Origin of the sequence: Pseudomonas sp. AE27 (genome assembly GCF_037113495.1) — a bacterium.
Taxonomy (GTDB): Bacteria; Pseudomonadota; Gammaproteobacteria; order Pseudomonadales; family Pseudomonadaceae; genus Aquipseudomonas; species Aquipseudomonas palmensis.
In genome coordinates this window covers 2404011-2519353 of sequence record NZ_CP146966.1, presented here as the reverse complement: position 1 = coordinate 2519353, position 115343 = coordinate 2404011, and the positions used below count along the sequence as shown (strand labels likewise).

The following is a 115343-nucleotide window of genomic DNA, read 5'->3' as shown; positions in this document are numbered from 1 at the left end:
GGCGCTGTACGTGGAGGCCGAGGTGGCACTCGAGGCGCTGTATACCGAAGGCTACCTGGAGTTCCCATTCCGTCGCACCCTCAGCCGGCTGCGCGAGATGCAACTGCAACGCTTCTGCTGAAGCCGCTCAGCTGTGCACCCAGCCCAGGGTCAACAGCACCAGCACCAGGTAACGCCCGGCCTTGGCCACGGTCACCAGCAGCATGAAACGCCAGAATGGCTCGCGCATGATCCCGGCGATCAGCGTCAGCGGGTCGCCGATCACCGGCATCCAGCTCAACAGCAGCGACCACTGGCCATAGCGCTGGTAGCGCTGCTGGGCCCTGTCCAGCTGGGCCTGGCTGAACGGAAACCAGCGCTTGTCGCGCAAGTGCTCGATACCCCGACCCAGCAGCCAGTTGACCACCGAGCCCAGTACATTGCCGGCGGTGGCAATCGCCAGCAGCAGCAACCAGGCATCAGGTTCGTGCAGCAGCAGCCCGACCAATACCGCCTCGGACTGCAACGGTAGCAGGGTGGCGGCGCCAAAGGCGCTGAGGAACAGCCCCCAGCCGCTCAGCATGGCGCCGTGCTCACGGGTAGTTGGCGACCACTTCGTCGGTGCCGTCGCGGGTCAGGCCGATGACCTGGTAGGCATCCTTGTGATCGCCCATCTCCATGCCTGGCGAGCCCATCGGCATGCCCGGCACGGCCAGGCCGCGCAGGTCGGGACGCTTGGCCAGTAGCTGGATCTGCTCGGCCGGCACATGGCCCTCGACGAACTTGCCGTCGATCACCCCGGTGTGGCACGACGCCAGGCGCGGCGCCACGCCCAGGCGCTGCTTGACTGCACTCATGTTCGGCTCCACATGGTCATTCACGCTAAAGCCGTTGTCGCGCAGGTGGCTGATCCATTCCTTGCAGCAACCGCAGTTGGGGTCGCGGTACACATCGATGGTCTGGCCGGCCTGGGCCAGCGCACTCATGGCCAGCAGGCCGAAGGCAATGAAATTCTTTTTCAGCATCGTGGATCTCCGGGGCCGCCGTCAGGGCAACCCGCGTCTCGAATGATCGGTGGTCGGTCAGTGCAACAGGGTAACCGGGCTCATGGCTGGAGCATAGCCGGGTGAAGCTGTCGCCAGACTGAGCGCTGCATTACAGATTTGTAAGGTAGGACACTGCCTGCGTGACCTGTGGGAGCACTCGCTCCTCTAACCCCAAACGATGGCGTCGTGCCTGGTCAGGGCGACCATCGGTGATGGAGTACCACAGTCAATCAAGGAAACATGACCCATGCAGGCACTCAAGGCCTACTTCAAGCGTCACGGGCACGAGCCGTTCCGGTTCGGTGAAGGGCGTATCAGCGGCTACCTGTCGGCCATGCTCGGCTTGCTCAGCCTGCTGGCGGTGCTGTGCTTTCTGTTCCCGCAGTGGCTGACCTTCGGCGAGTTCCGCAAGGTCTACAGCGAGCAGTTCGCCCGCACCCTGCTGCTGGCCGGGCTGGTGCTGGCGTTCAGCCTGGGCACCCTCAACATCCTGCTCAACCGGCGCAAGCGCCTGGGCTTCACCGGCATCAGCGCGGCGGGCCTGGCCGTGTTTCTGGGCGGCACCAACATTCAGACCGAAACCATCGGACAAACCCCGTATTCCCTTGGCCTTGACTGGTTCGTGCTGGCGCTGCTGGTTTCGGCGATCATCTTCATCCCGCTGGAAAAGCTCTACGCCAAGGACCCGCAGCAGAACATCCTGCGCCCGCAATGGCGTACCGACCTGAGCTACTTCTTCGTCAGCCACATGCTGGTGCAGTTCATCCTGATCTTCGTCACCGCCTCGTCCACCTGGCTGGCCGGCTGGGTGGTGTCCGAAACGCTGCAGGCCAAGGTGCAGAGCCTGCCGATCGTGGTGCAGTTCGTGCTGGCGGTGTTCGTCGCCGACCTGGGGCAGTACTGGCTGCACCGCCTGTACCACGTGGTGCCGTGGATGTGGCGCTTCCATGCGGTGCACCATTCCAGCACCGCGATGGACTGGTTGGCCGGCTCGCGCATCCATTTCGCCGAAATCCTGCTGACCCGCACCGGCGTGCTGGTACCGCTGATCCTGCTGGGCTTCTCGCCGCAGGCGATGAATGCCTACGTGATCCTGGTGGGCGTGCAGGCGGTGCTGGCGCATGCCAACGTGCGAATCGACGGCGGGTGGCTGAACTACGTGCTGGTGATGCCGCGCTACCACCACTGGCACCATGCCCGGCACAAGGACTACATCTACAAGAACTACGCGATCCACCTGCCCCTGGTCGACATGCTGTTCGGCACCTTCAAGCTGCCGCGCAAGGAATGGCCGACCCGCTACGGCGTGTTCGGCAAGGACCTGCCCGAAGGCATCGTGCGCCAGCACCTGTACCCGCTGCAAAAGCCCGAGCCCAAGGCCTGATAGCCCTTTGCCCGCTGCCCCATGCTGCGTTAGCCTTGCCGGGTGAACGGCATTGGGGCCAGGAGTATCCATGGACAACGTGATCATCATTACCGGCGCCGGTCGCGGCATTGGCGCGGCCACTGCGCTGGCCGCTGCGCGGGCCGGCTACCGCATCTGCATCAACTACCTTGCCGATGACGCCTCGGCCCATCGCGTGCTGGAGCAGGTGCGCGCGCTGGGTGCCGAGGCGATCACGGTGCGCGCCGATGTCAGCGTCGAGGATGAAATCATCCAGCTGTTCCAGCGTGTCGACAAGGAACTGGGCCGGGTCACGGCGCTGGTCAACAACGCCGGCACCATCGGCCACCAGAGCCGGGTGGAAGAGATGTCCGAGTTTCGCCTGCTCAAGCTGATGAAAACCAACGTGGTGGGGCCGATGCTGTGCGCCAGGCATGCGCTGCAACGCATGTCGACCCGCCATGGCGGGCCGGGCGGTGCCATCGTCAACGTGTCATCGGTGGCCGCGCGGTTGGGTTCGCCCAACGAGTATGTCGACTACGCCGCCTCCAAGGGCGCGCTGGACACCTTCACCCTGGGCCTGGCCAAGGAAGTGGCGGGCGAGGGCGTGCGTGTCAATGGCGTACGGCCGGGCTACATCTTCACCGACTTTCACGCCCTCAGCGGCGATGCCGAGCGGGTCCGCAAGCTGGAACCGGGCATCCCCATGGGCCGTGGCGGGCAGGCGGCCGAAGTGGCCGAAGCGATCCTGTGGCTGCTGTCGGACAAGGCCTCCTACACCACCGGCAGCTTCATCGACCTGGGCGGTGGGCGCTGAGCGCGCAGCATGGCCAAGGATATCGACAACCCGTGCATTTCGGCGTGCAAGCTCAGCGGCGAGCTGTGCGTGAGCTGCGGGCGCAGCAAGGACGAAATCAAGCAGTGGAAGCGCATGAAGCGGCCCGAGAAGATGGCCACGGTGGAGCGGGCGGCCAAGCGCCTGAAGGCCCTGAAGAAGAAAAACAAGCGCTAGGCCGCAGGTAGCGCGCCTTCCTGACGCGCCCCCAGCGGTGGTCAGTGGGCGTTGACCAGGTCCTCTTCCTCCAGCCCGCGCGAGGCGCGGCCGACCAGCAACGGGTCGGGCTGGTGGGCGACTTTCGGGTCCTTGTCGGGGTAGTCCAGCGTGTGCAGGAAGTGGCGGATGCAGTTCAGGCGCGCGCGCTTCTTGTCGTCCGACTTGATCACGGTCCACGGTGCATCGGCAGTATCGGTGTGGAAGTACATCGCCTCCTTGGCGGCGGTGTACTCGTCCCACTTGTCCAGCGACTTGATGTCGATGGGCGAGAGCTTCCAGTGCTTGAGCGGGTCGTCACGGCGCGAGATGAACCGGCGCAGTTGCTCTTCGCGGTTCACCGAGAACCAGAACTTGAACAGCAGGATGCCGCTGTTGCACAGCATGCGTTCAAGCTCCGGGGTCTGACGCATGAACTCCAGGTACTGCATCGGCGTGCAGAAGTCCATCACCCGCTCGACGCCGGCGCGGTTGTACCAGGAGCGGTCGAAGAAGACCATTTCACCGGCGGTGGGCAGGTGCTGGATATAGCGCTGGAAGTACCACTGGCCCTTCTCCTGGTCGGAAGGTTTTTCCAGGGCCACGATACGTGCGCCACGCGGGTTCAGGTGCTCCATGAAGCGCTTGATGGTGCCGCCCTTGCCGGCGGCATCGCGGCCTTCGAACAGCACCACGATGCGCTGGCCGGTGGCTTTTACCCAGTTCTGTACCTTCAGCAGCTCTATCTGCAGCTCATGCTTGGCCTTTTCGTACTCGGCGCGGCGCATGCGGTTGCGGTAGGGGTAATTGGCGGGCAGGGCGGCAGACACGCTGTCTTCGTTGGAGCCGCGACGCGGCGCACTGGCGACCTGCAGCGCGGCAGGCTCGTGGCTGATGGCACTGATTTCGATTTCGGCAGGGATCACCTGAGCAGGCTTGCGCGGGGCGCGTGGGCGGCGCGAACGAGTGACGGCCGCTTTGGGCGTGGCCGGCGAACTGCTGTCGTTGGACGAGGCGGATGGCAGGGGCAGGGGGTGTACGGTGGATTCTTCGCTCATGGTGGGCCTGTTTTGCGTTCTGATTTCCTCTATCTAGTGTAGGAGTGTGATTTTGCGATCTGTTGATCCTGGTCAATAGCGTGGAGGCAAGTGGCCATATCTTTGGCAATGGGTTGGCAGGTCGATTCGCCAGCAAGGCTGGCTCCTACAGCCTGTAGGAGCCAGCCTTGCTGGCGAAGCTCTTGAGTTTCAGATCTGCACCAACCGCCCCGCATGCTCGGCCGGCAACCGGTCCCCACGCCCGAACAGCTTGTGGCGCAAGGTGCCCGCCTCATACTCGGTGCGATAGCGCCCGCGCCGCTGCAGTTCCGGCACCACCGTGTCGACCACCGCCTGCAGGTCATCCGGCACCACCGCGTAGGTGAGGTTGAAGCCGTCGATGCCGGTGGCATCCAGCCACTGCTCCAGCTGGTCGGCAATCTCCACCGGCGACCCCAGCAGCACCGGGCCACGCCCGCCCAGGCTGACGAACTCCGCCGCCTCGCGCACGGTCCAGCGCCGGTTCGGGTCCGACCTGGTAAAGGCGGCCAGCGCCGTGCGCCCGGCATCGTTCTCGATGTACTCGATCAGCGCATCCGGCTCCAGGTTGGAAAAATCGATCCCGGTCCAGCCCGACAGCAAGGCCAGCGCCGCCTCGATATCCACGTACTGGCGGTACTCGTCCAGCCTGGCCTGGGCCGCTTCGCGCGTGTCACCCACGATCAGCAGCGCCTGCGCGTATATCAGCACCTCGCCTTCCTGGCGCCCGGCCTCGCGCGTGGCCTGGCGAATGCCGTCCACATAGCTGCGCAGTACCGTCTGGGTCGGGCCGCTGATGAACACGCATTCGGCGTGGGTAGCGGCAAAGCGCTGCCCGCGTGCCGAGGCGCCGGCCTGGAACAGCACCGGGGTGCGTTGTGGCGATGGTTCGCTCAGGTGCACGCCAGGCACCTGGAAGTGCGCACCGGCATGCCCGATCGGATGCACCCGCGCAGGCTCCACGAACACCCCGCGGCCCCGGTCGCGGACCACTGCATCGTCGTCCCAGCTCTTCTCCCACAGCTTGTAGAGCACCTGCAGGTACTCCTCGGCCAGCTCGTAACGCTCGTCGTGGGCCAGCTGCCGGGCCAGCCCCAGGTTGCGCGCGGCGCTGTCCAGGTAGCCGGTGACGATGTTCCAGCCCACCCGCCCGTCGCTCAGGTGATCGAGGGTCGACATGCGCCGGGCGAACGGGTACGGGTGCTCATAGGTGAGGCTGAAGGTGATGCCGAAGCCCAGGTGCTCGGTGACCCCGGCCATGGCCGGCACGATCAGCAACGGATCGTTCACCGGTACCTGCACGCCGCCGCGCAGGGCTGCGTCGTGGCTGCCCTGGTACACGTCGTACACGCCCAGCACATCCGCGATGAACAGCGCGTCGAAACGTCCGCGCTCCAGCAGCCTGGCCAGCCCGGTCCAGTAGCTCAGGCGATTGAAATCGCTGCTGGTGTTGCGTGGGTGGCGCCACAGCCCCGGCGACTGGTGCGTGGCGGCGTTCATGCTGAAGGCGTTGAAACGGATGGGCTTGGACATGCTCGAATCGCTCGCGGTCAAGGCAGTACGGAGACGGGGTACACGGCGTCGGCGACCTTGAGCGGCTTGGGAATCAGGCCCAGGCCCTGGAAGGTGTCCGCCAGCTTCTGCTGTTCGGCCGTGATCTCGGGGGTGATGGCCACCGCGTTGTAGTTGCGACGCTCGCTGGCCACTTCCAGCACGTCGGCGCCGATACCCAGTTGCGGAGCCAGCAGGGCCGCCACTTCCTTGGGTTTTGCGTTGGCCCAGTTGCTGACCTTGCCCAGCTCGGTGAAGAAGGTCTTGAGCACACCACGGTTCTCGTCGGCAAAGGCTGGCGAAGACAGGTAGAAGGTGCGGTTGTTGGTCAGCCCGGTGCCGTCGCGCAGGGTCTTGAGGCCGGGTTGTTTTTCCGCTGCGGCGAGGAAGGGGTCCCACAGGGTCACGGCCTTGACGCTGCCCGATTGCAGGGCGGCCACGGCATCGGCGGCGTTGTTGACGTAGGCCGGGTCGATGTCCTTGTAGCTCAGGCCGGTGTCCTGCAGGGCCACGGCCAGCAGATACTGGGCATTCCAGCCGCGACCGGTGGCCACGCGCTGGCCCTTGAGGGCGGCGATATCGGCGACCTTGTCCTGCTCGCGCACCACAATGCCGATGCCGCGCGGGTAGGGCTGTTCGGCGGCCAGGTACACCACCGACTTGCCCGATGCCTGGGCGAACACCGAGGGCGCATCGGCGGCGTGCCCCAGGTCGATGGCGCCGGTGCTCAGGGCCTCGAGCAACTGCGGGCCGGCGGCGAACTCGTACCAGCTGACCTTGATGCCTTGCGGTGCCAGGGCTTTTTCCAGGGCGCCGGAGCCCTTGAGAATGTTGACGCTGTTGAACTTCTGGTAGCCGATACGCAGGTTCTTGGTTGGCTCGGCGTAGGCGGCCGGGCCAGGCAGTACCAGGCTGGCGAGCGCGGCAAAGGCACCGCCAAGCAGCAGGCGGCGCAGGGTCGAAGGAGGTTTGTTGGACATGGTGAGGGCTCCGCAGGCGGGTTCGTCAGGTGTTTTCTGGTAGGGCCTGAAAGTAAAGGCTGACGCCCGCGGAGTGCAATTTTTTTATTACTTTTAGTTAGAACAAATAGTTATTTTTATATCCTTTTTGAATTTATCGACCGTGCCAGTCGCCCACAAAAAAGCCCCCGACGGGTCGGGGGCTTTGTGTGTGCATCAATGCATGAACAAGGCGATCAGAATGATGATCGGGATAGGCACACCGAGGAAGAACAGCAGTATCGAGCGCATGGTGAATCTCCTGTCAGAGGGTACGGGCAGTGGTGGGGTCGACGCGCACCGGGTCGGCCGTCAGGAACACGGCGGCATCACGGCGACGGCCACCCCAGATGGCGAACAGGCTGGCGAAGAACGCGCCGCACAGCAGGGCCACGAACATCCACAACGCAGAGGCGGCAGCGGCCTTGCGTGCGGCGTCGGCCAGTTGCTTGGCCTCTTCGATGGCCTGGCGGGCTTCGGCGAACACGGTGTCGATGCGCTGTTCGGCTTCTGCCTGGCTGATCTGGGTGCGCTGGGCAATCACGTTGGCCAGGTAGGTACGGTCTTCGGCGTTCAGCTGGCCGTCGGCCAGGCCACGCACGAAGATGCGCGCGGCAATGCCGTGGGCCGCGTCATCGGTGACCGCCACCGGGCGTTCGTCACGGAACAGCATGTCGATGAAGTAGGCCGAATCGTCATTGCTCGCCTTGCTGCTGTTGGCAGCCGCGCCGGCACCGGCCGCAGCCACGCCAGAGGCCGCCATCGCGCCGGCCTGGACGCCGCCGCTCACCACCGAGCTCACCGAACCCACCACCAGCACCGCAGTTACCAGCGTGGCAAAGGCCCAGGCCAGGAAACCGTGGGCGGTATCGCGGAAATACACTTCATCGCCATGCAGGTTGGCCCATTTGACCCGCAGCCGCCCGGCGATGTAGCCGCCCAGGCCCGAGGCAATGATCTGCGTCAGCGCCAGCCACACGATGCTCGAAATACCCAGTTGCTTGGCCGTGGCGCCATCACCCGGCCACGGCGAGACAGCCGAGAACCCCAGGCCGAAGCCCAGCACGATAAGGATCAGCGACAGTGCGGCGGCACCGGTGGCACCGGCGAAGATGGCCGCCCAGGACACCCCTGAGTGGCTGGAGGTGTCCCCCGCGGGGACGGCGTAGGTATCGGCACTTGTAATCATTGTTGGTGCTCCAGTCATGAAATGGGTCTTCCCCCTCCTGTAGAGCAGTTGCTGTGCCAAATGCTACGAAATATTTATCCTTTCAAAATCAATCAGTTGTAAAACCGAACCGTCCTAAGGCCATGCAGCCTGCATGAGTGCCCGTTTTGCCTCATGCAAATTGCAACCTTGCGCCCGACGGGGATTCCCCACACCCCGCCTGGTGGCTTACCCTAGCCGCCGGTTGGCGCCAGTGGGCGTCACGCATTCCTGCCGTTGGAGCTCTAGCATGTATCAAGACACCGCCACCGTGACCGTCAGCGCCGAATACGCAGGCAAGGAGACCGAGGCCGTGGACAATGCCAATGTGTTGATCGGGTTGAAGGTCGATGGCGAAACCCGCTTCACGGTCGAGTTCAACGGCAAGCTGGACGCCCCGCAGGACCCCACCCACATCTGCGTCACCCTGAGCAACGGCCTGTCCTATCACGGCGAGATCACCGATGGCAGGGCCGATGAAGTGGGTGGCTACATCGCCTTCGACTGCGACGGCATCGACCCGGCACTGCTTGGCTGATTCGGCCGTTCAGGCCCGGTCAGCGGCAGGAGCGCAGCCTTGCGCTCCTGCCAGAACCCTCCCGCCGGCTCATCCAGCAAAATAATTGCACTCAAGCTGCATTTTTTTGCGTTGGAGCTCATCCCCGCTTTTGTTCAGACTGCGCGCATCCGAACCCCCGGATTTCCATCTCCAGGGACGGAGCCCTTTGCGTATTGCCCCCTCGCGATACAAAGCCCCCTCGTCTTGGGCGGGCTTCTTTTATTTCAACAGGTACCAGGTCGTCGCATGTCCACCCGCCGTCTGAACAACTGGCTCGATCGCTTCATCCCCGCCGCGTTGCATATCCCGCCCAAAGAGTGGCTGCGGGCCGGCCTTGGCGCCGTGCTCGGCCTGCTGGTGGCCGGCGGGCTGTGCAGCGTGCTGTTCGGCAACGCCGTCACCCTGCACCTGATGGCCCCGCTGGCTGCGTCGGCGGTGCTGCTGTTCGGGGTGTCCTCGGGCGCACTGTCGCAGCCCTGGCCGCTGCTGGGCAGCTACAGCTGCGCGATGCTGGTGGGCCTGGTGCTGCACCACTGGCTGGGCGCGAGCCTGGTGGTGGTGTGCATGGCGCTGGTGCTGGTGGTGCTGCTGATGTGCCTGCTGCGCTGCCTGCACCCGCCGGGCGCGGCACTGGCGGTCAGCCTGGCGATGGCCGACCCGTCGCTGGCGAGCCTGGGCGCCCAGGTGGTCGAGCCGGTGCTGCTCAATGCCCTGTGCCTGCTGCTGGTGGCAGTGGTGTACAACCGCCTGACCGGCGTGCGCTACCCCAAGATCGTCGCCCCGCGGCCCGACCTGCACCGTACCCAGGATGCGCCCGTGAGCGAGCGGGTAGGGGTGAGTGCCGGCGACCTGGACCGCGCATTGAATGAACTGGGCGAGTTCGTCGACGTGACCCGTGATGATCTGGAGCGCATCATCCTGGCCACCGAGCGCCATGCCTTGCAGCGCAGCCTGGGCGGCATGACGGCTACCCGGGTGATGTCGCGCGACGTGCAGTCCGCCAGCCCGGACACCACGCTTGAGCAAGCCTTCAAGATGCTGGGCGAGCATCGCCTGAAGATCCTCCCCGTGCTCGACGAGGCGCGCCAGCTGGTGGGTATCGTCAGCGTCGGCGACCTGCTCGATTCGGCAATGGCCGCACGCCGTTTCAGCTGGCGCGCGCTGTTCGGCCGGCGTCGCCCGGTGCGCCTGGAACAGGTCATGACCAAACCGGTACGCAGCGTGAACAGCGACGAACCGGCGGTGGCCCTGATCCCGCTGCTGTGCGACCAGGGCCTGCATTGCCTGCCGGTGCTCGAAGCCGGGCAACTGGTGGGGGTGGTCACCCAGACCGACCTGATCGGCGCGCTGCACCAGCAACTGCTGCAGCGCGAGCAGGCCGGTCTAGATCAGCGGGTCCCAGCGCTGGGACCAGTCACTGTCCCCCGCGACCACGCCGCGTAACAGGCCAAACGCCTGTTGTAGCGCTGCCGAGTCGCGCTCGCGGGCGTACACCAGGTAGGTGGGGTAGGTGAACTCCGGCGCCTGCAATACCCGTTCGAGCACGCCGCAGTCCAGGTAGCTCTGCACCACGCGGGCGCGAAAGTAGCCGCTGCCGCCGTGTTCGAGGATGTACTGCAAGGCCATCGGGCCGAGGTTGAAGCTCAAGGCAGGGCGTGCGTGCTCGGGCAGCGCCGCGTCATGCTGGCGGCGGAACGCCTCGCCCCAGTCGATGTAGATATACGGCTCGGGCTGGCCGGCACGGCGTACGCACACCAGCTTCTCTTCCAGCAATTGCTCCACCTGCACCCCCGGGCCGTACCCCGGCTGGTACACCAGCGCGGCATCCAGCAGGCCCATGTCCAGTTTGCGCAGCAGCGTGTCGCTGTCGCCCACCTCGCTGCGGATGGCATGGCTGGGCACCTCCTGATGCAGTACGCGAACCCAGTCCAGCAGCAGCGGGTTGCACAGGCTGACTTCGCCGCCGATGTGCAACACCTGGTAGCCGCCGGCGGGCAACGGCAGGTCGCGCCGCGCCGCCTCCCAGGTGTGCACCAGCTGGTTGGCGTAGGCCACGAAGCCCTTGCCGTCGGCGGTCAGGCTGGCGCCGTTGCGGCTGCGCACGAACAATTGGCAGCCGAGCAACTGCTCGAGCTTCTGCACCCGTGCGCTGATCGCGGTCTGTGTCACGTGCAGGTGCTCTGCGGCGGCCACCAGGCTGCCGCTGCGCACGATTTCGATGAAGGTACGCGCCAGGTCGATATCCATGGGGGCCTCGTGTTCTACCAGTGCACAGTCTAGAGCTTTCAGTGCCCTTGTAGGAGCCGGCCTTGCCGGCGAAGGCCACGCAACGGATTTTGCGTCAGGCACAAAACCCCTTAGCCTAGGGCGACTACACCGCCGGAGCGCGCCTTGAACCCCACCTTCGCCTCGTTGAGCCTTGCGCACCTGCGTACCCTCGACACACTGTTGCAGCTCAAGAACCTCAGCCATGCCGCCGAGCGCCTGGGCAGCAGCCAGTCGGTGCTCAGCCGCCAGCTGGCGCACATGCGCGAAGCCTTCGACGACCCGCTGCTGGTTCGCCAGGGCCGCGGCTATGTACTCAGCGAACGGGCCCAGGCGCTGGTGCTGCCCCTGCGCCAGGTACTGGGCGAGCTCGACGCCCTGCGCCAACCCGAGGCCTTCAGCCCGCAGCGCTGCGAGCGGCGCTTCTGCCTGGCCGCCTCCGACTACATCGCCGAACACATGCTGCCGTTGCTGGTCAGCCGCCTGGCCGAGCAGGCGCCGGGGGTGTCGATCGACTACCGCAGCTGGTCGCCGGACCAGTTCGAACGCCTGGCCAGCGGTGAAATCGACCTGGCCACCACGCTGTTCGACAGCGCCCCGGCCAACCTGCACGGGCGCATGCTCGGCGAGGATCGCGCGGTGTGCCTGATGCACCGCGAACACCCGCTGGCCCGGCACGCCGAGCTGAGCCAGGACGACTACCTGGCCTGGGGGCACGTGCGCATCTGTGGCGGCGGCGACAAGGACAGCTTCATCGACCGCCACCTGCGCGGCCAGGGCCTTGCCCGGCGCATCACCCTGCAGGTGCCGTTCTTCTCGGCGGCGGTGCAGGTGGTGTGCGCCAGCCAGACACTGGTCACCGTGCCCGAACACATCGCCCGCCAGCTCAGCCGCCTGCACCCGGTGGTGTGGTGCCCGCTGGCGTTCGTCGAACACACCCAGCGCTACTGGGTGGTGTGGCACCAGCGCCTGCAGGCTTCGGCCGAGCACCGCTGGTTTCGTGCGCAGGTGTTCGAGCTGTGGCAGCAGTCGCAGTTCGGCGTCACCGGCAGCTATGTGGATTCGCCATAGCAGCTATGCGCGGCGCGGCGTGTTTCAGCGGCCAGCCAGCGCCTAGACTCGCTGGCACTGCAATCACACCCACAGGAGCCAGCGCGTGAGCCCAGAAGAATTTCGCCAGCAAGGTCACCAACTGATCGACCGCATCGCCGATTACCGTGCCAATGTCGCCAGCCTGCCGGTCATGGCCCAGGTCGAGCCGGGCTACCTGAAGCACGCCTTGCCCCAGGCCGCGCCGCAGCAGGGCGAGCCTTTCGAGCAGATCCTCGCCGACGTGGACCAGCTGGTGATGCCCGGCCTGTCGCACTGGCAGCACCCGGACTTCTTCGGCTACTTCCCCTCCAACGGCACGTTGTCTTCGGTGCTGGGCGACTTTCTCAGCACCGGCCTGGGCGTGCTCGGCCTGTCGTGGCAGTCGAGCCCGGCGCTGAGCGAGCTGGAGGAAACCACGGTCGACTGGCTGCGCCAGATGATCGGCCTGTCCGGTGCCTGGAGCGGGGTGATCCAGGACACCGCCTCCAGCAGCACGCTGGTGGCGCTGATCTGCGCCCGCGAGCGCGCCAGCGACTACGCGCTGGTCAAGGGTGGCCTGCAAGCGCAGGCCCGGCCGCTGATGATCTACACCAGCGCCCAGGCCCACAGCTCGGTAGACAAGGCCGCGCTGCTGGCCGGCTTCGGCAAGGACAACATCCGCTACATCGAAGTCGACCAAGCCTTCGCCATGCGCCCTGAAGCGCTGGCAGCGGCCATCGAGCAGGACCTTGCCGCAGGGCTGCAACCGTGCGCGGTGGTCGCCACCACCGGCACCACGGCCACCACCGCCCTCGACCCGCTCGAACCGATCGGCCGCATCGCCCGCGCCCATGGCCTGTGGCTGCATGTGGACTCGGCCATGGCCGGTTCGGCGATGATCCTGCCCGAATGCCGCTGGATGTGGACCGGCATCGAGCAGGCCGACTCCATCGTGGTCAATGCGCACAAATGGCTGGGGGTGGCGTTCGACTGCTCGCTGTATTTCGTACGTGACCCGCAGCACCTGATCCGTGTGATGAGCACCAACCCCAGCTACCTGCAGTCGGCGGTCGATGGCGAAGTGAAGAACCTGCGCGACTGGGGCATCCCGCTGGGGCGCAGGTTCCGTGCGTTGAAGCTGTGGTTCATGTTGCGCAGTGAAGGCGTGGAAGGCTTGCAGCAACGCCTGCGCCGCGACCTGGGCAATGCTCGCTGGCTTGAACAGCAGGTAGGTGCGGCGCCGGGCTGGGAGGTGCTGGCGCCGGTGCAGTTGCAGACCCTGTGCATTCGTCACCAGCCTGGCGGGCTGGAAGGCGAGGCACTGGACCGCCACACCCGCGCCTGGGCCGACCGGCTCAATGCCTCGGGCGCGGCGTATGTGACCCCGGCGACGTTGAACGGGCAGTGGATGGTGCGGGTGTCGGTGGGCGCGTTGCCCACCGAGCGCGAGCATGTGGCAAGGCTGTGGGAGGGGTTGCAGCAGGTGGTCAAGGGCTGATCCCTGCGGCCCCTTCGCCGGCAAGGCCGGCTCCTACCGATAGTAGGCGCCGGCCTTGCCGGCGAAGAGGCCCATGAAAAGTACAACCTTGCCTCTGGAAGGTGCATTTTCCCCCCGTCACACCCATCCCATACTGGCCCTGCATCCGCCGCCAGCTGCCCACCTCGCAGCCCGGCCCGGACATCCAATAATAAGCAGGGCCCTCCATGAAAAAGCCAAACCCGCTGCTTGAAGACCTCAAGCCACTGTTGCCGACCATCGCCGCCAACGCCGCCCGTGCCGAGCAGGATCGCCAGGTACCCGCCGAAAACATCGCGCTGCTCAAGGGCATCGGCCTGCACCGCGCTTTCCAGCCCAAGCTGTATGGCGGCCTGGAAATTTCCCTGCCCGAATTCGCCGACTGCATCGCCGCGCTGGCCGGTGCCTGTGCCAGTACCGCCTGGGCCATGAGCCTGCTGTGCACCCACAGCCACCAGCTGGCGATGTTCCCGGCCCGGTTGCAGGAAGAGATCTGGGGCACCGATCGCGACGCCACTGCCAGCAGCAGCATCGCGCCGTTCGGGCGTATCGAGGAGGTCGAGGGCGGCCTGCTGTTCAGCGGCGAGATGGGCTGGAGCAGCGGCAGCGACCATGCCGAATGGGCCATCGTCGGCTGTCGCCGCGCCAACGCCGAAGGCACCCAGGACTACTGCTTCGCCGTGCTGCCGCGCAGCGACTACGTGATCCGCGACGACTGGCACGCTGCGGGCATGAAGGGCAGCGGCACCAAGACCCTGCTCATCGACAAGGCCTTCGTGCCCGAGTACCGCATCCAGAAAGCCAAGGACATGATGGAGGGCAAGTCCGCCGGCTTCGGCCTGTACCCGGACAGCAAGGTGTTCTATTCGCCGTACCGGCCGTACTTCGCCAGTGGCTTTTCCACGGTCAGCCTGGGGGTGGCCGAGCGCATGCTCCAGGCCTTCCGCGAGAAGACCGCCAACCGCGTGCGCGCCTACACCGGCGCCGCGGTTGGCGCAGCCACCCCCGCATTGATGCGCCTGGCCGAGTCCACCCACCAGGTGGCCGCCGCGCGGGCCTTTCTCGAAAAAACCTGGCAGGAGCACGCCGACCACAGCGCCCGCCACCAGTACCCCAGCCGCGAGACCCTGGCGTTCTGGCGCACCAACCAGGGCTATGCGGTGAAGATGTGCATCCAGGCCGTGGATCGCCTGTTCGAAGCCGCGGGCGGCACCGCCTGGTTCGAGGCCAACGAGATGCAGCGCCTGTGGCGCGACTCGCACATGACCGGCGCCCATGCCTACACCGACTACGACGTCTGCGCGCAGATCCTCGGTCGCGAGCTGATGGGCCTGGAGCCCGACCCGAGCATGGTGTGAACACCGCGCCCTGCCCATAACAACAACGTACGGCTGCCCTGGCGGCAGCCGGGGAGTCTTGCATGTCTACTGAACCTGCCGTGGCCTTCGACAGCCGCGCGTTCCGCCGCGCCCTGGGCAACTTCGCCACCGGCGTCACCGTGGTCACCGCCGCCGATGCCGCGGGCAACAAGGTCGGGGTCACGGCCAACAGCTTCAATTCGGTCTCGCTGGACCCGCCGCTGATCCTCTGGAGCCTGGACAAGCGCTCCAGCAGCCTCGCGGTGTTCGAGGCCGCCACCCACTTTGCGGTGAACATCCTGGCCGCCGACCAGATCGAGCTGTCGAACAACTTCGCCAAGCCACGGGAGGACCGCTTTGCCGGCATCGAGCACCGGGCGGGCGAGGGGGGCGCACCGCTGCTGGCCGATTGCGCCGCGTGCTTCCAGTGCGAACGCCATCAGCTGCTCGACGGCGGTGACCACTGGATCATGCTGGGCAAGGTGGTAGCGTTCGACGATGGCGGGCGTTCGCCGTTGCTCTACCACCAGGGTGCGTACTCGATGGTGCTGCCGCACACCCGCATGACCCGACGCGAAGAGGGGCAGGCCCCCAGCAGCCATTTTCAGGGGCGCCTGAGCCACAACCTGTACTACCTGATGACCCAGGCGCTGCGTGCCTACCAAGCCAGCTACCAGCCGCGCCAGCTGTCCAGTGGCTTGCGCACCAGCGAGGCGCGCATGCTGATGGTGCTGGAGAACGATGCGGGGTTGAACCTGGCCGACCTGCAGCGCGAGGTGGCGATGCCGGCGCGAGAGATCGACGAGGCGGTGGCCAACCTCAAGCGCAAGGGGCTGGTGTGCGACAGCGAGGCGGCCGGGCATGTGCGCCTGAGCGTGGCCGGCATCGACCAGACCGAGGCCCTGTGGACGATTGCGCGCGAGCAGCAGGACACGGTGTTTGCCGCGTTCAGCGACGAGCAGATCGAGACGTTCAAGACGGTGCTCAAGGCGGTGATTCGCGCGTGAGCCAAAGGCTTTGCCAGCAAGGACGGCCCCTGTAGGCGCCAGCCTTGCTGGCCAAGCGCTTTCAACCCATTGGCGAGCACAGCTCCACCAGCACCCCGGCCGGGCAGCGCAAGTAGGAAACCGTCTGGCCCCAGGGCTTGCTCTGCGGCGCCCTGATTTCCTCGGCGCCGTTGACCAGGGCATTGGCGTGGGCCGCCACGACCTTCTCGGTCACCAGCGCGATCTCCATGCCCAGGGGCTTGTGGCTGTTGCTGGCGGCAACGAAACCTTCCGGGAAATTCGACTCGCCCAGTTCCAGCGACGCGAAGGCCAGGGTGGTTGGCCCGGTGTCCAGCTCGCCGTAATCGCCGGACTCATGCAGAAAACGACGCTTCAGGCCGAAGGCATTCTCGAAGAAGCTCAACGATGCCTCGACATCGGGTACATAAACGATGGTGTAGCCCAGTTTCATACACATTCCTTGTCGGTGGTTTCTGTAGGGGCCGGCCTTGCCGGCGAAGCAGCCGGCACGGGCCTAAGCCCCGGTTTTTTTCGCTTTGGTGGCACGGGGTCGCTTGCCGGCCGTGGCGCTGCTCTTGCGCTTCTTCTTCCACGGCGCGCCGCCGCGCCCGGCCGGCACCGGCGGCCCTGAAATGCGCAGGCTCATGCCCGAGCAGCGCTCCACCTGCTTGCTCATCCACGCCGACTGCTTGGCCACGAACGCTTCCAGGCTCATTTCGCCGCTCTGCACCATGTCCAGCGCCTGCTCCCAGATCGCCGTGGTGCCAGGGTCGGCAATCGCCCTTGGCACCGCGTCGATCAGGCTGAATGCCGCCGGCGTGGCCGACAGCGCCTTGCCCTGCTTGACCAGGTAGCCCCGGTCGAGCAGGCCCTGGATGATCCCGGCGCGGGTCGCTTCGGTGCCGATGCCGGTAGTGTCCTTGAGCTTCTGTTTAAGGCGCGGGTCGTCCACCAGCTTGGCGACGTTCTTCATCGCCTTGATCAGGTCGCCTTCGGTGAAGGGCTTGGGCGGTTGGGTCCACAGGTCCTTGAGGTTGACCCCGGCCACCTCGCACAGCTGACCCTCGTGCAATGCCGGCAGCACTTGCGCCACCGGCGCCTCGCGGCCCTTGGGCGGGGTCAGGGCTTCGGGCAGCGCGCGGCGCCAGCCCGGCTCGACGATCTGCTTGCCCACCGCACGCAGCGCCTGCCCGGCGCAATCGAAGTCGGCCTGGGTGCGGTCGTATTCATGGTTGGGCAGAAACTGCGCCAGGTAACGTGCCCGAATCAGCACGTACACCGACTTGTGCTTGGGCGGCAGGCGCGCCGGGTCGAGCGCGGCGGCGGTGGGGATGATGCCGTGGTGGGCGCTGACCTTGGCGTCGTTCCACGCGCGTGAGCGGCGTTGCGCCTGCAGGTGCGGCTGCAAGGGCGCCAGGCTCGGGTCGGCGCGCCCCAGCGCGGCAAGAATCGCCGGCGCCTCGGCGTGCTGGCTCAGGGGCAGGTAGCCACAGTCGCTGCGCGGGTAGGTGATGACCTTGTGGGTTTCGTACAGCGCCTGGGCGATGTCGAGGGTTTCCTGGGCGCCCAGGCCGAATTTCTTCGAGCACAGCTCCTGCAGGGTGCCCAGGTCGAAGGGCAGCGGCGCTGCCTCGCGCACGCGCTCGGTGGTCAGCGTCAAAAGGCGCGCCGTGGGCGTCGCCTGGATGGCCGCAGCCGCCTGCTGCGCGAACGCCTGGTTCAGGCAGCGGCCCTGGTCGTCGCACAGCTCGTCGGGCGCACGCCACTGGGCATTGAACACCTCGCCGGCGCTGCGCAACTGCACATCGATGGCCCAGAACGGCACCGGCACGAAATCGGCGATGCTGCGGTCGCGGTCCACCACCAGGCGCAGTGTCGGGGTTTGCACCCGGCCCACCGGCAACACGCCCTGATAGCCGGACTGGCGGCCGAGCAGGGTGAACAGCCGGCTCATGTTCATGCCGATCAGCCAGTCGGCACGCGAGCGGCCCAGGGCCGAGTGGTACAGGTTGAAGGTGGCGGCGCCGGGCTTGAGGGCGGCCAGGGCCTTGCGGATCGAGGCGTCGTCCAGCGCCGACAGCCACAGGCGCTGGATCGGCCCGCGATAGCGGCAGTGCTCCACCAGCTCGCGGGCGATCATTTCGCCCTCGCGGTCGGCGTCGGTGGCAATCACCAGTTCGGCCGCCTCGCCGAGCAGGCGCTTGACCGCCTTGAACTGGGCGGCCGTCCTGGGTTTTACCAGCATTTTCCATTGCGCCGGGATGATCGGCAGGTCGGCCAGCGACCAGCGCTTGTAGCGGGCATCGTAGGCGTCGGGCGGGGCGGTTTCGAGCAGGTGGCCGATGCACCAGGTCACCGTGACGCCCGTGCCGACCCAGCAACCGTCGCCGCGGCGGCTGGCGCCAAGGACCTTGGCGATGTCCTTGGCCTGGGAGGGTTTTTCGCAGAGGTACAGGCGCATGGCCGAGTGAGCTCTTGGTCGGGCTGTGATGGGCCCTAGAATGCGCAGGATTGGCGATGCAGGCAAGGTTTATCTGTATGGATATACAGATGAATGTGTAGCGCTTGCCTGCCCGCCGATGCCTCAGCCGCGCGACGCTTCCAGTGCCTGGGCCAGGTCGGCCAGGATGTCGTCGCTGTGTTCGATGCCGATCGACAGGCGCACCATGTCACGCGGCACGCCGGCCTTTTCCAGCTCTTCGTCGTTCAACTGGCGATGGGTGGTGGAGGCCGGGTGGCAGGCCAGCGACTTGGCATCGCCGATGTTCACCAGGCGCACCACCAGCTTGAGTGCGTCGATGAAGCGTGCACCGGCCTCCTGGCCGCCCTTGATCCCGAACGACAGGATCGACGCCGGCTTGCCCTCGGTGTAGCGCAGCGCCAGCGCGTGCTCGGGGTGGTCCGGCAGGCCGGCGTACTTGACCCACGCCACCTGCTCGTGACCCTGCAGGTAGTGGGCCACCTTCAGGGCGTTCTCGGTGTGACGCTCCATGCGCAGGGCCAGGGTCTCCAGCCCCTGCAGGATCAGGAAGGCGTTGAACGGCGACAGCGCCGCGCCGGTGTTGCGCAGCGGCACCACGCGGCAGCGCCCGATGAACGCCGCCGGGCCGAAGGCCTCGGTGTAGGTCACGCCGTGGTAGGACGGGTCGGGGGTGTTGAGCAGGGCGAAGCGCTGCTTGTGGTCGGCCCACGGGAAGTTGCCCGAGTCGATCACGATGCCGCCGATGCTGGTGCCGTGGCCGCCGATGTACTTGGTCAGCGAGTGCACCACCACGTCGGCGCCGTGCTCGAACGGGCGGCACAGGATCGGCGTGGCCACGGTGTTGTCGACGATCAGCGGCACGCCATGGCGGTGCGCGGCATCGGCCAGCGCGCGCAGGTCGACGATGTTGCCGGCCGGGTTGCCGATCGACTCGCAGAACACCGCCTTGGTCTTGTCGTCGATCAGCGCCTCGAGGGCGGCGATGTCGTCATGGGCGGCGAAGCGGGTCTGGATGCCGAAGCGCGGCAGGGTATGGGCCAGCAGGTTGTAGGTGCCGCCATACAGCTTGGCCACCGAGACGATGTTGTCGCCGGCCTCTGCCACGGTCTGGATGGCGTAGGTGATCGCCGCCATGCCCGAGGCCACCGCCAGTGCGCCCACGCCGCCTTCCAGCGCGGCCATGCGCTGTTCCAGCACATCGTTGGTGGGGTTCATGATGCGGCTGTAGATGTTGCCGGCCACCTTGAGGTCGAACAGGTCGGCACCATGCTGGGTGTCATCGAAGGCGAACGAGGTGGTCTGGTAGATCGGCACCGCAACCGCTTTGGTGGTCGGATCGGGGCTGAAGCCCGCATGGATCGCCAAGGTTTCCAGCTTCATGATGCAGTCGTTCCTTGAAAGTCGTGGAGGCCGAAGCATGCGCGGCGCGCAAACGCGGGGTCAAGCCTTGCCCCGCTGAACGATGACCTGCGCCAGCCGGTCGGATGGTCATTGCCTGCCACCCTGCAACGGAGTCGCCCATGCTGCCCCACCTGATTGCACCCGGTTTCGCCCTGCTGGCCCTGGCCAGCACCCTGGCCATCGCCGCCGAGCCCTTGCGCATCACCGGCCTGCAGCGCTGTGGCGATGTGCTGAGCGCGGTGCAGCAGCAGTGGTGCGTGAGCACCCGCGGCCTGGCGCAGGGCACGCCCGGGGTGCATCTGGACGGGCACGTGCTGCCCGCCGCCCGTGTCACCCGCGATGGCGATACGCTGCGCCTGAACCTCGATACGGCGCGGTTGGACAGCGGCCCGTTGTGGCTGCAGGACGCGGGCGGCCAGGCCAGCAACCCGGTGTGGCTGTCGCTCAAGGCCAGCCATGTGGTGCCCGCCGGGCCGGGCGAGGTGGCGAAGAACATGGACGGTCTGACCACCTATGTCGACCTGGTCAGCCTGCTGATCGAAGAGCGCCACGACGGCCTGCAGGAGGCCCGGCGCCTGGCCGACAAGTACGGCGCCAAGGTGGTGGGGGCGATCGCGCCGCTGAACGTCTACCAGCTGCGCCTGCCGGTCAGTGACCTGGTGCAGCGCGATGCCATGGTGCTGCGCCTGGGCAGCGAGGTCAGCGTGGACGCCGTGGTGATCGAGGAGTCCGCGCCGGAAAAGGGCGAGGAGCGCGAACCCGCAGATGCGCAGGCCCGGCCCGGCGGCGAGGAGTGGGCCGCCAACCGTTTCATGGACGCGGTCAACTTCTACCAGCGGCGCATCCCTGCCCGCGATGCGGCGGTACCGGTCAGCCCGGTACGCATCGGCGTGATCGAGCGCGACGTGGATTTCGACGCCCCCGATTTCGCCGATTACCTGGGCCCGTGCCGCGGCGAGCGACCACGCACCTGCCTGTACGCGCGTGACGCCGACAAGCCCGACGGGCATGGCAGCACGGTGGCCGGGGTGCTCGCCGCGCGCTGGGAGCAGGGCGGCAATACCGGTTTTCTGCGCGGGCTCGACCCGGCCAGCCCCGGCTTCGAGGTGATCGTGGAGCGCAATTCCGACGCCGGTATCACTGCCAACATCGCCGCCTCGGTCAACCTGGTGGAGGACGGCGTGCGGGTGCTGAACTGGAGCTGGGGCATCCACCGGGTGGGGGCGAAGAACGTCGAGGGCGACGAGGTCGACTCGCTGGTGCGCTCGGGCCTGGCCATGAGCGGCTATGAAGAGCTGCTGGAGGAGTTCTTCCTGTGGCTGCGCAAGGAGCACCCGGACGTGGTGGTGATCAACTCGGCGGGCAATGGCGCGTCGTACTCGGGTACCGACGAGTACCGCCTGCCGTCCTCGTTCGTCACCGAGCAGTTGCTGGTGGTGGGCGGGCACCAGCGCAGCGAGCGCCCGGTGGCGGTGGATGATCCGGCCTATGTGGTCAAGCGCGCCGCCTCCAACATCGACGCGCGCGTGGACATCACCGCCGCCGCCTGCGTGCAGGCGTCCACTGCGCAGGCCGACCAGCGCGGCGAGGTGCACTGCGGTACCTCCTATGCCACGCCGATGGTGGCCGGGGTGGTGGCGGCCATGCTCTCGATCAACCCGCGCCTGCAGCCCGAGCAACTGCGCCTGTTGCTGCGCCGCAGCGCCATGACTCTGGGCGGCGAGGGCGACTTCGAGCCGATGGACGCCGAAGACCTGACCGCGCCGATCCTGCCGTCCGAGCGCAACTACCAGCTCAATGACAAGGACGTCGGCCGCTCGGCGCGGCTGGACATGCACAAGGCCCTGGACCTGGCGGTGCAGAGCCGCGACCGGGTGCGATGAGGGTGTCGCCTTCATCGCGGCTCCAGCCCGCTCTGCACAGTCCAGTGGGAGCGGGCTTGCCCCGCGATGGCTGCGACGCCGTTTGTGTTTGAGGTAAGCTAGCCAACCTTTTGCACCCCCTCGATACCCTGTCACCCCCGCAGGCGATGCCCTGCCGATTGGAACCCCGATGCAGCCCACACGCAAACCCTTCCGACTCGCCCCCGTGCGCGCCGACGTGCTCGCCGGCCTCACCACCGCCTTCGCCCTGGTGCCCGAGTGCATCGCCTTCGCCCTGGTTGCGCACCTGAACCCGCTGATGGGCCTGTACGGCGCCTTCATCATCTGCACCCTGACCGCACTGTTCGGTGGGCGCCCGGGCATGGTTTCCGGCGCCGCCGGCTCGATGGCGGTGGTGATCGTCGCGCTGGTGGTGCAGCACGGCGTGCAATACCTGCTGGCCACGGTGCTGCTGGGCGGGCTGGTGATGCTGCTGTTCGGCCTGCTGCGCCTGGGCAAGCTGGTGCGCCTGGTGCCGTACCCGGTGATGCTCGGCTTCGTCAACGGCCTGGCCATCGTGATTGCCCTGGCCCAGCTCGAACACTTCAAGTCCGGCCAGGCCTGGCTTGCCGGCAATGCGCTGTACCTGATGCTCGGCCTGGTGGCACTGACCATGGCCATCGTCTACGTGCTGCCACGCCTGACCCGCGCCGTGCCGCCGGCGCTGGTGGCGATTCTCGGCGTGGGCCTGCTGGTGTACCTGTTCGACCTGCCCACCCGCACCCTGGGCGACATGGCGCACATCGCCGGCGGCCTGCCGGGCCTGGCCCTGCCCGAGGTGCCATGGACCCTCGACACCCTGCGCATCATCGCGCCATACGCAGTACTGATGGCCATGGTCGGCCTGCTCGAAACCCTGCTCACCCTCAACCTCACCGACGAAATCACCGAGAGCCGCGGCCACCCCGACCGCGAATGCGTGGCGCTGGGCGCGGCCAACATGGTCTCGGGCCTGTGCGGCGGCATGGGCGGCTGCGCGATGATCGGGCAGACCGTGATCAACCTCGGCTCCGGCGGGCGCGGTCGGCTGTCGGGCGTCGTGGCCGGGGTGATGATCCTGATGTTCGTGCTGTTTCTCGCGCCGCTGATCGAGCGCATTCCGCTGGCGGCACTGGTGGGGGTGATGTTCGTGGTGGCGCAGCAGACCTTCGCCTGGGCATCGCTGCGGGTGCTGCACAAGGTGCCGGTGAACGACGTGCTGACCATCGTGGCGGTCACCGTGGTCACGGTGTTCACCGACCTGGCGGCTGCCGTGATGTTCGGCATCATCATCGCCGCCCTGAACTTTGCCTGGCAGCAGGCCCGCGAGCTGTACGCCGACAGCGACGTGCACGCCGACGGCAGCAAGCTGTACCGCGTGCACGGCACCCTGTTCTTTGCGTCGGTCACCACCTTTCTGAACCAGTTCACCCCGGCCGACGACCCGGCCGAGGTGACCCTGGACTGCGCCCACCTGCGGGTGGTCGACTACTCGGCGATCGCTGCCATCAAGACCCTGCGCGAGCGCTATGCCAAGGCCGGCAAGCACCTGCGCGTGGTGCACCTGACCGAGCGCTGCAAGCAACTGCTCAGGCGTGCGGGGGAGCAGCACACCGCCTGAGCCCACGCGCATTTTTAAGGATCTGCTGATGGTCCGCGCTGCGGCATGTGCCTGAACATTGGCCTGTCACGGGAGTGACGTTCTCTGACGGCAAGCCTGTTGATTGGAGGAGTCTTTCGAAGCGGTGGATGGGCTATGGCACGCCTGCGTGGGAGGGGTGAGTGATGAATCAGTCGGCGCTTTACGTGGTCTCGACGCCCGTCGCGAGTACGTCGTTGCAGTCGGACCTCGGAAGGGCCCTGGAGCGGGATCAGTTCGAACTGCATTATCAACCGCTCTACCGCGTCGATCAGGGCCGCCCCTACATCGCGGGTGTCGAGGCGCTGCTGCGCTGGCGATCTGCCGGGCAACTGGTGCCGCCGCTGGCGTTCATCCCCACCCTTGAAGCCACCGGGCAGATCGTGCCGGTTGGCGAGTGGGTGCTGCAGCGCGCCTGTCGACAGGTCCGCGACTGGCAACTGGCCGGGCAGGGGCAGCTGCACTGTTCGGTCAACGTCTCCAGCCTGCAGCTGGAGCAGGTCGGCTTCGCCGCCTCGGTCCGGCGCGTTCTGCAGGCCTGCGGGCTGCCGCCGGCGAGCCTGATCCTGGAAATCACCGAAAGCCAGTGGGTCAGCGACAGTGCCCAGGTCAAGGCCTGCCTCGATGAACTGGTGAGCATGGGTGTGCGGCTGGCGCTGGATGATTTCGGCACCGGCTACTCAGCCCTGAGTTGCCTGCTGCGTTTTCCATTAAGCATCCTCAAGGTCGACAGAAGCTTCGTCAGCGGCCAGCCCCAGAGCGGCAAGCTGCACGCGATCTGTCGTGCAATCATCGGGCTGGGGTGCGAGCTGGGCTTCGAAGTGGTTGCCGAAGGCGTCGAGGAGGCTGACCACCTGGACTTCATCGTGGGCCAGGGCTGCCATTACGCGCAGGGTTACCTGCTCAGCCGTCCCTTGCCGCCGACGGAGTTGCAACGCCTGTTCAACTAGCGGCTGCCACCGTCACGCAAGGGAGCCTGGCCGCTCGGAGTGTGGGCGTACCTCGATCGCCGATCATCGGAGGGCGGTGTGCAGGCCCGTTTTAAGGCTTGCCTGATAGGCTATTTCAAACGCCCTCATTAAAGTCCCCACCAGCAACGACGCGGAGTCGGGTGCCTCCGATTTTCTGCTTGTTTCTATGAGGGATTGAACATGCTGCTTAGAAATTTCAGGCTGGGCCATCGAGCAATACTGGTGTTTTTCGTATTGAACGTGCTGGTCATTGTCCTGGGTGTGGTTTCCATCATGCAAATGGGCCGAGTGCGTGCCGCTGCCCTGGAAATCGAGAAGAACTGGATGGAAAGCGTGCGCCAGGGAGGCGCGATCGACGCGCTGGTGCTGCGCCTGCGGCTTGAAAGCTATCGCCTCCTCAGTACCGATGACCCAGCGATCAGGAAGATGTCCATCGAGACCATCACCGGTGCACGCAGCGAGCTCGACAAGGCGGTCATCGACTATCGTCACCAGGTGTCCAGCCCGGACGAACAAGCGGCCTACGACGATGTCAAGACAGGGATCGCCAACTACATAGGGCAGCTGGACAGCTTTCTGGAACGGGTGCAGGCCGACCACGCCGCCGAAGCCACCGAGTACCTCAACCAGACGACTCGGCCGCTGGCGAACAGCCTGCAGGTCGTTATCGGCAAGATGATGGACATCAACCGCGAAGGTGCCCGCCAATCGGGGATCGAGTCCGAGGCCATCTATCAGAGCTCGGTGAAGACCGTGATCGTGATCATCAGCGTGGTCGTGGTGTTGAGCATCCTGATGGGGGTTCTGTTTGCGCGCAGCATCACCGTGCCGTTGCTGGCGGTGCTGGGGATCAACCAGCGGATTGCCGAAGGCGACCTGCGCAGTGTCGTGCCGATGTCCGGTAAGGACGAGCTGACCGACCTGATGGCCTCGACCGCGAGCATGCAGGCCAGCCTGCGTGACACCATTCGTCTGATGGGCGACTCGTCGAACCAGTTGGCCGCAGCGGCCGAACAGATGCATTCGGTGGCCGAGGAATCGAGCCGCGGGCTGCAGCAGCAGAGCGATGAAATCGAACAGGCCGCCACCGCCGTGAACGAGATGACGGTTGCGGTCGAAGAGGTGGCGCGCAACGCAGCCTCCGCGTCGGAAGTCACCCAGCAATCCGCCAGTTCGACCCGCACCGGTTCCGAGCGGGTGACCCAGGCGGTTGTCGCCATCCAGAACCTGACAACGATTGTCGAGTCCACCAGCGGGGAAGTCGAAGGCCTTGCGAACAGGGCACAGAACATCAGCAAGGTGCTGGACGTGATTCGCGCGATTGCCGAGCAGACCAACCTGCTGGCCCTCAATGCTGCCATCGAGGCTGCCAGGGCCGGTGACCAGGGGCGCGGGTTCGCCGTGGTGGCCGACGAGGTGAGGGCACTGGCCCACCGCACCCAGGAGTCCACCAAGGAAATCGAGACCATGATCGCCGACATCCAGGCGGGGGCCGAGCAGGCGGTAACGGCGATGTCGCAAAGCCGCGTCAATGCACAGGACACCCTGGGGATCGCGCAGGAAGCCGGCGCCGCACTGGATGCGATTGCCCGTTCGATCACCGAGATCAACGACCGCAACTTCCTGATTGCAACCGCTTCCGAAGAGCAGGCGCAGGTGGCACGTTCGGTGGACCACAACCTGGTGAGCATTCGCGATCACTCGGTGCAGACCTCCGACGGCGCCAGCCAGACGGCCACTGCAAGCAACGAGCTGTCCAGGCTGGCGATTGCCATGGCCGACCTGACCCGGCGTTTCACCACGTGAAACCGCGCCGGTGCACCAGCCACGGCATGCGCATTCGCGGCGGTACATCGAGCTGAGCCAAGCGCCCTGGCTGTGCTGGGGCGCATTTTTAAGGCTTGCCTGATAGTGCTGCGCAGCAAAGGGCACTTAAGCTGGCGCCATGAAATTGAAGCATTTCCTGCAACCCACCGACTCGTTCTTCTCCACCCCCAAGGCCGTGCGCCGGCTGCTGCGATTGTTCGCCCAGTTGCTGGTGCTGGGCATGGTGGTGGGTGCGATCATTTCCCTGAGCTCGATTCTCAGAAACGAAGTTTCCCGTCGTCAGGGGCTCATGAGCGATGCCATCGCCAATGCACGGGTGTTCTTCACCCAGCGCGAGGCGCTGCTCAAGAGCCTCGCGCTGTCGGCGGTGGCGAAGCCACCTGGGCAACAGTTCGCGGTGGCGCAGCAGGTCGGCCACCGACAGCCCGGTGACGATCTCCGCTGGGACCTGCAGTTGTCCGGGCGCATGGTGGATTTCCTCACGACAAACCGCATCAACCTGCTGTACGTCGCCGATCAGGTGGCGGCCCGCGTGGTGTACCTGAACCGCACGGTCAGCTTCGATACGCCGATCCCTGGCGCGGTGCTGAGCCGCCTGCAGCGTATTGATCCCACCCTGCCCGAGGCGGACCAGGCGGTCTGGCTCAGCGATCAGCAGGCGTCGACGCCGCGGCTGTATCTGTTCGTGCGGGTGGATTTCCACCAGCCCCGATCGGGCTGGCTCGGCATGGAGATGGATGCCAGCGACGTGGCCAGCACGCTGCACGATGACGCGGCAGGGCAGTTCATGATGCTCAACCCCAGAGGCGATGTGATGATGCGCAGCGTGTCGAGCGTGTACCCGTCGCTGCCCTTGCCGAAGCTGGAGACAGGCCATGACTTCGGCTTCTCCGGGGAAGGCTTCTGGCCCGACCAGCTGGTGATGCGCAAGAAGCTGGGCTACTCGGATTGGAAACTGTTCTATGCCATTGGGCTGGAGGCCTTGCTCAAGGTGTTGTGGTGGCCGTTGCTGGCTGCCAGCGCCCTGATCCTGCTGATCGGCGTGCTGGTGGGGCGCCTGGTGACGCGCGTCGAACGGCGCCTGATCACCCCGGCAACCCAGCGCATCGATGCACTGATCGAAAGTGAAGCGTTCAACCGCGCGATCATCCAGACCGCCCCGGTGGCACTGTGCGTGCTGCGCCGCGCGGATGGCCAGGTGGTACTGGAGAACACCTTGTCGCAGCAGTGGCTGGGCGAGTGCAAGGAGCGCGAGCGCCTGTGCCATGGCTGGATCGAACAAGCCTTCAGCGACCGCGAAATTGTCCAGTCCGACGAGTTTCAGGCCGGCGACGGTCGCCACCTGCACCTGAGTTTCGTGCGCACCCGCTACAACGGCGAGGATGTGCTGTTCTGCGCCTTCAGCGATATCAGTACGCGCAAGCAGGCCGAGGCCGCGATGACCATGGCCAAGCAGATGGCCGATGCCGCCAATGAAGCCAAGACACTGTTCCTGGCGACCATGAGTCACGAGATACGCACGCCGTTGTATGGCGTGCTCGGAACCCTGGAGCTGCTGGCCCGTACCGAGCTGAGGGGGCCGCAGAAAGACTACCTGCACGCCATCGAGAGTTCCTCGGCAGCGCTGCTCAACCTGGTGTGCGATGTTCTCGATGTGGCCAAGATCGAAGCCGGTCAGTTGGCCCTGGAGGCCAGCGAGTTCTCGCCGCTGGAGCTGATCCACGACGTGACCCAGAGCTACGCCGGTGCTGCGCGCAGCAAGGGGTTGTATCTGTATGCCTTCGTCGACCCGCACATGCCGGCGCTGTTGCGCGGCGACATAACGCGCATCCGCCAGGTGCTGAACAACCTGCTCAACAATGCGGTGAAGTTCACCGAGAGCGGGCAGATCGTACTGCGTGCCAAGGTCGGCTCGATGACCGAGGAACGGGCCGACATCCTCTGGCAGGTCAGCGACAGCGGCCCGGGCATTGCCCCGGACGACCAGGCCTTGCTGTTCGAGCCGTTCTACCAGTCCTCGACCAAGACCAACGTGGTGCCCGGCACCGGCCTGGGCCTGTCCATCTGCCAGCGCCTGGCCGCCTTGATGAACGGCAGCATCCGCGTGGTCAGCGCCGTGGGCCTGGGCAGCAGCTTTACCTTGAGCATTCCGCTGGGGCGCTCGTACCCGATGCCGGCGAGCGACACGCCGCGCCTGGCCGACGAGATGATCTACGTGCATTCCCCGGTGCTGGAAATGGCCGAATACGTCAGTGGCTGGCTGCGGCGCTGGGGCGCGCAGACCCATATCGGGCTGCCACCCGAGATCCAGGCCGCGCATGACGTGCTGCTGGTGGAGGCCCACCCGCACACCGCGCACCCCGTCCTGCTGGAGTGGAGCGGGCCGCGTGTAGTGATTTGCCCGCAGGAGTGCGAGCCGCCGTCGCAGCAACGCTACTGGCGGGTCAAGCTCAACGACCTGAACGGGCTGCTGGCGGCCGTCAGCCAGGCCCAGGGCATCGCCCCCCCGGCGCCTGGCCGGATCGAGCACGAGATCACCCGGCAACTGGACCTGAGGGTACTGGTCGCCGAAGACAATGTGATCAACCAGCTGATCGTCAAGGACCAGCTGGAAGAGCTGGGGTGCAGCGTGGGCCTGGCCCGCGATGGGCATGAGGCCCTGGCGCTGTGGCAGAACGAGGTGTTCGACGTGGTGCTCACCGACATCAACATGCCGCGCATGAATGGCTATGACCTGGCCAAGGCCCTTCGTCGTCAAGGCTGCGTGGTGCCCATCATCGGTGCCACGGCCAATGCCATGCGCGACGAGGGCGATCGGTGCCTGGCGGTAGGCATGCAGCAGCTGCTGGTCAAACCCTTCGGCCTCGGTGCGCTGTTCACCTGCCTGCAGCACTGCCAGCGTGAAGAGAGGCGAGAGTGACGTCGTTGGCCAGAAGCTCCCTACGCCTCGGTATCGGCTTGCTGCTTGGCATTGCCCTGATCTTCCTGCTGGCGATGACCCACGAGCAATGGGCAGCGCAGTACTGCGTCGATTGCGTCAGCTTCATCCGTGGGGCGAATTTACCGCTGCTGCGCATCGTGCTGGCATTTGCGTTGCTCAGCGCCCTGCTGGGGTGGCTGTACTACCACTATCGCCGGCAGGTCATCGCGCCGGCTCGCCAGGCCCGGAGCGAGCTGCTCGACAGCCAGGCGTTCAGCCTGGCGGTGATCGAAAGTGCACCTGCCGGGCTGATTGTCATCCGCCTGCACGACCACCAGGTGGTGGTGGAAAATCAGCGTGCCAAGGACAGTCGCGAAGTGGCGCAGTCCATCGTCGAGATGGCGCGCCAACCCGGCATCGAACTGTGCGGCGAGGCGAGCATGGTGCTGCAGGGTCGCTGTTACCGGCTCAGTTTCTCCTCGACCCGCTACCAGGACCAGCAGGTGCTGCTGTGCGCGTTCACCGACGTCACCGAACACCTGGAACGCGCGGTGGCCTTGAGCCAGGCCAAGTCCATGGCCGACAAGGCCAGTGAAGCCAAGACCCTCTTCCTGGCGACCATGAGCCACGAGATCCGCACCCCGCTGTACGGCGTATTGGGCACCCTGGAGCTGCTCGGCCTGACCGGCCTCGACCAGCGCCAGATGGATTACCTCAGCATCATCCAGCGCTCGTCCTCCACATTGTTGCAACTGATCAGCGATGTGCTGGACGTGTCCAGGATCGAGTCGGGTCAACTCACCCTTGAGTCGGTGGCCTTTTCGCCATTGGGCCTGATCGAGGACGTGATGTCCGCGCACATCGCCAACGCGCGTGCCAAGGGCCTGCAGATCTATGCCTGCGTGGCACCGGAAATACCCGACCAGCTGGTAGGGGACGAGGTGCGCATCTGGCAGATCCTCAACAACCTGCTGGGCAACGCGATCAAGTTCACCGACATCGGGCGGGTTGTGCTGCGCTGTCGCGTGGTCAGGGGCGAAGGGCAAGACATCACGCTGGAACTTCAGGTCACCGACACCGGCATCGGCATTTCCCCGGAGCAGCAGCTGCACCTGTTCGAGCCGTTCTACCAGGCCCGCGCGAGCAACCTGGTCAGCGGCACCGGGCTTGGCCTGTCGATCTGCAGCCGCTTCAGTGCGTTGATGGGCGGCGAGGTGAAGGTGGTCAGCGAACAGGGGTTGGGCAGCAGTTTCACGCTACGCCTGCCGTTCGTGCTGCCGGACACGCCGTTGCCGGCAGAACCTGGCATCGACCTCGGCGGCGTGCAGGTGTACGTGCGTGCGCCCGTGCTGGAGCTGGCCGAGAACATCGGCAGCTGGCTGCTGCGCTGGCATGCCACGGTTACGGTGCTCAGCGCCGCGCAGCACGAGGTGCACAGCGGGGCGCTGCTGGTCGAGGTACTGGGCAACGGCAAGTGGCTGCCGGACTGGAACGGCCGGCGCCTGTTGTGCGACTACGACGGCCCGCAGGTTCCCGAGCCGATGGAGGCGGGCTGGCGCGTCAGCGCCAATCATGTGCGGGCGATTGCCGGCGCCGTGCTGATGGAAAAGAACGGCGTCACCGAGCCCGCGCCGCCTGGCGCAGCCCCTGCCTTGCCGGCGCTTGGCCTGCAGGTGCTGGTGGCCGAGGACAACCTGATCAACCAGGCCATTCTCAAGGAACAACTCGAAGCCCTGGGCTGCACCGTGGAACTGGCCAGCGATGGCCAGCAGGCGCTGCAGCAGTGGCGCAAGTACCGCTTCGACGTGCTGCTGACCGATGTCAACATGCCGGTCATGAACGGCTACGAGCTGGCACGCGCGATACGCCTGCAGAACGCCAAGGCGCCGATCATCGGCGTTACCGCCAATGCCATGCGCGACGAGGGCGAGCGTTGCCAGGCAGCGGGCATGACCTGCTGGGTGGTCAAGCCGCTGAGCCTGACCACCTTGCGCAACCTGCTGCTCAATGTCACCCCGACGCTGGCGCACGAGGAGGCCGGGCGCCAGCCGTCGCTAGAGCTGTCGGTGCAGCTGGCCGAGGGGGAGTCATCGGCAGCGGGCATCGTGTTGTCGCCGGCCATGCGCGACCTGTTTTTGAGTACCATGGAGAAGGACATCCGCGCCATTCGCCTGGCCCTGGCGGCCGGCGAGCAAACCGACGTCCTGCACAAAGTGCATGGTGTCAGTGGCGCACTGTCGGTGGTGCAGGCGCACGCGCTGGCCAGGCTGTTCGGTGAGCTTGAGCACCGCCTGCGCGCGCCCAGCCTGCAGCTCACCTTGATTGATGATATTCACCAGGCGCTCGACCGGCTCTGCGACATGATGAGGTCGGTATGACCCGGGCCGAGACTTGCCACACTTTGTGCACACCGGAGCGATCATGCATAAAATCACCGTAGTCATCGCCGATGACCACCCGATCGTGCTGTTTGGCGTACGCGAACTCATCAAGTCCGACCCGCGCTTCGAGGTGGTTGGCGAAGCGGGCAGCTCCACCGAACTGATCAACGTGCTGCACGACAAGCAGCCCCAGATCCTGATCACCGACTACAACATGCCGGAGAGTTCCCAGTATGGCGACGGCCTGCGGCTGATCACCTACCTGACGCGCAACTTCCCCGCGCTGCGCGTGCTGGTGCTGACGATGGTATCCAACAGCCTCATCCTCACGCGGCTTTACAATCTGGGCGTGGCGGGCGTGATCGACAAGCGCACGGTGAACGAAGAGTTGCTGCGCGCACTGGAAGCCTTGAGCCAGAACCGCATCTACAAGCTGGCGCCGGCGAACCGGAACTCGGTGATCGACAACGGCTACCAGATCGACGAGCGCATGGCTTCGCTTTCCACCCGCGAAGTGGAGATCCTGCGTCTGTTCGTGGCGGGCATGAGCCTGCGCGACATCGCGATCAATCAGAATCGCAGCCCCAAGACCATCAGCACGCAAAAGATCGCGGCCATGCGCAAGCTGGATGTGCGCAGCGACCAGGAGCTGATCTCGTACTGCCTGGAGGCCAACCTGTTCCAGTAGGTGTGCCCGCGTTTTCAGGTTTGCCTGATGGCACGGGACCCGGCTGTATCGTTCAATGGCGTCAAGCGACGGCAGCATTCCACAGGAGGCAATCATGGCGCCCGATCTTGAGCAGCGATGCCCCGACAGCGTGCGGACAATCTTCATTTCACACAGCGAGACAGCGGATGTTCGCCAGTTCATAGGGCAGTACATCGACAGCCGTTGCCTGCGTTGCAGCCCTGCGGTGTGGAACATGGTCCTCGCCGTACTGGCGGACTACCCGGGTGAAGCACCGGTGCGCCTGTACGAGCTCAATGCCTGGCTTGACCACACACTGAGCAGGCGCCCCTTTTACCGGCCAAGTGCACACCTGCTGCAGCTGGTGGTCAGCAATCAGCACATCCCTGCACCCAGCGACTGGGTCGGCGGGGCGTCGACCGTGCAGTAATCGCGCGACGACCTAGCCCTGCTTTTTGATGATGGCATCGGCCACGCTCGCCGGCGCCTCGGCATACTTGGTGAACTCCATGGTGTAGCTGGCGCGGCCCTGGGTCATCGAGCGCATCTGCGTCGAATAGCCGAACATCTCGCCCAGCGGCACGTCGGCGCGGATCACCTTGCCGGCCGGGGTGTCTTCGCCTTCCTGGATCAGCCCGCGGCGCCGGCTGAGGTCGCCGAGGATGTCGCCCTGGTACTCCTCGGGGGTCACCACCTCGACCTTCATCACCGGTTCCAGCAGCACCGCGCCGCCTTTCTGCGCCAGTTGCTTGGTGGCCATCGACGCCGCCACCTTGAACGCCATCTCGTTGGAGTCGACGTCGTGGTACGAGCCGTCGAACACCGTGGCCTTCAGGCCGATCAGCGGGTAGCCGGCCAGCACGCCGTTCTTCATCTGCTCCTCGATGCCTTTCTGGATCGCCGGGATGTACTCGCGCGGTATCACGCCGCCGACCACCTCGTTGACGAACTCCAGGCCTTCCTTGCCTTCCTCGGCCGGGGCGAAGCGGATCCAGCAGTGCCCGTACTGGCCGCGCCCGCCAGACTGGCGCACGAACTTGCCTTCGATCTCGCAGGTGTTGCGGATCTTCTCGCGGTAGGCCACCTGCGGCTTGCCCACATTGGCCTCGACGCCGAATTCGCGGCGCATGCGGTCGACGATGATGTCCAGGTGCAACTCGCCCATGCCGGAGATGATCGTCTGCGCGGTTTCTTCATCGGTGCGCACGCGAAATGACGGGTCTTCCTGGGCCAGCTTGCTCAGGGCGATGCCCATCTTCTCCTGGTCGGCCTTGGTCCTGGGTTCCACGGCCACCGAGATCACCGGGTCGGGGAAGTCCATGCGTTCGAGGATGATCGGCTGGTTGATGTCGCACAGGGTGTCGCCGGTGGTCACGTCCTTCATGCCGATCAGTGCGGCAATGTCGCCGGCGCACACCGCCTTGATCTCGGCGCGCTGGTTGGCGTGCATCTGCACCATGCGGCCCACGCGCTCCTTCTTGCCCTTGACCGAGTTGAGTACCGCATCGCCCGAGTTCAGTACCCCGGAGTACACCCGGGCGAAGGTCAGGGTGCCGACAAAGGGGTCGGTGGCAATCTTGAAGGCCAGCGCCGAGAACGGCTCGCTGTCGTCGGCATGGCGCTCCAGGTGCCGGTCTTCATGATCCGGGTCGGTGCCGTTGATGGAGGGGATCTCGGACGGGGCGGGCAGGTAGTCGATCACCGCGTCGAGCATCAGCGGCACGCCCTTGTTCTTGAACGACGATCCGCAGATGGCCGGCACGATCTCGTTGTTGAGGGTGCGCTGGCGCAGCCCGGCCTTGATCTGCTCGTTGTCGAGTTCGGTGCCGTTGAGGTACAGCTCCATGAACTCGTCGTTGGCCTCGGCGGCGGCCTCGATCATGTGCGCACGCCACTCGGTGGCCAGCTCCAGCATGTCGGCCGGTATCGCCTCTTCGCGGTAGCTGGTGCCGTTGTCGGCCTCGTTCCAGTAGATGGCCTTCATCTTCACCAGGTCGATCTGGCCGATGAAGTGTTCCTCGGCGCCGATGGCCAGCTGGATCGGCACCGGGTGGTGGCCCAGGCGCTTGTCGATCTGTTTGACCACGCGCAGGAAGTCCGCCCCCTGGCGGTCCATCTTGTTGACGTAGGCCAGGCGCGGCACATGGTACTTGTTGGCCTGGCGCCACACCGTCTCGGACTGCGGCTCGACCCCGTCGGCGCCGCTGAACACCACCACCGCGCCATCGAGCACGCGCAGCGAGCGCTCCACCTCGATGGTGAAGTCGACGTGGCCGGGGGTATCGATGATGTTGAAGCGGAATTTCTCGGGGAACTGCTTGGTCGAGCCCTGCCAGAAGGCGGTGGTGGCGGCGGAGGTGATGGTGATGCCGCGTTCCTGTTCCTGGGCCATCCAGTCCATGGTCGCGGCGCCGTCGTGCACTTCGCCCATCTTGTGGTTGACCCCGGTGTAGAACAGGATGCGTTCGGTGGTGGTGGTCTTGCCCGCGTCGACGTGGGCGACAATGCCGATATTGCGGTACAGCTCGATGGGGGTGGTGCGCGCCATGGTCGTTCACCTGTGCAAAAGGCGGGCAGCCTGTGGCCCGGGTTCTTCCAGTTAAGCAGAAGAATGCACGGCTGCTGCTACCGGTCGGCGCGTGTGTTCAGACCTCCACGGTGTAGTTCAGGCCCAGCTCGTCGCCGGGCAGGCCGCGTATACCCCAGTTTTCGCGGGGGGTCTCGAACAGGGTGATCTCGATGTCCTGGGCGCCGATGCCGGTGTGCTCGCCGATGCGCTGGAACAGTTGGCGGATGAGGTCTTTCTTTGCGGCGCTGGAGCGGCCTTCGAACAAACTGATCTCGATGATCAGGTAGTGTTCGCTGCGGTCGTCGGGGTAGAGGAAGTCGGCGGGGTCCAGGGCCAGGTAGCGCTGGAAGCGTTTATCCGGCGGGTACTGCAGGGCGCTCATCACCGCGCCATGGATGGCTTCGGCAAGGGCAGGGCGGTGCTGGTCGAGGGTGGTGCGCAATCCATAGATCTTGATCTGGGCCATGCTGACGTTCCGTGTGGGGCGGGGGAGGTGCATCGTGGCCGATGGCCCTGGCGCCGGCAAGGCCCCCGCTATCATCAGGCCCCCGCCGCCAACCCTTCCAGCACCGCCATCGCCCGCTGCGCATCGGCCTGCGCGACGAAGATATGGTCATGGTAGAACGCGGCCACCACGTTGCAGCTGATGCCGGCCTGGCCCAGCGCCGTGGCGAACGCCGCGGTCAGGCCCACCGCCTCCAGCGACGAATGCACCGTCAGGGTGATCCACGCGGCCTCGTAGCTGAAAGGCAGTTTCAGCGCCTCGGCCCGCGCACGCGACACGATCACCGTCAGCCCCTCCTGCTCGCGAAAACTGCCGATCACCTCGTCAGGCTGCAGCCCCGACCAGTCGGCCAGCGTGCAGAACACGTAGCTGCCTTCATTCAACTGCGGCCGCATGCTGCGCAACAGCGTGGCCAGACTCGTTTCACCCGACATGATCGTGCCCCTGCAAAAGAAATCGGCCGCCAGTCTGGCAGCCGATTGTTGATCAGCAAAATCAATTCTGCTGGGCCTGCATAAGTGCAGCTTCTGGCGTTCAGGCCTGCGTCCAGCGCCCATCCGCCGCATCCGAGCGCACGCAGGCATCAATGAAGCGCATGCCGCGTACCCCATCCTCGGCCGTCGGGCACAGCAGCGACTGCGCGCTCGGCGCACGGTGCTCGCGGCGCGCCATGATCCGCTCGGCCGCCTCGCTGTAGATGTTGGCGAACGCCTCCAGCAGCCCCTCCGGCTGGCCCGCCTTGATTCGCGTCGACACCCTGGCCGACTCGCTCAGCCAGGCCTCGCCGCGGCGCAGGACCTGGTGCGGCTGGTCCTGATGACGCAGCTCCAGCCGGTCGGGTTCCTCTTGATGCCAGTACAGCGATCCGGTGGAGCCGAACACGCGCAACTGCAGGCCATGCCGGTGCCCGGCCGCCACGAAGCTGGCCCACAGCATGCCGCGCGCGCCATTCTGCAGGCGCAGCTTCACGTGTGCGTTGTCGTCCGACTGGCGCCCCGGCACCAGGGTGCTCAGCTCGGCCGACACTTCGCTGACCTCCTGCCCGGTGACAAAGCGCAGCAACTGGTGGGCATGCACGCCCACATCTGCCAGCACCGATGAGGCCCCGGCCTGGGCCGGGTCGGTGCGCCAGGCCAGCGCCTTGACCCCTTGCTGCTCCAGCGGGTGGGTGCCGAAGGCGCTGGCGTGTTCCACCTGCACCAGGCGCACCTCGCCGATGGCGCCGCGCGCGATCAGCTCGCGGGCTTCGCGCACCAATGGGTAGCCACTGTAGTTGTGGGTCAGCAGGTGCAGCGCCGGGCCCTTGCGTGCGCGTTCAAGCAGTTGCTGCGCCTCGGCCAGGCTCGAGGCCAGCGGCTTGTCGCAGATCACGTCGATGCCCTGGTCGAGAAACGCCAGGCTGGCCGGCACGTGCACCGCGTTGGGCGCCATGATCGCCACCACCTGCACGCCATCGGCGCGCGCGGCTTCGGCCGCGGCCATGCGCTGGAAGTCCGGGTACACCCGCTCCGGCGCTACGCCGTAGGCCTGGGCAGCGGCGCGGTTGCGTGCCGGGTCGCGGGCGAAGACCCCGGCCACCAGTTCGAAGTGCCCGTCCAGTTGCGCGGCGTAGCGGTGGGTGGCGCCGATCGACGACTCCAGGCCGCCACCGACAAAACCCAGGCGCAGGCGCTGGCTGGGGTTGGCTACGGTTTTCATTGCGCGGCTCCTTGCGCGGTGCGCTGCAGGTGGGCGAAGTGGTTGATGGCCAGCACGTAGCCATGGGTGCCGAACCCGGCCAGTACCGCCTGGGCCACCAGCGACACATAGGAGTGGTGGCGGAAGGCTTCACGCTTGTGCACGTTGGAAATGTGCACCTCGATCACCGGCACCTCGGCGGCGATCAGCGCGTCGTGGATCGCCACCGAGGTATGGGTCCAGGCACCGGGGTTGATCACGATGCCGGCCACGCGGCCACGGGCCTGGTGAATCCAGTCGATCATCTGGCCCTCGTGGTTGGTCTGGTGGAACTCGATGTCCAGGTCCAGGCGTTGGCCGGCGCTGTGGCACAGCGCCTGCACATCGGCCAGGGTTTCGCGGCCGTACACCTCGGGCTGGCGCAGGCCGAGCATGTTGAGGTTGGGGCCATTGAGCACGAGCAGGGTCTTCATTGGGCGGTTTCCGTAGCAGGGGTGGTGCGCAGGGCCTTGGCCCGCAGCGCGTCATACACGGGTTTGTCGAGGGCCACGGCGTCCGGCTTGCCGAGCTGGTCCAGGGGCGTGCGGTAGGTTTCCGGAGCGCTCCAGGCAGCCACGGCCGAAATGGCGGTGACCGCGCAGGTGATGGCGCCGATCAGCAGCGGCACGTTGTTCGAGCCGGGCGGGGCCACGGCGGTGAACAGCGCCGGAAGCAGGGCGGTGATCATGTAGCCGACGTTCTGCGCGATGGCCATGGCCGACACGCGGTAGTGGGTCTGGAACTGTTCGGGGAAGAAGCTGGGGAAGATCGCGTTGTAGCCCTGGTAGACCATGCCCCACATCAGCAGCGAGGCGCCGAACGCCAGCGGCAGGTTGTGCAGGCTGATGGCATACAGGTAGACGAACGACATCAGCCCGCAGCCCAATGCGCTGCCGATGATCAGCGGGCGCCGGCCGATGCGGTCGGAGAGGTTGCCCACGAACGGGATCACCAGCACCGCGACGATGTTGCCCACCACCGGAATCCACAGGTACACGCTCTTGTCGAAGCCTACGCCATAGGCCGGCTGCACCGCGTAGGCGGCGCCGAAGATGGTGGTCACCACCGGGATCACGTTCATCAGCGACACGCCGAACACCACCAGCATGCCGCGCCAGCTGTAGGTGAAGGCATCGCGGATCGGCGAGCGCGCGGTCTGCTTGGCGGCCACCTTGAAGGCCTCGGGCTCCTTGACCTCGCGGCGAATGATGTAGGCGGCGATCAGCACCGCGGCGCTGAGCAGGAACGGGATGCGCCAGCCCCAGCTGTTGAAGGCGTCGCTGGGCATGAAGTACGCCAGCGGCAGGAACACCGCCGCTGCCATCACCTGGCCGGCCTGTACGCCCTGCAGGGTGAAGCTGGCAAAGAAGCCGCGGCGCCCGGGCGGTGCGTGTTCGAGAATCATCGAGCTGGCCCCGGCGATCTCGCCGGCCACCGCAAAGCCCTGCACCAGGCGCAGCACCACCAGCAGCGCCGGCGCCCAGTAGCCGATCTGCTCGAAGGTCGGCAGCAGGCCCACGGCCATGGTCGCGATGCCCATCAGAAACATGCACAGCAGCAACACGTTCTTGCGCCCGCGGGTGTCGCCCCAGTGGCCGAGCACGAAGGCCCCGACCGGGCGCGCCAGGTAGCCCACGCCATAGGTGGCCAGGGAGGCGAAGATGGCCAGCTTGGGGTCGGTGCTGGGGAAGAAGATCTGCGGGAAGATCAGCGCCGCGGCCTGGGCATAGATGAAGAAGTCGTAGTACTCCAGCGCGGAGCCGACCCAACCGCTGGCGGTGGCTTTGCGGGTTTGGCGCGCACTGTGCGCGGCGTCATGTGTGGCCATCGCAATTCTCCGTTTGTTGTTTTTATTGGGGGCACGCAGGCGTCCCGGCGCAGGGCCGGGGCACCGATGTTCAGAGGCTGTCGATCATTACCGTGTGGCCGCAGCGGGCGGCTTGGCCAATGGCGTCGATGACCTGCAGGTTGCGCAGGCCGTCGCGCACGCTCACCAGCGGCCGGGCCTGGCCACGGATCACCTGGCAGAAGTGCGCCAGCTGGCGGGCCAGCGGGTCGGCCTCGTCGAGGCTGGCGGTGGCGCACTGGAACGGCCGCCACCACGAGCGCTGTTCATCGCGGGCGTAGTACTTGAGGCGCATGGTCGGTATCGACAGCGAGCCCTGGGTGCCGGCCAGTACGTAGCAGTCCTCGTCGGCGTAGCTGGGGTAGTCGAGGTTCTCGCGGGCGGTCTGCTCCCAGCTGCGCGCGCAGGCGGCGGTGTCGGAGAGCATGAAGGTGCCTAGCGCGCCGCTGGCAAAGCGCAGGCTGATGGCGATGCTGTCTTCCACGGCAAAGCCGCGGGTGGCGTTGGACGCCTGGGCCTGCACCGCGACGATCTCGCCGCACAGCGAACGCAGGTTGCCGATCTCGTGGATCAGGTTGATCAGCACCGGGCCGCCGCCGGCCTCGCGGCGCCAGGGGGCGGCGTCGAAGTAGTCGTCGGGCTTGTAGAACAGCGCGCTGCCCATCACCGCCACCAGGTTGCCCAGTACCCCTTCGGCAATCACTTCGCGGGCCTTGTGCAGGATCGCACTGTGGGCGCGGTGGTGGCCCACCAGCAGGCGTGCGTCACGCTGCTCGGCGATGGCCAGCAGGCGCTTGCCGTCTTCCAGGGTATGCGCCACCGGCTTTTCGATCAGTGCCGGTATGCCGTGCTCCACGCAGGCCAGTGCGCCGTCGACATGCACGTGGTTGGGCGTGGCCAGGATCACCCCGTCCGGGCGCTGCGCGCCGAACAGTTCGGCCAGCCCCGGGTACAACGGAACGCCGCAGGCGTTGGCCAGTTCGGCGGCGGCGGGCGAGGGGTCGACGATGGCGGCCAGCTGGCACTCGGCGCTGGCCTGGATCAGTTCGATATGGCGGCGGCCGATCAGGCCGGCCCCGGCCACGGCAAGGCGTAATGCAGTCATGGTTCTCACTTTCTTGTTCTGGGTCGAAGCGCGTTTGTGAGAGGCTAATAAAAAAGCGCCAGGAGATAATCGGGCCAGATGAAGAATCAGAATGCGCTGATAGCGAATAATGAGCCGTTGCTGCGTGACCTTCAGTTGTTCTGCGAGGTGGCGCGGCGCTCCAGCTTCATTGCGGCAGCCACCGAGACCGGGCTGTCGCCGGCGCATGTGAGCAAGCGCATCGCCACCCTGGAGACGATACTCGGGGTCAAGCTGTTCAACCGCACCACGCGGCGGGTCAACATCACCAGCGATGGCGAGGCGACGTTCGTGTGGGCGCAGAAGATCCTCGAGGACGTGGGCGCGATGTTCGATGCGTTGTCCGGCGGGCAGCGCGAGCCGCAAGGCACCTTGCGCGTGTGCACCAGCCTGCGCCTGGGGCGCGAGCACGTGGCGCCGATCCTGTCGCTGCTGCGGCGCCAGTACCCGGCGCTGGAGGTGTGGGTGGAGCTGCTGGACCGGCGCGTGGACCTGATTGCCGACAACTTCGATATCGATGTGCGGGTGGGCGAGGTGCAGGAAAAACACCTGATCGCGCACCGCATCGCCAGCAGCTCGCGGGTGCTGGCGGCCGCTCCGGACTACCTGGCGCGGCGCGGCCAGCCGCGGGTGCCGGCCGACCTGGCGCAGCATGACTGCCTGCTGTTTCGCAGCCGCGACGACCGTTTCGGGGTATGGCGCCTGGTGGGGCCCAATGGCGCCGAGACGGTGAAGGTGACCGGGCCGATGGCCTCCAACCACAGCGACATCGTGCGCCAGTGGGCCCATGACGGGCACGGCATCATCATGGCTTCGCGCTGGGACGTGGCGGCCAGCCTGACCAGCGGGGCGCTGGTGCAGGTGCTGCCGGGGTATCACCAGCCGGCGGACATCTGGGCGGTGACGGCGGTGCGCTCGTCAAGTTCGGCCAAGGTGCGCAGTTGCGTGGCGTTTCTGCGTGAGCAACTGGCGCAGGGGCCCTATGCGCTGGCTGGGGGAAGGGCGGGGCAATAGTGGGGCGGCCTTCGCCAGCAAGGCTGGCGCCTGCACCCTGCGGGCGAAGGCCGGGGTCTCAGAACCAGCGGTCGCTGCGCTTGCGCCCGCGGCTGAGCATCGGCAGGATCAGCCCCGCCAGCAAGCCGGCCCCGGCAATGCCGCCGCCGTACACCATGTAGCGCATCAGCACCTGCTTGTTCTCGTCGCCCAGCTGCGCCTGGGTAGCGCGCAGTTGCGATTGCGCATCGCCCAACTCGGCATTGAGCGCGGTGCTGCGCGCCTCCAGTTCGTCGATCAGCGCCTTGCGTGAATCCAGTGTCTCCTGCATGCCCTGCACCCGGGTCTTCCAGCTGTCGTCGATGGTCTTGAGCTGCTCGCTCAACTGGCTCACCTGTTCGCTCAGTTGCGGCACGCGCTCGGCCTGGCCGGGCACCGTCTGCAGGTCGCTGCTGTTGATCCACACGGTATCGCCCGACTCGCCACGTACCTGGCTGTAGTTGCCCTGGCTGGTCAGCAGGGTGACCTTCTGGCCGGATTTGAGGTTGCCGACGATCCGGTGCCCGTCGGTAGGGCCGCTGCGCACGTAGGTGCTGAGGCTGTCGCTGACCCAGCGTTCATTGCCGCTGCCTTCTTCGGCGTGGGCCGGGCCACACAGGATGACCAGGCTGCCGAGCAGGCCGGGGATAAGAGAGCGCCGTGCGCGAAGCTGAAAAGATGGGGGCATGGTGATCTTCTTGAAAACGGAAAAAATGAAACCCACAGACCATTTTTTGCCCGTCAGGTTCACTGCGCACTGACGAAGGGCAGGCACGAATCGTGGCAATGCCGGAGAAGTTTCCTACCTGACAGCAGGATGCCCCCTGATAGGGGCGGGGCATGACCGGGAATAGTCTTACGCGGCTTGAACAACGGTCTGTCTTTCTCATGTTATGGAGTCTTTCAATGGTTGCTAAACGCACCACGAACTACCTGGCCGCCAGCAGCCTGCTGATGGTGCTGGCCGGTTGTGCCGGCGTGCCCGTGCCCACCGAGCAGGTCGAACTGACCCGCAACGCGGTCAGCCGCGCCGTGACCGCCGACGCCACCCAGTACGCGCCAGCCGAAATGAAGGCCGCCCAGGACAAGCTGTACGCCGTCGAACGCGCCCTGGGCGAACGGAACCTTGTCGAGGCCCGCACCCTGGCCGAGCAGGCCGAGGCCGATGCCAACCTGGCCGAGCGCAAGGCGCGTGCCGCCAAGGCCCAGCAGCAACTGCGCAGCGCGCAGCAGGGCATTGAAGTGCTGAAGCAGGAAATGCTCCAGTCGCCCGACGCCATCACCCCCACGATCACGCCGTAAGGATGCCCGTCATGTCCGTCAAATACCTGTTGCCTGCCGTTTCCGTGATGGGCCTGTTGCTCGCCGGTTGCAGCACTACCGCCGAAAACCCTGGCCTGCTGCAAGCCCGCGAGCACTTCAGCGTGCTGCAGAGCAAGCCGGAGTCCAGCCGCCTGGCGGCACTGGAAACCAAGGATGCGTTCAATGCCCTGGGCAAGGCCGAGCTGGCTTCGATCAAGGACCGCAAGGCCCCGCAGATCGAGCAACTGGCCTACCTGGCCAACCAGAAGATCGCCGTCGCCGAGCAGACCATTGCCCTGCGCCAGGCCGAAGCCGGCCTGCAGGGCATCGAGGCGCAGCGCACCCAGGCCCGCCTGGACGTGCGTACCGCGCAGCTCAAGGCCCTGCAGCAGCTCAAGGCCAAGCAGACCGAGCGTGGCACCGTGGTGACCTTCGGCGATGTACTGTTCGACACCGGGCGTGCCGAGCTCAAGGCTGGCAGCCAGCGCAACATCGACCAGCTGGCCGAGTACCTGCGTGCCAACCCGGAGCGCAAGGTGCGGGTCGAGGGCTTCACCGACTCGACCGGCAGCGACAGCCTCAACCAGCAGTTGTCAGAGCGTCGCGCAGCGGCTGTGACCAACGCCCTGCGCCGCAACGGGGTGGATGCCGGGCGCATCATCAGTGCCGGCTATGGCAAGGAGTACCCGGTGGCCTCCAACGCCGACGCGCAGTCGCGTCAGCTCAACCGCCGCGTCGAAGTGATCATCTCCCACGGCAATGCTGCCGTCGGCCAGCGCTGAGGCCTACAGCAGCCGGGTCAGCAGCCAGTACAGCCCGCCCGACAGCATGATCGCTGCGGGCAGGGTCAGTACCCAGGCCATCGCCAGGTTGGCGATGGTGCGCAATTGCAGGCCCGAACCGTTGGCCACCATGGTGCCGGCCACCCCGGACGACAGCACGTGGGTGGTCGACACCGGCAGCCCGTACATGTCCGCCGCACCGATGGTGCACATCGCCACCAGCTCCGCCGAAGCCCCCTGGGCGTAGGTGAGGTGGGTCTTGCCGATCTTTTCGCCCACCGTGACCACGATGCGCCGCCAGCCGACCATCGTGCCCAGCCCCAGGGCAATCGCCACCGCCACCTTGACCCACAACGGAATGAACCGGGTGGCGTCGTCGATGCGGCTCTTGAACAACTGCACCTGCGCGGTGGCGGCCGCGTCGAGCCCGCCGTGCTGGTGCTTTTGCATCAGGCGGATGGCTTCGCTGGTCAGGTACATGTCGTTGCGCACGTTGGCCATGGCCTCGGCCGGTACGTGGGTCAGCGAGCCGTAGCCTGCGACTTCCGCGCCGATCAGGCCGGCCAGTGCCGCCAGGGCCGGTACCAGCTCGGCGCTCGGTTGCCGCTCGCGCAGGTACAGGGTGAGGGTGGCGCGCGGGTCGCCGACATGAGGCTGCGCCGACTGGCCGAGCAACTGCTGCTGGGTGGCCTGGGCCACGGCGGCAAACTGCAGCGACTGGTCGGCCGGCATGGTGCGGTTCAGCGCGTAGGCCATCGGCAGGGTACCCACCAGAATCAGCATGATCAGGCCCATGCCCTTCTGCCCGTCGTTGGAGCCGTGGGCGAACGATACCCCGGTGCAGGTGGCGATCAGCAGGCCGCGAATCCACCAGGGCGGCGGGGCGTCGCCGACCGGCGCCTGGTACAGCTCGCGGCGCTTGACCAGCATGCGCAGGCCCACCAGCAGCAGCGCCGCACAGGCAAAGCCCACCAGGGGCGAGAACAGCAGCGCGTAGCCCACCTTGCTGGCCTGGGTCCAGTCCACGCCGCTGGTGCCGTCGCGCCCGTTCATCAGCGCATTGGCCACGCCCACGCCGATGATCGAGCCGATCAGGGTGTGCGAGGAGGAGGCCGGCAGCCCCAGCCACCAGGTGCCCAGGTTCCAGATGATCGCGGCCAGCAGCAGGGCGAAGACCATGGCAAAGCCGGTGGCCGAACCCACCTGCAGGATCAGCTCCACCGGCAGCAGGGCAATGATGCCGAAGGCCACCGCGCCGCTGGACAGCAGCACCCCGATGAAATTCCAGCACCCCGACCACACCACGGCGAACTGCGCCGGCAGCGAGTTGGTGTAGATCACGGTGGCCACGGCGTTGGCGGTGTCGTGGAAACCGTTGACGAATTCGAAACCCAGGGCAATCAGCAGTGCCAGGCCCAGCAGCAGGAAGGGCGTCCAGGTGGTGACCACGGTACCGGCGGCATCGATGTCGCGGAACAGGCTCCAGGCGGTGTACACCAGGCCCCCCAGCAACAGGCAGACGAACAGGGTGACGGAGGCGCGGCCGGGGCGGGTGGCCAGTTGTGCAAGGGAGGGGCGGCCACCCGCGGAGTCAAGGGTGGTGCTGATCGGGGTTGTCATTAGACGGGTCCGGTAGGGTGGAAGTCGTGCCTGGCGCATCAAGGATAAAAACCCTGAGTGATGGCATAGTGACTTCGATCAACAAAAACGCGGGTTGCCCAGCTACGCTTACACCCAGGCAGTGGGAGGAACGTGCCGATGATTCAGTGCAAACGGGCCTATGAGGCGCCTGCGCCGCAGGATGGCGAGCGGGTGCTGGTGGATCGGATGTGGCCGCGCAACCGGCGCAAGGATCAGTTGCACCTGAGTGCCTGGCTACCGGAGGTGGCGCCGTCGTCGGCGTTGCGCCAGGCCTTTCATCGCGGTGAGGTGGACTACGACGGGTTCTGCCAGCGGTATCGCCAGGAGCTGGCCGACCGGCCGCAGCATTGGTGGGGGCTGCTGGACAAGGCCCGTGGCGGCACCCTGACCCTGGTGTATGCGTTCAAGGATGAACAGCACAACAATGCGCGGGTGCTGGCCCAGTGGCTGGAGGATGAGCTGGATCGCCAGGGGCCCGGGAGTTCGCCGGTTTGCTATGCCGATGAGCTGGGGCCTAAAGTGTGACTCTCTGAATCTGTGCTACGGCCATCGCGGGTCAAGCCCGCTCCCACAAGGCCCCCGCCTTACCTGTGGCAGCGGGCTTGACCTGCGATGGCCGCGCCGAAAATCCCCTGACGGGCACCCAAATGACCCCAACCCTGACCCCCGCCACCGACCTGCACCGAACCTTCGCCCGCGACCTCACGCGCCGCGCCATGCTGGCGTACTACCGCGAATTCGACCTGCTCTGGCTGGAAGAAGCCTTCGACCAGGCCTGGGGCTGGCGCGAGCAATGGCTGATTGTCGACGCCGGACAGCCCCTGGGCTTCTGCAGCCTCAGCCAGGACAGCCGTGCGCTGTACATCCGCGAACTGCACCTGGTCGAGGCCGCCCGCGGCAAGGGCATCGGTGGCTGGGTGCTGGAGCAACTGGCCGAATGGGCCGGCAGGCGCCATCTGCCGCTGCTGCGCCTGACCGTGTTCAAGAGCAATCCGGCCCAGGCCCTGTACCTGCGCCACGGCTTCGTCGCGCAGGGTGAGGACGAATGCTTCGTGCGCATGCAGCGGGTTATCGGCTAGCACTCTGCACGCAGGTCAGCCCCGGCTGCGGGGTACCGGCGGCCACCCGGCGTACCTGCACCACGCAGCCCTGGCGCACGGTGGCGTCGAGCAACGGGCCCTGCACCGGCAGCAGGTCGCCGATCAGCAGGTTCTGCAGCAATGGCTTGCCCTCGAAACGGTTGCTGCCCAGCAGCACCTGGTCCATGCCTTCCACCCGAACCACCGCCTTGCCCACCCGGCCCAGGGTGTTGCCGCCCAGAATCAGCGGCCCGGCCAGCGGCTGGGTGTTGCGCAGGCTGATGGCGTACTCGGGGGTGTTGCCGATGTGGTTTTCCAGCATGACCGCGCCAGCCACGTCGCTGGCGTCCACCGCGCTGCCCTGGCTGTTGCCGATGAAGTTGCCTTCGATCAGCACCGGCATCTCGCCCTTGAGGTTGCGCAGCAGCACGCCGTTGCCGCGGCTGGCGCCGATGCGGTTGCCGCTCAGCAGCAGGGCGCCTTGCTGGTCGCTGACCTCGATGGCGGCCTTGTGCGTGCCCAGGATCAGGTTGTCGTCGAGCCAGGCGCGGGTCTGCCCGCGCAGGCGGATGCCGCTGTTGTTGTCGACCCCGCGAATCTGGTTGTGCGCCATGCGCATCTGGCTGTCGCGCACGTCCACGCCATACTGCTGGGCACTTTCGAAGCGGCTTCCCTCGATCACCCCACGGCTGTGCTGCAGCTCCACCGCCGACAGCTCGCTGAACTGGCTGTCGCGTATCAGCACGCTGGCCGGCCGGGTGGCCGGCGATTGCTGGCTGCTCAGGGCAGTGGTCAGGCCCCGTGACAGGTTGGCGTTGTAGCCCAGGCGGTTGAGGGTGGCGCCGATCAGCTGGGTATGGCTGCCGGCCCAGGCCACCACGAACGGGCGCCAGGCGCGCTCGGTGTTGCCGGCCTTGTCGCCGGCCACGCTTTCCAGGCGCGACTGGTTCAGGCCCAGCCAGCCCTGGTTGATCAGGGCCGTGCCCGAATAGCTGTAGAGGTACAGGCTGGTGCCCTCCAGCACCAGCCCGCCATCGGCGGCGATCATCAGCGGGTAGCTGAGCAGGTAGCCGTCCTTGTAGCGCTTGAGTACCTGCGGGTTGTTCAGGGTGTCGGCCAACTGCGCCAGGGTGATGCTGCCACCCTGGATCAGCACCGCCTGCGGGTGGTGCGCCTGGTAGCCGGCCACGGCGCGGAACAGGCCGTTGTTGACGAACGGCTCGAACGGCCAGCTGCCGCCCTGGGCCGAGAACATCGGTTGCAGGCTGACAGTGGCACGCCCGCCGGGGCGCGGGCGTTCCTGCAGGGTGAAGCTCACCGCTTCGCGGGTGCTGGCCTGCACCTGTTGCACCTGCGCCTGGTAGTCGTTGGGGCTGACCACGCGCAGTGCCTGCTGCATCGGCAGGCCCTGGGGGGCGGCGTGGGCCACGCCGGCGAGGCCGGCCAGCAGCAGGCCGGCCAGTCGGGTAAAGCGGAAAATGCGGGCAGGCTGGGCCATGGCGATTCGTCCTTGGTTTACGGCAAAGGGGGGTAGAAGGGCTTGAGCGGGCCGCCGATCTGACTGTAGTTGTCGACGTTGCCGTCCTCGCTTTCGTACAGCTGGCGGGCCAGGCGGTTGTTGGGCGCGCGGTACAGGAACGGGATCAGCCAGGCCAGCTTGTAGGGGGCTACCTCGGTCTGGGCCTGGCCCATCAGTTCGGGCAGCGGGCCGGGGTCGAGCACCGTGCGTGCGGCGAAGTTGCCCAGCAGCTCCAGGGTCTGCTGGTCGTGTTCGCTCCAGGGCAGGCCATTGGCCCGCGCCGACTCGGCCAGCAGCACCAGCGGCACCAGCGCGTACTGGCTGTAGGTGGCGGCAAGCCGGGCACGCGCCACTTCCAGCGGCAGGTAGGCATAGCTGCCGTCCCCGCTGCGCACCGCCTGCTGCAGGCCGCGACGCAGATTGCCGTCGGCCCAGCGGATGAAGTCGTCGCGCTGCACCAGCATGCCGCTGGCGGCCACGGCCCAGGCGGCCCAGTAGTCGTGGTTGTTGAACCAGGTGAAGCTGGCGGCCTGGCGTGGCTGGTACTCGCGGATGATCAGTTCGCCGAGCTGTTCGAACCAGCGCGTCTGGGCCGGCGACAGCTGCACCTGGCCGTTGCTGGCGGCCTGGGTCAGCAGCAGCGTCGAGGCCATGGCCGCCACCGCCCACTTGCGCGCCGCCATGCCGGTGCTGCTGGCATCCGGGTTGAGCAGGGCACCGGCCTGCGCCCAGTGCTCCAGCCACTGGTCCTGGCAGGCCAGGGCCATGTTGGCCTGCTGCGGGGTCTTGGCGCGCTGGAAGCGCTTGCTGGCGAAGATCAGCCCGGCGATGAACTGCTTGACCTGCTTGCTCGCCGCCTCGGTGTCGGCATCGGGGCGGCTGCGCAGGGTCGACTTGCTGGCATCGCGCTGGTCGTACTTGCTCTGCATGCGCAGGCTGGCGGTGTACGGTGGCGGCGGCTGTTTGCTGCACTGCAGGGTGCGGTAGTCGGCGATCATCGCCGACTGGGCGGTGGCCCGCGCCGGCCAGATCGATTGCGCGGCCAGGCTGCTGCCCAGCTGCAACCCGGCGCACAGGCCCAGGGTGGCGACCAGCCAGGGCTTCAGAGGCATAGACGGGTTTCCACCTGGGTGGCGGCCTGGCTCGGCTTGGTCGGTTCGAGGAACACCGAGAGCAGGTTGGCCCCGGCGAACTCCTTGGCCTTGCTCAGCTCCAGGTAGTACTGGCCACCGCTGACGGCCGCCTCGCGGCGAAACCACACCTTGTCGCGGGCACCGTTGTCGTAATACACGATCACGTAGAAGTCCTTGACGTTCTTGTCGCTGATGCGGATGTCCAGAAAGCCCTGGCCGCTGCCCAGTGCCTTGCGACTTTCGCCGGCGTTGCTCAGCAGTTCGATGCGGTCGTTGACGCGCAGCGCCGGGCGCTGCAGGCGGTTGCCCAGCACCGGTGTGGAGGTGCTGCAACCGCCCTTGACCGCCGGAATCAGCTGGCGGTACATCTGGTCGGACTCCAGCTGGTAGTTGGCCGGCAGCTCCCAGATGATCAGTCTGGGCGGTGCGTCGGGCTTGTAGTTCTCGGACAGCAGGTATTCGAGCAGCGAGCCGTCCTGGCCAACGCCGGGCAGGGCGTAGTTGAGGATGTCGACATCCAGGTACTGCTTGAGGTAGCCGTCGAAGTTGAACTGCTTGCTCTCGTCCTCACGGGCTGCGGCGTTACTGTCGCCCACCAGGATCACCTGCGGGTCGGGGGCTTCGTCGAACAGTGCGTCGGCATCGTCGGCCACCGGGATGGTCTGGTAGCCGCGCACATACTGGAAGCCGTAGTTGTTGCCGCAGATGCTGCTCATCGCCAGGTTCATGGTGCCGTCCTTGGGTACCATCACGCCGGGCTCGGTGCGGTAGTGCTTCTTGGTCAGGTCGGCATAGAACGGCTGGCGGCGCACCTCATCGGCCACCAGGCGTGCGGTGGCCTCGGCACCGCTGGGGGTCCAGTGGTGGTCGCGGCGAAAGAAGTACTCGCCCGCCGGCGGGGTGCGCACCAGTTGCATCAGGTCGGGCACCACCGCGCCGCCGCTGCGCAGCTGCTGCAGGTAGCTGGCCAGGTTGTTGCTGGCGCGCTCGAAGTCGAACCCGTGCAACTGCCCGGGGTAGAGCTTGTCGCGGTGCATCAGCCCACGGGTGGGCTGCACGGCCATGGCCACGTGGATACCCTGCTGGCGGAACGCGGCCATCAGGCGCGCGAACTCCGGGCGCATGGGCGCGGGGATGCCGAAGTCGTTGGTCAGGTCGACGGCCGAACGGAACAGCCAGCGGTCCTTGCCCGGGACGATCTCGCGCATCAGTTTCATCCGCCCTTCGGCGTATTTCTGCGGATCGCTCAGGGCCGGGCAGACCATGCACTCAAGGCTGGTGCAGCCGGTGCTGGGCGCCTCGGCGGCCTGGCCGGCCTGGCTGGCGGCAGCGAGTACGGCCATCAGGCCGAGGGAGGTAAGGATCTTCATGCGCGGTTCATCATCCTGTGTTCAAGGCCAGCCTGCGGTTACAGCGTGGGGTCGATGCTGTTGGCCACGCTGATGCTCTTGTAGCCATTGGCGGCGGGCAGCAGCACGTAGCTGTACGAGCGGCCTTTCTTGAGGAACAGGTCGTCGAACTGGGCGACGTTGCGCTGATCGACATAGGCGGCGAAGCCGATCTTGATTTCGTTGACCAGGCGGCTGCCGGTCTGGTCCTTGCCCAGCGGGTCGATGACCGAGGTCTTGCCGTCGGAGGTCTTGAGGGCGGCCTGCGCGGGGGTCAGGTTGTAGAAGGCGATCTGGGCCTTTTTCGGTTCGTTGACGTATTTGTCGGCGATCAGGGTCAAGCCCTTGCCGTCATACACCACGGTGCTGGCGGCGTTGGCCTTGAGCTGCGGCTCGATGGCCTGCTTGTCGACCGCGATCTTGTGGCTGCCGGCAGGGGTGAAGCGGTAGCCGCTGAGCTGGCCGGGGGCGACCTTCTGGGGGTTGACCTTGCCGCTCAGGGTCACGTCGATGCTGCGATCGCTCAGGTTGAGCACGCGCACGAAGGCCGAGTCGGCCGGGGCCACGGCGTCGTAGAGGTCGGCATTGCCGTCGTTGGCGAGGCTGGCGGTGCTGACCAGCAGCAGGGCGGTGGCGGCGAGCAGTTGGCGTGGCGAACGGGTCATGGTGTATCTCCTTAGAAGTGTTGGGTCTGGTTCATCTGACGCTGGCCGCTGACCCGATGGGCCAGCAGGGTGCGCAGCGGGAATTCCCAGACCACGGTGTCGATGTCAGGGTTGCCCAGCTCATCGCTGGCCAGAAACTGGTTCATTGCCTCGAACGGCCCGCGGGCCTCCACGGCAATGCTCAGCAGGTCACGGTTGAGGGCTTCCTTGAGAAAACCGACGAAGTTCCAGTCGTCGATCTTGCTGTAGCTGGTACCTACCAGCAGCAGGCTTTGGGCCTGGTCGGCGAACAGCTCATCGCTGCTCTGTTCGGCCTTCAGGGTTTCGTACACGGCGATCTGGTTGGCGCCAAAGTCCGGCATCAGCCGGCTCTGGTCGAACTGGATGTAGTTCATCAGGTCGCCGTTGACGGTCTTTTGCGCGACCTGGTGCGACACATAGCGCTCCTGGCCCAGCAGCTCCGGGTGCTGGCGCGCCAGTTCGAAGGCGGCCAGGCGTGCGCCATCGGGGCTCCAGTGGGTGTCGGACTTGAGAAACAGCGGTGGGCCGCCGAGGTTGTCCAGAAACGCCGAGCGCAGCGGCGTCACCGTGACGTTGCGTGCCTGCAGCTGCGCCACGAAGCGGTCGTACAGGCTGATGGCGCGCGGATCGAACGGGTGCTCGGCATGCGCGGCATAGATGTCCAGCTTCATCGGCAACGGCAGCAGCACCAGGCGCTTGCCGTGCTGCGCCAGTTGCGCCTGCACGACGTCGATCTGTGCCAGCTGGCCTTGCAGGTTGGCCTCCAGGTCATTGGGCACACGGTATTCCTGGGAGGTATAGAGCCAGCCGTCCTTGCCCAGTACCACGCCCTTGGTGCCCTCCCTGAACAGCAGGTACTGCGCGTCGGCCCACAGCTGCACCGAGGGCTCGCGCAGGAAGAAGCGCTTGTCGTAGGCCTGCTCGAACTTGCGCAGCAGCTTGCCGTCGACGAACAGGTTCCAGGCGTCACTCTGGTTTTTCGCGAAACTGAAAACCGGCGGCAGGGAGTAGACGAACATCCCCGCCAGCACCAGGCAGAACAGAATGCCGTTGACCTTGCTTGCCGAGTTCATCACCGGGTACATGACAGTCTCCTAGAACTGGAAGTAGAGGAAGGGGGAGAACGAGTGCGCAGCCAGGCTGCTCAGCGCCAGCGCGAAGCCGGCCCACAGCAGCACGGCCTTGAGCCCGCCGACATGGGCCATGAAGAAGTGCTGCTTGTTGCCGGCGTAGTAGCGCACGTTGTTGCTGCCGGCCAGGATCAGCCAGCACAGCGCCACCGCCACGAACGACATGGCCATCTTCGAGGCGCCCAGCACGTAGAGCTCCAGCGAGCCCAGACCGTTGAAGCCGAACAGCGCCTGGTAGATGTCCAGGCTGTGGCGCAGGTCGTTGGTGAAGAACAGCGGCATGCTCAGGATGATCAGCAACCCGGTGCGCAGGTTGCGCCCCAGGCGGTACGGCGTGGTGACCTTGGTGGCCAGGTTGAACTTGCGCTCGATCACCATGCCCAGGCCGAAGAACAGCCCCCAGCAGATGAAGGCGAAGCTTGCGCCGTGCCACAGCCCCGACAGCAGCATGGTGTACACCAGCGCCGGCATGGCCCCGGCGATGCGCTTGCGCACCAGCGGCATGTACACGTAGTCGCGCAGAAAGTGCGCCAGGGTCATGTGCCAGCGGCTCCAGAACTCGGTGATGCTCTGCGAGACGTAGGGCTGGTTGAAGTTCTCCGGGAAGCGAAAGCCCATCATCAGCGCCAGGCCCAGGGCCATGTGGCTGTAGCCGGCGAAGTCGAAGTACAGCTGCAGGGTCGACACCACCAGGCCGAACCAGGCATCGCTCAGCTGCAGGCTGCCCTCGCTGATGAACAGCACGTTGATCGGCGCCAGCTGGTCGGCGATCAGCACCTTCATGATGAAACCGAGCATGAACCGGCATACCCCCAGCGAGAACATCTCCAGCGAGTGGGTACGCTGGCGCAGCTGCGGGGCCAGTTGGCTGTAGCGCAGGATCGGGCCGGCCACCAGGTGCGGGAACAGCGCGACGAATGCGGCGAAGTCGATGAAGTTGTTGGTGGGCGTGGCGTCCTTGCGGTAGATGTCGACGATATAGCTCAGGGCATGGAACACGTAGAACGAGATGCCCAGCGGCAGGAAGATCGTCTCCAGGGTGAAGGTGTTGATGCCCAGCGGCGCCAGCAGTGCGCCCAGCACCTCGGCGCCGAAGTTGGCGTACTTGAAATAGCCCAGGGTCGACAGGTTGCCGATGATGCCGATCCACAGCAGGCGGAACGCCCAGCGCTTGTCGCCGGCGTCTAGGCGCGCCTTGATGCGCAGGCCGAACCAGTAGTTCCAGTAGGTGATGCCGACGAACAGCAGCAGGAAGTCCGGGCGCCACCAGGCATAGAAGATGTAGCTGGCGGCGACGATCACCGTGGAGCGCCACGGCGCACGCGCCAGGAAGTACACCGCCAGGAACAGCGGCAGGTAGAGGAACAGGAACACGTTTGAGGCGAAAATCATCGCGGGGCCCGCCCTTAGTAACTGATCACGACGCCGACCGTCAGCTGGTAGTCGTCACCGGTATCCAGCGCGTTGCCGGCATTGAGGTAGCTGGCGCTGACCAGGGTGTTGACGTCCAGGTGCTTGCCGTCGAGGGCGACCGGAAACATCTTCCAGTAGTAGTTGAGGTCGAGCATCTGCCCCACGTGCTTGCCGTTGCCGTTGCTGCCCTGGGCGATGGCCTGGTTGCGCGCGCTGCGTTGGTCGCCGTCGACGCGGATCGGCAGGGTGCCACTGGCATCGCGCAGCTTGAGTTCGGTGAGGCGAAAATCCAGGGCGCTGCGCGGCGTGGGCCGGGTTTCCACGGCAAAGCCGTAGTAGCTCAGGTTGCGCAGGTCGAGGCTGACGAACGAGCTGGCCAGGCGGGTGCTGTAGGAGCCCTGGCGGGTGATGCGGTCGGACTGGATGGTGTTGAGACGAAAGCCGTCGTTCTCGTTGCTCGGCTTGTCGGTCAGCCCGCCGCGCAAGGCCAGGCGCGGGGTCCAGGGCAGGTCGTCGAAGCGTTTGCCGATCTCGCCCAGCGCCGCCCAGCCGCTGGCGTTGTGGCCGGTGGTGGTCAGGCCGTTGCCGTCGGTGTTGTCGACCTTGCCGTCGAGTGCGGCCAGCTCCAGGTGGTAGTCGCTGAACAGCGGGCTGACCTGCAGGTTGTCGGCCTTGAAGAACAGCCCGTAGCGCATGCCGGTGAAGTCGTAGCGGTCACGCGGGTCGTGCCCGCTGTGGTCGTCTTCGTACATCAGGCGCGTGCCGGCCCAGTTGTTCTCGCTCCAGCGGTAGGCGTACTCGCCCATCAGGTAGGTGGTGCGTTCTTCGCTGTCGGCCAGGCGGTTGACGTCGCTGTTGTAGTTGTAGAACTTCTGCGCCACGGCGAAGAAGCCCTTGGCGAAGGTGTCCTTGTAGTCGAAACGCAGCGATTCGATGCTGTCGTCCCACCAGATGCCGTAGTCGTCGGCAAAGCGCTGGCGTCCGGCCGACAGCGAGAAGCGTGGGTCGTCGCCCAGCAGGTTGCGCTTGACGTACAGCTCGCGCAGCTCGGCGTACCAGCCTTCGGGCTGCTCGCGGTCGAAGGCGTTGGTGCTTTCGTTCTGGCTGTTGGCCGTCTGGCTGGAGTCGTAGTTGAGCCACAGGCGACCGTAGACCATCCACTTGGCCCAGCGTTTTTCCGGTGAGTACCAGGCGAACGAGGGTTCGTAGCGCAGGCTGTAGAAGCTCTCGCGGCTGCGCCCCACCTGGGAGTCTTCGGGGCCGTAGCCGGTCTGCACGGTGAGCTTGTTGAAGAATTCGGAGGTGATCACCGGCGTGCTGGCGTCGGCGTCTACCCGCACCGGCTCGCTGCTGTCGGCCTCGGGGCCGGTGATTTCTTCGGCGGCGAACGCGGTGTACAGCGGCGCGAGCATGAGCAGGGCGCCAAACAGGGACGGATGCGCTTTCACAGGGTGGTCTCCTTGAGCAGGTCATTGCGTGCCGCCATGGCGCGCTCGATGTCAGCCGTTTTCAGGGTTTTGTCCAGGCGCTTGAGCAGCCCGCGGGCGCGGCGCTCGCCCAGGTCCAGGGCAAGGCGCGCGTAGGTGTAGGCCTTGACCGGGTCGTGGCAGATGGCGCGGCCGCTCGCGTAGATGGTCGCCATGCGGTACCAGGCGGCAGTGGCGCCGCGCTCGGCCTGTTCCTGGTAGATCGCCAGGGCACGCTCCTGGTCGGGCTGGTCGAGGCCGCCCTTGCTGTACAGGTCGGCCAGCAGCAGGTGCGCGTCGCGAAAGTTGCTGGCGATCAGTTCGTCGATCAGCACCTGGGCCTTTTGCGGGTCCAGGGTCAGCCAGTTGGTGACCATGTACAGCGAGGCATTGAGCGCCTTGGCCCGGGTCGGGTCCTTGGCCTGCACCTGGGCAATCAGCGCCTGTACCTGGTCGGCGTTGTGCTCGGTGGGGTTGGAGATCATGAAGTTGGCCTTGGACACCAGCGCCGGCACGAAACCGCGCTGCGCGGCGTTGTCGAACCAGCGCTGGACCTCGGCCATGGCGGCCGCCCATTCATCGGCCAGGGCCTTTGCACGGGCCTGCTGTTCGGGGGTGGGCGCGGGCCTTGGGGCACCCATGGCGTTGCCCAGCTGCTCATCCTGTTCGGCCTGCTGGTCGGCACGCTGCACGGTGCTGATGGTGTCGAGCAACGAGCCGATACGGTGCACGATCTCCACCGGCAACTGCGCCATCCGGGGCTCCAGGGTGCGGGCGAAGGCGGGGAACGCGGTGTCCTGGCGCTCGCCGAGGAAGGCGTAGTAGCGGTCGACGCCACGCGGGTCGACGCGTACCGCCTGCTGGTACCAGTGCTCGGCAGCGGCGCGGTCGCCCTGGCGCTCGGCGACTACCGCGCGATACAGCTCGGGGTGGCAGTCGAGCAGGCAGGACTGCTCGTACAGCGCCAGCAACTGCGCGGCCTCGGCGGTGGGCACCAGGTCCGGGTAGGTCAGGAACACTTCCAGCGTGGCATTGGTGTTGCGCGGGTCGAGGGTGGCCGGGTAGCGGGTCAGCGCCTGGGCCACCCAGGCGCGCTGCTGCTGGCGCAGGCCGGGGCTGCGGTCAAGCAGGCGGGCCAGCGAGGCCAGCGCCGGCACCAGGCCGCGACCCTCGGCAAACGCTTCCTGGTACAGGCGGATCGCCTCCTGGCGGTTGGCGCTGTCGCTGCTGGCCAGCACATCGCCCAGCAACTGCTTGGACGCCAGGTCACCGCGCTCGGCGAGCACGCGCAAATCGGCGCTCACATCGGCTTGCGGGTCCTTGAACAGCGCGTAGCGGATCTGCTCCAGGCTTTGCCCGGCAAGGGCAGGGCCGGTGCAGGCGAGGGCGGTGAACAGCAGCCAGGCGGGCGTCATCGGTTTCATCTGGGGGCCCTTCAGCGCGACAGCGACGGCAAGGCCGGCAGGCCCAGGTACAGGTCCACCGCCACCGGTTTCTGGTAGGCCGCCAGTGGCAGCGGACGGTCCGGCCGGATGGTCAGGGCGAGGTTCTTGTTCAGTGTGTCGACCCGCGAGTCCACCACGGTGCCGCCGAAGCGTTCTTCCAGGCCGAACACCTGCAGGTCCACGGATCTGACCCGGCTGATGTCGCTCAGCTTGTCGAACGGCACGTTGGCGCTGACGTACAGCGGCTGGTCCTTGGGCAGCAGGTGCAGCAGTGGCGCCTGCTTGTAGCCGTAGCCGTTCATGGGCGTGCTGGGGAAGTACACCTGGCAGTCGCACGGGCTGTTGATCACGGTCTCGATGGTGGCGCGCCCCAGCAGGGTCTGCAGGTCGCCGGGCGCGAGGTCGGCCAGCGCCTTCATGTCGGCCGGGCTGGTGAAGCTGGTGGCCAGCTGGGTGGAGATGTTGGCCAGCGGCTCGCCGGCCTTGACCTCGCTCTGCCCAGGCTGCAGCAGGAACTTCACGTAGCCGTTGTCGGGCATGCTGATGATCTGCGCATCGGCACTGACCTGGGCCTGCACGGCCGGAATGCGGAAGAACAGCAGGTAGCTCTTGTAGGCCACGAAGCTCAGCGCGGCGATACCGGCGGCGGTGAACAGCAGGGTGCCGCCGATGGCGCGCAGGCGATCGCCTGCATTGCGTGCGCTGGCGTACTTGTGCTTGCGCTCCTTGATGTAGTTCTCGCGCTGCATCACGTTGAACAGGCCGTTGACGTCGGCAATTTCGCCCGACAGGTAGGCGCTGATGATGTAGCGCAGGATGTCGCGCTTCTGGGCGTCGAGGTCGACGAACTGCGCGCCGACTTCGGCGCCGCGCTGCGAGACGATCTTGATCTGGCTGTCGATGTTCAGGTCGACCTGGTTCAGGCGCAGCTGGATCGAGGCGGTGTACAGGCTGCCGATCTTCAGCGGGGCGCTGTGCACCAGGCCCAGGCCGCCCAGGGAGATGTCCTGCAGGGTGCTGTCGATGGGCGCCTGGCCGGGGGCGCTGAGCCTGACTCGGGCATTGAGCTTGGTGCGCACGTACTGGCGTTCGTCGATGGCCTCGTGGACCACGTTGGCTGCAGTGGTGCCGGGGGCTGCTGGGATGTTCGAGCTACTCATGGCAGGCGCCTTTCCTTAACGTTGCGTGAGTTCGAGAAGTACCGAGATGGCACCGAAGAAAATCGCGATGGATGAAAACAGCATCGCCTTCGATGACCAGCGGTTCAGGGCCGTGTCGAAATCGACAGTGCCGTTGCTTAGCGTGGTTTTTTGCCGGGTCCAGCTCTGCTGGTCCATGTGGAACAGTGCGTACACCTTCATCAGCGAGCCCACGATCTGGTTGTAATAGAGAACGAACGGGTACACCGGGCTGACCGGGTGACCGGCGAACAGGAACAGCACCGTCACCAGGCTGCGCGAGAGCAGTACCCAGAACAGGTACACCAGCAGGTACTCGATGCCGAACACCACGCCGGCCACTACCGAGGCGGTCAGGCCCATCAGACAGGTCCACATCGAGACGCGCTGGTCGAGCAGCACGTACAGGGTGAACAGGCCCAGGCGGGCGCGGCCCAGCAGGTGGGTGGCGCGAAAGTTCTGGCGCAGCGAGTTGCCGTACCAGCGGAACATCAGCTGGCGAGTGGCGCGCCAGAAGCTGTTGTCTGGTGGATGCTCCACGGTCAGGGTGTTGCTGTCGGGCACGTAGAAGGTGTCCCAGCCGGCGCGCATCAGGCTCAGCCACGAGGACTTGTCGTCGCCGGTGAGAAACTGGAAGCGGCCCAGGCGCCAGTGTTCGAGAAAGTCGGCTTCCACGTCGCGGATGAATTCGGGGTCGGTCATCACGCTGGCGCGAAAGAACGACAGCCGGCCGGTCAGGGTCAGCACCCGGTGCGACAGGGCCATCGAGCACATGTTGATGTGCCGCTGCACGAAGCGCATCGAGTGCCACTGGCGCATCAGCGGGCTGCCTTCGACCTCGCAGAACTCGTTGGTGGTCAGGCCACCGACATTGGGCAGGTAGGCGAACAGCTTGACCGCGCGCTCGACGCAGCCGGGCAGCATCATGGTGTCGCCGTCGACCACGCCGACCACCGCGTCCTGCAGCGGCATCTGCCGCGACAGGGCACGGAAGGCATGGGCCAGGCCGTCACGCTTGCCGGTGCCACGGGCGCGCACGATCACCAGCTTGATGTCGTCGCGATCGACCACCTCGTTGCGCATGATGGTCTTGATGAACTGCTCGTCGCCTTTTTCCACGATCGAGGCGATCACCGTGCACGGCACGTTCAGCCGCTGCACTTCCTGGAATACCGACTGGTACACCTTGAAGGTGGTGTGGGTGGGGATGCGAAAGCTGGTCACCACCATGAACATGTGCGAGGGCAGGGCATCGTCGCCCATCCGTTCGACCGCCTTGCGGATGCGCGGGAACTTCCAGTGCAGGAAGTACATGCCGCGGATGTAGTGGACGATGGCATTGCCGTAGCGCCACATGCCCAGGGTACCGATGATGAAGATGAACGTGTGGTGGCTGGGGTCCAGGTACTGCGGCGCGATCATCTGCGACGCCAGCGCGACCAGGCCGAACAGGCAGGCCCAGGCACAGAAGCTGGCGCCTGCCTGCAGGTAGCCGGGTCGGCCCTCGGGCCGCTGTTGCTGTGGTTTCATGGTGCCGTTTCTCCTTGGTACGGGCAGCGCGCACCCGGCCGTTCACGCACATGAGGTTCGCCGGCGCTCCGAAGGAGGCGGCACTCAGGCAGGTAAACAGTCGGGTGACGCGTGGAGTCGAACGCCTTGGGCTCTCTTGACGGAGCCTGTGGCCTTACCAGCAGATCCCTTCCTGGGTGGCGTTGCTGGCGTTGGGCATGAAACCGACCAGGTCGACGATCTGCTTGTCGCCATTGCCTTCCAGGGCCTGGGCGAAACGCGGGTCGTTGTTGCCCAGCACGATGATCTCGGCGCCGTCGATCACCTGGGCGAGGTCGTTGCACAGCAGCGACGACACGTGCGGGATCTTCGACTCGATGTAGTCGCGGTTGGCGCCGAACACCCGGGCATACTCGACGTTGGCGTCGAAGATGCGCAGCTCGTAGCCCTTGCCGATCAGCATTTCGGCCAGCTCCACCAGCGGGCTTTCGCGCAGGTCGTCGCTGCCGGCCTTGAAGCTCAGCCCCAGCAGGCCGATACGGCGCTTGTTGAAACCGCTGACCAGGTCGAAGGCGTTCTGCACCTGGCTGCGGTTGCTGGACATGATCGAGGCCAGCAGCGGGTGCTCGACGTCCAGCTGGCCGGCGCGGTAGGTGAGGGCGCGCACGTCCTTGGGCAGGCACGAGCCGCCGAAGGCAAAGCCGGGGCGCAGGTAGTAGCGCGACAGATTGAGCTTGTGGTCCTGGCACACCACGTCCATCACCTCGCGTCCGTCCACCCCGGAGGCCTTGGCGATGTTGCCGATCTCGTTGGCGAAGCTCACCTTGGTGGCGTGCCACACGTTGCAGGTGTACTTGATCATCTCGGCCACTTCGATCGACTTGCGGATCACCGGGGCGTCCAGGCCCTCGTACAGCGATTGCAGGATGTCGCCCGACTGGGTGTCGAGTTCGCCGATCACGGTCATGGCCGGGAAGTCGTAGTCCTTGATGGCCGTGCTTTCACGCAGGAACTCGGGGTTGACCGCCACGCCGAAATCGACGCCGGCCTTCTTGCCCGAGGCTTGCTCGAGCAGCGGGATGACCACGTTGTTGACCGTGCCTGGCAGCACGGTGCTGCGCACCACCACGGTGTGACGGCCAGCCTTGTCACGCAGGGCTTCGCCGATCTGGCGGCATACGGCCTCCATGTACACCAGGTCGAGGTCGCCGTTCTTCTTGCTGGGCGTGCCCACGCACAGCAGCGACAGTTCGGTGTCGAGCACGGCGCGTTGTACGTCGGTGGTGCCGTACAGGCGCCCTTGCTGCACGGCCTGTTGCAACAGCTGCTCGAGCCCCGGCTCGACGATGGGCGACTTGCCCTGGTTGATCATGTCGATCTTGGCCGGGGAGATATCCACCCCCACCACATTGTGGCCACGTGCCGAGAGGCACCCGGCGCACACGGCACCTACATATCCGAGCCCGAAAATACTGATGTTCATAGAGATCCCTTTAGCACTGTTCGCCTGAGCGAACCCTTGTGTAGTTGATAAATGTTCAGGCGGCAGGCGCAAACTGAAACGCGGCGAACGTTGATGTTCGTCGGCGGCTTATCTCTCTTTTTTTCATCCTATAGCGTTTAATTTTGGAACGGCAACACTTCATATCAAATTAACTAGAAAAAAATATAGTTTGTTTTGTGAAAGTTAAAAAACCGTTTAAAAACAATGACATATAGTTTGTAGAAAGTTCGACGTCAAAAAATTGATATGTGTATTGGGTGTGTTTTAATGGCGCCAAAAAAATGCTTCCACGAGGTTTTTACATAACTTTAAATAGTGGCCAATCGCCTTCATTTAATTAGATGAACCGTTTCAGCTTAATGTTTTGAAAGTTCCACTCGGGCGACGGGTTAGTTGTGTTGATGAGTGCGTCGTGAGCGTGAACAGCCTGTTTTATTGGCGTTGCTTTTTTTGCATTCGCCACCGCTTGTGCTCCGCGTGGCGAGCCGGGCATAGTTTCAGTTTCATGCGTGGCCTGTGCCTGTACAGGCAGGTCTGCTCATCCAGGCAGAAGCCAAGCTGCAGTGACGATGAGCCGCGTAGGAAGCCACGTAGGAAGGCTGGGAAATTGACGTCAGCCGGATGGCGTTTACAGTTAGCTCACCCGGTCGATTTTTTGCTAAGGTGGCCGGATACAATTCACACCGTAACGCGAGGTGTCTGCTTGATCAGGGGCCTGGTGGTCGATGACCACGATTTGGTGCGTACGGGCATTACCCGCATGCTGGCCGACATCGACGGCCTGCAGGTGGTAGGGGAAGCCGATTCCGGCGAGGCAGCACTGAAACTCACCCGCGAACTCAAGCCCGACGTGGTCCTGATGGACGTCAAGATGCCCGGCATCGGTGGCCTGGAGGCGACCCGCAAGCTGCTGCGCAGCCACCCCGACATCAAGGTGGTGGCCGTGACCGTGTGCGAGGAAGACCCGTTTCCCACCCGCCTGCTGCAGGCCGGTGCGGCCGGCTACCTGACCAAGGGCGCCGGGCTGGGTGAAATGGTCCAGGCCATTCGCCTGGTGTTTGCCGGGCAGCGCTACATCAGCCCGCAGATAGCCCAGCAGCTGGCACTCAAGTCGTTCGAACCGCAGAATGCCTCGCCGTTCGACAGCCTGTCGGAGCGGGAGATCCAGATCGCCCTGATGATCGTCGGTTGCCAGAAGGTGCAGATCATTTCCGACAAGCTGTGCTTGTCGCCGAAGACGGTGAATACGTACCGTTACCGGATCTTCGAGAAACTTTCCGTTACCAGCGACGTGGAACTGACGTTGCTGGCCGTGCGCCACGGTATGGTTGACGCCAACCTCTGATATGACCCCAGCGTTTGATTCAAGTGCCTTTCTGGCGACCTGCAGCGGACGTCCGGGTGTCTACCGGATGTTCGATGAAGGCGCGCGCCTGCTGTATGTAGGCAAGGCCAAAAACCTCAAGAAGCGCCTGGCGAGCTATTTTCGCAAGGCGGGCCTGGCGCCCAAGACAGCCGCGCTGGTGGCGCGCATCGCCCAGGTCGAAACCACCATTACCGCCAACGAGACCGAGGCGCTGCTGCTCGAGCAGACCCTGATCAAGGAATGGCGCCCGCCGTACAACATCCTGTTGCGCGACGACAAGTCCTACCCCTATGTGTTCCTCAGTGATGGCGACTACCCGCGCCTGGGCATCCATCGCGGGGCCAAGAAGGCCAAGGGCAGGTACTTCGGCCCTTACCCCAGTGCCGGTGCCATTCGCGAAAGCCTGAGCCTGCTACAGAAGACCTTCTTCGTGCGCCAGTGCGAAGACAGCTATTACGCCAACCGCACCCGGCCGTGCCTGCAGTACCAGATCAAGCGCTGCAAGGCGCCGTGCGTCGGCCTGGTCGAGCCACAGGAGTACGCCGCCGACGTGCGCCACTCGGTGATGTTCCTGGAGGGGCGCAGCCACCAGTTGACCAACGAGCTCAACGAAGAGATGGAGCGCGCCGCGATGGCCCTGGAGTTCGAGCGTGCCGCCGAGCTGCGCGACCAGATCGCCTTGCTGCGTCGCGTGCAGGATCAGCAGAGCATGGAGGGCGGCAGCGGTGATGTGGATGTGGTGGCCGCCTTCGTCAACCCGGGCGGGGCGTGCGTGCACCTTATCAGCGTGCGCGGCGGGCGGGTGCTGGGCAGCAAGAACTTCTTTCCGCAGGTGGGCATCGAGGAAGACGTGGCCGAGGTGCTGTCGGCGTTCCTGGCCCAGTACTACGTGGGCAACGCCGAGCGCGAACTGCCTGCCGAGCTGATCGTCAACGTGGTGCACGAAGACTTCGAAGCCCTGTGCGCCGCCGTCGAGGCCCTGCGGGGTCGCGAGCTGACCATCAGCCATCGGGTGCGCGGCACCCGCGCGCGCTGGCAGCAACTGGCCGTGACCAACGCCGAGCAGGCGCTGATGGCGCGCCTTGCCAACCGCCAGCACATGGCCGCGCGCTTCGATGCGCTGGCCCAGGTGCTGGACCTGGATGAAACCCCGCAGCGCCTGGAGTGCTACGACATCAGTCACTCCAGCGGCGAGGCCACCGTGGCCTCCTGCGTGGTGTTCGGCCCCGAGGGCCCGATCAAGTCCGACTACCGGCGCTACAACATCGAGGGCGTGACCGCCGGCGATGACTACGCGGCCATGCACCAGGCCCTGACCCGGCGCTTCTCGCGGATCAAGGACGGCGAGGGCAAGCTGCCGGACGTGCTGCTGGTGGATGGCGGCAAGGGCCAGCTGAACATGGCCCGCGACGTGCTGCAGGAACTGGCCGTGCCCGACCTGATTCTGCTGGGCGTGGCCAAGGGCACCACGCGCAAGGCCGGTTTCGAAACCTTGTACCTCAACGATGTGGCCCACGAGTTCACCCTCAAGGGCGACTCGCCGGCGCTGCACCTGATCCAGCAGATCCGCGACGAAGCGCACCGTTTCGCCATCACCGGTCACCGCGCGCGGCGCGGCAAGACGCGGCGCACCTCGACCCTGGAAGGCGTCGCCGGGGTAGGGCCCAAGCGCCGGCGCGACCTGCTAAAACACTTTGGCGGGCTGCAGGAACTGAGCCGTGCCAGCGTCGAAGAAATCGCCAAAGCACCCGGAATCAGTAAAAAGCTTGCCGAGTCGATTTATGACAGCCTGCATAGCGAGTAGAATGCCCGCTCACCTCGCAGCCAGTTGTGCCGATGAATATCCCGAATCTGCTTACCGTACTACGCGTTCTGCTCATACCGATCTTCATACTGCTGTTCTATGTGCCGTATCACTGGAGCTACATAGCCGCCAGCAGCGTGTTTGCCGTTGCCGCCGCCACCGACTGGCTGGACGGTTACCTGGCTCGTCGGTGGCAGCAGAGCACTCCGTTTGGCGCCTTCCTCGACCCGGTCGCGGACAAGCTGATGGTGGCCGTGGCCCTGGTGCTGCTGGTGCAGGTGCATGCCAACCTGTGGCTCACGCTGCCGGCGGCGGTCATCATCGGTCGCGAGATCGTGGTGTCGGCGCTGCGTGAATGGATGGCCGAGATGGGCGCACGTGCCCATGTGGCGGTGTCCAACCTGGGCAAGTGGAAGACCGCGGCGCAGATGCTGGCGCTGGTGATCCTGCTGGGCAATCCGCCGGTGTGGGGGTTCTGGGTAGGCCTGGGTTATGCGCTGCTGCTGGTGGCGGCGGGGCTGACCCTGTGGTCGATGGTGCACTACCTGCGTGCAGCCTGGCCGCACCTGCGTGAAGGCTCTGAAATAAAATAAACTTTTTTGAATCAAGGGGTTGACGGCGTTTTTAAAATCGCTAGAATGGCCCCATCAACACGACGCGGGAATAGCTCAGTTGGTAGAGCACGACCTTGCCAAGGTCGGGGTCGCGAGTTCGAGTCTCGTTTCCCGCTCCAGTATTTGGAGCTACAGATCGAAAGGTCTGTAATTCGTCAGAAAGAAGGGCCACTGAAAAGTGGCCCTTTTTTCGTTGCGCAACAATCCTCTTCGAATACGCAAGACAGGACGGCTTCAACCGTCCAGGGCCTGCTGTGTGTTCAGCACGGTCTCCAGGCGCGTTTGCACCTGGCGTACTTTCCGGGCCAGCTGCGGCGTGATGTGCGACCCCGCAAGCTGGCATTCCAGTTCGGCGCACAAGGTGGCCAGGGCGAACGCCTGAACCGAGCACAGGGCGCCGCCCAGGCTGTGTAGTACCTGCGCCAGGACGCCGGCATCGGCGTTGTCCAGTGCGACGTGGATCTTGTGCAGGTCGTCGCGCATCGAGGTGATGAACAGTTTTCGCATCGCAGGCGGAACGTGGACGGTGTCGACGTCGCTCAAGGGTGTGGTGGCGGCGTCGTCGGCCTCGGTGAAGGGCTGCGGCAGAACCAGCTCGCAGTGCTGCAACAGCTGAGTGCGCAAGGTGTGCAGGTTCAGGGGCTTGACCATCCAGGCGTTCATGCCCACGGCCGCGCAGCGCTCGCCTTCATCGCGCATGGCGTTGGCTGTGATGCCGATCACGGGCAGGTCGGCATCCTGCTGGCGCAATGCCTGGGTCAGCTCATAGCCATTGATAACCGGCATGTTGACGTCGGTGAGCACCAGGTCGTACGCCCCGGGCGCCCAGAGTGCCAGTGCCTGCTCACCGTTGAACGCCACCGTGACCACGCAGCCCAGGGCTTCGAGTTGCTCCTTGATGATCGCCTGATTGATGGGGTTGTCTTCGGCTACCAGAATCCGCAGGTCCAGTGGCTGGCGGGTGCCCGCTGGCCAGGCGCTGTGCTGCGTGTCGTGACCGCCGTGCGCCAGGCCCACCGCCCTGGCGATCGCGCGAACGTCGTAGGCATCGACCTCCCAGCCATCAGCGCCGTGGTCGGGTGGGTTGGGCCCGCCCGGTACGGCGTTGATCCGGGGGCCAGCCCACGCTTGACCGGACGCGAGCATGTCCACCAACAGTGTCGCGTCGTTGCCCGAACCCATGTCGCTGGCCAGCGGACGGGCGTCGACCCCCAGCCGAACGAGCCAGGCGCAAAGGTGCCGGGCCAGTTCCGGGACGGGTGCGCGCACGTACACAGGGGCGGTGGATGGCTCGAGTTCAGGACAGTCAGTGAGTGCGCCGGGCGCGCGGGGCAGCTTCAGCTGAAGGGTGAAACTGCTGCCCAGCCCGATTGCACTGACCACGTCGAGCTGGCCGTCCATCAGTTCGCAGAGCCGGCGGCAGATGGACAGGCCCAGGCCTGCGCCGGCCTCGCTGCTGGCGTCGCGCACCTGATAGAACGGGTCGAACAGATGCACCTGCTGGGCCTGGGAAATACCCAGTCCCGAATCGCTGACCTGCCACTGCAACTGGCTGTATTCGCTGTCCTGTTCCACGACCCGAGCCCGCAGCACCACCCGGCCGCTGTCGGTGAACTTGATGGCATTGCTCAGCAGGTTGTTGAGGATCTGGCGAATGCGCAACGGATCGCCGCGCAGCCGGTCGGGCAGGTCGGCATCGATGCAGGCATACAGTTGCAAGCCTTTGGCCTGGGCGTATGCACTGTAGGTGCCGAGTGTGGCCTCGATCATCTCCAGAGGGCAGAAGTCCAGATCGTCGATGGTCATCTGTCCGGATTCGATCTTCGACACATCCAGCACGTCGCTGATCAGCTGGAACAGGGTGGCCGATGATCGCTGGATGGTCTGCAGGTAGTGCTGCTGGCGCGGGTCGAGCGCGGTCAGCCCCATCAGCTCCAGGGTGCCCAGTACGCCGTACAGCGGTGTGCGGATCTCATGGCTCATGGTGGCCAGGAAACGTGTCTTGGCTTCATTGGCGGAATCGGCGGCCAAGCGCGCCTGTTCAAGGCTGGCGGCATCTTCGACAAGCCGGGTAACGTCATGAAAGGCACACAGCCAGGCGTTTTCGCCGTGGTAGCGGGTAGGCACAAGGCTCACGTGCCAATGGCGGCCTTCAACCTGCAGATCGGTTGAGCCCCGCTCGGCCAGGTCGTGCTGTCGATGCAGGGCGCCGATCAGCGTGGCGCTGCCGTGGGACTGCTGGGCGTGCTGGTTTTCCAGCAGCACCGCGTAGTCGCTGCAACGCAGCACACACAGACCGGCTGGCGCCGTGTCGATGACGGCTCGACTGAAAGCCTCGCTCTCGGCGATGTCTTCAAGTGCACGGTGGGCAGGCAACACCACATGCTTGCGATACCAGCGATTGAACGCCCAGCCGCCGCCCAATCCGGCCAGCATCAGTGAAACCAGCCCCAGCAGCGGCCAGAAGGCATAGTCCACAAAGCTGTTGAAACCGATCACATAGATGCCGGTCCAGGGCTGCTCGCCCGGGCTTGTCACACGGAACACCAGCCCGTCAGCGTTCAGGTTCAGGCCTTCATGCAGCACCCGATCAGGCTTGAACTCGCCCACCAATGCCTCGCGGCTGGGGGCGATCAGGCTGAAGTGATCGTAGATCGACCACTGCATGATGCGTTCGATGTTGTTGACCTGATCCAGCGTGAACATGGACGCCACCACCACCGAGGGGCTGGCCCCTGAAATGTGCAGCCGGGTTGCCGACAGGTCGATGTCGATATACCCCAGCACAGTGGCAGGGGCATCGGGGCCTGCGTCATAGGGCACCCACTGCACCTGGTGGTCCCGTGGCGCGTGGTCGTGCAGGCTCTTGCCCACCTGGCGCACCACACGATCGAAGTCCTCTTGTCGGGGCCGACCCGTGCCGCGCAGGCGCCCCATGGCCGGTACGCTGATATCGAAGTTGTCCGGCAGGTTGAACAGCAGTACCTGGGGCGACTGATAGTGCGAAGCCGACCAGAATGCACTGTAGTAGTTGGCCAGGTTCGCCCCCAGGGTAGAGACGCTGGCGTGTTGCGAGGCTGCGATCCTGGCCGGGTTGATCTTCACGCTGAACGGCAGGGAGAAGGCATATTCGAGCTCTTCATAGACCGCACCGGTGGCATTGGACGAAGACCGTTGCACCACCACCGGCACACTGGAGGCGCCCAGCAGTTGGCCTTTGGCGCTTTTGCGCGACACGGCGCTGAGAAAGGCTTCCTGCTCGCGGATGTTTTCCATCAGGCGGGCGAAGTGAAACTTCACCGTGTCTTCCTGCTTCTGCAGCATGCGATTCACGCCCCAGTAGCACAAGCCAGTCAACAGCAGCGCCAGGCCCAGGAGCACGGCAAGCCCCATGTTCAGGCGCAGTGAGCTGCTGGCCAGCCTGTCCAGGCGGGTGTAGCGGTGATTCATCGTGCAATCCCGTCAGTGATGAGGCGCGTCCAGACCCAGTCTATACAAGAGCTGGAGTGCTTGCCGGATCATCCCGGGTGCCACACCCCGTGCGGCCCTAGCCCTGCGGTAGCGTTCGGGTGCGGTTTTCAGCCACGAGCCGCCATACGATCATCAGGCCGGCAAGCCCCAGCCAAGGCAGCAGCAGCGCATTCAGCACCTGCCAGCCAAACACGTCGAGCAGGCCGCCGGCGCCAAACGAGCACGTCAATCCCACCGCAAAGATCGCCATGTCGTTGGTCGCCTGGGCCCGGCTCTTTTCCGCCGGGCTGTAGGTTGTGGTCAGCAAGGCCGTGCCGCCGATGAACAGGAAATTCCAGCCCACACCCAGCAGAACCAGAGCACTGGCAAAGGCATTGAAGCCCGTGCCGGACCAGGTGGTCAGAACGTGCAAGGCCAGCAGCATCACGCCCAGCAGCATCACCCACGCCGCACCCAGCCGGGAAATCAGGGCGCCGGTGAAGAACGAGGGCAGGAACATGCCCATCACGTGCAACTGGATGACGGTGGCGGCCGTGGCCAGCGGATGGTGATGGTGGAGCATCGCCAGCGGAGTCGCCGTCATCGCCAGTATCATCACGCCATAGCCGGTCACCGCGCCGAACAGGGCTACCAGGTAGGTCGGCTGCAGGACGATCCGTGCCCATGGCCGGCCCTTGTCCAGGCCCGCCGCCGGTGGTTCGGTGGCAGGCATATCCAGAAACAGCAGCACGCCCAGCCCCAACACGGCGACGACGGTCAGCAGAACAAATGACCCGAAGTACTGCGGGCCTATCCACTGGCCTCCGAACCGCGCCAACGCCGGCCCCAGCAGTGCAGCGACTATGCCACCTGCCAGCACCAGCGAGATGGCCTTGGGGCGCAAGCTCTCGTCCGCGACCTCGCTTGCGGCAAAACGGTAGAACTGGGCAAAGGCCTGATAGGTGCCGACCAGGAAGGTGCCCAGTGCGAGCAGGGCCAGGGAGCCGAACCAGATACCGGCGGCAGCGACCATGCCGCCGGTCACGCCCAGCGCCGCGCCAAGTACAAAGCCGGCCCTGCGCCCGGCGTTTGCCATGAATGACGAGGCCGGAAACATCGCCAGTGCGGTGCCCAGGAACATGCTGGCGATAGGCAATGTGGCCATGTCGGCGCGGTGGGTCAACTGGGCGCCTGCCAGTGCGCCGATGGTCATCACCAGAACCGAAACCGTCTGGAACAAGGCCTGTGCACTTGCCAGAATGCCGACCTGCCTGTGCATGTGTGTTTTTTTCATCTTGCGTGCAGCCTCTGTCTTGCCTGGGTGAAATCGAGGCTGGAAGTATGAAAATCGCAGGTCTATTATTCAAACGAATAATATCGTCACTTAACCTCAGTAAATTTAATGGACAGAATCCCGATCGATGTTCGCCACCTGCAAACGCTGGTGGCCCTGCGCGACAGTGGCAGCGTCTCCCGCGCCGCGTCCTGGATGCGACTGACCCAAGGCGCCTTGTCCCATCACATCAAGGCGCTGGAGGAGTTTTTCGGCACCCCATTGTTCGTTCGCAAGTCTTCCCCGGTGGTCTTTACGCCGGCTGGCAAGCGGCTGCTGGAAGCCGCCGACAAAGTGGTGCCCATTCTTAATCAGACCACGCGTGACCTGCTGCAGATGGCCGAAGGCACCGGCGGTACCTTGCGTATCGCCGTCGAATGCCACACCTGTTTTGACTGGCTCATGCCCGCAGTCGATGCCTTTAGAGCACGCTGGCCTGAGGTGGAAGTGGACCTGGTATCGGGTTATCACGACGATCCCGTTGGCCTGCTGCATCAGCGCACCGCCGATCTTGCACTGGTGTCCTGCTCCGAAAGGGACGAGGAAGGGGTCGATTTTCACGGGCTGTTTCGCTATCCGCTGGTGGCACTGGTTGCCAACGACCACCCCTTGGCCCTGCGCGAGTTCTTGACGGCCGAGGACTTTATCGACGAAACCCTGGTGACCTATCCGATCGAGGAAGACGCGCTGGACATTGTCCGCTCATTGTTGCGGCCCGCGGGGATCAAGCCTGTGCGCCGCACCGCCGAGCTGACTGTCGCGATCCTGATGCTGGTGGCAGCGCGGCGCGGCATTGCGGTGCTACCACGCTGGGCCGTGCAGACCTACCTCCAGCGTCAGTACGTGACGGCCAGGCCCATCACCCGCGAGGGGCTTATCTCGGATATCTGGGCTGCCACCTTGCCGGCAGACAGCCAGAAACCCTATGTCGTCGAGTTCCTGGCGCTGCTGCGCGAAACCACGGTGGCGGCGATTCCGGATGTCGAGCTGATGGGCTGATCGGGCACCCAGTCACGCACTACGCCCCGTTGCCTGCCTCTTCCTTCAGCCACGCAATGAACTGCCGGGCCATGTCGCTGATCTGCTTGTGCGGCTTGGTCAGCAGGTAATACGCCAGCTGATGCGGCATCACCAGCTCGGGGAAGGGCATCACCAGTTCGCCGCTGCGCACCGCCCGTTCGGTCAGCTCGATCGCACACAGGGCGACACCATGCCCCTCGATCGCCAGCTGCGCGAGCACATTGGAGTCGGTGACCACGTGCCCGCTGCGCACCTCCAGCCCTGGCGTGGGGTACAGCGCCTGCCAGGCTTCCCAGTCGTGATGATGCCGGTCATGCAGCAGCGGGTGACGCGCCAGGTCGGCCGGCACCCGCAGCGCGTCGGGCCCTTCGAGCAATGCGGGCGAGCAGATCGGCACGTAGTTCAGGCCCATCAGAAACTGCGTCTCGAAACCCGGCCAGTCGGCCGTGCCCCACTTGATCGCCAGCTCCACCTCGTCGGGAAACTCGACGCGCTGGGTGCTCAGCAGTTGCTGGATGCGCAGCGCGGGGAAGCGCTGGGTGAAATGCTTCAGGCGCGGGGTCAGCCAGAACGCGCTCATCACCGGCTCGGCCTCGATGTGCAGCACCGACGGTGCGGCCTTGCGCGCGCATTTCTCGAAGGCGGCCACCAGCTGGTCGAAGGGGGCGCCAATATCGTCCAGCAGCGCGGCGCCGGCCCTGGTCAGGGCCACGGTACGGGTCGAACGCACGAACAGCGTCACCCCCAATGCCTCCTCCAGCTTGACCACCTGCTGGCTGATGGCCGACTGCGACAGGTGCAGCGCGGTGGCGGCACGGGTGAAGCTGCCGTGCTCGGCAACGGTCTTGAAGGCCAGCAGCAGGGTCATGTGCGGCAGGCGGGTCAGGGCGAATTTATTCATAAGACTTCGTTATTAGTCCATTACCAAATCGCGATTCTCTCGGCGCTGGGCACCAGCTTACATTAGCCGCCGAGCCCGCCAATACGGGGGTCTGTCCAATAATTACAACAGTTGGGACTCACTATGCAGCAGAACACCCAGAAAGACCTGACGCTGATTTTCACCAGCATCGTGGTGATATCGCTGACGGTCATCGGTTTGATGATGTTCCCCGATCAGGCCAAGGTACTGGCCGATCAGCTCTTCACCCGTGCCACCACCACCTTCGGCGTGCTGGTCCAGGTACTGGGCTTTGCCTGCGTGGTGCTGGTGATCGGCCTGGGCATGAGCAAGTACGGCAACATCCGCCTGGGCGAGGGCAAGCCCGAGTACAGGAACACCAGCTGGATCTTCATGTTCATCTGCGCCGGCCTCGGCTCGGCGACCATGTACTGGGCGTTCATGGAATGGGCCTACTACTACCTCACCCCGGGCCTGAACATCACCGCCGCCAGCAAGCAGGCGCTGGAGATGAGCATCGCCTACTCGTTCTTCCACTGGGGCGTGACCCCGTGGGCCATCTACGGCATCGCCTCGCTGGCGATGGCGTATCACTTCCATGTGCGCAAGAACAAAGGCTTGAGCCTGGCGGGCATCATCGAGTCGATCACCGGCTACAAGGCCCACGGCCCGGTCGGGCGGGTCATCGACCTGATCTTCCTGTTCGCCACCTTCGGCGGGCTGGTGCTGACCACCACCCTGACCACCTCCACCGTGGCCAAGGGGCTGTCGGACCTCACCGGGCTTGCCGACGGCTTCATGCTCAAGGCGTCGCTGGTGATCCTGGTGACACTGGTGTTCTCGCTCAGCTCCTACATCGGCATCAGCTCCGGCATGCAGCGCCTGGCAAAACTGGCCTGCGGCATGACCATGCTGTTCGCCCTGGTCGTGCTGCTGCTGGGGCCCACCCAGTTCAGCGTCAGCAACATCGCCAACGCCATCGGCCTGACCCTGCAGAACTTCATCCACATGAGCCTGTTCACCGACCCTACCGGGGACGGCGGCTTCTCCCGTGACTGGACCGTGTTCTACTGGCTGTACTGGATCACCTACACGCCGGGCGTGGCAATTTTCGTCACCCGCGTCTCCAAGGGCCGCACGATTCGCGAGGTGGTACTGGCGATGATCCTGGGCGGCTGCGGCGGTTGCTGGTTCTTCTTCGGCAGCCTGCAGAGCTTTGCCATTCACCAGTTCGTCACCGATGTGGTCAATGCCCCGGCCATGCTCAGCGGTGCCGGCGGCGAAGCGGCGGTGTCGATGCTGCTCGCCAGCCTGCCGTTCGGCAAACTGCTGTCGGTGGTGTACTTCCTGCTCATGCTGGTGTTCCTGGCCTCGCACCTGGACGCCGTGGCCTACACCGTGGCCGCGACCAGCACCCGCAACCTGCGTGAAGGCCAGGACCCGTCGCCGAGCCTGCGCCTGTTCTGGTGCCTGATGCTGGCCGTGCTGCCGCTGGCGATGCTGTACATCAATGCCTCGCTCAACACCCTCAAGACTGCCGTGATCCTCACCGCCATCCCGTTCATCTTCATCCTCATGGTGAAGATCTGGGGGCTGCTGAAGTGGTTGCGCGAAGACTACGCGGCAATGCCCGCACACCTGATCGAAGCGCAGTCCGCCCGCCTGGCCCAGGGCACTGCATGCGACACCGAACAGGCCCCTCGCCAAGCTTGCCAGGGCGCCCCGAAAACTCTGGAAAACCTGCAATGAAAATAGTCGATGTAGAAGCGATCTGGTTGCGCGTGCCTGCGCTCGACCAGCCCTGCGAGTGGGGTGAGGATGCGTTGATCGTGCGCATCTACACCGACAGCGGCCTGCTGGGCATCGGTGAAACCGACAGCTCGCCGGCCGTGGTCAAGGCCCTGATCGAAACCCCGGCATCCCATGAAACCTGCCAGGGGCTGCGCGACATCCTGGTCGGCGAGAACCCGCTGGAAATCGACCGGCTGTGGAAGAAGATGTACCGCCACTGCGAATACATGGGCCGGCGCGGCGTGGCCATCCATGCCATCAGCGCGCTCGACATCGCCCTGTGGGACATCGCCGGCCAGCACTACGGCGTGCCGGTGCACACCCTGCTCGGCGGCAAGTACCGTGAGCGCATCGCCGCCTACGGCACCTTCATCCCGCGGCCCGACGAGGCCGGCAACCGCGAGCGGGTACGCGGCCTGCTGGCCCAGGGCCTGCGCAGCATCAAGCTCGGCGGCGCAGGTTTTGGCGAAGACCTGCCCAGGGACAAGGCATTGCTGCAACTGGTGCGCGAGGAGATCGGCGACGACGTGCAACTGCAGATCGACCTGGTGGGGCGCTGGCGCAACTACTCCCACGCGCTGGTGCAATGCGATGCACTGCGCCAGTTCAACCTCAACTGGATCGAGGAACCCTTGCCTTCGGACGACACCCGCGGCCTGGCGTACCTGGCCGAGCGCTCCGGGCTGCGCGTATCCGGCGGCGAGGGGCTGGCCACACGGCACGAGTTCCGTCACTTTCTGGAGGCTTCGCGCCCGGCGATCATCCAGCCCGACATCACCCGCTGCGGCGGCATCAGCGAGATGCGCCACATCTATGAGCTGGCGCAACTGCACGGCGCGCAACTGGTGCCCCACGGCTTCAGCACCGGCATCCTGCTGGCAGCCACCGTGCACTTTCTGGCGGCCAGCGAGTTTGGCGAGTTGATCGAATACTCGCAAAGCGACAGCCCGTTGTTCCGTGGCCTGGTGAGCAACCTGCTGGCACTGGAGGACGGCCATGTGCGCGTGCCCGACAGCCCAGGCCTTGGCGTGATACTGGACGAGGCGATGATCGAGCGTTATCGCGTTCGCACCTAGAGGCGGGAGGCCCCCATGCACAACCAGATCATCGACCGGGTCGAGGTGTTCGTGTGCGCGCCGCCGCTGCGCGGCTCCACCTGGACCCCGGAGCAACCGGCACCGTGCACCACGCACACCTTCATCCGCATCAGCACCTGCGACGGCATCGTCGGCGTGGCGGCTACCGATTCGTACACCACGCACCACCCCGACGCGGTACTGGCCGAGACGCTGCGCGACATGATCCCCGACCTGCTCGGGCGCTCGGCACTGCAGCGCGAAGGGCTGTGGATGCACTTCAAGCCCAGGGCCTATGCGCGCTCGGCCCAGGCCCAGGCGCTGATCGACGTGGCGCTGTGGGACATCGCGGCGCAGGCGGCGGGCCTGCCCCTGTTCAGGCTGCTGGGCGGCTACCGCGAGCGCATCGATGCCTACGCCAGCACGCCGGTGCTGTCCACGCCGCAGGCCTATGTGGACGCCGTGCAGCAACTGGTCGAGGCGGGCTTTGCGGCCATCAAGTTCCATTGCTGGTGCGACCCGGCGCGCGACCTGCAACTGCTCGAGCAGGTTCAGCGGGCCCACGGCGACAAGGGCCTGGCGCTGATGCTGGACGTGGAGCAGCGCTACGACCTGGACGCCGCGCTCAAGGTCGGGCGGGTGCTGGGCGAGCTGGGCTACGCCTGGTTCGAGGCGCCGCTGGACGACTACGACCTGGCCGGGTACCGGCACTTGAGCGCGCGGCTGCAGGTGCCGGTGCTGGCCGCCGGCAACGCCATCACCGACAGCCAGCTGGTGGCGTTTGCCGCCAGCCAGCAGTGCTGGAGCCGTGTGCGGGTGGATGTGATGACCTGCGGCGGCATCACCCCCGCGCTGAAGATCATCCACCACGCTGCGGCCAGCGGGCTCAAGGTCGAACTGCAGAGCTGGGGGCATTCGCTGGCGCAGGCGGCCAACCTGCACCTGATGCTGGGGCAGCCGGTGTGCAGCTACTTCGAACAGGCGTGCGAGGTCGAGCTGTTCGAGTTCGCTACCGCCAACCCGATCCGCACCAACGCGCAAGGGCAGGTGACAGTGTCGCAGCAACCGGGCCTGGGCCTGCAGATCGACTGGGAGCAGATCGGGCGCGTTGCCCAGTTGCAGCTGAGCGTCGGCCGCCAGGCGGGCGCTGCCCATTCACCCACGTATTGACGGAAACCGTACAGATTTACTTAGCAATATTGATTGATTAGTCTCAATCTTGTTTTCAAGTGTATACATTGATTTTTAAATCAATGTATATGCCCTGATGAAAACGACCGCCGCATTCTGCTTGTAAAAACACAATAACAAGGTGGACGGGACGTGAGACTAATCACACTGAAGCAAAGCGGTTCAGGCCGTGCTGGTGGCTGGGTGGGCGCGCTGGCATTGTTATGCCTGTCGCCAGTGGACGCGATGACGTTCAACGTCGGCGATGTAGAGGGCAAGCTCGATTCGTCGCTGACCTTCGGTACCAGTTGGGCCCTGCGCAATCCCGACAAGGACTTTGTCGGGATTGCCAATGGCGGCCGGGGCGATTCGCGCACAGCCGACGACGGGCGGCTCAACTTTCGCAAGGGCGAGGTGTTTTCCCAGGTCTTCAAGGGCGTGCACGATCTGGAACTCAAGCGTGGCGACAGCGGTGCCTTCGTGCGCGGCAAGTACTGGTACGACTTCGAACTCAAGGACGGCCATCAGCACCTGTACGACATCCAGGACGATCACCGTGAGCGTGGCGCGAAGTCCGCCGGCGTGCAGTTGCTGGATGCCTTCGTGTACCACAACCACGAACTGGGCGAACAGCCCGGCTCGGTACGTGTCGGCCGGCAGGTGGTCAGCTGGGGAGGCAGCACCTTCATCAGCGGCGGTATCAACAGTATCAATCCGCTGGATGCCAGCGCCCTGCGCCGTCCAGGCTCCGAGCTCAAGGAGGGCCTGATTCCGGTCAACATGCTCTACGTGCAACAGGCGCTGAACGATCAACTGAGCGTCGAGGGTTTCTACCAGTTGCAGTGGCAGAAGACCGTGATCGACAACTGCGGCACCTTTTTCGCCAGCTCCGACATTCTGGCGCGCGGCTGCAACGACCGCTATGTGGTGGCTGGTGCCGACATCAAGCCCGGTGCCTCCGACAACAGCGGCATCAATGGCAACACTATCTACCTGCCGCGCGGCCCGGATCATGATGCACGCAACAGCGGCCAGTTCGGCGTCGCCCTGCGCTGGCTGGTGCCCGAGCTCAACGACACCGAGTTCAGTGTGTACGGCATGAACTACCACAGCCGGACTCCGGTCGGCAGTGCCACCATGACCACCGTCGACCCGTTCACCAGCCCGGCCTTCGGCGCGGCGCACGCCACCTACTTTCTGGACTACCCCGAAGACATACGGCTGTATGGCCTGAGCTTCAACACCACGGTGGCCGGAGCCTCGGTGGAAGGTGAAATCAGCCACCGGCCGAACATGCCGCTGGCCTACGACGACCTGACCTACGCCACCTTGCGCCTGTCGCCCCTGGTACCGTCGGTGATCCCGAACTCGGGCATTCCCGGCGACACAGTCAAGGGCTATACGCGCAAGCCTTTCACCCAGGCCACCCTGGGGGTAACCCAGACCGTGGACCAGGTGCTTGGGGCCAGCCGCCTGACCCTGCTGGGGGAGGTGGGCTACAGCCATATTTCGGGTATCGCCGAGGGCCAGGACGGCAAGCCGAGGTTCGGTCGCGCCAGCGTGTTCGGGCCGGGCGAGTACACCGGCGCCGGTGGCGTCGACCTGTGTCGGACGGTGCTCAGCGGCCGCCCGCAATACTGCAACGACAAGGGCTTCTACACCCGCGACTCCTGGGGCTACCGCTTGCGCGCCGGGCTGACCTACAACGGCGTGATCGGCGGGCTGGACCTGAGCCCGAGCCTGGCTTTCTCCCATGACGTGCAAGGCTTCGGGCCGACCTTCACCGAAGGCGGCAAGGCCATCAGCTTCGGCATCAGTGCCACCTACCTGTCCAACTACAACGCCAGCATCAGCTACACCGATTTCTTCGGCGGTGACTACACCACCAACACCGATCGGGATTTCGTGAGTGCCAGCGTCGGCGTGACGTTCTGAGGAACCCAACATGAATACAGCAATCAAGACCTTCGCGCCGCTGCTGGTGTGGGGCGTACTGGCCTCGGGGCCGACCCAGGCTGGCGTGGATGCCAGCGAAGCGGCCCGCCTGGGCACCACCCTGACACCCGTGGGGGCCGAGCAGGCGGGCAATGCGGCGGGTACCATACCGGCCTGGACCGGGGGCCTGCCGCGCAATGCCGGCAAGGTCGTCGACAGCTTCCGGCAGGACCCGTTCGCCGCTGAAAAGCCGCTCTTCATCATCGATAGCAAGAACGCCCAGCGTTATCAGGCCAACCTCACACCGGGCCAGATGGCGATGTTCAAGCGCTATCCGGACACCTACAGGATCCCGGTCTATACCACCCACCGCAGTGCCAACTGGCCGGAATCGACCTATGCAAAGATCTGCCAGAACGCAACGCACACCCTGAGCATTGCCGGTGGCAACGGGCTCGAGAACTACACCAGCCCGCTGGCGTTCCCCATTCCCAAGAACGGCCTGGAAGTCATCTGGAACCACATCACCCGCTACCGAGGCGACAGCTACGTGCGCGTCACCTCTACCTACATGACCACCCCATCCGGCGCGTACTCGTGGAAGACCGAGCGCGACACGCTGGCCTTCAGCGAACAGTTGAGCGACTACGATCCGGCCAGGCAGAAGAATATCCTGTACTACTTCACTTCCGAAAACATCGCCCCGGCCCGCGACGTGGGCGGGGTGCTGCTGGTGCACGAGACCCTCGACCAGGTCAAGGAGCCGCGCATGGCCTGGCAGTACAACTCCGGCCAGCGCCGTGTGCGGCGGGCACCGCAGGTGGCGTATGACAGCCCGGGGCCGGGCAACCTGCGCACCAACGATCAGATGGACATGTTCAATGGCTCGCCCGACCGTTACGACTGGCAACTGGTGGGCAAGAAGGAGCTGTACATCCCCTACAACAGCTATCGGCTGGCCGACCCGGCCAACACCGCCGATGACCTGATCCATCCAGGACACCTCAACCAGGACAAGACCCGCTACGAACTGCACCGCGTGTGGGAAGTGATCGCCACGCTCAAGCCCAACGAGCGCCATATCTACTCCAAACGGCACCTGTTCCTGGACGAGGACACCTGGAGCATTGTGGAAGGTGATCACTATGACAGCCGCGGGGACCTGTGGCGGGTTTCGGAAAACCATTTGCTGTCCCTCTACGACATGCGCCTGAGCATCTCGGCGGCGGAGATGACCTACGACCTGACGTCCGGTCGCTACCTGGCCAACTACCTTATCAACTCGATCAAGGACGCCTACCAGTTCGGACTGAAGAGCAGAAGTTCGGACTTCACCCCGGCGGCCCTGCGCAACATCGGCATCCGCTGAGACCAGGCGGCGCAAAGGCCCGTTCCGCGTGCGCGGGGCGGGCCTTTTCTCGTTCAGTCGGGCAGGGGGCCAACGTACTTGGCGCGGGGGCGCAGCAGCGGTTGCTGCTGGTATTGTTCGTTGGCGTGGGCCAGCCAGCCGATCACCCGACCGACCCCGCCCAGGGCCACCTCCTGATTGTTCAGGCCCAGCTTGCGCCCCACGAAACTCAGCAACAGCAGGAAGGCCGGCGGCTGGCGTGTGAGCTCCTGGGCCACTTCGATAGCCTTGAGCAGCTTGATGAACTCCTGGTCACCGGCGAACACCGTCCACATCGCATCGAGCAGGCACTGGGCGCGCGGGTCGGTGAGCGCGTGCTGGTTGGTGTCGAACCCCGGTATCGGCTCGCCCTGGCGAAAACGCTGGAGGATCGGCGCGGTAGGGTCCTGGGCCATGCAGATCTCTTCCAGCACGCGGGTGACTGTTTCGCTGCGCCCGGTGCTCAGGCGCCGGCCACGGCTGGCCGCCAGCCCGACGATGGCGGCGTAGTAGGGGGTCACGCCGACGTTGGCGGCCACCCGCACGGTGTAGGTGGTGGGGTCCAGTTCGTGGTCTATGCACAGGATCAGCGCGCGGCGGATCAGGTCGGCATGCTGTTCATCCACGCCCAGCGCGTCGGCGATGAACTGGTGCAGCGGGCGCGGGTCTGGGCCCGTGGCGCCCACGGCCAGCGCGGCCAGCCAGCGCACCACGTCCACCCCGGTTCGTGCATAGCCCTCGGGCGAGAGGTCGTGTGCGCGGGGGTTCTCGTGCTCGATCAGCGGGAACAGCGCAATCGCCTTTTGCGCGGTGCTCATGCCACCGGACGCCTTGAGCAGGGCGCCTATACCACTGGGACGCCGTGGCAGCGGTGTGGCGGCAAATACCCCCGGCGTCTGCCAGATCCACTCGGCCACCTCCTCGACGCTCGACTGCTGCGCCAGCTCCACCACGTCGCGGCCACGGTAGTACAGGCCCTTGTCGGTGAGCAGGGTGATGGCGCTGCTGGCGGCAATGCGCTGCAGCTCCGGCATTGCCCCGGCATCGTCCTTGTGCCTGCTCAGGCGTTCTATGTCGGCGGCCCAGTAGCGTCGGCTGCGCGACCCTTCGACCTTCAGTGAGCGCAGGTTCTTGCGGCTGACGTAGGCGTACAGCGTCGGAAGGCTGACGCCCAGCCGCTTCGCAGCCTCCGCGGCAGACAGGTACAGGTCGGGGTCTTGGGCGTCCATCGCAGGTCTCTCAGGTTGATGAAATTCGTACAGATTTACACTTGATAAACGGCTCTATATCGTGCTGTCAACAATCATAACAATACATATATTGATCAATATATGACAGCAACTGGAGGCATAACGTGGAAGTAAGAGTATTGGCGCCCACCGGCGTGATCGGGGCTGGCTTCAAGGTCAGCTCGTTGCAACGAGGGGTATCCCTCAGGCCCCATGTGATCGCTTGCGACGCAGGATCCACCGATTCCGGCCCTGCGGCCCTGGGCAGCGGCACGCCCAAACTTTCTCGCGATGCCTGCAAGCGCGACCTGCGCCTGTTGCTGCTGGCCCGCCAGACGCTGGACGTGCCGCTGATCATCGGCTCGTGCGGCACCAGTGGTCGCGATGTCGGGGTCGACTGGATGGCCGACATCGCTCGGGAAATCGCCACTGAAGAAGGGCTGCACTTCAGCTTGGCGCTGATCTACGCCGACCAGTCGTCGCAACGGCTCAAGGAGCGCCTGGCACTGGGGCAGATCCAGCCTTTGGTGCCTGCGCCGCCGCTGGATGCGCAAGTGATCGACAGCAGCCACATCGTGGCGATGATGGGCACCGAGCCGTTGTCGGCCGCCCTCGACGCCGGCGCCCAGGTGATTCTGGCGGGCCGCGCCAGCGACTCGGCCCTGTATGCGGTGGTGCCGGAACGCATGGGCGCTGATCGCGGGCTGACTTGGCACGCAGCCAAGACCATCGAGTGCGGCGCCGCCTGCTGCGTCACGCCAGCGGCCGACGGACTGATCGCCTATATCCGTGACGATCACTTCGAAATCGAGCCGCTGGACCTCGATGCCCAAGTCACCCCCTTGTCGGTCGCGGCCCATACCCTGTATGAGAACAGCAACCCCTTCCTGCTGACCGAGCCGGCGGGGGTGGTCGATACCGAGCACGCCGTGTACCACCCCACCAGTGCGCGCAGCGTCCGGGTCAGCGGTTCTGACTTTCATCATGCCTCCACCTACAGCCTGAAGCTCGAAGGCGCGCAGTTGGTCGGTTACCAGAGCGTGGTGATCGGCGGCATTCGCGACCCCAAGATCTTCATGGCCCTCGAGGCCCTGCTACCCAAGGCCCAGCTGTACTTCCAGGCGCGCGTTGCCGAACTGTATGGCGATCGCCTGAAACCGCAGGACTACGACATCGACTTTCGCATCTACGGGCGCGGTGCGGTGATGGGGCCGCTGGAGGTCGAGCCGGTCGGGGTGCCGACCGAGGTAGGCATACTGATCACCGTCACCGCGCCGTCCCAGGAGCTGGCGAGCCAGATCGCCAAGTTCGTCAGCCATGTCAGCGCGCACCTGCCGGTGCCGGGCTATGAAGGCCTGATCAGCACCATCGCCTATCCGTTTTCGCCGCCGGAACTGGAGCGTGGGCCGACCTACCGTTTCAGCGTCAACCATGTGCTGCTGCCACACAACCCACTTGAAGTGTTCCGCACCAGAATGATCGAGGTATGACCATGACCACCATTGCCCAGCTGTGCAGCCTGGTGCGTTCCAAGAACGCCGGGCCCTTCGTGCTGACCTTCGACCTGATGTTCACCAACCAGGCCAACTATGAACGGGTCCGCCGTACGCGTCCCATTACCCGGGCGCTGCTGGCTCAGCTCTACCGGCAGAAGGAGGAGGACATCACGCTGGTCTATCACGATCAGGCGCGTGCGATCAAAGCTTCGTTCCCGCGCCCGGTGTTCCAGGGCGAACTGCGCGACAGCGACTGCTACGGCGGCCAGCAGTACGTGCCGCTGATGTCGATCAGCGTACCCGAGTAACGCGCCCCGTCACGCTGCAGCGCTGCCTGCGGCGTGCCGGTCGAACACAAAAAAAACAAAGGAATACAGGTATGGCGCTGGTTGGTTTTGGCATGGTGATCACGTTCATGTACCTGATCATGAGCAGGCGATTGTCGGCGATCGTCGCTCTGATCCTGGTGCCGGTGGTGTTCGCCGTCGCCAGCGGGTTCGGCCCCACGGCAGGCACGATGGTGCTCGAGGGCATACGACAGTTGGCCCCCACGGCGATGATGCTGATGTTCGCCATTCTGTTCTTCGCGGTCATGTACGACGCCGGGCTGTTCGAGCCGCTGATCCGGCGGGTGGTCGCCTCGGTGGGCAACGACCCGCTGCGGATCACCCTTGGCACCGCGCTGCTGTCTGCGGCCATTTCACTCGATGGCGATGGTTCCACTACCGTGCTGGTGGTGGTCACGGCGTTGCTACCGGTGTACCTGCGCCTGGGCATGAACCCGCTGATCATCGCGGTACTGCTCCTGCTGACCAACAGCCCGATCAACCTGGTGCCCTGGGGCGGGCCGACCGCACGGGCAGCCAGTGCATTGCACCTGGACGCGATGGTACTGTTCGCCGGGCTGGTGCCGGTGATACTCGGCTGCCTGGTGTTCGCGTTCGTCGCGGCCTACTGGCTGGGTTTGCGCGAGCGCAAGCGGCTGAACTGGGACCGCCACGCCGCTGTCGAGGCTCTGCACCGCGCGCAGGCGTCGGTCAGCGCCAGCCATCGGCCGGGCCTGATCTGGGTCAACCTGGCGCTCACCCTCGGTCTGGTCGCCGCCATGGGTCTGCAACTGGGGCCCTTGCCGGTACTGATGATGGTGGCCTTTGCATTGGCCCTGCTGATCAACTACCCCCGGCTGGCCGACCAGAAGCAACGCATCGGCGCCCATGCCGAGAGCGTGCTCAACGTGCTGGCGCTGATTTTCGCCGCCGGGGCGTTCACCGGCATTCTTGGCGGCACGGGGATGGTGGACGCGATGTCCAGCCAGTTCATTGGTGTACTGCCCGAGGGCGCCGGCCCGCACATGGCGATCATCACCGCGTTTGCCAGCTTGCCGTTTACCTTCTTCATGTCCAACGACGCGTTCTTCTTCGGGATTCTGCCCCTGCTCGCCAAGGCCGCTGCGCAATATGGCATCGATCCCATGCACGTTGCGCGGGCTGCGGTACTCGGGCAGTCGGTGCATGCGCTGAGCCCGCTGGTGGCAGCGGGCTACCTGATGAGCGGCCTGTTGGGGCGTGAAGTGGGCGAATTGCAGCGCTTCTGCCTGAAGTGGTCGATCATGAGTGCGTTGGTAGCCATCGCGGTGGCGGTGATCTGCGGGGCGATCGTGTGATGGCAGTCCGGCAGGTGCGCAACGCAAAAACGACCGCATAGCCTATGGCGCGAAGCTTTCTGCCGGCTTTCAAGGGGAAAAGAAATGCGCGGGAATGAGGGATATTGTCGACACTTATGTTCTTCTGAGAAGATTGTTTCGCGATTTTGTTTGGTGTTGTTGCACGACTTCAAACGCTTGGCTCAGAATGTGTCGACAATATGCCGTGGAAGACCCATGAACATTCCCCTGCGCCGCCTCTGCTCAATCGCTTGCTCCCTGTTCGCCACTTCGTTGCTGGCGGCGCCGCCGTCGTCGCTCGAATGCATCGTGCCCGGTTCATCGGGTGGCGGTGGGGACCTGATGTGCCAGTTGATAAAGACAGCCCTGGCCCAGAACAAGGTGTTCGACCAGCCCATGCAGATCACCTACATGCCCGGTGGGGTCGGGGCGGTGACCTACAACACCATCATCGCGCAACGGCCGGCAGAGCCGGGCACCCTGATCGCATGGTCCAGCGGGTCGCTGCTCAACCTTGCCCAGGGCAAGTTCGGGCGCTTCGACGAGGGTGCGGTACGCTGGGTCGCCGCCCTGGGCAAAAGCTATGGCGCCATCGCGGTAAGAAGCGACTCCCCGTACAAGAACCTCGACGACCTGGTCAGGGCGCTGAAGCAGCAGCCGCGCAAGGTGCTGTTCGGCTCCGGCGGCACTGCCGGCGGGCAGGACTGGGTGCAGGCCGCGTTGCTCGCCAAGGCCGCGGGTATCGATATTGGCGAATTGCGCTACATCGCCCTGGAAAGCGGCGGCGAAAGCGCCACGGCGTTGCTGGGCGGTTACATCGAAGTCAGCAGTACCGATGCGTTCGAGGTCATCACGCACCTGCAGCGCGGCGAGATGCGCCTGCTGGCCGTACTCTCGGAAGAACGCCTGGGTGGTGAGCTCAAGGACGTACCCACCGCCAGGGAACAGGGCTACGACATCGTCTGCCCGGTGGTCAGGGGTTTCTATCTGGGGCCCGGGGTCAGCGACGAGGACTATGCCTGGTGGAAGCACACCTTCGACCAGCTACTGGCCTCGGAACAGTTCGCCCAGCTTCGCAGCGGCTTCAGGCTGCTGCCGTTCGCCCTGACAGGTGATCAATTGCGCACCTACGTCAAGCAGCAGGTGGCCGGGTACAAGGCCGTGATCAAGGACCTGCGCGACGGTCGGTGAGGCTGGCGAATGCGCGTGATCGGCTGGTTTGAATTCTCTTTGCAGAATTGAATGTTGTATTAAGAATATTGCATGCTAAATTGCCACCATCGTTGATTCCATCACAACAATGGTCATGATCATGCTTTGGGCAAAGAACTTCTCCATCGGTGCCAAGCTTCTGGTGCTGCCTGTTTTATTCGTGCTGGCGTTATTGATCGTTTCGGCCATGGCCTATCACGGGCTGGCTAGCCAGCAGGCAGTGATTCAGGAAATAGAACAACTGCGCTTCCAGCAGTATCGACAGGTGCTGGAGACCGCGACGGCCTCGCAGGCGGCGATGGTCGGCGCCTATGCCACCGGCTCGCGCATCCTCGAATCCCAGGGGCAGGCCGCGACCGAGGAACTGGAGTCATATTTCGAGGACATGCGCGCCAGCATCGACGATATGCGCAGCGGGCTGGACAATGCAGCCCGCGAGTCGCGCCTGGGCGAAGAGGAAAAGGCACTTTATCGAGCCGTGCAGGACCAGGCCGCTGTGGTCATCGAGGGGCTGGACGACTTTCAGCGCACGGCCCTGAGTGATCAGGCTCAAGCGTCCTCGCTGCTGGGCCGAGTGCGCGCCGATAGCAACGGCCTGCAAGGGCAGTTCAACCGGCTACTAGGGCTGCAGGCCCAATTGACCGCCGAGGCGTTCGCTCAAGCCGGTGCCCTGCAGCGCCAGGTGTCGCAGATGCTGGTGGTGGTGTTGCTGGCCGCCAGTGCCCTGGCCTTGCTGGTCAGCCTGGTGTTGCGCGGGCAGATCCTGCGACCCATTCGCGAGATCGAGCAGGCGTCGATTCGCCTGCGTGACGGCGACCTGACCCACCGGGTGCGTGTGATCGGCGGCGACGAGATTGCCCATACCGCACAGGCATTCAACGAACTGATCGAAAGCTTCCAGCAGGCGATGCGCCAGGTCGCCGCCGTCGCTGCCTCGGTCAGCGCTTCGGCCGAGGCACTGGTGAGTGCTTCTGCGCAGGTGGCCGAGAGTTCGTCGGCACAGACCGGCGCGGTTGGCGTGGTATCGATGACCATCGAGCAGATGAGCGTCAGCATCGCTGCCATCTCCAGCCATGCCCAGAGCCTGCGCGGCTCTGCCGAAGCCAGCCTGCGCGGTACCGAAGATGGCCACCAGGCGTTGTCGCGATTACTCGAAAACATCGACAGCGTACGCCTGGCGTTCTCGGCCATACGCGGCTCGGTGGGTGATTTCGTCGAAAGCACCTCTGCGATCACCACCAGCATCACCCAGGTCAAGGACCTCTCGGCGCAGACCAACCTGCTGGCGCTCAACGCGGCGATCGAAGCCGCGCGGGCCGGCGAGAGCGGGCGCGGCTTCAGTGTGGTCGCCGATGAAGTGCGCCAACTGGCGCAACGCTCGGCACGCGCGGCCAACTCGATCAATCTGCTCACAGCACAACTTGAAGGCCAGTCCGAGGTGGTGGACGAGGCCTTGCGCGCCGGTACCGTGGCATTGGACGATAGCGGCCGCTTGCTGAGCGAACTGGAGAGTACGCTGCAGCAGGCCGCGGAACTGGTCGGTGACTCGACGCGCGGCATGGACCGCATCGCCGATGCGGTGAGTGCGCAAAACGAGGGAGGGCGGGGTATCGCGCAGAACATCGAGCATATCGCTCGCATGGCCGGGGAGGGTGACGCCATCACGCGCCAGGTGTCCGGTGCGGTGGTGTCGTTGCGTGAGCTTTCGGATGAGCTGAGCGTTGCGGTCGGGCGCTTTCGCTTCGAGGCCTGAGCGGTGCGACCGCAGGCCGGTCGCTTACCCCTGCTCGAATTAAAGGCAACGGGGGGCGGCACATGCCGCCCCCGGCAATGGCCACCGCTAACGGCCGCGAATCAACTGTAAAAACTCCTGGCGCGTGTTGTACGACTCGCGCATGCACCCCAGCATTACCGAGGTGCTCATCACCGAGTTCTGCTTTTCGACCCCGCGCATCATCATGCACATGTGCTTGGCCTCGATCACCACTGCCACGCCGGCGGCATGGGTCACCTCGGCAATCGCCTCGGCCACCTGTCGTGTCAGGTTCTCCTGGATCTGCAGCCGGCGCGCGAACATGTCGACAATGCGCGCCACTTTCGACAGCCCCAGCACCTTGCCCGTGGGGATGTAGGCAACGTGCGCCTTGCCGATGAACGGCAGCAGGTGGTGCTCGCACAACGAATACAGCTCGATGTCGCGTACGATCACCATCTCGTCGTTGTCCGAGTCGAACAGTGCACCGTTGACGATCTGCTCTAGGCTCTGCTGATAGCCGTGACACAGGTATTGCATGGCCTTGGCCGCACGCTTGGGCGTGTCCAGCAGGCCTTCGCGCTGCGGGTTCTCGCCGATGCCCTGCAGGATCTCGCGGTAGTTTCGGGTCAGTTCCTCGTTCATGGTTGTCCCTGATTCAGAGTTGAGTGACGGCAATCTTGCCGGTGGCCTGACTGGCATCGTGAAACTGCCCGCTCGACCCCGTGCGCCATTGTTCCAGCAATTGCGCCTGGCGCTGGTGCGCATGACGCAGGAAACGCTCCTTCACTGGCCCGTAGCCACGCACGCTGCCCGGTAGTTCCAGCAGTTCATGGGCCAGGCGCAGGTTGTCGGGCCCGAGGCTAGCCAGCACTTCGTCCAGGATATTTTCGTAGTTGCTCAGCCAGTCGCGCTCGACCTTGCGTTCATGGGTACGTCCAAATGGATCGAGCCAGGTGTTGCGCAGCACCTTCAGCCGGGCCAGTAGCTTGAAGCCGTGCAGCATCCAGGGCCCGAAGCTGCGTTTTTTCGGCACCTTGCCGGTGTGGTTGTCGTTGAGCAGCGGTGGCGCCAGATGAAACCGCAGGCGGTAGTCGCCGTCGAACGTCGACTGGATTTTCGCCAGGAATTCGCCGTTGGTGAACAATCGGGCGACCTCGTACTCGTCCTTGATAGCCAGCACCTTGAAGTACTGTCGGGCAACGCTTTGCGACAGCTCGCCGGGCTGGCCCAGCAGGCGGGTTTCGGCCGCCATGAACTGCTCCACGCGATGCCGATAGCGCTGGGCATAGGCCTTGTTCTGGTAGGCGACAAGGGCGCGGGTGCGTCGTTGCAGGGTTTCTTGCAGGGTCTGCGACAGTGTGCGGTCAGCGCCTTGCTGCTTTGCGGCCTCCACCCGTTGCAGCACCCGCGCCATATCGTGGGCGCTGCGCCGGCCCCAGGCAAAGGCGGCGAGGTTGAAGGACACCGCGGTGCCGTTCAATTCGATGGCCTGCAGCAGCGCTGCTTCGCCTACCGGCAACCAGCCTTTCTGGCAGGCGTAGCCGAGCATGAAGGTATTGGTGGCGATGGAGTCGCCCATCAGCGCGGTGGCAATGCGACTCGCGTCGACAAAGTCAGCGCGCTCGACGCCGACTGCCTCGGCAATCTGCGCCGACATGCGCTGGGCTTGGAACTGCGGGTCAGGGTGATGCTGCAGGTCGCCGCTCTGCGCCTGCAGGGCAAAGGTGCGCACGAACGCGCTGGTGATGCTTTGCTCGGTGTTGATCACGGCGTGGGTCACCCCCTGGCGCAGCTTGGACAAGGTTTCGCCGTTGGCGCTGACCACCAGGTCGCAGCCCAGCAGCAAGGCGGTTTCACCCTCGGCAATGCGCGGGGCGAACAGCTGTTCCTGATGCGCCGCGATGCGGATGTGTGACCATACTGCGCCACCTTTTTGCGCCATGCCCGCCATGTCGAGGTTGAGCGTACCCTTGCCTTCGATGAATGCGGCCATGCCCAGCAGGGCGCCGATGGTCACCACGCCTGTGCCGCCTACGCCGGTCACCAGGATGCTGCAGGGTTCGTCGAGAGGCGCGGTCACAGGGGCGGGCAGTGCCCACTGCTCGCCGGGCTGTGTAGCCAGAGCCTTGGGCTTGCGCAGCGTGCCGCCCTCGACCGTGACGAAACTGGGGCAAAAGCCGTTGAGGCAGGTGAAATCCTTGTTGCATGACGACTGGTCGATCTCGCGCTTGCGGCCGTACTCGGTTTCCACCGCCACTACCGACATGCAGTTGGACTTGCTGCTGCAGTCGCCACAGCCCTCGCACACCGCCTCGTTGATGACCACCCGGCGTGCCGGGTCGGGAAATTTGCCGCGCTTGCGACGGCGACGTTTTTCGGCAGCGCAGGTCTGGTCGTAGATGATCGCCGACACGCCCGGGAACTGGCGCAGTTGTTCCTGCACCTCGTCCATTCTGTCGCGCCGCATCACCGCAACGCCCTGCGCCAGGTCGTGTATGCCCTTGTACTTATCGACATCGTCACTGACCACCACAAGACGCTGTACGCCCTCGGCCGCCAGTTGACGGCTGATCTGCGCGACGCTCAGGTTGCCGTCCACCGGTTGGCCGCCGGTCATGGCCACGGCGTCGTTGTACAGAAGCTTGTAGGTGATCTGCGCCTTGGCCGCGACGGCTGCCCGAATGGCAAGAATGCCGGAGTGAAAGTAGGTGCCGTCACCCAAGTTGGCGAACACGTGCCGGGTAGTGGTGAAGGGGGCCTGGCCGATCCAGGCCACGCCTTCGCCGCCCATCTGGCTGAAGGTCTGGGTTTGCGGGTAGATCCAGGCCGCCATGTAGTGGCAGCCGATGCCGGCCAGTGCACGGCTGCCGGGCGGCACTTGGGTCGAGGTGTTGTGCGGGCAACCTGAGCAGTAGTGCGGCACGCGCTCCATCAGGTTGTTTAACTGGCCCTGGTTGGCCAGTTGCGCGTCGAGTACGGCCAACTGTACCTGCAATGGGCCGCCCGGGTGCAGGCGCAGGATGCGTTTGGCCAAGGCACGGGCGATCATCGCAGGGGTCAGGTCGCTGATCGCCGGTAGCAGCCATTCGGTGTGCGGCAGGCTCCATTCGCCCTTGTCGTCGAACTTGCCAACGATGCGCGGGCGCACGTCTTCACGCCAGTTGTACAGCTCTTCCTTGAGCTGGTATTCGATCAGGTGACGCTTTTCTTCCACTACCACGATCTCTTCCAGCCCCTCGGCGAACTGGCGCACACCTTCGGCTTCCAGCGGCCAGACCATGCCGACCTTGTACACGCGCAGGCCGAGCTTGTGCGCCTGCGCTTCGTCTATGCCGAGGATCTTCAGCGCCTGGCACACATCCAGGTACGACTTGCCCGAGGTGACGATGCCGATGCGGGCATTGGGCGCATCCATCACGATACGGTCCAGGCGGTTGGCACGGGCATAGGCCAAGGCCGCATACAGCTTATGTTCCAGCAGGCGTTGCTCTTGCGCCAGTGGCGGATCGGGCCAGCGGATGTTCAGGCCGCCTTCGGGCAGCGCGATGTCGGGTATCACCGGCTGCACGCGGTGTATGTCGATGTCGACCACGGCGGCGCTCTCGACGGTATCAGCCACTGCTTTGAGCGCCACCCAGCACCCCGAGTAGCGCGACATGGCCCAACCGTGCATGCCGTAGTCCAGGTATTCCTGCACGCCGGCGGGCGCCAGTACCGGCATCATCACCGCCTTGAAGATGTGTTCGGTCTGGTGCGGCAATGATGAGGAGCGCGCACCGTGGTCGTCACCGGCAATCGCCAGCACGCCACCAAATGGCGAGGTGCCGGCGGCATTGGCGTGGCGAAACACATCACCGCAGCGATCCACCCCCGGGCCCTTGCCGTACCACATGCCGAACACGCCGTCATAGGTGGCGCCTTCGAACAGGTTGACCTGTTGCGTACCCCAGATCGAGGTGGCGGCCAGGTCTTCGTTCATGCCGGGGTGGAACACGGTGTGGTGGGCCTTGAGGTGCTCGCGTGCCTTCCACAGCGCCTGGTCGAAACCGCCCAGCGGCGAGCCGCGGTAACCGGAAATGAACCCTGCAGTATTCAGGCCGCTGGCCTGGTCACGTTGGCGCTGCATCATGGGCAGACGCACCAGCGCCTGGATGCCCGTGAGCAACACGTGGCCGGTGTGTTGCACATACTTGTCATCCAGCGAAACCGGCGTATTCATGTTCATCCTCCAGGCATTGATCTTGTGTGGCGGCGCCAGCGGTGTGGCGCTGCCTTGTTGTGGCCGAAGTCTAGAAAGCAGGGTGACGGATCGTAAAATCACAAAAACAGCGGTGCGGTATCGGCTTTTCAGATACCTGCGCGATGCGACATTGGCTGCGTCTTGTAGCGCACCGGGCATGTCTGGTGGTTGAAGTTAATTAAATATAGACAAATAATCAAAAAATGTTCAACTATTGATTCTGGGATCCGCCAAAACAAAACAGACAAGAGAGAACAGCATGCGTGCAGCCATCATTTGCGAACGCAACGCGCCACCGCAGGTGCGCGAGTTCAGTGAGCCGCAAGCGCAAGACGGCGCGGTACTGATCGACGTGGACACTGCCGGCCTCGGCGGTTGGGACGTGTTGGGCGCCTACCGCCTGGGCGTCGAGTACCCCTGCGTGATTCGTGGCGAAGGTGTAGGGCGGGCACCGGACGGTCGCCGGGTGTATTTTGGCGAGCGCTCGGTGCTGCCTTACGGCGCTTGGGCCGAACGCACCCTGGTGCCGCAGGCCGAAGTGTGGAACGTGCCGGACGAGGTGGACGACAAGACCGCCATCAGCATGGGCATCGCCGCGACCGGGGCCATCGTGCCGCTGGAAAAGGCCGAGATCCAGAAGGGCGAAAAGGTGCTGATACTGGGGGCCACCGGTACCCTGGGGCAGATCGCCCTGCAGCTTGCGCGTGGCATGGGCGCAGGCAGGGTAGTGGGTGCCGCTCGCTCGCAGGCGGCGCTGGCCGGTCTGAAGGCACGCGGCATCGCCGACGAGGTGGTAACCCTGGGTAGCAGCGATGACGTGGGCGCCCTCAAGGAGGCGGCCGATGGTGGCTTCGACGTGGTACTCGACCTGGTGTGCGGGCAGCCACTGCTGACCTCCCTGAAGGCCACCAACTGGGGCGCCCGCATCATCACCATCGGCACCGGTGCCGGCCGTCAGGTCAACCTGGACATTGCCGACCTGTTGTTTCGCAACCTGTCTTGCATCGGCACCGGCCAGCGGCCGCCGGCCGACCGTGAGCAGATCTGGCTGCGGTTGCTGAAGATTGCCAAGGCGCAGCAGATTCAGGTGGACTACCTGGACTTCACGCTGGAGCAGGCGGCCGAGGCCTGGGCTGCCCAGGTGGATGGGCCGCACGCGAAGATCACCGCCACGATCCGCCGCTGATGCGGGCTGATCGCAGCACGTTGTCCCAGCGGTTGCCGGGGCGCGCACGGCATCGCCGATGACCAGGGTTAAAGACGTTTCCATGCGTCAGCTACGCTACTTCGTGGCGGCGGCCGATGCCGGGCAATTTTCGCAGGCGGCGCTCAAGGTGCACGTTTCGCAGTCGGCAATCACTGCTGCGGTGCTGCACCTGGAGCATACCCTGGGTGTCAGCCTTTTCGAACGTTTGCCTCATGGCGTGACGCTGACGGCCGAGGGCAACCGGTTCGCTCAGCAGGCGCGGCACATCCTCGATACGCTACAGGACGCCCTGAGCGAGCCCCTGTTTCTTGGCCGTGCGATGCAGGGCAGGGTGCGCGTGGGGGCCTCTTACACGGTGCTGGGCTATTTTTTGCCGGCGCTGCTGGCACGCTTCAAGCGCAGCTACCCGCAGGTTGACATCGACCTGATGGATATGGGTCGCCACCGCATCGAACAGGCGGTGATAGACGGTGACCTCGACCAGGGGCTCACGATCGTGTCCAACACTCCCAGACTGCAGGGCTTTGCGCACCAGGTGCTGATTCGCTCGCGGCGCCAGCTCTGGTTGTCCAGTCAGCACCCGCTGATGGCTGCCACCTCGATCGACCTCGCCGACGTGTCCCGACATGCCTACATCCTGGCAACCCTGGACGAAGGGGAAAGCTCGACGCTGCGTTACTGGGCGTCACGCGGGCTGGCCCCCAACGTGGCGTTTCGCACATCGTCGATGGAGGCGTTGCGCGGCCTGGTGGGCCATGGCTTTGGTGTGACCATCCTGTCCGACATGCTCTATCGTCCCTGGTCGCTGGAGGGCAGAAAGATCGAGGCGCGGCCCTTGGTGGATGCGATCCCGCCCATGGAGCTGGGTTTGATCTGGCTGCCGGACAGGTGCATGTCGGCGCCTGCTCAAGCGTTCCGCCAGTTCCTGATCACGGCGTGCGTGTCGTGAGGCCTTCCTGGCAGGCGTGCCTTGCGGCGGCCAATAGCCGTAGTTCATCAGGCTGTCGAACGTCGGTCATTTCCTTGATCGAGTTGCAGTGGTCATGACCATGGCGTGCTGATGATTTTAAGTGAACACAAAAAATAAAAGTGTTTATATTTTTACTGATGTACCAACCTGCTGACTGATTACAACAAGGAGAACGCCATGCTGATCGATGTACACGCCCACCTGCTGACCGAGGGCATGCTCAACCGTCATGAGTTCTGGGGGCCCTTCATGAAGGTGCAAGGGCTGACCGTCGGCCATTTTTCCCTCGGCACCAAGCAACCCATCAAGGCCGCCAGCGATGCTGAAGCCCAGGCCAATCTGCTGGCACGCATGACCCATACCAGCCGGCGCAAGCTGATGGCCGAACGCGGCGTCGACAAGCTGGTCGTATCTACACCGTCGCATTGCTTCATGTACTGGGCAGGGGATTTCGCCAACGAATACGCGCGCGTGTGCAACGATGAGATGTCGGCGTACTGCCGCGCCGACCCCGAGCATTTCGATTTCTGGTGCCATGCCAACCTGGCCGATCCGCACAATGCCGCCCGTGAAATCGAGCGTGCGGTCACTCAGCTGGGGGCCAGGGGCGTATGCGTGGGTGGCGCCAACTTCAATGGCCTGCAAGCACATGACGAGCTGCTGTTCCCAGTATGGGAAAAGCTGGTGCAGCTGGACGTGCCGATCATGGTGCATGGCTTCAACCAGTCCATCTACTGGGGCGAGAAGCACATCGAAGACAAATTCGAAACCACCTCCATCGTGGGCGACTGCGTCGATGAAACACTGTTTTTCTGGTATCTGATTTGCGGAGGGGCGCTGGATGTATTCCCCACCCTGAAAACCTACATTACCCACGCTGGCGGCATGGCGATTTTCCAGCTAGGTCGGCTCAGCGAGCTAAATCATGCGATGGCGCCGGATACCCGCAACCAGCGGCCACTGCTGGACTACCTGCGTAATTTCTACTTCGACCTGGATGTTCACGCACCGGGCTTGCGCCGCGGTGTCGCCGAAGTGGTGGGGGCCGACCGTCTGCTGTACGGCACCAACTTTGGCGGTGCCTATGACCACGGCGACCTGACTGCCGGGCTTGGGCTATCGCCTGAAGACCGTGAGCGCATTCGTAGTGGCAACGCCATCGAACTGCTCAAGTTGAAGGTGCCGGCTGGCGCCACCCGGCCTGTTACGCCCTGAGCACCTGGCCCGCTTCTGCCCGAAGGACGCAGGAGCGGGCCTCATCCCGAAAACTGGCGCGCAGTGCCAGCAGGGTCTGTATGCAGGGCACGCTTACAGGCCTTCGCCACCACCTGTTGTTGATCTAGGGCGTGGTGTTGACGGCATTTCGCGTGGCCACGGCTGCGGCAAAGTCGCGTTTGAGGGTCGGGAAATAGGCAATCTGGCCGCCCATGCCGCCGGCAATGTCGATCGACGCCGCGCTGATGAAGCTGGCGTACTCACTGGAAAGGAACAGCACCGTCCCCGCTACATCTTCCGGTTTGCCATAGCGGCCGATCGGAACCACCTTCATGACCATGGCATCGAACGCTTCACGGCTGACGCCTGGCCCCATTTCCCGGTAGTGGCGGTCCCACTGACCGGTGTCGATCCAGCCCATGTTCAGGCTATTGACCAGGATGTTGTCCTTGGCCAGTGACATGCCCAGCGACCGGGACAGCGCGACGCACGCTGCCCGGTTGATCACCGAAGGGATGCCGTCGGGTGTAGGCACCGTGCCGGCCAGGGCATTGATCTCGATGATCCGGCCCCAGCGCTGTTCACGCATGTGCGGTACCACGGCCTGGACGAAACGAAAATGCCCCATTTGCAACACATTCGCGTGTTCAAGAATGGCCTCCGGGGTAAGGGTTTCAAGGTTGCCACCACGTCCCTGACCGGCGTTATTGACCAAAATGTCTACGCCACCCCACGCCTGGACCACTTCACCCACGAAATGTTGAACACCCTGAGTGTCCGTGACATCCACGGCCCGAGCCAGCACCGCCTGGGCGTGTTCCTGTAGGTGCGTGGCCGCTTCGCGAACAGCTTCGACGTTGCGTGCGCAAATCGCCACGCGGGCGCCTTCCAGGGCGAAAGCACGGGCTATCGCAAGGCCGATGCCGCGTGAAGCACCAGTAACAATCACGCGTTTTCCGCTCAAATCGATATTCATGAAGGGCGAGCTCCTTGTGGTTTTTATTGGGTGAGCGCAGGCACTGAGCAGGTGCCTTCAGTGGCCTGTTTACCGGAAAAAGACCGCTGGAGCAAAACATAATTGAACAGTTAGCTTTTTTGTGTGCAGTATTGGGCGTGGATTTTTCCAGGCCATTGGGCACTACGGGCTGGCGGGGGGTAAAAAAAACACCCTTAAATTCTGTATGTAGAATTGAAATCTTTATATGGAATTATTTTTTCTTCTCGGTTAATTTGATTTCAGGCCATGGGCGCGCTTCACCGGCAAACCTGCCGGCAAGACCACCCTGGATGCTTGGTCAAGCGGCAAGGCAGTGGCGCCTCACACGGCTCACAGTTGTCTCTTGACCTCACACAAACGACTGAAAATAAAAATAAAAGGTGGCGTATGAAAGACATGATCCAGCATCGGCGGCAGGTGTTTGGCCGCAGCGCAGTAGCGCTGGCAGTGCTCGGTGGGATGAGTGGAGCCCACGCTGTTTCGTTTGACCTGAGCAACCCCGACTACCGCCTGCGTTGGGACAATACCGTGCGCTACAACCTGGGTGTGCGCATGGAGGACCAGGACAACCGGATCATGCGGACCCCGACCTACGACGAGTCCGACAGCAAATTCGACAAGGGCGATATTGTTACAAATCGGCTCGATGTGTTGAGCGAAGTAGACTTTTCCTACCTGAACGAATGGGGCGCACGCCTGAGTGCCGCCGGCTGGTATGACCATGCCTACCGCGACACCAGCGTGCACAGCCAGATTGGCGGCCAGACCAGCTACAACAACGGGCACTACAGCGATGAGGTCAAGCGTTATGTCAGGGGGCCGTCGGGTGAAATTCTCGATGCGTTCGTGTGGAAGAACTTTCAGTTGGGCAACACTCCGGTCAACGTCAAGATCGGTCGCCATACCAACTATTGGGGTGAGGGCCTGCTGTTCGGTGCCCACTCCGTTTCCTACTCCCAGGCGCCGAGCGACGGGGTAAAAGCCGCTACCAGCCCGGGTATCGAGACAAAAGAAGTGTTTCTGCCCATTGGCCAGGTATCGGCCAAGGCCCAGGTTACCGACCACCTGTCCATAGCCGGACAGTACTTCTACGAGTGGGACTACACCCGCATCCCTTACGGTGGTACCTACTTCGGCGGTGCGGACTTCCTGTTCGAAGGTCCGGACCAGATGCCGGTCGGCCCCGGAGCATTCAAGCGCGCCTCTTCCAAGTATGGTCGTGACAGCAATGCCAACTGGGGTGTGATGGCCAAATACAACGTGGAGGCGATCGAATCGACCTTTGGCTTCTACTATCGCCAGTTCGATGACTACCAGCCGTGGCTCGCGCCGCAGGTCAAGGCCAACCTGGGCGAATACCGCGTGGTCTACCCGCGCGGGGTCAAGCTGGCCGGCGTCAGCTTTGCACGAGTGTTCGACTCGGTGGCCGTCGGCACCGAGCTGTCGTACCGCAAGAACGGCGCCTTGAACGCCACCGGCGTCAGCGCCGTGGATGACGAAGGCCCACGAGGCGACACCATTCACTTCATCGCCAACGCCGTGTACGGCATGCCGCGCAACTTCATCGCCAACAACGCGACCCTGGTCGGAGAGTTCGCCTATAGCCACCTGGTCAAGGTCACCGAGCACGACGAGTTGTTCAAGTACAAGGGTAACAATGCCTGCACCGACGTCCGCACCCCTGGTGTGGCCGGCTCGGGCGATGTCTCCGACGGCTGCTCGACGCGTGACTACTACGCGGTGGCGGTCAACTACACACCGCAGTACCTGAGCATCTTCCCGTCCTGGGACATGGACGTGCCGCTGACCGTCAACTACGGCATCCATGGCAACGCAGCAACTGCCGGTGGCGGCAGTGAAGGTGCGATGTCCTGGTCGGCCGGCGTGAAGTTCACCTATCAACAACAGTACGAGTTCGGCCTGCGCTACGCCGATACCCGTGCCCAGCCCAAGAACCTTGCCAACGGCACTGTCGGTGGCAACGGCGGCGTTGGCAACACCGACCGTGGCTGGCTGGCATTCACATTCAAAACCTCCTTCTGAACAAATCCAATAAACCGGAGACCGCCTGAATGAAACGACAATTGGCCTTGTCCCTCGCACTGTTCGGCATCGCTACCTGCAGCCTGGCTGCGGTCAGCCCCGAAGAGGCCGCGCAGCTCGGTACCACCCTGACCCCCTTCGGCGCGATCAAGGCGGGCAACGCAGAGGGCACCATCCCTGCCTATGACGGCGGGCTGCGCACTGCACCGGCGGATTTCAAGCCCGATAGCGGGTTCTGGGCCGACCCGTTCCGCAACGAGAAACCCCTGTTCCGCATCACCTCGCAGAACATGGCCCAATATGCCGACAAGCTCAGCGAAGGACAGAAGGAGATCCTCAGGAAGTACCCGGAGTACTACTTCGATATCTACCCCAGCCATCGCACCACCGCCTATCCCAAGGAGGTGCTTGAGGCCACAGTGCGCAATGCCACCACCTGCAGCACCCAGAAGGATGGCCTGGCGGTCGATACGGCCTGCCGGGGCGGGCTGCCGTTCCCTATTCCAAAGACCGGCAACGAAGTGATCTGGAACCAGCAACTGCGTTACAAGATCGGCCCCGGCTACTCCACCACCAGCTCATCCAACAGCTGGGTGATGGACGCCAATGGCCAGCGCACCAAAGCCGCCGAGCAGGCTACCTTCGAAGAGCAGCCGTACTACCAGCCGACTCAGACCGACCGCGATCCGATGATGTATGCGCGGGTGTATTCGTTGAACAACTATCCGGCGCGCCGCTCGGGCGAGGTCACGGTGCTCAACGACTACCTCGACCCTGGCGCCAAGGCCCGCCGTGCCTTCAGTTACTCGCCCGGCCAGCGCCGCGTGAAGCTGGCCCCTGAGTTCTCTTTCGACACACCGGTGGCCAGCCAGGGCGGGGTGACGCTGTTCGACGAACTGCAGATGTTCTCGGGCAGCCAGGACCGCTTCGACTACAAGCTGGTGGGCCGCAAGGAGATGTTCATCCCCTACAACGCCTACAAGTTCTACTTCGAGTGCAAGCAGGACGAGCAGTTTCTCAAGCATCACGCCAACCCCGCCTGCGAGCGTTGGGAGCTGCATCGGGTATGGGTGGTGGAAGCCACGCTCAAACCGGGCAAACGCCACGTGTACAGCAAACGCACCTACTACCTGGATGAAGACACCTTCGGCATCGGTCTGTACGACGCCTGGGACCAGAGTGGTGCCCTGTACCGCGCGATCTTCCTCAGCGGCGTGCAGCTGTACGACAAGGACTTGCCGTACAACGTGAAGAACGTCGTGTACGACTTCAACAAAGGTATGTGGGCGTTGCTCAACGACGGGTTGAAGGGCGGCTACAGGTTCTCCGACACCCCGCGCACCGAACGGGACATGAACCCCGAGGCCATCGTTGCGCGGGAGACCCAGCGCTGAGGCTGACGTACTGGCGGTGACCGGTGCGCCCAGGAATACGGCGCACCGTTGAAGAGTTGTACCTGATGCCCGGCAGTGTGCTGCCGGGCAGTCGGGAGACCCTGGCGTGGTGAGGATAAAAACAATGATTAGCCAAGGCCTTGCAAGATCCAAACCCTGGTGCACGCGGGTGTTGAGCGTGATGCTGATTCCCCTGTGGCTGGTGATGACGGGGCCCGTTACGGCCGCCAACCTGGTCAGCGACCCGCTAGATGTGCCGGCGCAGGCCCTCGGTCAGCCGCTGGCGGCGCCGTTGATCAGCGTGGCGCGGGCTGGCAGCGTACTGGTCGGTGTCGGCCTGCATGGCCTGATCCAGCGCTCCAGCGACAATGGCAGCAGTTGGCAGCAAGTACCCAGCCCGGTGTCCAGCGATTTCGTTCAGGTGCGTTTCAGCGATGCACGCAATGGCTGGATCGTCGGTCACGATTCGGTGGTGCTGCACAGCCGTGACGGCGGAGCCACCTGGGCCGTGCAGATGGATGGGCGCAGCTTGCTGAGCCTGTTGGGCAGTGTCTATGGACAACGTGCCGAACAGGGTGACCCCGAGGCGGGCGACCTGGTGCAGGAGGTTAAGCGGGCTGCGGCCAGTTCCGCGACGCCCGACGTGCTGCCGGCGCCGTTGCTCGACGTGCTGTTCGATGCCAGCGGACGAGGTTTTGCCGTGGGTGCCTTCGGCATGCTGCTGCACAGCGAGGATGCCGGCAGCACCTGGCAACCCTGGCTGGAGCGTGCCGACAACCCCCGGCGCATGCACCTGTACGGGCTGGCCGAGCACAATGGCACGTTCTACATCAGCGGTGAACAGGGCGTGCTACTGCGACTTGAGCCCGGCCAGCAGCGCTTTGAAAAAATCGATACACCCTACAGCGGCACCTATTTCGGCGTCGCCGCCTTCGAGCATCTGCTGCTGGCTTACGGGCTGCGCGGCAACCTGTTCGCCAGCGTAGACGCCGGCCAGCACTGGCAACGCCTTGAAACCGGCGTCGATGCCAGCCTGGTTGGCATCGTCGAGCAGGGCCCGACGCTGGTGGTGGTGAGCCAGGGTGGGCAACTGCTCAGCGTGGACCGCCACAGCCTGAATGTCACCGCGTTGGCACAGGCGCGTGTGGGCGAGGTGTATGCCGCCAGCGCGACCGAGCAGGCCGGGCGTCTGGTGGTGGCGCGCTTTGTCGGCGCCAAGGTCATCGATATCGCCCGGGCTAACTGACGCCATCGGCACGATTCCTCAACGAGAAAGAAAACATGGTCGAGCAAAAATTCAACAGCGGGATGCCAGTGATTGCCCACCTGGAGGACTTCGACAAAAACTCCGGGGGCTGGTTTGAACGGGTGATCTTCCGTCACCGCATGTTGGTCATCGTTGCCTGCCTGCTCGCCACCGTGGTGCTGGGCTTCTTCGCCGCGCAACTGCAGGTGAACGCCAGCTTTGAGAAGATGATCCCCAGCTCCAGCCCCTACATCAAGAACTACCTGGCCTACAAGAGCCAGCTGCCGGGCCTGGGCAACAGCGTTCGCATCGTGGTCGAGAACAAGAGCGGCGACATCTACGACGCCGACTACCTGCAGGCCCTGCAGGAGGTCAACGACACGCTGTACCTGATTCCAGGCGTCGACCGCTCGTGGATGAAGTCGCTGTGGATGCCCATCGTACGCTGGAAGGAGGTCACCGAAGAGGGCATCGATGGCGGGGCGGTGATGCCCTCGGACTACGACGGCAGCGAACAGTCTATCCAGGCTCTGCGGCGCAACATCATGCGCTCCGGCATCATCGGCAACCTGGTGGCCAACGACAGTCGGTCGAGCATGATCGTGGCACCGCTGCTCGACACCCACCCTCAAACCGGAAAACCGCTGGATTACGGCGATTTCTCCAAACAGCTTGAAGACAAGATCCGTTCGCTCGAGAGCGACAAGGTGGGTATCCACATCGTCGGCTTCAGCAAGCTGGTGGGTGACCTGATCGACGGCCTGTATTCGGTGATGCTGTTCTTTGGCGCCTCGGTGCTGATCGCCGGCCTGTTCGTGTATTTCTATACCCGTTGCCTGCGCAGCACGCTGCTGCTGGTGGGCGTGGCAGTGGCCGGGGTGGTCTGGCTGCTGGGGCTGATGCAACTACTGGGCTACGACCTGGACCCTTACTCGATCCTGGTGCCGTTCCTGATCTTTGCCATCGGTATCTCCCATGGCACGCAGAAGATGAACGGCATTCTTCAGGACATCGGCCGCGGCACTCACAAGTACGTGGCGGCGCGCTACACCTTCCGTCGGCTGTTCCTGACCGGGCTCACGGCGCTGCTGACCAATATCGTCGGCTTCGCCGTGCTGGTCATCATCGATATCCCGGTGATTCGCGACCTGGCCCTGACCACCAGCATCGGCGTGGCAGTGTTGATCTTCACCAAGTTGCTGCTGATTCCAGTGGCGCTGTCCTACCTGGGCGTGAGCGCCAAGGCGGCGCGCATCGCGATTGCCAAGGACCAGGCCGGCGAAGCCGGGCGCGGCTTTCTTGGCCGGGTATGGCACGGTCTGGACCGTTTCACCGAGCGCCCGCTGGCCACCGCGATCATCGCGTTTTCACTGCTGGTGACGGTACTGGGCAGCGCAGTGATGATGCACCTGAAGGTGGGCGACCTGGATCCAGGGGCACCCGAGTTGCGCCCGGACTCACGCTACAACCGCGACAATGCTTTCATCACCCGCCACTACGGCCTGTCCAGCGACCAGTTCGTGGTCATCATGAAAACCGACGAGGACGGCTGCCGGCTGTACACGGCCCTGCAAAGCATGGATAAGCTGGCCTGGCGCCTGAACCAGACCCCCGGTGTGCAAACCACCCAGTCGCTGGCGCAAAGCGTGCGCATGATCAGCTCAGGGATGGCCGAGGGCAGCCCCAAGTGGCTGAGCATCAGCCGTGACCAGGCCATCACCAACGCGGCGGTGGACGCGGCCATGATCTCGGCTCCCGGCATCACCAACCAGCAGTGCTCGGTAACGCCGATGATCGCCTACCTTGCCGATCACAAGGCCGACACCCTGAGCCGGGTGCTGAAGGTTTCCGAGGCATTCGCCACCGAGAACAACACCGCCGACGGTGCAGAAAACCCGGTGCAGTTCCTGCTGGCCGCAGGCAACGCCGGCATCGAGGCTGCGACCAACATCGAGGTGGAAAAGGGCATCATCACCATGTACCTGGCGGTGTACGGCGCCACTGCGCTGCTGTGCCTGCTGACCTTCCGCAGCTGGCGTGCGACGGTGGTGGCGCTGATCCCGCTACTGATGACCACGATCATCTGCAAGGCGCTGATGGTGTGGCTGGGCATCGGCCTGAAGGTGGCAACGCTGCCGGTCATTGCAGTGGGTGTCGGGGTCGGCGTGGACTACGCCCTGTACCTGCTCAGTGTGCAACTGGCGGTACAGGCACGCGGCGCCAGCTTGGCGGCAGCCTACCGTCGTTCGCTGGACTTCACCGGCCGTGTGGTCGCGCTGGTCGGCTTGACCATGGCCGCCGGAGTGATCACCTGGGCCTGGTCGCCGATCAAGTTCCAGGCCGACATGGGCATCCTGCTGACCTTCATGTTCCTGTGGAACATGCTCGGCGCGCTCGTGCTGATCCCGGCCCTGTCGTATTACCTGCTCAACCCCACACGCAACGCCAAGGCAGGGGCCACCCTGGACCTTGACGAGTCGCGCGTGGAGCAGCGCCCCGACAAGCCTGCCAACGCCGCCAGGCGCCATGCGTTGCCCGAGCCCGCCGTGCGTGGCGTGCCCGCTGACTGAAAAGGCCGGGTACAGGCCTAGCCAACTCTTTCGAGGAGAGACAGATGTTTGAATTACTGATGAGCGCCGACATGATGGTTCCGGACCCGGACGCCATGACCGAAATGCTGGTCGACAAGCTCGGTATCTACAAGCACGAGCGCTGGCGCCAGGCGTTCGACAATCACCCCTACATTGCGCACTTTCTGCGCGTACACAAGTCTCTGGCGGTGTCGCCCACGCGTATCGAGCCGCAGTGGCACCTGGACCGCCCTAATCCGGGCGACCCGTTGTTCCATGACTTTCTGGAGAGCCTGAAGGATTATCAGGGTCACCATCGCCCAATGCTTACCCACTCCATCGTGCTGGCCCTGCATGGCGACAAGTTCGATGCGCTGGTGGACAAGCTGATGCGCCGTCGCCTGCCGTTTCGAATGGCGCAGCGTACCCCGGAAATGCCGTTCGATCGGCTCTGGCTCGGTGCGACGCCCGAAAAGCCCTTTTACCAGCCATCGGTGGACGGCGGCCTGTGCATCGAGATCATGCCAACCGAGCCGTTGCAGATGCCGGCAGAAACCTACCAGTTGCCGCCGGTCAAGCCGCGCGACCTCAAGCCCGGCGACATGGTACGCGTGACTGCCCGCGGTTTCCTGGTGCGCGACCTGGATGAAACGCTGCGCAAGGTGTCCAGCAACCTGGACTGGGAGCCGAGCGGGCCGGTGGAACACATCGCCGGTGAAGGCTACCGCCGCGCACGCATGGGTTTCAGCGTAGCCAACAGTGCCACTCTCGATGTGCTGGAGGCCACCTACTGGAACACCGATGCCGGGCATTACCTCAACAACTGGGGCCCGGGACCTTACTACATCCGCATTGGCGTGAATGATCTGGCTGCCAAGGCCGAAGACCTGCGTGCCCGTGGCACGCGCTTCGAGTGGATCGAGTCGTCGCAGGCGGTGGACGGCCGGGCGCTGATCAAAGTCGACCCGCGGGAGCTCGACGGCCAGGTGTTCGAGTTCGAGGAGTGCCCTGCATGAGCACAACGCTGAGCGATCAGGTGATCAACGAGGCGGTACGCGTATCGTGTGATGCGCGGGTCGGCTGGGTAGTGCTGACCCGACCCAACCAGATCAACGCGATTAATGACGAGGTTCGCCTGGGGGTGCCGCAGGCATTGGCCCTGCTGCAGCAAGATCCCGAGGTACGTGTGATCGTGATTCGTGGCGAAGGCGAGCGCGGCTTCTGCGCCGGCGCCGATATCAAGGAACGCCGTGGTCCCGAGTCCAGCCTGCAGGTACGCCAGCGCATGGAGAAGGTGCGCTGGATCGAAGCCCTGGACGGGATTGCCAAGCCGGTGATCGCGGCCATCCACGGCTACTGCATGGGCGGCGGGCTAGAGTTGGCGCTGGCCTGCGACATTCGTTTTGCGGCGCCCGATGCGGTATTTGCGTTGCCGGAAACCGGCCTGGGGCTGATCCCCGGCGGTGGCGGCACGCAACGCCTGTCACGCGTGGTCACGCCGGGTCAGGCGCTGGATATGCTGCTCTCCGGCGATCGCATGAATGCGGAGCAGGCGCAGCGCATCGGCCTGGTAAGCCGGCTGGCCAGTGACAATCACAGCCTGCTGGAGGAGGTTACGGCCTTTGCCCGACGTATCGCCGCCAAGCCGCCCACCGCATCGGCCTTCGTCAAGCAGGCGGCGCGTGCCGCGCTGGAGCTTGACCTCAAGAGCGGCCTGAACCTGGAGCTCGACCTGTTCGCCCTGCTAGCGCCAACCCACGACGCACGCGAGGCCGCACAGGCCTTCAGCGAACGACGTGAGCCGCGTTTCACCGGCGAGTGACGGCCCCACTGACATCCACAAGGAAATCCACATGAGTACAGGCAAGCTGGCAGGGCGGGTCGCCATCATCACCGGCGCCGGAGGCGGGTTGGGGGCAGAATGCGCCCGCGTGCTCGCCTCCCATGGCGCGAGCATCGCCGTGGTCGACATCAACCTGGACGGGGCCACGGCGGTTGCCCAATCGTTGCTCGACGAAGGGCACCAGGCGTTGGCGATTCGCACCGACGTGTCGTCGGAGGCCGAGGTCCAGGCGATGGTTGCCCAGGTCAGGCAGCGGTTTGGTCGTATCGACGTACTGCACAACAATGCGGCAATCCTCAATGCCGAGCAGCGCCAGGCAGACCGCGATTTTGTCAATCTCGACATGGCGGCCTGGGACCGCGCCATCGCCGTTAACCTGCGCGGCGCGGTGTTGTGCACCAAGCACGTGATCCCGGCCATGCTGGAACTGGGCAAGGGCTCGATCATTTTCGCGACCTCCGGCCTTGGGATGCAGGGCGACATGTCCCTGACCGGCTATGCCACCTCCAAGGCCGGCCTGATGATGCTGCCGCGCATGGTGGCTTCGCAGTACGGCAAGCAGGGTATACGCGGCAATGCCGTGCAGATCGGCCTGGCGCCCTCCGAGCACGCCATGCCGCCGGCGTTGCTCGACATCCTGCGTGACAACCACTGCACCCCTGAGCTGGGCACCCCGCGCCAGATCGCCGATGTGGTGGCGTTTCTGGCCAGTGACGAGTCGTCTTTCGTCACGGGCAGCACGCTGGTAGCAGATGGCGGGTTCAGCAGCCATACCCCTTCACTGGTGGCAATGCGGTCGCTGTTCGCGCAGATGGGCCGTACCGGCATGTGAACCCGGCAGCGACGCGTGCCGCGTCGCCCCGGCAGATCCTCGACATGGAAGCATGTGATGAACCCGAAGCAATCCGAAGTAAACCCTGATTTCGATGTGATCGTGGTCGGCGGCGGTACCAATGGGCTGTCTGCCGGTTGCTACCTGGGCATGGAGGGCAGGAAGGTGCTGGTGCTCGAAGCTCTGGACAAGGTCGGCGGCATGGCCTCCTCGGGCTACCTGATACCCGAAGCGCCGCAGCACCTGGTGCACCCCTGTGCGCTGGACATGATGTCGATGCGCGTGCACGCCCACGTGCCAGCGGAGCTTGGCCTGGAACAACACGGCTTCAAGTCGGTGGAGCTGGCGCCGGGGTATGTGTATCTGCACCCGGACGGCCAATCGCTGATCTTCTGGCGTGACCGCGAGCGCACCGCTGCCGAGATCCGCCGCTTCAGCACCCGCGACGCCGACGCGTTTCTTGAATTCATGAAGGTCATCGACCTGTTCCTGGAGATCGCGCTGCCGATGATGCGGGTCGATCCGGCCAAGGCCAACCTGGGGGTCAAGCTGAGGATGGTCGCCACAGCAATCAGGCATAAGGCCCTGAAGCCCGAACTGATGGCGCTGATGACTGGGTCGGCTCTGCAGGCGGCGCGCGAACGATTCGAGCATCCAGTCACCCGCTCGGCGATGTGCGCGCTTACCGGGCTTGCGGGCGACATCACTGCCGACGGCGGTGGTATCTACTACGCCCTGCTGGGGTTCCTGCACCGTTTCGGGGTGGGGCGGGTGATGGGCGGCATGCAGCAGTTGAGCAATGCCATGCAGGCTCGCCTGGAGGCGTTGGGCGGCCAGGTGCTGGTGTCGGCCAGCGTCAGTGAAATCGTGGCCAGTGACGGCGTGGTCAAAGGGGTGAAATTGGCCGATGGCCGCACCTTCTCTGCCCGCGCCGTGATTGCCGGCTGCCACCCCCGGCCGGCGTTGGAGATGGTCACTGCCGGTCAGCTTCCCAAACACCTGCTGACCCGCATCGCCATGGCCCCGGCCAACGCCAAGGGCTCGGGCCCGTTGAAGGTGGATGTGGCCCTGCGCGGGCAGATTTCGCTGCCACGCTTCGAGTCGATGCGCGGCGATGGTGTCGACTTGCGCAATACCTGTCTGCTGATCGGCACCGAAGAGGCCGTGCTGGAGAACTTTGCCGCCTGTGCGCGGGGCGAAGTGCCGACCTTGCCCTACATCACCATGGCCGTACCCAGCGCTGCCGACCCGTCACAGGCGCCTGCGGGCCAGGACGTGCTGTACATCTACCCACCGGTGATGCCAGTCAACCCGAATGAAGGGTGGGATGCCCTGCGTGAGCGAGTGGCTGATCAGGTGATCGAGCAGTTGTACGCCTATGTCGACGGTATCGAGGGGCAAATCATCGGCCGACGCATCGAGGCTGCCCCGGACTTCACCGCGCGCCTGAATACCGTGAACGGTTGCGTGGTGCATATCGATACCACTTCAATGCGCTCCAGCACCATGCGGCCGGCGCACGGCCTGGGTGGCGATACGCTGCCTGTGGCGGGATTGTACTTGGGCAGTGCGGGTATCCATCCTGGGGGCGGGGTCAATGGCATGGCAGGCCGGCTGGCGGCGAGGCGGGTCAGCCGCTACCTGAGCAAGTCGCGGCGCTGAAACGCGCCCCGTCTACAGGGGCCGCAGCTAGACGAACCGGCAGCCGTCAGACGCTGCCGGTTTTCTTTTCTGCGTTCAGAGACAGGCTCGCAATGACGAAGTCGGCCGAGTATTGGCGCCAGGTGATCATGCCTTCGGCGGAGTCGGTATCCAGGCCGGCGAGGGTCGACATCGAATAACGGTTGGTGAACCAACCCGTGGTCACCAGCGAGGCACAGGCCAGTAGCAGGCGTGGGTTGATGTCGGCGCGAAAATCCCCGCTGGCGGCGCCCCTGCGCAGGATGGCGTCGAGCTTGGCAATTAACGCTGGCGCCATTTCCTGGAAATGGTTACGAGGTGTTTCGTGGGCATCGTGATAGCGGATGCCCTCCAGTGCCAGGCTGCCCAGGAAGGGGTCAAGCCGGTACTGGTCGAAAAAGTGATTAAGCACGCTGCGCAGCGCCACAGGCGGCGGCAGGTGCTCTACTTCGAGGTTTACCAGCTCGGACATGATGTGGCTCGACGACTCGTCCAGCACCGCCACGAACAGGCCCTCCTTGGAACCGTAATAGTGGTACACCAGCTGTTTGGTGACGCCGGCCTCCCGAGCGATTTCTTCCACCCGTGCCCCGGCCAGGCCCTTCCTGGCGAACTCTACGCGCGCAGCGGCGAGCAGGCGTTTCATCGTGCTGCGTTTGCCCTGTTCGACGCCGTCTGCTGCTTTGACTACCACCCTGGACTCCTCATGCCGGTGTTGGCCCTTGTTGTTCACACCTTGAAGCATTTAACCGGCTGCCTTCGTTTGACCCCGAGTCAAACGAATCGGCTATCGGTAAACAGGCAAGCGCATACCATAGGTTGGCAGGCGACACATCCTACGTAAAGCGCGGAAATATCGGCGCGCAGGCAAGAATAACAACAATACGGGAGATCCTGATGAGCAACGAAAGTGCAGCCCTGGACCTGGCAACGGCGTACAACGCCGTGTCGCAAATGTACCGCGGTACCGATCTGGACATTCACGCGGTGTGCCGCGAGCAACGGTTGAAATCCCCCATCTACGAAGGCGATTTCATCACCCAGTTCGGCGTGCCGACCAATGCGGGCACTCAGCAGGGTACGCGCCCGACCTTCGCGTTGTTCAAGTACCAGGACGTGATGAGCGTGCTGCGCGACGGCGCCACCTACACCAGCGGTTTCATCGCTGAGGGCCTTGGGGCGTTTTTCGATGGACTGATCATCCTGGCTATGGACGGTGACGAGCACCGCAAGGTGCGCGCCTTGTTGCAACCGGCCTTCATGCCCGAAACGGTCAACAAGTGGCGTCCGCAGATCGATCAGGTGATCCGCGAGGAGTATCTGCAACCGCTATTGCCGGCGAAAAAAGCCGACCTGATGAAGTTCGGCCTGGAACTGCCGATCCGCGTCATGTACGCACTGATGGGGTTCCCCTCCGACGACCCGTCCAAGTACAAGCAGTACGCAGCCTGGGCGCTGGCCATCGTGGGGGGCAACCAGATCGACCCGAGCAAGATGGTCGAGGCGCGCCGCCAGGCCGGGATCGCGGTCAAGGGGTTGTACGACGCGCTGGCTGCGGTAGTGGTGCAACGACGCCAGGCGGGCAGTCAGGGCGACGACGTGGTGGGCCGTCTGCTGCGCGCCGAGTACGAAGGGCGCACGCTGAACGACCATGAGGTCATCACCTTTACCCGCTCGCTGCTGCCGGCTGCTGGCGAAACCACCACACGCATGTTCGGTTCGGTCATGGCCCTGCTACTGACCACACCGGGCCTGTTGGAGCGGGTCAAGGCCGACCGCAGCTTGATTGCCAAGCTGATGGATGAAACCACACGCTTCGAGCCGGTGGCCACTTTCAAGGTGCGCGAGACGGCCAAAGACGTCGAACTCCATGGAGTAAAAATTCCCAAGGGTTCGTTCGTGCAGTGCATGGTGGTGTCGGCCAACCGTGACGAAGATGCCTTCGAACACCCCGACGTGTTCGACATCGATCGCAAGCCCAAGCCGTCCTTCGGCTTCGGCTTCGGCCCGCACATGTGCATTGGCCAGTTTGTCGCCAAGGTCGAGATCAGTTGCGCGGTCAACGCGATCCTCGACTTGTTCCCCAACCTGCGCCTGGACCCCAGTCAACCGCTGCCGGTGATCAGCGGTGCGCAATTGCGCGGCGTGTCCAGTCTGCCGGTGATCTGGGACTGAGCCAGCCCCGGATTCCCCCTTCGGTTCTACCGCCTTACAAAAACAACAGAGGGCACTATGAGAACGTTCAAGACCATTCCAGAGCGTGGCGATTTCGGCTTCCAGCAACTGGTGGGCCCGCACAAGGTCAGCGGCGCGTCGCTGTCGGCTTCGCGCGGTTTTTTCGGCCTGCACCTGAGCAAGAGCTCGCCGTTCGGTTCGGTGCGCGATGAGCAGGGCAACATCTACTCCTTTGTTCGCTCGCTGATGGCCCCCAACGGCACGCCGAACCCGACCAAGTTCTTCTACCTGAACAACCATGTCGACAAGGTCAACCTGCGCATGGACCACGACAAGATGGCCAAGCAGGCGCTGACGCCCATGCCTGTGCACAGCCTCGACGGCGACACCGCGCGCTGGGCCAGCCAGCCGGATGAACCGGGCAATGCCTGGGAAATCACCGCCAGCAGCGAGCGTATTACCTGGAAGGAGGAGGGCTTGTTCGCGATCGAAGGCCGTTTGCTCGGGCCTGGTTTGCAGTGGTACTTGCCGGGGGTGGAGTGGGGCACCTTCTATGTCTCTCAGCTGTGGGACGTGGCGGGGGTGTGCGAGGGCCGGCCGGTCAAGGGAGCGCTGGCGCTGGACCAGTTCTACATGGCCGAGGGTGGTGCTATCCACTTCAAGAAGGACCTGGTGGTGAACAACAACAAGCACGTGATCTGGTGGTCGTTCGTCACCGTATACAAGGACGGCACCTGGGACACCGGCTCGTTCATGGTGGGCCATGACCACCTCGGCTATGCCTTTTTCAACAATGAAAAAGGCGAAGTGCGGGTGACTACCGACATCGAGGGCCAGACCGAGCACAAGGACGGTAGCTACTTCCTGAAGTCGGCGCGGATCGTGCTGGAAGGTAAGGAGGAGTGGGAGTTCCTGCCGGACGAGCGGGGCGAGATGATCGATTTTGTCGGCGGCTTCCCGATCACTGCCCAGCAGGAAGGGCGCTGGCGTCGGGTGGGCGATACCCGTGAGCCGTCGCACTGGCTGGGCTGGGGCGAATCTGACCGGCGCAACGGTTCGGCGCGTAATGTGCCTGGCAAGGATCTATAACGCTGCATTGTGCGCCTGCCTCGGTGGGCAGGCGTATGCATAAAGCAAACCCTCAACCAATAACAACAACGGGGAACCGCGATGAAGTTTCGCGACAAAGTGGTACTGGTAACCGGTGCGGGTCGTGGCATGGGGCGGGCGATTGCACTGGCCTACGCGCGCGAAGGGGCGCGGGTTGTGGTGTCGGCACGTACCGCGCGCTACGGTGAAGACACCGTCGAGCAGATCCGTGCGCTGGGCGCCCAGGCATGTCTGGTGGGCGGCGACATCGCCGACCGCGAGGCCATCAGGTCTATGGTCGAGGGCGGCGTGGCGCGGTTCGGCGGCCTGGATATCGTGGTGCACTGCGCCGCCGACACCCGCCACGGGTTGATCGCCGAGATGCCGGACGATGCGTTCGACCACATCGTGCGCAGCAATATCCAGTCGCTGTTCTGGCTGGCCAAGGACAGCGCGCCATACCTGTCCAAGGCCCCCGACAAGGGCCGGTTGATCTTTATCTCCTCCGGTGAAGCCAACCGCAAGTACACCCCGCGGCTGATCGCCTATGGTTCCAGCAAAGCTTTCATGAATGCCTTCGCCCGTGGGCTGGCGGTGGAATTCGGCGCCATGAACATTCTGGTTAACGTGGTCGAGCCCGGCCTTATTGGCACTGATCACATGCTCGAAACCCTGGGCGAGGAGCTGCCCCACAAGCTGGCGGCGCAGTTTCCGGTCGGGCGTCTGGGCGAGACTGCCGACATAGCCAATGCGGTGCTTTTCCTTACCTCCAACGAGGCGTCGTACATCACCGGCACCTCGTTGCTGGTGGACGGTGGCGCCACCATGGTGGCCTTGCCCAAGGTCGAAAAAATCCTCAAGGGCCAGTAACGCGACGCGCCTGCTACGGGAGTGAAAGTGCATGACGACAGACACACGTGAACGCCAGCGCGCTGGCAATGACTTTTCCGAATTCAGACGCGGGTGGCGTGTGGTACTGCTGGGGCTGCTCGGTATCTGTACCAGCATCACAGCCGCCTTGCTGTACGCGTTCGGTACCCTGGTGATTCCGCTGGAACAGGCCTTCGGCTGGAGCCGTGGCGACTTGCAGGCCTCGATTTCCTTCCTGTTCGCCGGGGTGGCCATCTCCACCCAGATGGTCGGCTGGCTGTATCGGCGCTACGGCCTACGTCGGGTCGCCCTCGTCTCGATCGTGCTGCAGATCCTCGGCTACTTCGCCATCACCCAGATCCAGGGTTCCATCGCCTGGCTGTACCTGGCGTTCTTCAGCATGCCGATCGTGTGTGCCGGCACCATCGCCATCACCTGGACGCAGCTGGTCAACCTGTGGTTCGAGCGTAACCGGGGGCTGGCCCTGGCGGTGATCCTGTGCGGCACCGGTCTGATGGCGATGATCCTGCCGCCGTTGTTGTCCCGGCTGATAGGTGCCTATGGTTGGCAGGCAGGTTTCATTGCCCTGGGGGCGATGCCGCTGCTGTTCACGCTGCCGCTGGCGTTGCTGTGGTTGCGCATGCCGACAGAGGGCGCCGCAGCGGACCAGTCGATGGCGCCGTTGGCATTGTCGGGCATGAGCTTCAGGCAGGCGCTTCGCTCCGGTAGGTACTGGGGCTTCAATGCCGCCTTGATCCTGTCGGTGTCGCTGACCGTGGGCATGGTCACCAACCTGGTGCCGATGCTGCAAAGCAAGGGCCTGAGCGCGCAGCAGGCCAGCCAGGTGTTCAGCACGTTCGGCGTTTCGATCATTGGTGGGCGACTGCTGGTGGGGTACCTGCTGGACCGCTATTCGCCCTCGCTGGTGGCAGCGGTAAGCCTGGCGTTGCCGGCGCTAGGGTGCGCGATCTTCTTTTTTGGCGGCCCGCAGCACGTACCGCTACTGGTGCTGGCGACCTTGTGCATTGGTGCCAGTGCCGGCGCTGAATTCGACCTGGCGGCGTTTCTGATGGCGCGCTACTTCGGCCTGAAGGACTACGCACGCATCTTTGGCCTGCACCTGTGCCTGATCACCATCGTGTCCGGGCTGGTGCCGATGCTGTTCGGCTACCTGTTCGACCTATACGGCAGCTATCGGGCTGTACTGGTGAGCTGCTTCATCTGCGCCATCATCGGCCCGACCATTCTGCTGTGGCTGAGAATGGAACCGGCATTTCAAGCGCTGCAGCGTCAGCTCAACCAACAAACTGCCTAGGGGGGCTCCTTACATGACAATGGACAAACACGTGATCGAGGCATTTCTGCACGGCCAGGTCGACTGCTGGAACCGCGGCGACAAGGAAGGCTTTTTTGCCCACTACCGCAGCGTGTCACCCAATGGCTTGAGTATCGAGTATGTCGGCCGGCCCCAGCAGGATGCCTGGCAGGTGCTGGAAGGCATGTGGGCACAACAACAGCCCAGGGTCCGGGTGCAGGTGCGCCAATGCATCATCAACGGCAACGAAGCCGCGTGCCACCACCTGAACGCCTTTCGCGATCAGGAGGGTGGCATCGAGACGATCGAGCTGTACCGGTTCGACGCGGGGCGGTTGTCGGTGCGCTACTTCATCAACCCGTAGCGCCATCGGTTGAGCAGGAGAGCTCGCGCCAGGCGTCTATCTGCGCGAGCATTGCGGTGAGCTTGGCGCTGACCTGGCCGTAAGCGTCGGAACCTGCCAGGTAGCGCAGCGGTGGCTGGCCGGTATTGGCCAGGCGCACCAGGGCCTCGCCCAGCTTCGCCGGGTTACCGGCCTGTTGATGGTTGCCGGCAGCCGACGCAGCCTTGACCTTGGTCGTGAACCCGGCGTAGTCCTGCAGCCCGCGTTCACCGAACACCGCGGAGCTTGCATCGAGAAAGTCGGTGCGAAACATCCCGGGCTCCACCAGCGTGACCTTGATGCCGAACTGGGCTACCTCCTGGGCCAGGGATTCGGAGAACCCCTCCACCGCGAATTTGGAGGCGCAGTACAGTGCGGCGCCTCCCATGCCTGATACGCCGGCCATGGACGACACATTGAACAGGTGGCCGCTACGCTGTGCGCGCATCACCGGCAGCACGGCGCGGCACACGTTGAACACACCGAACACGTTGGTGGCGAATTGCTTGTCGGCATCGCTCGGCAGGTTGTCCTCGAAGGTACCCAGTTGGCCATACCCGGCATTGTTGACCAGCACGTCGATTCGACCGAAGCGGGCCACTGCCTGCTCCACGGCAGCTAGTGCCTGCGCTTGGTCGCTGACTTCAAGGGGCACTGCCAGCACTCGCTCGCCGTACTCGGCAAACATGCCTTGCAGGTGAGTCAGGCGCCGGCCAGTGACTACCACGCAGTCACCGTCTGCCAGTGCCGCCCTGGCAATGGCGGCGCCCAGTCCGCGGCCCGCACCAGTAACAAACCAGACCTTGTTCATTGCATCGCTCCATCAGGTTGCGCAAACGCCGCGCTGGCTCCAGGGCCCGGCACGGCGGGTGGGAGACAGGGCATCAGTCGCGGTTGGCCGCTTCCCAGGCCTTGAGGTCGAAGCCTTCGGCTGCCGCCTGGGCCGGTGTCAGGCGTGGGGTGCGGGCGAGGATCTTGCGCGCGGCCATGTGGTCGCCCAGACGGTTGCACGATTCCACTGCCACCAGGCGCTCGTTGCGAAAGCACAGCACCGAGAGCTGCCGTTCCTGGACAGAACCGAGCACGACCGTGCTGTCGTGGCCATTGGACAGCCCGGCAATCTGCAGCTTCAGGTCGCCCTGATCGGTCCAGAACCAGGGTAGGGCAGCGTAGGGCGCGGGCTTGCCCATCAGGCGTGCTGCCACTGTACGCGCCTGGTCGATGGCGTTTTGTACCGATTCGAGGCGAATGTGCTGTTCCTGGTTCTGAATACACGGAAAGCTGGCCACGTCGCCCAAGGCGGAAATCTGCGGGTCAGAGGTGAGCAGGTGGGCGTCCACCTTGATGCCGTTCTCGATGTCCAGCCCGGCCTCGGTGGCCAGTTGCGTATTGGGGATGACGCCGATGCCGAACACCACCAGGTCAGCCGGCAGTGTGCGGCCATCGACAGTCTGCACACCGCACACCTTGCCATTGTCGTCAAGAATGCGGCCAAGGCCTTGGCGGAAATCGAAGTGCACGCCCCACTGTTCGTGCGCCTGGCGAAACAGCTCGGACATTTCCCGCGACACCGCACGCGCCATAGGGCGCTCGCCCAGTTCCAGCACATGCACCCGGGCGCCCTGGGCGGCGGCTACCGCGGCAAACTCCAGGCCGATAAAGCCAGCGCCGACCACCACCACGTTGCGCGCCTGCCTGGCCAGCGGCGCCAGGGCGTCGGCATCGGCCTTGGTCTTGATGCCGAACACCTGAGCCAGATCCGCGCCAGGCACTGGCAGCGGGCGGTTGTGCGCGCCGGTCGCCAGTATCAGGTGGTCATAGCTCAAGGCAGTGCCGGAAGCCAGCACCACGCGGCGGTTGAGCCGGTCGATGGCGGTGGCCGGGTCGTGCAGCAGCTCGATGTGGTGGGTGGCGTAGAACTCGGCCGGGCGGAACAGCAGGTTGTTTTCCTGGATCTTGCCGAGCAGGTAGGCCTTGGACAGTGGTGGGCGCTGGTAGGGCAGGCCGGGTTCATTGCCGATCAGGGTAATGTGGCCTTCGTAGCCTTCCTGGCGCAGTGACGCAGCCACCTGGAATCCGGCTTGGCCGGCACCGACGATAATGACTGAGGCGAGGGTCATGAATACTCCTTCAACGTATTCAGAAGGGCGAAGAAGGCAGGTGCAGCACCATACCGTCCATGTCTTCGCTGATGATCAGTTGGCAGCTCAGGCGGCTGTTGTCACGTCGCTCGAAGGCATATTCGAGCATGTCGGTTTCCATGCTCTCGGGGGCCTGCACCTTGTGCAGCCAGGCTTCGTCGACGTAGGTGTGGCACGTGGCGCAGCTGCAGGCGCCGCCGCAGTCGGCGGGCAGGCCAGGCACGCTGGCGAACGTGGCGGCCTGCATGACCGACTGGCCGACTTCGCCGTTGACCTGGTGGTGGGTGCCGTTGTGCTCGATAAAGGTCAGTGTGGGCATGTTCTGCTCCGTTTGTTGTGGTCTCAGGAGTGGCTGGGCAAGGGCTGCGTGCCGAAGTGCGGCACTCGTCCTAGGGTCAGTAGCAACAGCGGGCCGACCACGCAGCAGGCGGCGCTGTACACCAGCATGGCGGTGTACGAGCCGGTGCGTGCGAGCAGCACGGCGAACAGTAGCGGCGCCAGGGCAGAGGCCACGGTATTGAGGCCCTGGTGTACACCGAACAGCCTGCCGTATTCACGCAGGCCGAAGTAGCGCGCAATCAGGAACGCGGCGATGTCGAACTCTGCCCCGGCACCGAACCCGACCAGCACGGCCGCCAGCATCAGCGGCATGAACTCGGTGGTGCCGCTCAGGTACACCAGACAGCCGACGGCGGGCAGCAGCAGGCTGCATGCCGAGACCACCGGCGGCCACAGGCGATCGAGCAGATAGCCGATGACCATGCGCCCCAGGATCAGCGAAACACCGAAGCCGCTGAAGATGGTGGCCGCATCCGCGGCCGATAGCCCCTTGGCCTGCAGCATCGGCACTGTGCTGGTGACCATGCCGACAATCGACGAGATCACCAGGCTCAGCGCCAGATTGCAGGTCCAGAATTTCAGCGAGCCCATGCCTTCGCGAAAGCTCATGCCCGGCAGCTGCGCCAGGGCGTCCTGCCGGGTGGTATCGGCCGCCCTGGGCAGCTTGAACCACAGCAGAATCAACGGCAGCAGCACCAGCAGGTTGAGCAGCGCAAGGATCACGAAGGCCGCACGCCAGTCCCACTGCTCTATGCCCCAGGCCATCAGCCGGGGCACGGTGGCGGCGGTGACGCCGGTACCCGACAGGCCCACGGCCAGCGCCAGGCCGCGGTTGCGGTCGTACCACAGGCTGATCAATTGGGTCCAGGTCACGGCCAGCGCGCCCATGCCCACGATCGGCAGCAGCGCAAAGGCCAGGTACATCGACCAGATCGACGAGGTGACCTGCGTTGTGGCCAGGTAGCCGACCGACAGCAACAACAGCGACACCACGGTGACGCGTTTCATGCCGAAGCGCAGGTTGAACCAGCCCACCAGTTGCAGCGACACCACGGCGCCGCCAAACAGAAAGGTGATGCACGCCTGTAATTCGCTCCTGCCCCAGCCAAAGGCATCGCCCAGCGGCACCACCAATGTACCGAAGCCGTACAGCAGCGCGGCGTTGATGCTGATGGCCACGCCGGCAACCGACAGCAGCAGGATTCTCCAGCTCTGGCGGAACTCACGCAGGTCGATGGCGGCCTGGTTGTTCGAAGGCTTCATGTGTTGGCTTCCTTATTGGTCTTGTTGAGCCAGGCACTGCATTTTTTATGAAAAGCGTGATTTCCGGTTTGTCCAGCACAGCCGTATGACTCACAGACAAACGAAT

At 64.7% G+C, this 115343-nt stretch carries 95 protein-coding genes and 1 tRNA gene (1 of these 96 only partly in view); 54 read left to right on the top strand and 42 right to left on the bottom strand.

The genetic code is table 11. The features are described 5' to 3' along the window. On the top strand, window positions 1-121 hold the 3' end of the coding sequence (zapE, locus tag V9K84_RS11450; protein ID WP_088514881.1) for a cell division protein ZapE. The gene continues 989 nt to the left of window position 1, outside the view; 121 of the gene's 1110 nt are visible here — the last part of the coding sequence; its start codon lies off the left edge, out of view; its stop codon occupies window positions 119-121. A 6-nt stretch (window positions 122-127) separates the two neighbouring features. Here zapE and V9K84_RS11445 read toward each other — a convergent pair whose 3' ends face one another. Both V9K84_RS11445 and V9K84_RS11440 read right to left on the bottom strand, forming a co-directional pair. Continuing rightward, window positions 128-562, bottom strand: a complete 435-nt coding sequence (locus V9K84_RS11445; protein WP_043861126.1) for a YqaA family protein — start codon at window positions 560-562, stop codon at window positions 128-130. Window positions 563-572: 10 nt separating this feature from the next. Continuing rightward, window positions 573-1004, bottom strand: a complete 432-nt coding sequence (locus tag V9K84_RS11440) for a DUF411 domain-containing protein (protein WP_088514880.1) — start codon at window positions 1002-1004, stop codon at window positions 573-575. Between the two features lie 268 nt (window positions 1005-1272). On the opposite strand from V9K84_RS11440, the gene V9K84_RS11435 reads away from it, so the two are divergent. The 3 genes from V9K84_RS11435 to V9K84_RS11425 all read left to right on the top strand — a co-directional run bounded on the left by V9K84_RS11435 (window position 1273) and on the right by V9K84_RS11425 (window position 3421). Continuing rightward, complete coding sequence (locus V9K84_RS11435; protein WP_043861124.1) at window positions 1273-2409, top strand: sterol desaturase family protein; 1137 nt, start codon at window positions 1273-1275, stop codon at window positions 2407-2409. A gap of 70 nt (window positions 2410-2479) precedes the next feature. Then, a complete protein-coding gene (locus V9K84_RS11430) occupies window positions 2480-3226 on the top strand; it encodes an SDR family oxidoreductase (protein WP_043861123.1) in 747 nt (248 codons plus the stop codon). A gap of 9 nt (window positions 3227-3235) precedes the next feature. Further along, window positions 3236-3421: a DUF1289 domain-containing protein gene (locus V9K84_RS11425; protein WP_043861122.1), complete on the top strand. Its 186-nt coding sequence runs from the start codon at window positions 3236-3238 to the stop codon at window positions 3419-3421. A gap of 41 nt (window positions 3422-3462) precedes the next feature. Here V9K84_RS11425 and ppk2 read toward each other — a convergent pair whose 3' ends face one another. The 4 genes from ppk2 to V9K84_RS11405 form a co-directional block, all read right to left on the bottom strand. After that, the gene (ppk2, locus tag V9K84_RS11420; protein WP_088514879.1) at window positions 3463-4497 is read right to left on the bottom strand and encodes a polyphosphate kinase 2; all 1035 of its coding nucleotides are present in this window, start codon (window positions 4495-4497) and stop codon (window positions 3463-3465) included. A gap of 189 nt (window positions 4498-4686) precedes the next feature. Continuing rightward, the gene (locus V9K84_RS11415; RefSeq protein WP_088514878.1) at window positions 4687-6048 is read right to left on the bottom strand and encodes an LLM class flavin-dependent oxidoreductase; all 1362 of its coding nucleotides are present in this window, start codon (window positions 6046-6048) and stop codon (window positions 4687-4689) included. A gap of 17 nt (window positions 6049-6065) precedes the next feature. Then, complete coding sequence (locus V9K84_RS11410; protein WP_078481093.1) at window positions 6066-7046, bottom strand: aliphatic sulfonate ABC transporter substrate-binding protein; 981 nt, start codon at window positions 7044-7046, stop codon at window positions 6066-6068. 283 nt (window positions 7047-7329) lie between these two features. Further along, window positions 7330-8253, bottom strand: a complete 924-nt coding sequence (locus tag V9K84_RS11405) for a hypothetical protein (RefSeq protein WP_088514877.1) — start codon at window positions 8251-8253, stop codon at window positions 7330-7332. Window positions 8254-8521: 268 nt separating this feature from the next. Between V9K84_RS11405 and V9K84_RS11400 the strand changes: the two genes are divergently transcribed. Together V9K84_RS11400 and V9K84_RS11395 are read left to right on the top strand one after the other, a co-directional pair. Next, a complete protein-coding gene (locus V9K84_RS11400; RefSeq protein WP_043861117.1) occupies window positions 8522-8809 on the top strand; it encodes a hypothetical protein in 288 nt (95 codons plus the stop codon). Between the two features lie 267 nt (window positions 8810-9076). Beyond that, window positions 9077-10273: an HPP family protein gene (locus V9K84_RS11395; RefSeq protein WP_088514876.1), complete on the top strand. Its 1197-nt coding sequence runs from the start codon at window positions 9077-9079 to the stop codon at window positions 10271-10273. Here the strand turns inward: V9K84_RS11395 and V9K84_RS11390 are convergent. Further along, window positions 10214-11077: a LysR family transcriptional regulator gene (locus V9K84_RS11390; protein WP_054916507.1), complete on the bottom strand. Its 864-nt coding sequence runs from the start codon at window positions 11075-11077 to the stop codon at window positions 10214-10216. The genes V9K84_RS11395 and V9K84_RS11390 overlap by 60 nt on opposite strands. A gap of 144 nt (window positions 11078-11221) precedes the next feature. Here V9K84_RS11390 and V9K84_RS11385 point away from each other — a divergent pair, with 144 nt between their 5' ends. The 4 genes from V9K84_RS11385 (at window position 11222) to V9K84_RS11370 (ending at window position 16047) form a co-directional block, all read left to right on the top strand. Continuing rightward, window positions 11222-12166 (top strand): LysR family transcriptional regulator, encoded by a 945-nt coding sequence (locus V9K84_RS11385; RefSeq protein ID WP_043861114.1) that lies wholly within the window; start codon window positions 11222-11224, stop codon window positions 12164-12166. 85 nt (window positions 12167-12251) lie between these two features. Continuing rightward, window positions 12252-13664 (top strand): DOPA decarboxylase, encoded by a 1413-nt coding sequence (locus V9K84_RS11380; protein ID WP_088514875.1) that lies wholly within the window; start codon window positions 12252-12254, stop codon window positions 13662-13664. A gap of 206 nt (window positions 13665-13870) precedes the next feature. Continuing rightward, window positions 13871-15040, top strand: a complete 1170-nt coding sequence (locus V9K84_RS11375) for a flavin-dependent monooxygenase (RefSeq protein ID WP_043861112.1) — start codon at window positions 13871-13873, stop codon at window positions 15038-15040. A gap of 62 nt (window positions 15041-15102) precedes the next feature. After that, window positions 15103-16047, top strand: a complete 945-nt coding sequence (locus tag V9K84_RS11370) for a flavin reductase (RefSeq protein WP_088514874.1) — start codon at window positions 15103-15105, stop codon at window positions 16045-16047. A 61-nt stretch (window positions 16048-16108) separates the two neighbouring features. Here V9K84_RS11370 and V9K84_RS11365 read toward each other — a convergent pair whose 3' ends face one another. From V9K84_RS11365 to V9K84_RS11355, 3 genes are all read right to left on the bottom strand, one after another. Beyond that, on the bottom strand, window positions 16109-16498 hold the full coding sequence (locus tag V9K84_RS11365; protein WP_088514873.1) for a VOC family protein: 390 nt from the start codon (window positions 16496-16498) through the stop codon (window positions 16109-16111). Between the two features lie 63 nt (window positions 16499-16561). After that, window positions 16562-18508 (bottom strand): DNA topoisomerase III, encoded by a 1947-nt coding sequence (locus V9K84_RS11360; protein ID WP_088514872.1) that lies wholly within the window; start codon window positions 18506-18508, stop codon window positions 16562-16564. A 123-nt stretch (window positions 18509-18631) separates the two neighbouring features. Then, the gene (locus tag V9K84_RS11355) at window positions 18632-19909 is read right to left on the bottom strand and encodes a bifunctional O-acetylhomoserine aminocarboxypropyltransferase/cysteine synthase (protein WP_054916502.1); all 1278 of its coding nucleotides are present in this window, start codon (window positions 19907-19909) and stop codon (window positions 18632-18634) included. 140 nt (window positions 19910-20049) lie between these two features. Here V9K84_RS11355 and V9K84_RS11350 point away from each other — a divergent pair, with 140 nt between their 5' ends. The 8 genes from V9K84_RS11350 to V9K84_RS11315 all read left to right on the top strand — a co-directional run bounded on the left by V9K84_RS11350 (window position 20050) and on the right by V9K84_RS11315 (window position 32687). Further along, window positions 20050-21813: a S8/S53 family peptidase gene (locus V9K84_RS11350; protein WP_043861107.1), complete on the top strand. Its 1764-nt coding sequence runs from the start codon at window positions 20050-20052 to the stop codon at window positions 21811-21813. A gap of 169 nt (window positions 21814-21982) precedes the next feature. Further along, on the top strand, window positions 21983-23452 hold the full coding sequence (locus V9K84_RS11345; protein ID WP_043861106.1) for a SulP family inorganic anion transporter: 1470 nt from the start codon (window positions 21983-21985) through the stop codon (window positions 23450-23452). 164 nt (window positions 23453-23616) lie between these two features. After that, complete coding sequence (locus tag V9K84_RS11340; RefSeq protein WP_088514871.1) at window positions 23617-24420, top strand: EAL domain-containing protein; 804 nt, start codon at window positions 23617-23619, stop codon at window positions 24418-24420. Between the two features lie 201 nt (window positions 24421-24621). Then, entirely contained in the window at window positions 24622-26247 is a 1626-nt protein-coding gene (locus V9K84_RS11335; protein ID WP_088514870.1) for a methyl-accepting chemotaxis protein, read from the top strand. A gap of 139 nt (window positions 26248-26386) precedes the next feature. Then, a complete protein-coding gene (locus tag V9K84_RS11330) occupies window positions 26387-29188 on the top strand; it encodes an ATP-binding protein (RefSeq protein WP_088514869.1) in 2802 nt (933 codons plus the stop codon). Between the two features lie 5 nt (window positions 29189-29193). Further along, the gene (locus V9K84_RS11325) at window positions 29194-31566 is read left to right on the top strand and encodes an ATP-binding protein (protein ID WP_143516639.1); all 2373 of its coding nucleotides are present in this window, start codon (window positions 29194-29196) and stop codon (window positions 31564-31566) included. 43 nt (window positions 31567-31609) lie between these two features. Then, complete coding sequence (locus tag V9K84_RS11320) at window positions 31610-32257, top strand: response regulator (RefSeq protein WP_043861102.1); 648 nt, start codon at window positions 31610-31612, stop codon at window positions 32255-32257. 94 nt (window positions 32258-32351) lie between these two features. Further along, entirely contained in the window at window positions 32352-32687 is a 336-nt protein-coding gene (locus tag V9K84_RS11315) for a hypothetical protein (RefSeq protein WP_088514867.1), read from the top strand. Window positions 32688-32699: 12 nt separating this feature from the next. Here the strand turns inward: V9K84_RS11315 and fusA are convergent, their stop codons facing one another. The 7 genes from fusA to V9K84_RS11280 form a co-directional block, all read right to left on the bottom strand. Beyond that, entirely contained in the window at window positions 32700-34805 is a 2106-nt protein-coding gene (fusA, locus tag V9K84_RS11310) for an elongation factor G (protein ID WP_078481078.1), read from the bottom strand. Window positions 34806-34902: 97 nt separating this feature from the next. Beyond that, on the bottom strand, window positions 34903-35292 hold the full coding sequence (locus V9K84_RS11305) for a tautomerase family protein (RefSeq protein ID WP_088514866.1): 390 nt from the start codon (window positions 35290-35292) through the stop codon (window positions 34903-34905). Window positions 35293-35366: 74 nt separating this feature from the next. After that, window positions 35367-35765 (bottom strand): ACT domain-containing protein, encoded by a 399-nt coding sequence (locus V9K84_RS11300; protein ID WP_088514865.1) that lies wholly within the window; start codon window positions 35763-35765, stop codon window positions 35367-35369. Between the two features lie 100 nt (window positions 35766-35865). After that, the gene (locus V9K84_RS11295) at window positions 35866-37029 is read right to left on the bottom strand and encodes a Gfo/Idh/MocA family oxidoreductase (RefSeq protein ID WP_088514864.1); all 1164 of its coding nucleotides are present in this window, start codon (window positions 37027-37029) and stop codon (window positions 35866-35868) included. Beyond that, window positions 37026-37481, bottom strand: coding sequence for a type II 3-dehydroquinate dehydratase (gene aroQ, locus V9K84_RS11290; RefSeq protein WP_043861097.1), 456 nt, complete (start codon window positions 37479-37481; stop codon window positions 37026-37028). Before aroQ ends, V9K84_RS11295 begins: the two co-directional genes overlap by 4 nt. Then, window positions 37478-38875: an MFS transporter gene (locus V9K84_RS11285; protein WP_043861096.1), complete on the bottom strand. Its 1398-nt coding sequence runs from the start codon at window positions 38873-38875 to the stop codon at window positions 37478-37480. Before V9K84_RS11285 ends, aroQ begins: the two co-directional genes overlap by 4 nt. Before the next feature lie 70 nt (window positions 38876-38945). After that, window positions 38946-39998 carry a Gfo/Idh/MocA family oxidoreductase gene (locus tag V9K84_RS11280; protein WP_088514863.1) on the bottom strand — a complete coding sequence of 351 codons (1053 nt, stop codon included), beginning with the start codon at window positions 39996-39998 and terminating at the stop codon, window positions 38946-38948. A 78-nt stretch (window positions 39999-40076) separates the two neighbouring features. Between V9K84_RS11280 and V9K84_RS11275 the strand changes: the two genes are divergently transcribed. Then, entirely contained in the window at window positions 40077-41030 is a 954-nt protein-coding gene (locus V9K84_RS11275; protein ID WP_078481069.1) for a LysR family transcriptional regulator, read from the top strand. Between the two features lie 58 nt (window positions 41031-41088). Here V9K84_RS11275 and V9K84_RS11270 read toward each other — a convergent pair whose 3' ends face one another. Then, window positions 41089-41736, bottom strand: a complete 648-nt coding sequence (locus V9K84_RS11270) for a TIGR04211 family SH3 domain-containing protein (protein WP_054916521.1) — start codon at window positions 41734-41736, stop codon at window positions 41089-41091. A 218-nt stretch (window positions 41737-41954) separates the two neighbouring features. On the opposite strand from V9K84_RS11270, the gene V9K84_RS11265 reads away from it, so the two are divergent. Beyond that, complete coding sequence (locus V9K84_RS11265) at window positions 41955-42350, top strand: DUF4398 domain-containing protein (protein ID WP_088514862.1); 396 nt, start codon at window positions 41955-41957, stop codon at window positions 42348-42350. An 11-nt stretch (window positions 42351-42361) separates the two neighbouring features. Next, complete coding sequence (locus tag V9K84_RS11260) at window positions 42362-43132, top strand: OmpA family protein (protein ID WP_043861092.1); 771 nt, start codon at window positions 42362-42364, stop codon at window positions 43130-43132. Window positions 43133-43135: 3 nt separating this feature from the next. Here V9K84_RS11260 and V9K84_RS11255 read toward each other — a convergent pair whose 3' ends face one another. Then, window positions 43136-44752: an inorganic phosphate transporter gene (locus tag V9K84_RS11255; protein WP_078481067.1), complete on the bottom strand. Its 1617-nt coding sequence runs from the start codon at window positions 44750-44752 to the stop codon at window positions 43136-43138. 138 nt (window positions 44753-44890) lie between these two features. Here V9K84_RS11255 and V9K84_RS11250 point away from each other — a divergent pair, with 138 nt between their 5' ends. Then, window positions 44891-45298 (top strand): DUF488 family protein, encoded by a 408-nt coding sequence (locus V9K84_RS11250; RefSeq protein WP_054916493.1) that lies wholly within the window; start codon window positions 44891-44893, stop codon window positions 45296-45298. Between the two features lie 122 nt (window positions 45299-45420). After that, the gene (locus tag V9K84_RS11245) at window positions 45421-45852 is read left to right on the top strand and encodes a GNAT family N-acetyltransferase (protein ID WP_054916520.1); all 432 of its coding nucleotides are present in this window, start codon (window positions 45421-45423) and stop codon (window positions 45850-45852) included. Here V9K84_RS11245 and V9K84_RS11240 read toward each other — a convergent pair. The 11 genes from V9K84_RS11240 to V9K84_RS11190 all read right to left on the bottom strand — a co-directional run bounded on the left by V9K84_RS11240 (window position 45842) and on the right by V9K84_RS11190 (window position 60202). Further along, window positions 45842-47350, bottom strand: coding sequence for a right-handed parallel beta-helix repeat-containing protein (locus tag V9K84_RS11240; protein ID WP_255000040.1), 1509 nt, complete (start codon window positions 47348-47350; stop codon window positions 45842-45844). The two genes, V9K84_RS11245 and V9K84_RS11240, sit on opposite strands and share 11 nt — an antisense overlap. A 17-nt stretch (window positions 47351-47367) precedes the next feature. After that, entirely contained in the window at window positions 47368-48483 is a 1116-nt protein-coding gene (locus tag V9K84_RS11235) for a polysaccharide lyase (protein ID WP_043860256.1), read from the bottom strand. Continuing rightward, the gene (locus tag V9K84_RS11230; RefSeq protein WP_058540405.1) at window positions 48474-49874 is read right to left on the bottom strand and encodes an alginate biosynthesis protein AlgX; all 1401 of its coding nucleotides are present in this window, start codon (window positions 49872-49874) and stop codon (window positions 48474-48476) included. Before V9K84_RS11230 ends, V9K84_RS11235 begins: the two co-directional genes overlap by 10 nt. Before the next feature lie 38 nt (window positions 49875-49912). Beyond that, window positions 49913-50557, bottom strand: coding sequence for an alginate O-acetyltransferase AlgF (locus tag V9K84_RS11225; RefSeq protein ID WP_043860258.1), 645 nt, complete (start codon window positions 50555-50557; stop codon window positions 49913-49915). A gap of 11 nt (window positions 50558-50568) precedes the next feature. Continuing rightward, complete coding sequence (locus tag V9K84_RS11220) at window positions 50569-51663, bottom strand: alginate O-acetyltransferase (RefSeq protein WP_338794343.1); 1095 nt, start codon at window positions 51661-51663, stop codon at window positions 50569-50571. Window positions 51664-51672: 9 nt separating this feature from the next. Beyond that, window positions 51673-53100, bottom strand: coding sequence for an MBOAT family O-acyltransferase (locus V9K84_RS11215; protein WP_043860260.1), 1428 nt, complete (start codon window positions 53098-53100; stop codon window positions 51673-51675). A 14-nt stretch (window positions 53101-53114) separates the two neighbouring features. Further along, complete coding sequence (locus tag V9K84_RS11210) at window positions 53115-54569, bottom strand: hypothetical protein (protein WP_058540403.1); 1455 nt, start codon at window positions 54567-54569, stop codon at window positions 53115-53117. After that, the gene (locus tag V9K84_RS11205) at window positions 54566-56011 is read right to left on the bottom strand and encodes a sel1 repeat family protein (RefSeq protein ID WP_088514860.1); all 1446 of its coding nucleotides are present in this window, start codon (window positions 56009-56011) and stop codon (window positions 54566-54568) included. Before V9K84_RS11205 ends, V9K84_RS11210 begins: the two co-directional genes overlap by 4 nt. A gap of 11 nt (window positions 56012-56022) precedes the next feature. Beyond that, a complete protein-coding gene (locus tag V9K84_RS11200) occupies window positions 56023-57192 on the bottom strand; it encodes a PilZ domain-containing protein (RefSeq protein ID WP_088514859.1) in 1170 nt (389 codons plus the stop codon). Between the two features lie 15 nt (window positions 57193-57207). Then, complete coding sequence (locus V9K84_RS11195; RefSeq protein ID WP_173925053.1) at window positions 57208-58740, bottom strand: glycosyltransferase; 1533 nt, start codon at window positions 58738-58740, stop codon at window positions 57208-57210. A gap of 154 nt (window positions 58741-58894) precedes the next feature. Further along, a complete protein-coding gene (locus V9K84_RS11190) occupies window positions 58895-60202 on the bottom strand; it encodes a UDP-glucose/GDP-mannose dehydrogenase family protein (RefSeq protein WP_088514858.1) in 1308 nt (435 codons plus the stop codon). Between the two features lie 724 nt (window positions 60203-60926). Between V9K84_RS11190 and uvrY the strand changes: the two genes are divergently transcribed. The 4 genes from uvrY to V9K84_RS11170 all read left to right on the top strand — a co-directional run bounded on the left by uvrY (window position 60927) and on the right by V9K84_RS11170 (window position 64126). Continuing rightward, window positions 60927-61568 (top strand): UvrY/SirA/GacA family response regulator transcription factor, encoded by a 642-nt coding sequence (gene uvrY / locus V9K84_RS11185; protein ID WP_338794342.1) that lies wholly within the window; start codon window positions 60927-60929, stop codon window positions 61566-61568. 1 nt (window position 61569) lies between these two features. Further along, complete coding sequence (uvrC, locus tag V9K84_RS11180) at window positions 61570-63393, top strand: excinuclease ABC subunit UvrC (RefSeq protein ID WP_043860266.1); 1824 nt, start codon at window positions 61570-61572, stop codon at window positions 63391-63393. A 32-nt stretch (window positions 63394-63425) separates the two neighbouring features. Then, window positions 63426-63986, top strand: a complete 561-nt coding sequence (gene pgsA, locus V9K84_RS11175) for a CDP-diacylglycerol--glycerol-3-phosphate 3-phosphatidyltransferase (protein WP_043860267.1) — start codon at window positions 63426-63428, stop codon at window positions 63984-63986. A 64-nt stretch (window positions 63987-64050) separates the two neighbouring features. Next, window positions 64051-64126: transfer RNA gene (locus V9K84_RS11170), tRNA-Gly, on the top strand. A 115-nt stretch (window positions 64127-64241) separates the two neighbouring features. Here the strand turns inward: V9K84_RS11170 and V9K84_RS11165 are convergent. Both V9K84_RS11165 and V9K84_RS11160 read right to left on the bottom strand, forming a co-directional pair. Further along, the gene (locus V9K84_RS11165) at window positions 64242-67457 is read right to left on the bottom strand and encodes a hybrid sensor histidine kinase/response regulator (protein WP_088514857.1); all 3216 of its coding nucleotides are present in this window, start codon (window positions 67455-67457) and stop codon (window positions 64242-64244) included. Window positions 67458-67554: 97 nt separating this feature from the next. After that, on the bottom strand, window positions 67555-68751 hold the full coding sequence (locus tag V9K84_RS11160) for an MFS transporter (RefSeq protein ID WP_088514856.1): 1197 nt from the start codon (window positions 68749-68751) through the stop codon (window positions 67555-67557). Window positions 68752-68859: 108 nt separating this feature from the next. Here V9K84_RS11160 and V9K84_RS11155 point away from each other — a divergent pair, with 108 nt between their 5' ends. Continuing rightward, complete coding sequence (locus V9K84_RS11155) at window positions 68860-69789, top strand: LysR family transcriptional regulator (RefSeq protein ID WP_054916486.1); 930 nt, start codon at window positions 68860-68862, stop codon at window positions 69787-69789. 19 nt (window positions 69790-69808) lie between these two features. Here V9K84_RS11155 and V9K84_RS11150 read toward each other — a convergent pair whose 3' ends face one another. Beyond that, window positions 69809-70711: a LysR substrate-binding domain-containing protein gene (locus V9K84_RS11150; protein WP_088514855.1), complete on the bottom strand. Its 903-nt coding sequence runs from the start codon at window positions 70709-70711 to the stop codon at window positions 69809-69811. A 123-nt stretch (window positions 70712-70834) separates the two neighbouring features. On the opposite strand from V9K84_RS11150, the gene V9K84_RS11145 reads away from it, so the two are divergent. The 5 genes from V9K84_RS11145 (at window position 70835) to V9K84_RS11125 (ending at window position 78052) form a co-directional block, all read left to right on the top strand. Further along, a complete protein-coding gene (locus V9K84_RS11145) occupies window positions 70835-72460 on the top strand; it encodes a BCCT family transporter (RefSeq protein WP_088514854.1) in 1626 nt (541 codons plus the stop codon). Continuing rightward, window positions 72457-73578, top strand: a complete 1122-nt coding sequence (locus V9K84_RS11140; RefSeq protein ID WP_043860271.1) for a mandelate racemase/muconate lactonizing enzyme family protein — start codon at window positions 72457-72459, stop codon at window positions 73576-73578. Before V9K84_RS11145 ends, V9K84_RS11140 begins: the two co-directional genes overlap by 4 nt. A 15-nt stretch (window positions 73579-73593) precedes the next feature. After that, window positions 73594-74748, top strand: a complete 1155-nt coding sequence (locus tag V9K84_RS11135) for a mandelate racemase/muconate lactonizing enzyme family protein (protein WP_088514853.1) — start codon at window positions 73594-73596, stop codon at window positions 74746-74748. A gap of 153 nt (window positions 74749-74901) precedes the next feature. Next, complete coding sequence (locus V9K84_RS11130; RefSeq protein ID WP_338794341.1) at window positions 74902-76683, top strand: DUF1302 domain-containing protein; 1782 nt, start codon at window positions 74902-74904, stop codon at window positions 76681-76683. A 10-nt stretch (window positions 76684-76693) separates the two neighbouring features. Beyond that, window positions 76694-78052, top strand: a complete 1359-nt coding sequence (locus tag V9K84_RS11125; RefSeq protein ID WP_088514851.1) for a DUF1329 domain-containing protein — start codon at window positions 76694-76696, stop codon at window positions 78050-78052. 53 nt (window positions 78053-78105) lie between these two features. Here V9K84_RS11125 and V9K84_RS11120 read toward each other — a convergent pair whose 3' ends face one another. Next, window positions 78106-79299, bottom strand: coding sequence for a citrate synthase family protein (locus tag V9K84_RS11120; protein ID WP_088514850.1), 1194 nt, complete (start codon window positions 79297-79299; stop codon window positions 78106-78108). 125 nt (window positions 79300-79424) lie between these two features. Between V9K84_RS11120 and V9K84_RS11115 the strand changes: the two genes are divergently transcribed. The 5 genes from V9K84_RS11115 (at window position 79425) to V9K84_RS11095 (ending at window position 85423) form a co-directional block, all read left to right on the top strand. Then, window positions 79425-80789 (top strand): acyclic terpene utilization AtuA family protein, encoded by a 1365-nt coding sequence (locus V9K84_RS11115; protein ID WP_088514849.1) that lies wholly within the window; start codon window positions 79425-79427, stop codon window positions 80787-80789. Continuing rightward, complete coding sequence (locus V9K84_RS11110; protein WP_218195167.1) at window positions 80786-81103, top strand: DUF4387 domain-containing protein; 318 nt, start codon at window positions 80786-80788, stop codon at window positions 81101-81103. Before V9K84_RS11115 ends, V9K84_RS11110 begins: the two co-directional genes overlap by 4 nt. 71 nt (window positions 81104-81174) lie before the next feature. Next, the gene (locus tag V9K84_RS11105) at window positions 81175-82458 is read left to right on the top strand and encodes a citrate:proton symporter (protein WP_088514848.1); all 1284 of its coding nucleotides are present in this window, start codon (window positions 81175-81177) and stop codon (window positions 82456-82458) included. Window positions 82459-82674: 216 nt separating this feature from the next. After that, window positions 82675-83649, top strand: a complete 975-nt coding sequence (locus V9K84_RS11100; RefSeq protein ID WP_088514847.1) for a tripartite tricarboxylate transporter substrate binding protein — start codon at window positions 82675-82677, stop codon at window positions 83647-83649. A gap of 121 nt (window positions 83650-83770) precedes the next feature. Further along, window positions 83771-85423, top strand: coding sequence for a methyl-accepting chemotaxis protein (locus V9K84_RS11095; protein WP_088514897.1), 1653 nt, complete (start codon window positions 83771-83773; stop codon window positions 85421-85423). A gap of 87 nt (window positions 85424-85510) precedes the next feature. Here V9K84_RS11095 and folE read toward each other — a convergent pair whose 3' ends face one another. Together folE and V9K84_RS11085 are read right to left on the bottom strand one after the other, a co-directional pair. Then, complete coding sequence (folE, locus tag V9K84_RS11090; protein WP_088514846.1) at window positions 85511-86068, bottom strand: GTP cyclohydrolase I FolE; 558 nt, start codon at window positions 86066-86068, stop codon at window positions 85511-85513. Window positions 86069-86081: 13 nt separating this feature from the next. After that, window positions 86082-89645, bottom strand: coding sequence for an indolepyruvate ferredoxin oxidoreductase family protein (locus V9K84_RS11085; RefSeq protein WP_088514845.1), 3564 nt, complete (start codon window positions 89643-89645; stop codon window positions 86082-86084). Between the two features lie 280 nt (window positions 89646-89925). On the opposite strand from V9K84_RS11085, the gene V9K84_RS11080 reads away from it, so the two are divergent. The 3 genes from V9K84_RS11080 (at window position 89926) to V9K84_RS11070 (ending at window position 93058) form a co-directional block, all read left to right on the top strand. Beyond that, window positions 89926-90852: a zinc-binding dehydrogenase gene (locus tag V9K84_RS11080; RefSeq protein WP_088514844.1), complete on the top strand. Its 927-nt coding sequence runs from the start codon at window positions 89926-89928 to the stop codon at window positions 90850-90852. A 58-nt stretch (window positions 90853-90910) separates the two neighbouring features. Next, complete coding sequence (locus tag V9K84_RS11075; protein WP_088514843.1) at window positions 90911-91822, top strand: LysR family transcriptional regulator; 912 nt, start codon at window positions 90911-90913, stop codon at window positions 91820-91822. A 198-nt stretch (window positions 91823-92020) separates the two neighbouring features. Next, window positions 92021-93058, top strand: coding sequence for an amidohydrolase family protein (locus V9K84_RS11070; protein ID WP_088514842.1), 1038 nt, complete (start codon window positions 92021-92023; stop codon window positions 93056-93058). A 124-nt stretch (window positions 93059-93182) separates the two neighbouring features. On the opposite strand, the gene V9K84_RS11065 is transcribed toward V9K84_RS11070, so the two are convergent. Then, entirely contained in the window at window positions 93183-94034 is an 852-nt protein-coding gene (locus tag V9K84_RS11065) for an SDR family oxidoreductase (protein WP_088514841.1), read from the bottom strand. Between the two features lie 408 nt (window positions 94035-94442). Here V9K84_RS11065 and V9K84_RS11060 point away from each other — a divergent pair, with 408 nt between their 5' ends. The 8 genes from V9K84_RS11060 (at window position 94443) to V9K84_RS11025 (ending at window position 105645) form a co-directional block, all read left to right on the top strand. Further along, entirely contained in the window at window positions 94443-96098 is a 1656-nt protein-coding gene (locus V9K84_RS11060) for a DUF1302 family protein (protein WP_088514840.1), read from the top strand. A 29-nt stretch (window positions 96099-96127) separates the two neighbouring features. Continuing rightward, window positions 96128-97492 (top strand): DUF1329 domain-containing protein, encoded by a 1365-nt coding sequence (locus tag V9K84_RS11055; protein ID WP_088514839.1) that lies wholly within the window; start codon window positions 96128-96130, stop codon window positions 97490-97492. A 181-nt stretch (window positions 97493-97673) separates the two neighbouring features. Then, window positions 97674-98738, top strand: coding sequence for a YCF48-related protein (locus V9K84_RS11050; protein WP_256582832.1), 1065 nt, complete (start codon window positions 97674-97676; stop codon window positions 98736-98738). Between the two features lie 35 nt (window positions 98739-98773). Next, window positions 98774-101308 (top strand): MMPL family transporter, encoded by a 2535-nt coding sequence (locus V9K84_RS11045; RefSeq protein WP_088514837.1) that lies wholly within the window; start codon window positions 98774-98776, stop codon window positions 101306-101308. 44 nt (window positions 101309-101352) lie between these two features. Continuing rightward, window positions 101353-102324: a lactoylglutathione lyase gene (locus tag V9K84_RS11040; RefSeq protein WP_088514836.1), complete on the top strand. Its 972-nt coding sequence runs from the start codon at window positions 101353-101355 to the stop codon at window positions 102322-102324. After that, on the top strand, window positions 102321-103130 hold the full coding sequence (locus V9K84_RS11035) for an enoyl-CoA hydratase/isomerase family protein (protein ID WP_088514835.1): 810 nt from the start codon (window positions 102321-102323) through the stop codon (window positions 103128-103130). The genes V9K84_RS11040 and V9K84_RS11035 overlap by 4 nt, the downstream gene beginning before the upstream one ends. A gap of 31 nt (window positions 103131-103161) precedes the next feature. Then, on the top strand, window positions 103162-103983 hold the full coding sequence (locus V9K84_RS11030; protein ID WP_088514834.1) for an SDR family oxidoreductase: 822 nt from the start codon (window positions 103162-103164) through the stop codon (window positions 103981-103983). Between the two features lie 57 nt (window positions 103984-104040). Beyond that, window positions 104041-105645 (top strand): NAD(P)/FAD-dependent oxidoreductase, encoded by a 1605-nt coding sequence (locus V9K84_RS11025; protein WP_088514833.1) that lies wholly within the window; start codon window positions 104041-104043, stop codon window positions 105643-105645. A gap of 46 nt (window positions 105646-105691) precedes the next feature. Here V9K84_RS11025 and V9K84_RS11020 read toward each other — a convergent pair whose 3' ends face one another. Next, window positions 105692-106357: a TetR/AcrR family transcriptional regulator gene (locus tag V9K84_RS11020; RefSeq protein WP_088514896.1), complete on the bottom strand. Its 666-nt coding sequence runs from the start codon at window positions 106355-106357 to the stop codon at window positions 105692-105694. Window positions 106358-106560: 203 nt separating this feature from the next. On the opposite strand from V9K84_RS11020, the gene V9K84_RS11015 reads away from it, so the two are divergent. The 5 genes from V9K84_RS11015 to V9K84_RS10995 all read left to right on the top strand — a co-directional run bounded on the left by V9K84_RS11015 (window position 106561) and on the right by V9K84_RS10995 (window position 111476). Further along, window positions 106561-107838 carry a cytochrome P450 gene (locus V9K84_RS11015; protein ID WP_178075070.1) on the top strand — a complete coding sequence of 426 codons (1278 nt, stop codon included), beginning with the start codon at window positions 106561-106563 and terminating at the stop codon, window positions 107836-107838. A 57-nt stretch (window positions 107839-107895) separates the two neighbouring features. After that, the gene (locus V9K84_RS11010; protein ID WP_088514832.1) at window positions 107896-108927 is read left to right on the top strand and encodes a hypothetical protein; all 1032 of its coding nucleotides are present in this window, start codon (window positions 107896-107898) and stop codon (window positions 108925-108927) included. 81 nt (window positions 108928-109008) lie between these two features. Next, window positions 109009-109797 carry an SDR family oxidoreductase gene (locus V9K84_RS11005; RefSeq protein ID WP_088514831.1) on the top strand — a complete coding sequence of 263 codons (789 nt, stop codon included), beginning with the start codon at window positions 109009-109011 and terminating at the stop codon, window positions 109795-109797. Between the two features lie 31 nt (window positions 109798-109828). Further along, window positions 109829-111112: an MFS transporter gene (locus V9K84_RS11000; protein ID WP_088514830.1), complete on the top strand. Its 1284-nt coding sequence runs from the start codon at window positions 109829-109831 to the stop codon at window positions 111110-111112. Between the two features lie 13 nt (window positions 111113-111125). Next, window positions 111126-111476, top strand: a complete 351-nt coding sequence (locus V9K84_RS10995) for a nuclear transport factor 2 family protein (RefSeq protein ID WP_088514829.1) — start codon at window positions 111126-111128, stop codon at window positions 111474-111476. On the opposite strand, the gene V9K84_RS10990 is transcribed toward V9K84_RS10995, so the two are convergent. From V9K84_RS10990 to V9K84_RS10975, 4 genes are all read right to left on the bottom strand, one after another. Beyond that, entirely contained in the window at window positions 111466-112305 is an 840-nt protein-coding gene (locus V9K84_RS10990) for an oxidoreductase (protein WP_088514828.1), read from the bottom strand. The two genes, V9K84_RS10995 and V9K84_RS10990, sit on opposite strands and share 11 nt — an antisense overlap. Before the next feature lie 73 nt (window positions 112306-112378). Continuing rightward, window positions 112379-113614, bottom strand: coding sequence for an FAD-dependent oxidoreductase (locus V9K84_RS10985; RefSeq protein ID WP_088514827.1), 1236 nt, complete (start codon window positions 113612-113614; stop codon window positions 112379-112381). A 19-nt stretch (window positions 113615-113633) separates the two neighbouring features. Further along, the gene (locus V9K84_RS10980; RefSeq protein ID WP_088514826.1) at window positions 113634-113954 is read right to left on the bottom strand and encodes a 2Fe-2S iron-sulfur cluster-binding protein; all 321 of its coding nucleotides are present in this window, start codon (window positions 113952-113954) and stop codon (window positions 113634-113636) included. A gap of 23 nt (window positions 113955-113977) precedes the next feature. Next, window positions 113978-115237, bottom strand: coding sequence for an MFS transporter (locus tag V9K84_RS10975; RefSeq protein ID WP_088514825.1), 1260 nt, complete (start codon window positions 115235-115237; stop codon window positions 113978-113980). Between the last annotated feature and the right edge of the window lie 106 nt (window positions 115238-115343).

Bases quoted from the DNA above. Each gene is read 5' to 3' on its own strand.
- V9K84_RS11145 (WP_088514854.1), top strand. From the start codon at position 70,835: ATGCAGCAGAACACCCAGAAAGACCTGACGCTGATTTTCACCAGCATC.
- folE (WP_088514846.1), bottom strand. From the start codon at position 86,068: ATGAACGAGGAACTGACCCGAAACTACCGCGAGATCCTGCAGGGCATC.
- V9K84_RS10995 (WP_088514829.1), top strand. From the start codon at position 111,126: ATGACAATGGACAAACACGTGATCGAGGCATTTCTGCACGGCCAGGTC.
- V9K84_RS11390 (WP_054916507.1), bottom strand. From the start codon at position 11,077: ATGGATATCGACCTGGCGCGTACCTTCATCGAAATCGTGCGCAGCGGC.
- V9K84_RS11135 (WP_088514853.1), top strand. From the start codon at position 73,594: ATGCACAACCAGATCATCGACCGGGTCGAGGTGTTCGTGTGCGCGCCG.
- pgsA (WP_043860267.1), top strand. From the start codon at position 63,426: ATGAATATCCCGAATCTGCTTACCGTACTACGCGTTCTGCTCATACCG.
- V9K84_RS11005 (WP_088514831.1), top strand. From the start codon at position 109,009: ATGAAGTTTCGCGACAAAGTGGTACTGGTAACCGGTGCGGGTCGTGGC.
- V9K84_RS11215 (WP_043860260.1), bottom strand. From the start codon at position 53,100: ATGATTTTCGCCTCAAACGTGTTCCTGTTCCTCTACCTGCCGCTGTTC.
- V9K84_RS11200 (WP_088514859.1), bottom strand. From the start codon at position 57,192: ATGAGTAGCTCGAACATCCCAGCAGCCCCCGGCACCACTGCAGCCAAC.
- V9K84_RS11165 (WP_088514857.1), bottom strand. From the start codon at position 67,457: ATGAATCACCGCTACACCCGCCTGGACAGGCTGGCCAGCAGCTCACTG.
- V9K84_RS11255 (WP_078481067.1), bottom strand. From the start codon at position 44,752: ATGACAACCCCGATCAGCACCACCCTTGACTCCGCGGGTGGCCGCCCC.
- V9K84_RS11030 (WP_088514834.1), top strand. From the start codon at position 103,162: ATGAGTACAGGCAAGCTGGCAGGGCGGGTCGCCATCATCACCGGCGCC.
- V9K84_RS11230 (WP_058540405.1), bottom strand. From the start codon at position 49,874: ATGAAGATCCTTACCTCCCTCGGCCTGATGGCCGTACTCGCTGCCGCC.
- V9K84_RS11190 (WP_088514858.1), bottom strand. From the start codon at position 60,202: ATGAACATCAGTATTTTCGGGCTCGGATATGTAGGTGCCGTGTGCGCC.
- V9K84_RS11150 (WP_088514855.1), bottom strand. From the start codon at position 70,711: ATGAATAAATTCGCCCTGACCCGCCTGCCGCACATGACCCTGCTGCTG.
- V9K84_RS11330 (WP_088514869.1), top strand. From the start codon at position 26,387: ATGAAATTGAAGCATTTCCTGCAACCCACCGACTCGTTCTTCTCCACC.
- V9K84_RS11440 (WP_088514880.1), bottom strand. From the start codon at position 1,004: ATGCTGAAAAAGAATTTCATTGCCTTCGGCCTGCTGGCCATGAGTGCG.
- V9K84_RS11360 (WP_088514872.1), bottom strand. From the start codon at position 18,508: ATGCGCCTGTACCTCTGCGAAAAACCCTCCCAGGCCAAGGACATCGCC.
- V9K84_RS11345 (WP_043861106.1), top strand. From the start codon at position 21,983: ATGCAGCCCACACGCAAACCCTTCCGACTCGCCCCCGTGCGCGCCGAC.
- V9K84_RS10975 (WP_088514825.1), bottom strand. From the start codon at position 115,237: ATGAAGCCTTCGAACAACCAGGCCGCCATCGACCTGCGTGAGTTCCGC.
- V9K84_RS11110 (WP_218195167.1), top strand. From the start codon at position 80,786: ATGACCATGACCACCATTGCCCAGCTGTGCAGCCTGGTGCGTTCCAAG.
- V9K84_RS11045 (WP_088514837.1), top strand. From the start codon at position 98,774: ATGGTCGAGCAAAAATTCAACAGCGGGATGCCAGTGATTGCCCACCTG.
- V9K84_RS11010 (WP_088514832.1), top strand. From the start codon at position 107,896: ATGAGAACGTTCAAGACCATTCCAGAGCGTGGCGATTTCGGCTTCCAG.
- V9K84_RS11065 (WP_088514841.1), bottom strand. From the start codon at position 94,034: ATGAATATCGATTTGAGCGGAAAACGCGTGATTGTTACTGGTGCTTCA.
- V9K84_RS11040 (WP_088514836.1), top strand. From the start codon at position 101,353: ATGTTTGAATTACTGATGAGCGCCGACATGATGGTTCCGGACCCGGAC.
- V9K84_RS11445 (WP_043861126.1), bottom strand. From the start codon at position 562: ATGCTGAGCGGCTGGGGGCTGTTCCTCAGCGCCTTTGGCGCCGCCACC.
- V9K84_RS10990 (WP_088514828.1), bottom strand. From the start codon at position 112,305: ATGAACAAGGTCTGGTTTGTTACTGGTGCGGGCCGCGGACTGGGCGCC.
- V9K84_RS11305 (WP_088514866.1), bottom strand. From the start codon at position 35,292: ATGGCCCAGATCAAGATCTATGGATTGCGCACCACCCTCGACCAGCAC.
- V9K84_RS11085 (WP_088514845.1), bottom strand. From the start codon at position 89,645: ATGAATACGCCGGTTTCGCTGGATGACAAGTATGTGCAACACACCGGC.
- V9K84_RS11270 (WP_054916521.1), bottom strand. From the start codon at position 41,736: ATGCCCCCATCTTTTCAGCTTCGCGCACGGCGCTCTCTTATCCCCGGC.
- V9K84_RS11320 (WP_043861102.1), top strand. From the start codon at position 31,610: ATGCATAAAATCACCGTAGTCATCGCCGATGACCACCCGATCGTGCTG.
- V9K84_RS11375 (WP_043861112.1), top strand. From the start codon at position 13,871: ATGAAAAAGCCAAACCCGCTGCTTGAAGACCTCAAGCCACTGTTGCCG.
- V9K84_RS11140 (WP_043860271.1), top strand. From the start codon at position 72,457: ATGAAAATAGTCGATGTAGAAGCGATCTGGTTGCGCGTGCCTGCGCTC.
- V9K84_RS11195 (WP_173925053.1), bottom strand. From the start codon at position 58,740: ATGAAACCACAGCAACAGCGGCCCGAGGGCCGACCCGGCTACCTGCAG.
- fusA (WP_078481078.1), bottom strand. From the start codon at position 34,805: ATGGCGCGCACCACCCCCATCGAGCTGTACCGCAATATCGGCATTGTC.
- V9K84_RS11315 (WP_088514867.1), top strand. From the start codon at position 32,352: ATGGCGCCCGATCTTGAGCAGCGATGCCCCGACAGCGTGCGGACAATC.
- V9K84_RS11335 (WP_088514870.1), top strand. From the start codon at position 24,622: ATGCTGCTTAGAAATTTCAGGCTGGGCCATCGAGCAATACTGGTGTTT.
- V9K84_RS11125 (WP_088514851.1), top strand. From the start codon at position 76,694: ATGAATACAGCAATCAAGACCTTCGCGCCGCTGCTGGTGTGGGGCGTA.
- V9K84_RS11105 (WP_088514848.1), top strand. From the start codon at position 81,175: ATGGCGCTGGTTGGTTTTGGCATGGTGATCACGTTCATGTACCTGATC.
- V9K84_RS11240 (WP_255000040.1), bottom strand. From the start codon at position 47,350: ATGGCCCAGCCTGCCCGCATTTTCCGCTTTACCCGACTGGCCGGCCTG.
- V9K84_RS11015 (WP_178075070.1), top strand. From the start codon at position 106,561: ATGAGCAACGAAAGTGCAGCCCTGGACCTGGCAACGGCGTACAACGCC.
- V9K84_RS11245 (WP_054916520.1), top strand. From the start codon at position 45,421: ATGACCCCAACCCTGACCCCCGCCACCGACCTGCACCGAACCTTCGCC.
- V9K84_RS11160 (WP_088514856.1), bottom strand. From the start codon at position 68,751: ATGAAAAAAACACACATGCACAGGCAGGTCGGCATTCTGGCAAGTGCA.
- V9K84_RS11060 (WP_088514840.1), top strand. From the start codon at position 94,443: ATGAAAGACATGATCCAGCATCGGCGGCAGGTGTTTGGCCGCAGCGCA.
- V9K84_RS11235 (WP_043860256.1), bottom strand. From the start codon at position 48,483: ATGCCTCTGAAGCCCTGGCTGGTCGCCACCCTGGGCCTGTGCGCCGGG.
- V9K84_RS11220 (WP_338794343.1), bottom strand. From the start codon at position 51,663: ATGTACCCGGTGATGAACTCGGCAAGCAAGGTCAACGGCATTCTGTTC.
- V9K84_RS11095 (WP_088514897.1), top strand. From the start codon at position 83,771: ATGCTTTGGGCAAAGAACTTCTCCATCGGTGCCAAGCTTCTGGTGCTG.
- V9K84_RS11080 (WP_088514844.1), top strand. From the start codon at position 89,926: ATGCGTGCAGCCATCATTTGCGAACGCAACGCGCCACCGCAGGTGCGC.
- V9K84_RS11425 (WP_043861122.1), top strand. From the start codon at position 3,236: ATGGCCAAGGATATCGACAACCCGTGCATTTCGGCGTGCAAGCTCAGC.
- V9K84_RS11050 (WP_256582832.1), top strand. From the start codon at position 97,674: ATGCTGATTCCCCTGTGGCTGGTGATGACGGGGCCCGTTACGGCCGCC.
- V9K84_RS10985 (WP_088514827.1), bottom strand. From the start codon at position 113,614: ATGACCCTCGCCTCAGTCATTATCGTCGGTGCCGGCCAAGCCGGATTC.
- V9K84_RS11405 (WP_088514877.1), bottom strand. From the start codon at position 8,253: ATGATTACAAGTGCCGATACCTACGCCGTCCCCGCGGGGGACACCTCC.
- V9K84_RS11225 (WP_043860258.1), bottom strand. From the start codon at position 50,557: ATGACCCGTTCGCCACGCCAACTGCTCGCCGCCACCGCCCTGCTGCTG.
- V9K84_RS11250 (WP_054916493.1), top strand. From the start codon at position 44,891: ATGATTCAGTGCAAACGGGCCTATGAGGCGCCTGCGCCGCAGGATGGC.
- V9K84_RS11205 (WP_088514860.1), bottom strand. From the start codon at position 56,011: ATGAAACCGATGACGCCCGCCTGGCTGCTGTTCACCGCCCTCGCCTGC.
- V9K84_RS11055 (WP_088514839.1), top strand. From the start codon at position 96,128: ATGAAACGACAATTGGCCTTGTCCCTCGCACTGTTCGGCATCGCTACC.
- V9K84_RS11035 (WP_088514835.1), top strand. From the start codon at position 102,321: ATGAGCACAACGCTGAGCGATCAGGTGATCAACGAGGCGGTACGCGTA.
- V9K84_RS11025 (WP_088514833.1), top strand. From the start codon at position 104,041: ATGAACCCGAAGCAATCCGAAGTAAACCCTGATTTCGATGTGATCGTG.
- V9K84_RS11100 (WP_088514847.1), top strand. From the start codon at position 82,675: ATGAACATTCCCCTGCGCCGCCTCTGCTCAATCGCTTGCTCCCTGTTC.
- V9K84_RS11275 (WP_078481069.1), top strand. From the start codon at position 40,077: ATGAAGAATCAGAATGCGCTGATAGCGAATAATGAGCCGTTGCTGCGT.
- V9K84_RS11120 (WP_088514850.1), bottom strand. From the start codon at position 79,299: ATGGACGCCCAAGACCCCGACCTGTACCTGTCTGCCGCGGAGGCTGCG.
- V9K84_RS11415 (WP_088514878.1), bottom strand. From the start codon at position 6,048: ATGTCCAAGCCCATCCGTTTCAACGCCTTCAGCATGAACGCCGCCACG.
- V9K84_RS11155 (WP_054916486.1), top strand. From the start codon at position 68,860: ATGGACAGAATCCCGATCGATGTTCGCCACCTGCAAACGCTGGTGGCC.
- V9K84_RS11265 (WP_088514862.1), top strand. From the start codon at position 41,955: ATGGTTGCTAAACGCACCACGAACTACCTGGCCGCCAGCAGCCTGCTG.
- V9K84_RS11300 (WP_088514865.1), bottom strand. From the start codon at position 35,765: ATGTCGGGTGAAACGAGTCTGGCCACGCTGTTGCGCAGCATGCGGCCG.
- V9K84_RS11000 (WP_088514830.1), top strand. From the start codon at position 109,829: ATGACGACAGACACACGTGAACGCCAGCGCGCTGGCAATGACTTTTCC.
- ppk2 (WP_088514879.1), bottom strand. From the start codon at position 4,497: ATGAGCGAAGAATCCACCGTACACCCCCTGCCCCTGCCATCCGCCTCG.
- V9K84_RS11070 (WP_088514842.1), top strand. From the start codon at position 92,021: ATGCTGATCGATGTACACGCCCACCTGCTGACCGAGGGCATGCTCAAC.
- V9K84_RS11355 (WP_054916502.1), bottom strand. From the start codon at position 19,909: ATGAAGCTGGAAACCTTGGCGATCCATGCGGGCTTCAGCCCCGATCCG.
- V9K84_RS11400 (WP_043861117.1), top strand. From the start codon at position 8,522: ATGTATCAAGACACCGCCACCGTGACCGTCAGCGCCGAATACGCAGGC.
- V9K84_RS11430 (WP_043861123.1), top strand. From the start codon at position 2,480: ATGGACAACGTGATCATCATTACCGGCGCCGGTCGCGGCATTGGCGCG.
- V9K84_RS11285 (WP_043861096.1), bottom strand. From the start codon at position 38,875: ATGGCCACACATGACGCCGCGCACAGTGCGCGCCAAACCCGCAAAGCC.
- V9K84_RS11410 (WP_078481093.1), bottom strand. From the start codon at position 7,046: ATGTCCAACAAACCTCCTTCGACCCTGCGCCGCCTGCTGCTTGGCGGT.
- uvrC (WP_043860266.1), top strand. From the start codon at position 61,570: ATGACCCCAGCGTTTGATTCAAGTGCCTTTCTGGCGACCTGCAGCGGA.
- V9K84_RS11370 (WP_088514874.1), top strand. From the start codon at position 15,103: ATGTCTACTGAACCTGCCGTGGCCTTCGACAGCCGCGCGTTCCGCCGC.
- V9K84_RS11075 (WP_088514843.1), top strand. From the start codon at position 90,911: ATGACCAGGGTTAAAGACGTTTCCATGCGTCAGCTACGCTACTTCGTG.
- V9K84_RS11280 (WP_088514863.1), bottom strand. From the start codon at position 39,998: ATGACTGCATTACGCCTTGCCGTGGCCGGGGCCGGCCTGATCGGCCGC.
- V9K84_RS11260 (WP_043861092.1), top strand. From the start codon at position 42,362: ATGTCCGTCAAATACCTGTTGCCTGCCGTTTCCGTGATGGGCCTGTTG.
- V9K84_RS11365 (WP_088514873.1), bottom strand. From the start codon at position 16,498: ATGAAACTGGGCTACACCATCGTTTATGTACCCGATGTCGAGGCATCG.
- V9K84_RS11435 (WP_043861124.1), top strand. From the start codon at position 1,273: ATGCAGGCACTCAAGGCCTACTTCAAGCGTCACGGGCACGAGCCGTTC.
- V9K84_RS11340 (WP_088514871.1), top strand. From the start codon at position 23,617: ATGAATCAGTCGGCGCTTTACGTGGTCTCGACGCCCGTCGCGAGTACG.
- V9K84_RS11295 (WP_088514864.1), bottom strand. From the start codon at position 37,029: ATGAAAACCGTAGCCAACCCCAGCCAGCGCCTGCGCCTGGGTTTTGTC.
- V9K84_RS11395 (WP_088514876.1), top strand. From the start codon at position 9,077: ATGTCCACCCGCCGTCTGAACAACTGGCTCGATCGCTTCATCCCCGCC.
- V9K84_RS11350 (WP_043861107.1), top strand. From the start codon at position 20,050: ATGCTGCCCCACCTGATTGCACCCGGTTTCGCCCTGCTGGCCCTGGCC.
- aroQ (WP_043861097.1), bottom strand. From the start codon at position 37,481: ATGAAGACCCTGCTCGTGCTCAATGGCCCCAACCTCAACATGCTCGGC.
- V9K84_RS10980 (WP_088514826.1), bottom strand. From the start codon at position 113,954: ATGCCCACACTGACCTTTATCGAGCACAACGGCACCCACCACCAGGTC.